Annotated in this window: 95 protein-coding genes, 1 tRNA gene, 2 pseudogenes and 1 riboswitch (1 of these 99 running past the window's edge); of the genes and pseudogenes, 47 read left to right on the top strand and 51 right to left on the bottom strand. The window is 63.2% G+C overall.

Translation table 11 applies throughout. From position 1 onward, the window contains the following. The 4 genes from glgB to ACTJLC_RS13950 all read right to left on the bottom strand — a co-directional run. Positions 1–1468, bottom strand: the 5' portion of a protein-coding gene (gene glgB, locus ACTJLC_RS13965) for a 1,4-alpha-glucan branching protein GlgB (protein ID WP_310130949.1). The gene continues 743 nt to the left of window position 1, outside the view; only the first 1468 of its 2211 coding nucleotides appear in the window; its start codon is at positions 1466–1468; its stop codon lies off the left edge, out of view. Next, positions 1461–4925, bottom strand: coding sequence for a maltose alpha-D-glucosyltransferase (gene treS, locus ACTJLC_RS13960; RefSeq protein ID WP_310130951.1), 3465 nt, complete (start codon positions 4923–4925; stop codon positions 1461–1463). Before treS ends, glgB begins: the two co-directional genes overlap by 8 nt. Next, positions 4922–8362 (bottom strand): maltotransferase domain-containing protein, encoded by a 3441-nt coding sequence (locus ACTJLC_RS13955; RefSeq protein ID WP_310130953.1) that lies wholly within the window; start codon positions 8360–8362, stop codon positions 4922–4924. Before ACTJLC_RS13955 ends, treS begins: the two co-directional genes overlap by 4 nt. Before the next feature lie 490 nt (positions 8363–8852). Next, positions 8853–9515, bottom strand: a complete 663-nt coding sequence (locus tag ACTJLC_RS13950; protein ID WP_083081740.1) for a DUF1345 domain-containing protein — start codon at positions 9513–9515, stop codon at positions 8853–8855. A gap of 116 nt (positions 9516–9631) precedes the next feature. Between ACTJLC_RS13950 and ACTJLC_RS13945 the strand changes: the two genes are divergently transcribed. After that, the gene (locus ACTJLC_RS13945; RefSeq protein ID WP_114164690.1) at positions 9632–10369 is read left to right on the top strand and encodes a metallophosphoesterase; all 738 of its coding nucleotides are present in this window, start codon (positions 9632–9634) and stop codon (positions 10367–10369) included. Between the two features lie 28 nt (positions 10370–10397). Here the strand turns inward: ACTJLC_RS13945 and ACTJLC_RS13940 are convergent, their stop codons facing one another. Further along, positions 10398–11099: an RES family NAD+ phosphorylase gene (locus ACTJLC_RS13940; protein WP_310123998.1), complete on the bottom strand. Its 702-nt coding sequence runs from the start codon at positions 11097–11099 to the stop codon at positions 10398–10400. Further along, positions 11096–11533: an MbcA/ParS/Xre antitoxin family protein gene (locus ACTJLC_RS13935; RefSeq protein WP_310124000.1), complete on the bottom strand. Its 438-nt coding sequence runs from the start codon at positions 11531–11533 to the stop codon at positions 11096–11098. The genes ACTJLC_RS13940 and ACTJLC_RS13935 overlap by 4 nt, the downstream gene beginning before the upstream one ends. A 114-nt stretch (positions 11534–11647) precedes the next feature. Between ACTJLC_RS13935 and ACTJLC_RS13930 the strand changes: the two genes are divergently transcribed. Next, complete coding sequence (locus tag ACTJLC_RS13930; protein WP_310124001.1) at positions 11648–12268, top strand: hypothetical protein; 621 nt, start codon at positions 11648–11650, stop codon at positions 12266–12268. 41 nt (positions 12269–12309) lie between these two features. On the opposite strand, the gene ACTJLC_RS13925 is transcribed toward ACTJLC_RS13930, so the two are convergent. Beyond that, positions 12310–13161 (bottom strand): LysR family transcriptional regulator, encoded by an 852-nt coding sequence (locus ACTJLC_RS13925; RefSeq protein ID WP_083081735.1) that lies wholly within the window; start codon positions 13159–13161, stop codon positions 12310–12312. 101 nt (positions 13162–13262) lie between these two features. Between ACTJLC_RS13925 and ACTJLC_RS13920 the strand changes: the two genes are divergently transcribed. After that, positions 13263–13646 carry a tautomerase family protein gene (locus ACTJLC_RS13920; protein ID WP_310124003.1) on the top strand — a complete coding sequence of 128 codons (384 nt, stop codon included), beginning with the start codon at positions 13263–13265 and terminating at the stop codon, positions 13644–13646. Positions 13647–13757: 111 nt separating this feature from the next. On the opposite strand, the gene ACTJLC_RS13915 is transcribed toward ACTJLC_RS13920, so the two are convergent. Then, positions 13758–14552 (bottom strand): SDR family NAD(P)-dependent oxidoreductase, encoded by a 795-nt coding sequence (locus tag ACTJLC_RS13915; RefSeq protein WP_083081734.1) that lies wholly within the window; start codon positions 14550–14552, stop codon positions 13758–13760. Between the two features lie 235 nt (positions 14553–14787). Here ACTJLC_RS13915 and ACTJLC_RS13910 point away from each other — a divergent pair, with 235 nt between their 5' ends. Further along, a complete protein-coding gene (locus ACTJLC_RS13910; RefSeq protein WP_310124006.1) occupies positions 14788–15624 on the top strand; it encodes a TOBE domain-containing protein in 837 nt (278 codons plus the stop codon). 51 nt (positions 15625–15675) lie between these two features. On the opposite strand, the gene ACTJLC_RS13905 is transcribed toward ACTJLC_RS13910, so the two are convergent. The 4 genes from ACTJLC_RS13905 to ACTJLC_RS13890 form a co-directional block, all read right to left on the bottom strand. Continuing rightward, the gene (locus ACTJLC_RS13905; RefSeq protein ID WP_310124008.1) at positions 15676–16377 is read right to left on the bottom strand and encodes an ATP-binding cassette domain-containing protein; all 702 of its coding nucleotides are present in this window, start codon (positions 16375–16377) and stop codon (positions 15676–15678) included. Position 16378: 1 nt separating this feature from the next. After that, positions 16379–17053: a molybdate ABC transporter permease subunit gene (gene modB, locus ACTJLC_RS13900; RefSeq protein ID WP_073428611.1), complete on the bottom strand. Its 675-nt coding sequence runs from the start codon at positions 17051–17053 to the stop codon at positions 16379–16381. A 46-nt stretch (positions 17054–17099) separates the two neighbouring features. Continuing rightward, complete coding sequence (modA, locus tag ACTJLC_RS13895) at positions 17100–17873, bottom strand: molybdate ABC transporter substrate-binding protein (RefSeq protein WP_310124010.1); 774 nt, start codon at positions 17871–17873, stop codon at positions 17100–17102. A 137-nt stretch (positions 17874–18010) separates the two neighbouring features. Continuing rightward, entirely contained in the window at positions 18011–18712 is a 702-nt protein-coding gene (locus tag ACTJLC_RS13890; protein ID WP_073428613.1) for a phosphatase PAP2 family protein, read from the bottom strand. Between the two features lie 356 nt (positions 18713–19068). On the opposite strand from ACTJLC_RS13890, the gene ACTJLC_RS13885 reads away from it, so the two are divergent. Together ACTJLC_RS13885 and ACTJLC_RS13880 are read left to right on the top strand one after the other, a co-directional pair. Further along, positions 19069–20262 carry an extracellular catalytic domain type 1 short-chain-length polyhydroxyalkanoate depolymerase gene (locus ACTJLC_RS13885; RefSeq protein WP_083081726.1) on the top strand — a complete coding sequence of 398 codons (1194 nt, stop codon included), beginning with the start codon at positions 19069–19071 and terminating at the stop codon, positions 20260–20262. 107 nt (positions 20263–20369) lie between these two features. After that, positions 20370–20546: a DUF3563 family protein gene (locus tag ACTJLC_RS13880; protein ID WP_310130957.1), complete on the top strand. Its 177-nt coding sequence runs from the start codon at positions 20370–20372 to the stop codon at positions 20544–20546. A gap of 92 nt (positions 20547–20638) precedes the next feature. Here ACTJLC_RS13880 and ACTJLC_RS13875 read toward each other — a convergent pair. The 6 genes and pseudogenes from ACTJLC_RS13875 to ACTJLC_RS13850 form a co-directional block, all read right to left on the bottom strand. Then, a pseudogene (locus tag ACTJLC_RS13875) lies at positions 20639–20902 on the bottom strand (deoxyribodipyrimidine photo-lyase); the annotation flags it as partial. 293 nt (positions 20903–21195) lie between these two features. Further along, positions 21196–21615, bottom strand: a complete 420-nt coding sequence (locus tag ACTJLC_RS13870; RefSeq protein ID WP_310130959.1) for an organic hydroperoxide resistance protein — start codon at positions 21613–21615, stop codon at positions 21196–21198. Between the two features lie 171 nt (positions 21616–21786). After that, positions 21787–22239, bottom strand: coding sequence for a MarR family winged helix-turn-helix transcriptional regulator (locus ACTJLC_RS13865; protein WP_310130961.1), 453 nt, complete (start codon positions 22237–22239; stop codon positions 21787–21789). A gap of 169 nt (positions 22240–22408) precedes the next feature. Further along, on the bottom strand, positions 22409–23215 hold the full coding sequence (locus ACTJLC_RS13860; RefSeq protein WP_073428618.1) for a BPSS1780 family membrane protein: 807 nt from the start codon (positions 23213–23215) through the stop codon (positions 22409–22411). Further along, positions 23206–24201, bottom strand: a complete 996-nt coding sequence (locus ACTJLC_RS13855; protein ID WP_310124018.1) for a homoserine kinase — start codon at positions 24199–24201, stop codon at positions 23206–23208. Before ACTJLC_RS13855 ends, ACTJLC_RS13860 begins: the two co-directional genes overlap by 10 nt. Positions 24202–24452: 251 nt before the next feature. Next, a complete protein-coding gene (locus ACTJLC_RS13850; RefSeq protein WP_083081720.1) occupies positions 24453–24848 on the bottom strand; it encodes a hypothetical protein in 396 nt (131 codons plus the stop codon). Between the two features lie 200 nt (positions 24849–25048). Here ACTJLC_RS13850 and ACTJLC_RS13845 point away from each other — a divergent pair, with 200 nt between their 5' ends. Further along, positions 25049–26575, top strand: a complete 1527-nt coding sequence (locus tag ACTJLC_RS13845; protein WP_083081718.1) for an AMP nucleosidase — start codon at positions 25049–25051, stop codon at positions 26573–26575. Between the two features lie 79 nt (positions 26576–26654). Here ACTJLC_RS13845 and ACTJLC_RS13840 read toward each other — a convergent pair whose 3' ends face one another. Then, positions 26655–27185, bottom strand: coding sequence for a chromate transporter (locus ACTJLC_RS13840; RefSeq protein WP_440844244.1), 531 nt, complete (start codon positions 27183–27185; stop codon positions 26655–26657). Further along, positions 27182–27751, bottom strand: a complete 570-nt coding sequence (locus ACTJLC_RS13835) for a chromate transporter (protein WP_073428623.1) — start codon at positions 27749–27751, stop codon at positions 27182–27184. Before ACTJLC_RS13835 ends, ACTJLC_RS13840 begins: the two co-directional genes overlap by 4 nt. 96 nt (positions 27752–27847) lie before the next feature. Between ACTJLC_RS13835 and ACTJLC_RS13830 the strand changes: the two genes are divergently transcribed. Then, positions 27848–28765, top strand: a complete 918-nt coding sequence (locus tag ACTJLC_RS13830) for a transcriptional regulator GcvA (RefSeq protein ID WP_073428624.1) — start codon at positions 27848–27850, stop codon at positions 28763–28765. A 57-nt stretch (positions 28766–28822) separates the two neighbouring features. Here ACTJLC_RS13830 and ACTJLC_RS13825 read toward each other — a convergent pair whose 3' ends face one another. Next, complete coding sequence (locus ACTJLC_RS13825; RefSeq protein ID WP_073428625.1) at positions 28823–29566, bottom strand: TIGR00730 family Rossman fold protein; 744 nt, start codon at positions 29564–29566, stop codon at positions 28823–28825. 1 nt (position 29567) lies between these two features. Here ACTJLC_RS13825 and polA point away from each other — a divergent pair, with 1 nt between their 5' ends. From polA to ACTJLC_RS13810, 3 genes are all read left to right on the top strand, one after another. After that, the gene (gene polA / locus ACTJLC_RS13820; protein ID WP_310130965.1) at positions 29568–32309 is read left to right on the top strand and encodes a DNA polymerase I; all 2742 of its coding nucleotides are present in this window, start codon (positions 29568–29570) and stop codon (positions 32307–32309) included. 188 nt (positions 32310–32497) lie between these two features. After that, the gene (locus ACTJLC_RS13815; RefSeq protein ID WP_310130966.1) at positions 32498–33847 is read left to right on the top strand and encodes an NAD(P)/FAD-dependent oxidoreductase; all 1350 of its coding nucleotides are present in this window, start codon (positions 32498–32500) and stop codon (positions 33845–33847) included. A gap of 103 nt (positions 33848–33950) precedes the next feature. Further along, a complete protein-coding gene (locus tag ACTJLC_RS13810) occupies positions 33951–34823 on the top strand; it encodes a dienelactone hydrolase family protein (protein ID WP_310130968.1) in 873 nt (290 codons plus the stop codon). Positions 34824–34972: 149 nt separating this feature from the next. Here ACTJLC_RS13810 and ACTJLC_RS13805 read toward each other — a convergent pair whose 3' ends face one another. From ACTJLC_RS13805 to ACTJLC_RS13795, 3 genes are all read right to left on the bottom strand, one after another. Next, positions 34973–35842, bottom strand: a complete 870-nt coding sequence (locus ACTJLC_RS13805; RefSeq protein WP_310130970.1) for a sulfurtransferase — start codon at positions 35840–35842, stop codon at positions 34973–34975. Positions 35843–36014: 172 nt separating this feature from the next. Next, entirely contained in the window at positions 36015–37121 is a 1107-nt protein-coding gene (locus ACTJLC_RS13800) for an aromatic ring-hydroxylating oxygenase subunit alpha (protein WP_073428630.1), read from the bottom strand. Between the two features lie 88 nt (positions 37122–37209). Beyond that, a complete protein-coding gene (locus ACTJLC_RS13795; RefSeq protein WP_143326527.1) occupies positions 37210–37410 on the bottom strand; it encodes a hypothetical protein in 201 nt (66 codons plus the stop codon). Between ACTJLC_RS13795 and ACTJLC_RS13790 the strand changes: the two genes are divergently transcribed. The 4 genes from ACTJLC_RS13790 (at position 37409) to folE2 (ending at position 41574) form a co-directional block, all read left to right on the top strand. Further along, positions 37409–37717, top strand: coding sequence for an exodeoxyribonuclease VII small subunit (locus ACTJLC_RS13790; protein WP_073428631.1), 309 nt, complete (start codon positions 37409–37411; stop codon positions 37715–37717). The genes ACTJLC_RS13795 and ACTJLC_RS13790 overlap by 2 nt on opposite strands. Continuing rightward, positions 37714–38595 (top strand): polyprenyl synthetase family protein, encoded by an 882-nt coding sequence (locus ACTJLC_RS13785; protein ID WP_310124035.1) that lies wholly within the window; start codon positions 37714–37716, stop codon positions 38593–38595. The genes ACTJLC_RS13790 and ACTJLC_RS13785 overlap by 4 nt, the downstream gene beginning before the upstream one ends. 85 nt (positions 38596–38680) lie before the next feature. Then, entirely contained in the window at positions 38681–40588 is a 1908-nt protein-coding gene (dxs, locus tag ACTJLC_RS13780) for a 1-deoxy-D-xylulose-5-phosphate synthase (protein ID WP_073428633.1), read from the top strand. 179 nt (positions 40589–40767) lie between these two features. Then, entirely contained in the window at positions 40768–41574 is an 807-nt protein-coding gene (gene folE2 / locus ACTJLC_RS13775; protein WP_310130972.1) for a GTP cyclohydrolase FolE2, read from the top strand. Positions 41575–41664: 90 nt separating this feature from the next. On the opposite strand, the gene tsaD is transcribed toward folE2, so the two are convergent. Then, positions 41665–42693: a tRNA (adenosine(37)-N6)-threonylcarbamoyltransferase complex transferase subunit TsaD gene (gene tsaD, locus ACTJLC_RS13770; RefSeq protein WP_310130974.1), complete on the bottom strand. Its 1029-nt coding sequence runs from the start codon at positions 42691–42693 to the stop codon at positions 41665–41667. 112 nt (positions 42694–42805) lie between these two features. Between tsaD and ACTJLC_RS13765 the strand changes: the two genes are divergently transcribed. From ACTJLC_RS13765 to ACTJLC_RS13730, 8 genes are all read left to right on the top strand, one after another. Then, a complete protein-coding gene (locus tag ACTJLC_RS13765; protein WP_083081700.1) occupies positions 42806–44023 on the top strand; it encodes an NAD(P)/FAD-dependent oxidoreductase in 1218 nt (405 codons plus the stop codon). A gap of 68 nt (positions 44024–44091) precedes the next feature. Beyond that, the gene (gene rpsU, locus ACTJLC_RS13760; RefSeq protein WP_073428636.1) at positions 44092–44304 is read left to right on the top strand and encodes a 30S ribosomal protein S21; all 213 of its coding nucleotides are present in this window, start codon (positions 44092–44094) and stop codon (positions 44302–44304) included. Positions 44305–44528: 224 nt separating this feature from the next. Beyond that, positions 44529–44975: a GatB/YqeY domain-containing protein gene (locus tag ACTJLC_RS13755; protein WP_073428637.1), complete on the top strand. Its 447-nt coding sequence runs from the start codon at positions 44529–44531 to the stop codon at positions 44973–44975. An 82-nt stretch (positions 44976–45057) separates the two neighbouring features. Continuing rightward, positions 45058–46932 carry a DNA primase gene (gene dnaG / locus ACTJLC_RS13750; protein ID WP_083081699.1) on the top strand — a complete coding sequence of 625 codons (1875 nt, stop codon included), beginning with the start codon at positions 45058–45060 and terminating at the stop codon, positions 46930–46932. Positions 46933–47024: 92 nt separating this feature from the next. Next, positions 47025–49424: an RNA polymerase sigma factor RpoD gene (gene rpoD / locus ACTJLC_RS13745; protein ID WP_310130977.1), complete on the top strand. Its 2400-nt coding sequence runs from the start codon at positions 47025–47027 to the stop codon at positions 49422–49424. A gap of 153 nt (positions 49425–49577) precedes the next feature. Further along, a tRNA-Ile gene (locus ACTJLC_RS13740) sits at positions 49578–49665 on the top strand. A gap of 305 nt (positions 49666–49970) precedes the next feature. Continuing rightward, the gene (locus tag ACTJLC_RS13735) at positions 49971–50153 is read left to right on the top strand and encodes a hypothetical protein (RefSeq protein ID WP_310130979.1); all 183 of its coding nucleotides are present in this window, start codon (positions 49971–49973) and stop codon (positions 50151–50153) included. An 886-nt stretch (positions 50154–51039) separates the two neighbouring features. Then, positions 51040–52182 carry a porin gene (locus ACTJLC_RS13730; RefSeq protein ID WP_073428641.1) on the top strand — a complete coding sequence of 381 codons (1143 nt, stop codon included), beginning with the start codon at positions 51040–51042 and terminating at the stop codon, positions 52180–52182. Positions 52183–52387: 205 nt separating this feature from the next. On the opposite strand, the gene ACTJLC_RS13725 is transcribed toward ACTJLC_RS13730, so the two are convergent. Both ACTJLC_RS13725 and ACTJLC_RS13720 read right to left on the bottom strand, forming a co-directional pair. Beyond that, positions 52388–53947, bottom strand: a complete 1560-nt coding sequence (locus tag ACTJLC_RS13725) for a methyl-accepting chemotaxis protein (RefSeq protein WP_310130981.1) — start codon at positions 53945–53947, stop codon at positions 52388–52390. Positions 53948–54125: 178 nt separating this feature from the next. Beyond that, positions 54126–54872, bottom strand: a complete 747-nt coding sequence (locus ACTJLC_RS13720) for a Crp/Fnr family transcriptional regulator (RefSeq protein ID WP_310130983.1) — start codon at positions 54870–54872, stop codon at positions 54126–54128. 159 nt (positions 54873–55031) lie between these two features. Between ACTJLC_RS13720 and ACTJLC_RS13715 the strand changes: the two genes are divergently transcribed. Beyond that, on the top strand, positions 55032–56663 hold the full coding sequence (locus ACTJLC_RS13715) for an acyl-CoA synthetase (protein WP_310130985.1): 1632 nt from the start codon (positions 55032–55034) through the stop codon (positions 56661–56663). A gap of 105 nt (positions 56664–56768) precedes the next feature. Here ACTJLC_RS13715 and ACTJLC_RS13710 read toward each other — a convergent pair whose 3' ends face one another. From ACTJLC_RS13710 to ACTJLC_RS13700, 3 genes are all read right to left on the bottom strand, one after another. Beyond that, on the bottom strand, positions 56769–56993 hold the full coding sequence (locus ACTJLC_RS13710) for a hypothetical protein (protein ID WP_073428645.1): 225 nt from the start codon (positions 56991–56993) through the stop codon (positions 56769–56771). A gap of 288 nt (positions 56994–57281) precedes the next feature. Continuing rightward, on the bottom strand, positions 57282–57485 hold the full coding sequence (locus ACTJLC_RS13705; RefSeq protein WP_012428559.1) for a cold-shock protein: 204 nt from the start codon (positions 57483–57485) through the stop codon (positions 57282–57284). 304 nt (positions 57486–57789) lie between these two features. Beyond that, on the bottom strand, positions 57790–58425 hold the full coding sequence (locus ACTJLC_RS13700) for a LysE family translocator (RefSeq protein ID WP_073428646.1): 636 nt from the start codon (positions 58423–58425) through the stop codon (positions 57790–57792). A gap of 501 nt (positions 58426–58926) precedes the next feature. Here ACTJLC_RS13700 and ACTJLC_RS13695 point away from each other — a divergent pair. Both ACTJLC_RS13695 and ACTJLC_RS13690 read left to right on the top strand, forming a co-directional pair. Then, positions 58927–59190, top strand: coding sequence for an H-NS family nucleoid-associated regulatory protein (locus ACTJLC_RS13695; RefSeq protein ID WP_310130987.1), 264 nt, complete (start codon positions 58927–58929; stop codon positions 59188–59190). Between the two features lie 153 nt (positions 59191–59343). Next, positions 59344–60585: a serine hydrolase gene (locus ACTJLC_RS13690; protein ID WP_310130990.1), complete on the top strand. Its 1242-nt coding sequence runs from the start codon at positions 59344–59346 to the stop codon at positions 60583–60585. Positions 60586–60715: 130 nt separating this feature from the next. On the opposite strand, the gene pcaG is transcribed toward ACTJLC_RS13690, so the two are convergent. Together pcaG and pcaH are read right to left on the bottom strand one after the other, a co-directional pair. Beyond that, the gene (gene pcaG / locus ACTJLC_RS13685) at positions 60716–61303 is read right to left on the bottom strand and encodes a protocatechuate 3,4-dioxygenase subunit alpha (protein ID WP_083081685.1); all 588 of its coding nucleotides are present in this window, start codon (positions 61301–61303) and stop codon (positions 60716–60718) included. Between the two features lie 3 nt (positions 61304–61306). Further along, positions 61307–62011 (bottom strand): protocatechuate 3,4-dioxygenase subunit beta, encoded by a 705-nt coding sequence (gene pcaH, locus ACTJLC_RS13680; RefSeq protein ID WP_310130993.1) that lies wholly within the window; start codon positions 62009–62011, stop codon positions 61307–61309. Positions 62012–62117: 106 nt separating this feature from the next. Between pcaH and pcaQ the strand changes: the two genes are divergently transcribed. Both pcaQ and ACTJLC_RS13670 read left to right on the top strand, forming a co-directional pair. Beyond that, positions 62118–63134: a pca operon transcription factor PcaQ gene (gene pcaQ, locus ACTJLC_RS13675; RefSeq protein ID WP_310130995.1), complete on the top strand. Its 1017-nt coding sequence runs from the start codon at positions 62118–62120 to the stop codon at positions 63132–63134. Positions 63135–63349: 215 nt separating this feature from the next. Then, positions 63350–64483, top strand: a complete 1134-nt coding sequence (locus ACTJLC_RS13670; RefSeq protein ID WP_073432929.1) for a 4-hydroxyphenylpyruvate dioxygenase family protein — start codon at positions 63350–63352, stop codon at positions 64481–64483. A gap of 22 nt (positions 64484–64505) precedes the next feature. Here the strand turns inward: ACTJLC_RS13670 and ACTJLC_RS13665 are convergent, their stop codons facing one another. Further along, positions 64506–65438, bottom strand: coding sequence for a LysR substrate-binding domain-containing protein (locus ACTJLC_RS13665; protein WP_310130997.1), 933 nt, complete (start codon positions 65436–65438; stop codon positions 64506–64508). A gap of 168 nt (positions 65439–65606) precedes the next feature. On the opposite strand from ACTJLC_RS13665, the gene ACTJLC_RS13660 reads away from it, so the two are divergent. Further along, positions 65607–66644, top strand: coding sequence for a DUF1338 domain-containing protein (locus ACTJLC_RS13660; protein ID WP_374709836.1), 1038 nt, complete (start codon positions 65607–65609; stop codon positions 66642–66644). Between the two features lie 58 nt (positions 66645–66702). Here ACTJLC_RS13660 and ACTJLC_RS13655 read toward each other — a convergent pair whose 3' ends face one another. The 8 genes from ACTJLC_RS13655 to ACTJLC_RS13620 all read right to left on the bottom strand — a co-directional run bounded on the left by ACTJLC_RS13655 (position 66703) and on the right by ACTJLC_RS13620 (position 78166). Then, a complete protein-coding gene (locus ACTJLC_RS13655; protein WP_310131068.1) occupies positions 66703–67344 on the bottom strand; it encodes a helix-turn-helix domain-containing protein in 642 nt (213 codons plus the stop codon). Between the two features lie 339 nt (positions 67345–67683). Continuing rightward, positions 67684–69009: a type VI immunity family protein gene (locus tag ACTJLC_RS13650; RefSeq protein WP_310130999.1), complete on the bottom strand. Its 1326-nt coding sequence runs from the start codon at positions 69007–69009 to the stop codon at positions 67684–67686. 5 nt (positions 69010–69014) lie between these two features. Further along, the gene (locus ACTJLC_RS13645) at positions 69015–70346 is read right to left on the bottom strand and encodes a type VI immunity family protein (RefSeq protein WP_310131002.1); all 1332 of its coding nucleotides are present in this window, start codon (positions 70344–70346) and stop codon (positions 69015–69017) included. Positions 70347–70402: 56 nt separating this feature from the next. Next, a complete protein-coding gene (locus tag ACTJLC_RS13640) occupies positions 70403–71647 on the bottom strand; it encodes a VRR-NUC domain-containing protein (protein WP_083081678.1) in 1245 nt (414 codons plus the stop codon). A 21-nt stretch (positions 71648–71668) separates the two neighbouring features. Further along, the gene (locus ACTJLC_RS13635) at positions 71669–74431 is read right to left on the bottom strand and encodes a type VI secretion system Vgr family protein (RefSeq protein WP_310131006.1); all 2763 of its coding nucleotides are present in this window, start codon (positions 74429–74431) and stop codon (positions 71669–71671) included. A gap of 916 nt (positions 74432–75347) precedes the next feature. Further along, the gene (locus tag ACTJLC_RS13630) at positions 75348–75668 is read right to left on the bottom strand and encodes a DUF4148 domain-containing protein (RefSeq protein ID WP_310131009.1); all 321 of its coding nucleotides are present in this window, start codon (positions 75666–75668) and stop codon (positions 75348–75350) included. 179 nt (positions 75669–75847) lie between these two features. Further along, complete coding sequence (locus ACTJLC_RS13625) at positions 75848–76915, bottom strand: aldose epimerase family protein (protein WP_440844229.1); 1068 nt, start codon at positions 76913–76915, stop codon at positions 75848–75850. Between the two features lie 33 nt (positions 76916–76948). Beyond that, positions 76949–78166, bottom strand: coding sequence for a XylR family transcriptional regulator (locus ACTJLC_RS13620; protein ID WP_310131070.1), 1218 nt, complete (start codon positions 78164–78166; stop codon positions 76949–76951). A gap of 272 nt (positions 78167–78438) precedes the next feature. Between ACTJLC_RS13620 and xylA the strand changes: the two genes are divergently transcribed. From xylA to ACTJLC_RS13600, 4 genes are all read left to right on the top strand, one after another. Next, a complete protein-coding gene (gene xylA, locus ACTJLC_RS13615) occupies positions 78439–79761 on the top strand; it encodes a xylose isomerase (protein ID WP_310131014.1) in 1323 nt (440 codons plus the stop codon). A gap of 172 nt (positions 79762–79933) precedes the next feature. Beyond that, entirely contained in the window at positions 79934–80962 is a 1029-nt protein-coding gene (gene xylF / locus ACTJLC_RS13610; RefSeq protein ID WP_310131016.1) for a D-xylose ABC transporter substrate-binding protein, read from the top strand. Between the two features lie 79 nt (positions 80963–81041). Continuing rightward, on the top strand, positions 81042–82601 hold the full coding sequence (gene xylG, locus ACTJLC_RS13605) for a D-xylose ABC transporter ATP-binding protein (protein ID WP_310131018.1): 1560 nt from the start codon (positions 81042–81044) through the stop codon (positions 82599–82601). Beyond that, on the top strand, positions 82598–83797 hold the full coding sequence (locus tag ACTJLC_RS13600) for a sugar ABC transporter permease (RefSeq protein WP_073432030.1): 1200 nt from the start codon (positions 82598–82600) through the stop codon (positions 83795–83797). Before xylG ends, ACTJLC_RS13600 begins: the two co-directional genes overlap by 4 nt. Positions 83798–84041: 244 nt before the next feature. Here the strand turns inward: ACTJLC_RS13600 and ACTJLC_RS13595 are convergent. Together ACTJLC_RS13595 and ACTJLC_RS13590 are read right to left on the bottom strand one after the other, a co-directional pair. Next, positions 84042–84317: pseudogene (locus ACTJLC_RS13595) on the bottom strand (helix-turn-helix domain-containing protein); the annotation flags it as partial. Further along, positions 84314–84649: a type II toxin-antitoxin system RelE/ParE family toxin gene (locus ACTJLC_RS13590; RefSeq protein WP_073432031.1), complete on the bottom strand. Its 336-nt coding sequence runs from the start codon at positions 84647–84649 to the stop codon at positions 84314–84316. The pseudogene ACTJLC_RS13595 and the gene ACTJLC_RS13590, both read right to left, overlap by 4 nt. A gap of 351 nt (positions 84650–85000) precedes the next feature. Between ACTJLC_RS13590 and ACTJLC_RS13585 the strand changes: the two genes are divergently transcribed. Together ACTJLC_RS13585 and ACTJLC_RS13580 are read left to right on the top strand one after the other, a co-directional pair. Beyond that, a complete protein-coding gene (locus tag ACTJLC_RS13585) occupies positions 85001–87271 on the top strand; it encodes a xanthine dehydrogenase family protein molybdopterin-binding subunit (RefSeq protein ID WP_310127248.1) in 2271 nt (756 codons plus the stop codon). Positions 87272–87308: 37 nt separating this feature from the next. Continuing rightward, a complete protein-coding gene (locus tag ACTJLC_RS13580) occupies positions 87309–87767 on the top strand; it encodes a (2Fe-2S)-binding protein (RefSeq protein ID WP_073432033.1) in 459 nt (152 codons plus the stop codon). A 280-nt stretch (positions 87768–88047) separates the two neighbouring features. Here the strand turns inward: ACTJLC_RS13580 and ACTJLC_RS13575 are convergent, their stop codons facing one another. Beyond that, positions 88048–89706 (bottom strand): ATP-binding protein, encoded by a 1659-nt coding sequence (locus tag ACTJLC_RS13575; RefSeq protein ID WP_310127250.1) that lies wholly within the window; start codon positions 89704–89706, stop codon positions 88048–88050. Between the two features lie 4 nt (positions 89707–89710). After that, entirely contained in the window at positions 89711–91228 is a 1518-nt protein-coding gene (locus ACTJLC_RS13570; protein WP_154874585.1) for an ATPase domain-containing protein, read from the bottom strand. A 155-nt stretch (positions 91229–91383) separates the two neighbouring features. On the opposite strand from ACTJLC_RS13570, the gene ACTJLC_RS13565 reads away from it, so the two are divergent. Beyond that, positions 91384–91824, top strand: coding sequence for a hypothetical protein (locus ACTJLC_RS13565; RefSeq protein WP_310127254.1), 441 nt, complete (start codon positions 91384–91386; stop codon positions 91822–91824). A gap of 61 nt (positions 91825–91885) precedes the next feature. Here ACTJLC_RS13565 and ACTJLC_RS13560 read toward each other — a convergent pair whose 3' ends face one another. Continuing rightward, the gene (locus tag ACTJLC_RS13560) at positions 91886–92497 is read right to left on the bottom strand and encodes a histidine phosphatase family protein (RefSeq protein WP_310127256.1); all 612 of its coding nucleotides are present in this window, start codon (positions 92495–92497) and stop codon (positions 91886–91888) included. 76 nt (positions 92498–92573) lie between these two features. Continuing rightward, positions 92574–92712: riboswitch (adenosylcobalamin (AdoCbl) riboswitch) on the top strand. Between the two features lie 19 nt (positions 92713–92731). Here ACTJLC_RS13560 and ACTJLC_RS13555 point away from each other — a divergent pair. Beyond that, positions 92732–92953, top strand: coding sequence for a CbtB domain-containing protein (locus tag ACTJLC_RS13555; protein ID WP_073432049.1), 222 nt, complete (start codon positions 92732–92734; stop codon positions 92951–92953). 11 nt (positions 92954–92964) lie between these two features. Beyond that, positions 92965–93717 carry a CbtA family protein gene (locus ACTJLC_RS13550; protein ID WP_083081662.1) on the top strand — a complete coding sequence of 251 codons (753 nt, stop codon included), beginning with the start codon at positions 92965–92967 and terminating at the stop codon, positions 93715–93717. Positions 93718–93846: 129 nt separating this feature from the next. Here ACTJLC_RS13550 and ACTJLC_RS13545 read toward each other — a convergent pair whose 3' ends face one another. Both ACTJLC_RS13545 and ACTJLC_RS13540 read right to left on the bottom strand, forming a co-directional pair. Beyond that, positions 93847–95802 carry an FUSC family protein gene (locus tag ACTJLC_RS13545; protein ID WP_310131023.1) on the bottom strand — a complete coding sequence of 652 codons (1956 nt, stop codon included), beginning with the start codon at positions 95800–95802 and terminating at the stop codon, positions 93847–93849. Between the two features lie 188 nt (positions 95803–95990). Next, positions 95991–96821 (bottom strand): 2OG-Fe(II) oxygenase, encoded by an 831-nt coding sequence (locus ACTJLC_RS13540; protein WP_374709835.1) that lies wholly within the window; start codon positions 96819–96821, stop codon positions 95991–95993. 387 nt (positions 96822–97208) lie between these two features. Here ACTJLC_RS13540 and amaB point away from each other — a divergent pair, with 387 nt between their 5' ends. After that, positions 97209–98708 (top strand): L-piperidine-6-carboxylate dehydrogenase, encoded by a 1500-nt coding sequence (gene amaB, locus ACTJLC_RS13535; protein ID WP_310131025.1) that lies wholly within the window; start codon positions 97209–97211, stop codon positions 98706–98708. A 137-nt stretch (positions 98709–98845) separates the two neighbouring features. After that, positions 98846–100018: an NAD(P)/FAD-dependent oxidoreductase gene (locus ACTJLC_RS13530; protein ID WP_310131027.1), complete on the top strand. Its 1173-nt coding sequence runs from the start codon at positions 98846–98848 to the stop codon at positions 100016–100018. Positions 100019–100101: 83 nt separating this feature from the next. Here the strand turns inward: ACTJLC_RS13530 and ACTJLC_RS13525 are convergent, their stop codons facing one another. Next, complete coding sequence (locus ACTJLC_RS13525; RefSeq protein ID WP_310131029.1) at positions 100102–100398, bottom strand: hypothetical protein; 297 nt, start codon at positions 100396–100398, stop codon at positions 100102–100104. A 139-nt stretch (positions 100399–100537) separates the two neighbouring features. Here ACTJLC_RS13525 and ACTJLC_RS13520 point away from each other — a divergent pair, with 139 nt between their 5' ends. The 6 genes from ACTJLC_RS13520 (at position 100538) to ACTJLC_RS13495 (ending at position 111464) form a co-directional block, all read left to right on the top strand. Beyond that, entirely contained in the window at positions 100538–102337 is a 1800-nt protein-coding gene (locus ACTJLC_RS13520; RefSeq protein WP_310131031.1) for a DUF2138 domain-containing protein, read from the top strand. Then, positions 102338–103165 (top strand): DUF1175 domain-containing protein, encoded by an 828-nt coding sequence (locus ACTJLC_RS13515; protein ID WP_310131034.1) that lies wholly within the window; start codon positions 102338–102340, stop codon positions 103163–103165. After that, on the top strand, positions 103162–107979 hold the full coding sequence (locus ACTJLC_RS13510; RefSeq protein WP_310131037.1) for an alpha-2-macroglobulin family protein: 4818 nt from the start codon (positions 103162–103164) through the stop codon (positions 107977–107979). The genes ACTJLC_RS13515 and ACTJLC_RS13510 overlap by 4 nt, the downstream gene beginning before the upstream one ends. 10 nt (positions 107980–107989) lie before the next feature. Further along, the gene (locus ACTJLC_RS13505; RefSeq protein ID WP_310131040.1) at positions 107990–109768 is read left to right on the top strand and encodes a DUF2300 domain-containing protein; all 1779 of its coding nucleotides are present in this window, start codon (positions 107990–107992) and stop codon (positions 109766–109768) included. Between the two features lie 98 nt (positions 109769–109866). Next, positions 109867–110664, top strand: coding sequence for a YfaP family protein (locus ACTJLC_RS13500; RefSeq protein ID WP_440844221.1), 798 nt, complete (start codon positions 109867–109869; stop codon positions 110662–110664). Between the two features lie 269 nt (positions 110665–110933). After that, positions 110934–111464 carry a hemerythrin domain-containing protein gene (locus ACTJLC_RS13495; protein WP_310131043.1) on the top strand — a complete coding sequence of 177 codons (531 nt, stop codon included), beginning with the start codon at positions 110934–110936 and terminating at the stop codon, positions 111462–111464. Between the two features lie 115 nt (positions 111465–111579). Here ACTJLC_RS13495 and ACTJLC_RS13490 read toward each other — a convergent pair whose 3' ends face one another. Then, positions 111580–112023 carry a PRC-barrel domain-containing protein gene (locus tag ACTJLC_RS13490; protein WP_310127279.1) on the bottom strand — a complete coding sequence of 148 codons (444 nt, stop codon included), beginning with the start codon at positions 112021–112023 and terminating at the stop codon, positions 111580–111582. 268 nt (positions 112024–112291) lie between these two features. Between ACTJLC_RS13490 and ACTJLC_RS13485 the strand changes: the two genes are divergently transcribed. After that, complete coding sequence (locus ACTJLC_RS13485; protein WP_244745496.1) at positions 112292–112675, top strand: hypothetical protein; 384 nt, start codon at positions 112292–112294, stop codon at positions 112673–112675. 69 nt (positions 112676–112744) lie between these two features. On the opposite strand, the gene rpoD (ACTJLC_RS13480) is transcribed toward ACTJLC_RS13485, so the two are convergent. After that, positions 112745–114742, bottom strand: a complete 1998-nt coding sequence (gene rpoD, locus ACTJLC_RS13480) for an RNA polymerase sigma factor RpoD (protein ID WP_083081643.1) — start codon at positions 114740–114742, stop codon at positions 112745–112747. Between the last annotated feature and the right edge of the window lie 601 nt (positions 114743–115343).

Below are 115343 nucleotides of genomic sequence, written 5' to 3'. Positions count from 1 at the left end.
GGAAGCCTAGCCCGCCGTCTTCCACGCGCGCCGTCACGCCGGGCCAGGCGGTCGATTCCTCGGCGATCGTGATCGCGCCCGGCACACCCGGCACGTAGCCCACTTCGTGATTGAGCCGCTTCAGAAACGCGATCGATTCGAGATTTTCCCGGCCGCCGTAGATGTTCGGCACCCATTCGCCGGCGGCGCGCGAATAGTCGCGATACAGCATCGAGGCGACCGCATCCACGCGCAGGCCGTCGACGTGATAGCGCTTGAGCCACGCCAGGCCCGAGGCGATCAGGAACGCGCTCACCTCGTGGCGGCCGAGGTTGTAGATCATCGTGTTCCAGTCCTGGTGATAGCCTTCGCGCGGATCGGCGTGCTCGTAAAGCGGCGTGCCGTCGAAGTCGACGAGACCATGCGCGTCGTTCGGAAAATGCGCGGGCACCCAGTCGAGAATCACGCCGAGTCCGGCTTCGTGCGCCTTGTTGACGAAGCTGGCGAACTGCTCCGGCTTGCCGAAGCGCGCGGACGGCGCGAACTGCCCGAGCGGCTGATAGCCCCACGAACCGCCGAATGGATGCTCCGCGACCGGCATGAATTCGACGTGCGTGAAGCCCATGCTCTTCACGTAGGGAATCAGCCGCTCGGCGAGTTCTTCCCAGTCGAGGCCGCGCTGACCTTCCTCGGCGATGCGCAGCCACGATTCGGCATGCACTTCGTAGATGGAGATCGGCGCGCGCGGCGTCTGCTTGCCGGCGCGTGACTGAATCCAGTCCTGATCGGTCCACGGAAACTGCTCGACCTCGTCGACGTGCGCGACCACCGAGGCGGTGCCGGGCGGCTTCTCCGTTTGCATCGCGCACGGGTCCGCCTTCAGCGGCAACGGATGGCCGTCGCGAGAGAGCAACTCGTATTTGTAGCGCGTGCCGGCGCCGACGCGCGGCACGAACAACTCCCACACGCCTGCCTGGTGGCGCAGCCGCATCGGATGACGGCGGCCGTCCCATGCATTGAAGTCGCCCACCACCGAGACGCGCCGCGCGTTCGGCGCCCACACGGCGAAGCGCACGCCCGGCACGCCGTCGATTTCCATCGGCCGGGAGCCGAGGCATTCGAGCACCGCGTACGGATCGCCGCCGGCGAGACGCCCCAACGGTTCGTCGCCGAGAACCGGGCCGAATGAATACGTGTCCTCGATTTCCTGCACCACGCCGTGCCAGTCGATGCGCAAGCGATACGGCGCCGCCGAGGCGATGCGCCCCGCGAACAGCCCGGGCCGCAATTGCTGGAGTTCGCCGAGCGGCGAACCGTCGGCGCGCGAGATCACGCTGACGTGCGCGGCGTTCGGCAACAGCGCGCGCACCATCGGACCCGCGTCCGTCTGATGCAAGCCGAGCTGCGAGAAAGGATCGGGATGGCGCGCTTCGACGAGCGCGTCGATGTCGAGCGGTTGAAGGCCCACGGCCGGATCGTGCTCACTCATAATCGCCCTCGGCCGGATGAGGCGGTGTGGCGGCGCCAGGCGCCTGGGTTGGGGCGTCGTGCGCGGGCGGTGCGCCGGTGTCGCCGAGCAAACGGCTGGTGAGCGCGGCGAGGCCGCGTACCGGCAAACTGAGCCACGTCGGACGGTTGGCCGCTTCATAGCGGATTTCGTAGGCGGCTTTCTCGATCAGGAACAGATCGAGCAAGGCCTGTTCGGCCTCGGGCGCGACCAGCGGCGTCGGAGCGTTCGCGGCGGCGGCGCGATATTCGTTGAGGGACGCCTCGGTGGCGTGCGCGCGGAAACGGTCGAACAGCGCGCGCTTGCGATCGGCGGTCTGCTGCGGCGCGCTTTCCGTGGTGGACTGCGCCGCCGCGCTCGCATACGACAGCGAGCGCAGCAAGCCGGCGACATCGCGCAACGGACTCGACTTCTGCCGCCGCTCCTCGAGCGAACGCGCGGGCTCGCCTTCGAAATCGATCAGATACGCGTCGCCCTGCGCGACCAGCACCTGGCCCAGGTGGAAGTCGCCATGAATGCGGATGCGCAGCGCCTGCGCGTCGTCCTGCACGAGTTTGTCGACCGCCTCGACCAGCGCCGCGCGCCGGTCGATCAGGCTTTGCGCCAGCGCCTGGGTTTCGGGGTCCAGCATCTGCGGGATGCGCGGCGCGAGCAGATCGAGCGCGGCGGCGAGCATCGCCTGCGTGCCGTCGACCCAGGCCTTCACCTGTTCGGCGCTGGCGGGCTCCGGCGCGAACGCCGGGTCGTCGGAAGACGAGGCGAGCGCCACGTGCAACTCACCGAGCCGCCTGCCGATGATGCCGGTCAACGCGCTGTAGCCTTCCACCAGGATCGCTTCGTTGTCGCGGTCGGGCACTTGCGCTTCGGTGTCGACGGCGACGGCGAGTTCGTCCACCGAGCGGCGCAGGTAGTCGAGCGACCAGTTCCAGGCGTCGCCCTGATTCTCGATAAAGCCTTGCAGGATGGCGAGCGTGTGCGGCACGCCTTCGGGGTCCACGCGCACCACTTCGCCGTACAGCGGCGCGGTGTTCGCGTAGCCGAGCTGGGTCAGATAGCGGCTGATTTCCGCTTCGGGATGCACGCCGCTCACGAGGCGGCGCACCAGCTTCAGCACCGCGGCATCCGCGATGATCAACGAACTGTTGCTTTGCTCGGCCGCCAGCCAGCGGATGTCGGGCCGCTCGCCGAGATTGTCGAGTTCGGCGAAACGCTCGGTCGGGATGAACTTGATCTCGCTCTTCTGCACGGTCGGCACGACAGCGCGTTCGCGCAGCTTGCGCAACACGCCGTGCGCGAAGATCGGCAGCGCGAACGCGTCGGTCAGATGACCGACGTTGCGGCCGCGCCGCACGCGCGCCAACGCCAGTTGAATGAACAGCGGCGTGGTGGTGTCGCCGCCCCACGTGATCGCGATAGGCACCACGTAGCGCTCGGTGTGCTTGCCCACGTCCGCTTCGATTTCGGTGAATGCGAAGCCGCCGTTCGGAATCGTGGTCAACGCGGCGAGGCGCACTGCGTGCATCTTCTGATCCTTCGACGCGAACCAGCGGCGCCGGCTCAGCCATGACGGCAACACTTCGGACTCGAGCAGCCGCACGTTCTCCGGCGTCGGCCCGGCCTGGCCCTCGCGGATCACGATCGTGACGAATTCGGGCAGCGGTTCCGAATGCGCTTGCGCCCACGTCGGACGTTGACCGCCGGGGCACAGCATGAACCACAGGAAGCCATACGGCGGGAAGGTCAGCAGATACGTGAGTTGGCCGATGGCCGGGAACACGGAATCGGCGGTCATTTCGATCGGCACCGCGCCGTTGAATTCCGACAGATCCAGTTCCACCGCTTGCGGCGCGCGCGACAGATTCGCCACGCAGAGAATCGGCGGCTCATCCGGCAGCTCGCGCAGATACGCGAGTATCTTGCGGTTTTCCGGCTTCAGAAAACGCACCGTGCCGCGTCCGAACGTCTGCTTGGCGCGCCGGGTGGCGAGCATGCGCCGGGTCCAGTTGAGCAGCGAATGCGGATCGCGGCTTTGCGCTTCCACGTTCACCGCGTCGAAGCCGTACAGCGAACCCATCACCGGCGGCAGCACCAGTTGCTCGGGATCGGCGCGCGAGAAGCCGCCGTTGCGATCGGACGACCACTGCATCGGCGTGCGAACGCCGTCGCGGTCGCCGAGGTGGATGTTGTCGCCCATGCCGAGTTCGTCGCCGTAATAGATCACGGGTGTGCCCGGCATCGACAGCAGCAGCGAATTGATCAGTTCGATGCGGCGGCGGTCGCGCTCCATCAGCGGGGCGAGACGGCGGCGAATGCCGAGGTTCAGCCGCGCGCGGCGATCGCTCGCATAGGTGTTCCACAAGTAGTCGCGCTCGGAATCCGTGACCATTTCCAGCGTCAGTTCATCGTGATTGCGCAGGAAAATCGCCCACTGGTTCGACGGAGCGAGGTCAGGCGTTTGCCGCATGATGTCGGTGATCGGGAAGCGGTCCTCGCTCGCGATCGACATGTAGATGCGCGGCATCAGCGGGAAGTGGAATGCCATGTGGCATTCGTCTTCTTCGCCGAAGTATTCCTTCACGTCTTCCGGCCATTGGTTGGCTTCCGCGAGCAGCATCCGGTTCGGGTATTCCGCGTCGATGGTCGCGCGGATCTTCTTCAGCACCGAATGCGTTTCGGGCAGGTTTTCGTTGTTGGTGCCTTCGCGTTCGACCAGATACGGCACCGCGTCGAGCCGCAGACCGTCGATGCCCATGTCGAGCCAGAAGCGCATGACCTGCAACACCTCGCGCAGCACGGACGGATTGTCGAAGTTCAGATCGGGCTGGTGCGAATAGAAACGGTGCCAGTAATAAGCGCCGGCCACCGGATCGTGCGTCCAGTTCGACGGCTCCGAATCGATGAAGATGATCCGCGTTTCAAGGTACTTCTGATCGGTGTCCGACCACACGTAGTAGTTGCGATGATTCGAGCCGGGCTTCGCGCGGCGCGCGCGCTGGAACCACGGGTGCTGATCCGAGGTGTGGTTGATCACGAGTTCGGTAATCACGCGGATGCCGCGTGCGTGCGCTTCCTGAATGAAGCGCTTGACGTCGGAGAGCTGTCCGTAATCCGGGTGCACGTTGCGGTAATCCGCGATGTCGTAACCATCGTCGCGCCGCGGCGACGGATAGAACGGCAGCAGCCAGATCGCATTCACGCCGAGTTCGGCGATGTAATCGAGCTTCGCGATCAGGCCCGGAAAATCGCCGACGCCGTCGTTGTTCGCGTCGAAGAACGACTTGATGTGCACCTGATAGATGATCGCGTCCTTGTACCAGAGCGGATCGTCGCTGAGCGCGGCGGGCTTGCCGCGCCGCGACGTCCGCGTTCTGGCCGCGCCGCCGGTGGCCGCGCTCGTGTGAGCCTGCGACGTGGTTTGGGCTGGGTCGTCACGCTTCATGTCGCACCTTCCGTTGGGATTGGGTTGCCAGCGTCTGCGTGATAGTCGCTGTCGGTTTCATCCGGCCGGTCGGCGGGCAGGCCGCCGAGCGGCGCGATGCGCCAGATCGAGAACGGCTGGCCCGAGCCGAGTTGGACGTGCTGCCAGCGGCCATGCCATTCGAAGCGCGCGCCGGTCATCTGATCGGTGACTTCCAGCGCGGCGTGGTCGTGCAGATTCCAGCGCCGGAATGTCTCCCACGACAGTTCGATATCCGCGCCCTGCTCGTTGAACGGGTCGAGGTTGATCGCCACGACGATCACGTTATCGCGTGCCTCGGTCGCCTTCTCGAAGAACAGCACGTGGTCGTTGTGCGCGGGCAGGAACGTGAGACCCAGATGCGTTTGCAGCGCCGGATTCGCCCGGCGGATCCGGTTCAACGCGCTGATCTCGCCGACGATGTTGCCCGGCCGGTGCCAGTCCCACGCGCGCAGTTGATACTTCTCGGAGTCGAGATATTCCTCGCTGTTCGGCAGCGCGGCGGCCTCGCACAATTCAAAGCCGCTATACACGCCCCACAAGCCGGCCAACGTCGACGCGAGCGCCGCGCGAATCAGAAAACCCGTGCGTCCCTGCGACTGCAAATGCCGCGGGTTGATGTCCGGCGTATTGACGAAGAAGTTCGGCCGGTAAGAATCGCGCGCATCGGTTTGCGTCAGCTCGCTCAGGTACTCGATGAAGTCGCGCTTCGACTCGCGCCACGTGAAATACGTGTACGACTGCGAGAAGCCGATCTTGCCGAGCCGGTTCATCATGCGTGGCCGCGTGAAGGCTTCCGCGAGGAAGATCGTGTCGGGATAGCGCGCGCGCACGTCGTCGATCATCCATTCCCAGAACGGCAGCGGCTTGGTGTGCGGATTGTCGACCCGGAAAATATGCACGCCCGCTTCGATCCAGAACAGGATCACGTCGCGCAGCGCGAGCCACAAGGCGGGCTTGGCGTCGTGCGCATAGAAGTCGGGGTTGACGATGTCCTGATACTTCTTCGGCGGATTCTCCGCGTAACGCAGCGTGCCGTCGGGACGCCAGGCGAACCACGTCGGATGCTCCTTGAGCCACGGATGATCCGGCGAACACTGGATCGCGAAGTCGAGCGCGATTTCGAGGCCGTGCGCGTGCGCGGCGGCGAGCATCTGCTTGAAGTCGTCGAGCGTGCCGAGCTGCGGATGCACGGCGGTGTGCCCGCCTTCGGCCGCGCCGATCGCATACGGGCTGCCCACGTCGCCCGGCTGCGCGTTCAGCGTGTTGTTGCGCCCCTTGCGATTCGCGAGGCCGATCGGATGAATCGGCGGGAAGTACAACACGTCGAAGCCCATGTCGCGGATGCGCGGCAGTTTCTTCGTGACGTCGGCGAAGGTGCCGTGACGCGATTCGTCGTCGCTCATCGAACGCGGGAAGATCTCGTACCAGCTCGCGAAGCGCGCGGCGGCGCGGTCCGCGTCGATCTTGTAGACCACCGGGTCGCGGCTCAGGAACGGGCGGTGGCGCGCGGCGGTCATCGCTTTCGCCGTGGCCGGCGCGAGAATCAGCGCGAGCTTCGTTTCGACGTCGGCCTTCGTGAACTGCGTGACGATCCGTTCGAGCGGCTCGGTCACCGCGCCTTCCGCCGTTTCCACTTCGGCCAGCACCAGTGCGAACAGATGCGCGGCTTCGTCGAGTTCGAGTTCGACGGTTTGGCCGGCTTTCAGCTTCTTCTCGATGTGCTCGACCAGCGACGCGAAGTCGTCGCGCCACGCGATCACGGTGAACTCGTGACGGCCGAGGCGTTCGAGCGGAATGCGCGCCTTCCAGATGTCGAGGCCGGCGGGCTGCGCCGGAGTCATCAGCACTTCGTGCCAGGCGGTTTCGTCGGCGGCGCGCCAGATCACGGCTGCCGCGATCTTGTCGTGACCTTCGGCGAAAATCGCCGCGCTGATTTCGGCGCGCTCGCCCACCGAGCGCTTGGCCGCGAAGCGGCCGTGATCGACCGAAGGCGTCACGCTCTCGATCGCCACGCGCGGCGCATTGAGCGCTTCGAGCACGGTCTTGTGGCCGCTGCGCTTGCTGTTCGGCTTGTCGATCGGCGGCGCGAGACAGATCGGCTTTTCGGTTACCGCGCGGAACAGGCGCGCCGCGCCGGGCGCGAGCGTGAAGGGCGTCAAGGTGGCGGGCGTGACGTGGCCGGGCGCGTCGAGCGGCACGAAGCGCGTGAAGTTGCCCGGCACGCCGGCGAGAAAGCGCGCCGGATCCACGCGCACCGGCGCGCCGAGTTCGGGATTGATCGCGATCAGGATCGCCTCGCCGGCATCGCGCAGGTCGGCGTGATCGCCGCGCAGCAGGACGGCCGCGGGCGCCCCGGGTCCGCTGAGCGGGCGCAGTTCGCCGTTGGCTTGCAGCGACGAGGTATGGCGCACGATCTCGTTCAGACGCGCGATCGGCTCGGAGAGATCGAATTTTTTTGCCTGGCAGGCGAGCGCGTACTGCGAGGCGTCGCCGCGCGTTTGCGACATCGGTTCGGTCACGCCGTATTCGAAGCCCATCGGCATCATCCAGCCGGTGCCGGTCGAGGCCGCCGTCAACAATGCGCGACGGTAGGCACGCTCGACGATGGCGGCGTCGTGCGCATCGCTGAACTCGGCGGCGAGGCGCGTGCCGTACGGCGCTTCGGGAAACGCGACCGGCCCGGCGATGCGCGCGAGCGCGGCGTGCTCCTCCACCATCCAGCTCGAACGGAAGTCCCACCAGCGCACCGATGAGAACACGCTGTCGAAGCCCGCGCCTTCGAGGTCCGGCAGATCGCTGCGCGAGAGGCCCGGCGTCGCGGCGAGAAAACGCACGTTGGGATGCTTCAGGCGCACCGCATCGCCGAGTTGGCGCCAGACGGCGCCAGGCACGCGATGCGGCGAGTCGAAGCGAAAGCCGCCCACGCCGGCGTCGGCCAGCGCGAGCAGTTGACGCGTCCACCAGTCGGCCAGCGCGGCGCGGCTGCCGGCATCGTTGAAGTTGGCATACGCGACGTTGTCCTCGCGATGCACATGGCGCGGATCGAGCCGCGCCTCGTCAGACTCGAACGGATGGAACCAGTCGGCGTGTTCGGCGTATAGCGCGCCGTCGGCGGCCATCCGGTCGATCACGAGATCGACCAGCAAGGTCAGGCCGTTCTGGCGCGCGGCGTCCGCGAGCGTGCGGATCGCGTCGGCGGCGGCTTGCCGAGTCTCGAACACCGGATGCAGCCGGGCGTGATTGCCGACCACCTGTCCGTGGCCGGCCTGCCCAGGCTCGAAGAGGCTGCCGATCAGCGCGTGATCGAAGCCCAGCGAGGCCGCGTGAGCGAACCGCGCAGGCCACGCGTCGAGCGGACCAACTAGAAGTGAATGAAAAAAGTAGATCCGCGGCGCGTACCTGTTCGGAGATTCCATCGGTCGTTTCCAGATTCGTCCTGCTGCGGTGTGGATGCAATGGGCATGCGATCACAACGCTCGTTGGGCTTCCAGGGCCGGGTACCGCGCGATGAATGAAGCGTAGGCGCGTATCGGTCAATGTAGTGCAAAGATCGTCACGCCGCTGGCCAAGTGAAGCGCATTTTGACGCCAGGCGTCGGACGCACGGGTGGGCCAGTTGAATGCGCGTAGGCGCAGCAAGGCTTGTGCCAAGCGTGTCGCGAGCGGAACGTGGGATGCGCGAACGTGCGCCCTGTCGGGAAGCGCGCTGAAAGGTGGAAGCGAAGCGGCGTTCGCTGGCGGGGACGGCCTGCGTGTAAAACGGGCGGAGGTGGTCCGGGTTTTACACGAGACGGTTGAGACGGGGATGGTTACTGCCGCGCGCGAGGCGCGAGGCGCGAGCGCGGCGGCAGGTGATATTGCGCTAAGGCGCTAAGGCGCTAAGGGCATTGCCGCGCGCGAGGCACGGTCACGAACCGAGCAGCCCCGCCGCGATATTCACGCAAAGCCCAAGCACCGCGACGTTGAAGTAGAACGACAGAATGGATTGCGCGAGCGCGGCGCGGCGAATCGAGCGCGAGCGCAGCACCACGTCGGCGGTCTGCGAGGCCACGGCGATGGTGAAGGAGAAGTACAGAAAGTCCCAATAGTCCGGCTCGAGTGCGTGGTCGGGAAACAGGAGCGCGGTTTCCGTGGCGTCGGTGTCGTAGTAGAGCCGCGCGTAGTGCAGCGCGAAAATGGTCGGGATCATGAACCACGCGCCCATCAGCGTGAGTCCGGTGAGCACGTAGTGCCATACGGTCGAGGCGCCGGCCGTGCCTTTTATCGAGGCCAGTTCGAGCACGATCGCGGCAATGCTCGCGACCGTCGCCACGCAGATCACGAACAGCACCACGCCCGCGTTTTCATCGTCGCGTCGGGCGAAGGCGCGGACCCGGCTTTCGTCGGCCGCGGCCATATGTACCCAGATCAGCAGCAGATAGCTCCAGACGGCTGCATCCCAGCCGGCCAGTATGCGGACCATCGGCCGCGCCGGCTCGGGCACGAACAGCGTCGCCACGATGCCGACGACGAGGCCGGCCAGCATGCGCGGGCGATTGCGAAAAACCTGCGGATAATATTTTGCGGGCATGGAATAGAGGTGGGGAGACGTCCGTGCCGCGGATTCTACGCGGCCTGGAGCGCTCGCCGTGCGTTAGGATCGGCAACGCGCATACGTATTCGCCCACGCGGCATTATCATGAACACATGGCTTCCGTACTCGTCAACTCCGTTCAGCATCATTCGGCCAACCAGAGCGGCCGCGACTTTGTAGTCGGCGACCTGCATGGCTGTGTCGATGCGTTGCGCTATCTGCTGCGCACGATCGCGTTCGACCCGGCTTGCGACCGGCTCTTTTCGGTGGGCGATCTGGTGGACCGCGGCGCGCATTCCGAGCAGGCGTTGGCGCTGCTCGACAAGCCGTGGTTCTTCGCCGTGCTCGGCAATCACGAAGACGCGTTATGCGCCGTCGCGGACGGCCGCTTGCGGCGTCAGTGGTGGTATGGAATCGGTGGAACGTGGGCGGCGGATTTGCCCGACGAACGCTTGCAGCACTACGCGGAACGTCTGCGCACGCTGCCGCTCGTGCGCGTGGTCGGCAGCGGCAAGGAGCGCTTCAACATTTTGCACGCTGAATTCTTCGGCACCGACGCCGATCTCGACGCCGGCAACTATTCCGCCGAAACGCGCCAGCAATTGCTGTGGGGCCGCGAACTGGCGTTGGGCAACGGCGATCCGTCGCTGCAACGCGGTCTTTCGCTCACCTATTGCGGCCATACGCCGATGCGCGACATTCAGCAGATCGGCTCGCAGGTATTCATCGACACCGGTGCATTCGGACCGGGCGGCAAGCTGACAATTGTCGAGCCGTTGGCGTTGCAGCGCTGGTCGATCTCGGTCGAAGCCGCGCTCGCCGAGGGCGCCGACGCGCTCGCCTTGCCTTGATGGCTTGCCGCGGCGCCTGCCGGGTCCGTCAGCCGACCTGGCTGAGCTCGAACACGATGTCGACGCTCGCGCCGTTCCAGTTGTATTCCAGATACGCCGCGTGGTGGCAGTCGCGCAGCAGCGTCGTTTTGAACGCGGCGAGGCATTCGCCGCCGTCATCCCGCACCGACGGATACGCGATGCCCGGCGCGCCCGCCTCGCGCACGGCCCGACCGAGCGACTGTCCGGCGAGATAATCGTCCGGCGACAGCACCGCGAGATCGAGCGAAGCGTCGTCGCGGATGTCGACCACCTCGCCTTGCGCGAGCACCGTGTAGAGGCGCATTTGCTGGCGCATCGGCGGCTCGGCGGTCGCCTCCAGAAATTTTCCCGTGTGGTAGCGCGTTTCGGCGATTGCCGTGGCGCGCGAGCGGGCGCAATAGAACACGCCGTAGGTGCCGTCGGAGAAACGGCTGCCGAGCGGATTCAGATGGGTGAGCGCGGCCATGATCGGCCCGTAGCCGGGCCCGAAGCGGCGCTCTTCGCGCGGCACCAGATCGAGTTCGCCGATTTCGGTGCGCAGACGGTCGTTGGTCATCGCTTCGAGCGCGTATAGCGCGTCGAAGTCTTCCGGCGAAGCCACCCGGTCGAACAGATTGACGGCAGGAAAGCGCGTGGGAATCACGCGATACGCGGGCGACCAGTCGAGCGGCGCGGTGCGCCAGCGGTCCTGCCAATACGGTTGTGTCACGCCCAGCCGCCTCGCATTGCGTCGAGATACTGGCGCACGGCCACGAGGTCGCTGATGTTGCCGGCCAGCATGCGGTCCAGCGCGCGGCGTCCGCCGAACGGCGGGGCGCTATTGGGGCGCTTGATCCATGCGTCGGCGGCGCTGGGTTGCGGCAGCAGGATTTGCAGCGCCTTGTAGATGCCGAGCAGCAGCGACAGGCGCTCCAGCGTGTCGCGCCCGAGGCGGGCCGTTTCGGGCGCCGACTTCCATTTGAAGTACGTGGAGCGGCCGGGCGAGCCGAGCAGCACGATTTGCTCGTCCGCGCTCAGGTTCCAGTCGCGCGCGATGTTGAAGAACGCGCGTAGGCCCGCCGCGGACATTTCCGTGAGCGTGGGTTCCGAAACGGGCCGGTGGATCGGCGGTTCCGATTGCGTGGCGCGGGCGGCATGAGACATGAGCGGGTAAGTCCTTATCTGTACTTAAAACCAATACTAGTCTAAAAAGGGATTTTTGCAAGGGAATATAATCCCGGCTCGTTATGAGACGCCGAAAATTAGGAGAAGCGGGAGATGTGGGTTCGAGCAGTAGCAACGGCGGTCGCCGTGTGGTGCGTGTCGGGTGTGGCGATGGCAGCCGGCTATCAGGAGGTGTGGAACCCGCCGGAGGCGAGCGCGCATGGCGCGAAGCCGGCGAGGAAAGCGGCCGGCGCGGGCAAGGGCAACCCGGCGGCCGGTTCAAGGGCTGCGGCCAAGTCAGCTTCGAAGCATGCGACGAGTGGTCGGCACACGACGCAACGCATCGCTTCGTCTACACAGGGCGGCAAGAAAGCCGCAACGCATGGCAGCGTGAAAAAGGCGGCAGCCAAAGGGGCGACGAAAGGCGCGACAGGCGCGATCAAGGGGCCGGCCGCGGGCAAGCCCAAGTCGCCGCAAAAGACTGCTGTGATGGCACAGGCCAATAAGCCGCACGCACAAGTCGCTCAAGCGAAATCGGCCCAGCCGAAGCTCATGCATGCCAACGTGACCCAGGATCGTCCGGCACATGCCCACGCGGTCGAGGTCGCGGCGAAGCCGGCCGCACCTCACGCGACCGCACCGGCCAAATCGGTCAACGTCAGCGCCAATCCAGCCGACGCCGCGACCAACCCGGCCACCGCCAGCAGCGGCTCGCTGCCGCCGATTCTTCGCTGAAATCGGATCGACCCGCGCGCTGACGACGCGCGGCGCATGCCTCAGACGCTCGCCAATCCATTCGCCACCAACCGCAAGGTTTCCGCCGACCGCGTGTCCCTGACCCGCGAATGCAGCGTCACGCGCGACTGCGGCAGCGGCGGCAAGCCTAGCCGCGCGCCGACATCGGCCAAACCGGGGGGCGCCACTCTGCGCGCCAGCGGCGACACGGCGAGGCCCGCCGCGACCGCCGCTCCAACGGCCGCCACCCCGCCGCCGACGAACACTTCCTGCCACGCAATGCCCGCCGCCGTCAGCGTGCGCAGCGCGACGTCGCGTACATTGCACGGCGGGCTCAACAGCGCCAGCGCCAACGGCTCGCCGACGCGAGGCAACCATTCCGGCGTGGCGAGCCATCCGAGCGGTTCGCTGAACAGCACCTGCGCGTCGTCGCGCGGCGGCTGGTCGACGCCGTAGCGAACGATGACCGCGTCGAGGCGGCGTTCGTCGAATTGCGCGAGCAGCGACGCGGACGTCCCCATGTGCAATTCCACGATCAAACCCGGATCGTGCGCGTTGAGTCTCGCGAGCAAGCGTGGCAGGTCCGCGCCGGCGACGTGCTCGCTCAGTCCCAGCGCGAGCCGTCTGCGCTCCACGGACAGCGCACCCAGCGCGCGTTCATGCGCGTTCAGCAGATCGCGCGCGGCGCCGAGAAACGCGTTGCCGTCCGCGGAAAGGCGCACGACGCGCGGCGTGCGCTCCAGCAACTGCTTGCCGAGGTGCGCCTCCAGCCGCTTGAGCTTCAGGCTGACGGCCGATTGCGTGGTGTCGAGCGCATCCGCGGCGCGCGTGAAACTGCGCAGATCGGCAACCAGAACGAACGCTCGCACGGCATCCAGATCGAGAACTTTCATTTTGAATGGATATGAATGAAATCATCAACGATGTCTGTTCATTATGAATCAGTGCGCCTAAGCTGGGTTTATCCAATCAACCGCAGCGAAGGAGTTTGACCATGCCGCTCACACGAATCGCCCTGCGCGCCGGCAAACCGGCCGAATACCGGAAGGCGCTGACCGACAGCATCCAGCGCGCGCTGGTCGGCACGTTCAACGTCCCGAAGGACGACGTCTTCATGCTCCTCAGCGAGCACGAGGCCGGCAATCTGATTTACGACAGGCAGTATCTGAACATCGAGCGCAGCGATGATTTCGTCGCGATTCAACTCACGGTGAGCAACACGCGCACGCTCGAGCAGAAGAAGGCGCTGTACCAGCGCATCGCGGATGAACTCGCGCAGTCGCCGGGGCTGCGGCGAGAAGATGTGTTCATCAGTCTCGTCGAGGTGGACAAGGAGAACTGGTCGTTCGGCAACGGGATCGCGCAGTACGCGGTTTGAATGCCGGGACCAAACTCACCGCGTGTGAGATGCATGCGCGCTGAACGGGCGGCGTCTATCTTACGTGACCATGCCGCCGCCCGTTGATCTTCAGAAGCGGGCACGCCGTCGTCACGCGATCGTATCGACCACGCCGCCGTCCACGCGCAACGCCGCGCCGGTGGTCGCCGAGGCTTGCGGCGAGCAGACGTAGACGACCATGTTCGCGACTTCCTCGGTGGTGGCCGGCCGCTGGATGATCGAGCTGCCGCGATGCGCGCGCACGAACTCGGTGCCGACCTGCTCGACGGTCTTGCCTTGTTCCTTCGCCGTCTCTTCCACCATCGAGCGGAAGCCGGCCGAGAGCGTCGGTCCCGGCAGCACGGAATTCACCGTCACGCCGCTGCCGGCCGCGTGCTTGGCGATGCCGCGCGCGATGCTCAGTTGCGCGGTCTTCGAGAAGCCGTAAGCGAGCATATCCGCCGGAATATTCAGGCCGGACTCCGACGAGATGAACACCACGCGGCCCCATTTGCGTTCCATCATTCCCTTCAGGTAATGGCGCGTGAGCCGCACGCCCGACATCACGTTGACCTGGAAGTAGCGCTCCCAATCGTCGTCTTCGGTGGTGAAGATGTCGCCGGGGCCGAACACGCCGAGGTTGTTCACGAGAATGTCCGTCTGCGGCACGGCTTTCGCCAACGCGTCGCAGCCCTCGCGCGTGCCGAGGTCGCCGGCGAAGCCGCGCAGCTTCGCGTGCGGCGCGGTCTTGCGGATGGTTTCGATGGCGCGCTCCACGGCGTCCTGCTTGCGTCCGTTGATGAGCGTTTCCGCGCCGGACGCTGCAATGCCGGTGGCGATCGCGAGGCCGATGCCCGCCGTGGATGCGCTGACAATCGCGGTCTTGCCCGATAGATCGATATTCACTGTCTTGCTCCTTGCTGAAGTTGCGGCGCACGGATTCAAGCGAAGATCCAAGCCCGCCGCGCCGGAAAGTGGAAAGGGCGAGGTGTTCGATGCTTCGCGTTCGAGTATCCCATCTATCCGTTTTCGGGTTCGGCTCGCTGCCATTGGCGTATCGCTGCGTGCGCGTCCGGTCGCTCACGTGCGCGTCGTTATAATGATTCGCTGCCTTTCTCCCGCTCATCTGGCGGTCTCAGCCATGACATCCAAGTCCACCGATTCTTCCCACGAACCGCTCGAACTCGGCGGCTCCGTCTGGTTTCAGGCGGGCGAGCAAACGCTCGGCGGCGCGTCGCGGATCGCGCTGCTTGCGGCGATCGGCGAGACCGGTTCGATCACCAGCGCCGCAAAGGCGGTCGGCATGAGCTACAAAGGCGCGTGGGACGCCATCGACACGATGAACAACCTCGCCGGCGAGCCGCTCGTCGTGCGGCTGACCGGCGGCAAGGGCGGTGGCGGCACCACGCTCACGCCGCGCGCCGTGAAGCTGATCGAGACGTTTCGCGCGGTGGAGCGCGAGCATCGGCGCTTTCTCGAACGTGCGGGGGCGGCGATTGAAGGTTTCGCGATGGATTGGGATCTGATCGGCCGCATCGGTGTAAAGACGAGCGCGCGCAATCAACTCTATGGCACGGTGTCGGCGATCACGCGCGGCACGGTGAACGATGAGGTGTCGCTGGCGCTGCCCGGCGGCCAGTGGATCGTCGCGGTGCTGACGCATGAAAGCACCGAGACGCTGGGGCTCGTCGAGGGTACGGCGGCGTTTGCGTTGATCAAGGCTTCGTGGGTGGTGCTGCTCGTCGAGGACGAACGCGGCGCGCCGCTGAAACTTTCGGCGCGCAATCAGTTGCGCGGCACGGTGCAGAGCGTGAAACGTGGCGCTGTTAATGCCGAGGTGTCGCTGCTGCTGGACGGCGGCGCGGTGATCACCGCGGTCGTCACCAATGAGAGCGTCGACACGCTCGGCCTCGCGGAAGGAAAAAGCGCCGTGGCCGCGTTCAAGGCGTCGAGTGTGATTCTTGGCGTGAAGGATTGAGGGCGCGGAAGGTTTGAAAGGCTCGCAAGGCCGCGAAAACCGCGCGCCCCGTCAAGGCTCGCTGCGCACGTAGCCGGTGAACGGCTGATTCTCACGCACACAGCCGTCGGTCGCCTGCACGACCTGGTCGCCGAACGCGGCGACGTCATCGGGATCGTGCGTGATCAGCACCATCGGAATATCGAGCCGCGTTTGCAGATCCGACAGTTCGCGCCGCATGCGCTGACGCAGCACGCTATCGAGCGCCGAAAACGGTTCGTCGAGCAACAGCAGGCGCGGTTGCGCGACAAGCGCTCGCGCGAGCGCCACGCGCTGCTTTTGTCCGCCTGAAAGCTGGGCGGGATGATTGCCCGCGACGCTTCTCAGTTCCAGCGCGTCGAGCCAGTAATCGACCTGCGGATGCGCGATCCGCGCACGCGGATTGAGCCAGCCTTGCTGCAAACCGAAGCCGATGTTTTGCCGCACGTTCAGATGTGGAAACAGCGCGTAATCCTGAAACAGATACGCGATCTTGCGCGCTTGCGGTCTCAGGTCGACGCCGCGCGCGCTGTCGAACAAGGCGTCGCCGTTCAGCGTGATCTTGCCCTCGTCGGGACGCAGCAGGCCGGCGATGGCCTGCAAGGTCAGCGTTTTTCCCGCGCCGGACGGCCCGAATAGCACGACGCGCTGCGTGCTCGCCTTGAACGAGACGTCGAGCGTGAAACGGCGCTCGGCGCTCTCGAAAGTTTTGCGGATGTCGACGGCGAGCGGCATATCAACGCGAAGCCAAAAGCGTGTGCTGCGGCACGAGGCGGCCCGCGAGCAGCAGGATCGCGACGCACGTCACCGAAGTCACGAGCACGAGGAAATTCGCGGTGCCGTCGTCGCCGGCTTGCACAGCCGAATAGACCGCCACCGACAGCGTTTGCGTGCGCCCCGGCAAATTGCCCGCGATCATCAGCGTCGCGCCGAATTCGCCGAGCGCCCGGGCGAACGCCAGCAGGCCGCCGGCCAGAATGCCGCGCGCGGCGAGCGGCAGCGTCACGCGAAAAAACACCGCCGTCTCGCTGACGCCGAGCGTGCGCGCGGCCCGCTCGAGTTGCGGATCGACGGCTTCGAAGGCGGCGCGCGCCGATTTCAGCACGAGCGGAAAGGCGACCACCGTCGACGCGATTACCGCGCCCTGCCAGGTGAACACCAACTGAATATCGAAGCGGTCGAGCCAGGCGCCGATCACGCCGCGCCGTCCGAGCAGCACCAGCAGGTAGTAGCCGAGCACGGTGGGCGGCATCACGAGCGGCAGCATCAGCAGCGAATCGATCACGTCGCGCGCGCCCGAGCGCCAGCGCGACAAACCGAAGCCCGCCGCGACGCCGAACACCAGATTGAGCGCGGTGGCCCAGCCCGCCACTTTGAGCGACAGCAAGAGCGGAATCCAGGCCTGTTGCATGAGCGTGCGGTGCTTGCGTGAAGTTAATGGAAGTTAATGCTGGAAGTTAATGCGCCGGCTTGAAACCGTACTTCGCCAGCACGGCCTGGCCGGCGGGCGACAGCACGAAGCGCGTGAAAGCCTGCGCGTCGGCGGCATGGCGGCTGCCTTCGACTTGCGCGATCGGGTAGGTGATCGGCGTTTGCGTCGGCACGGTCATCGCGATGTTGACCTTGTCCGGCATGACCGCGGCGTCGGTGCCGAACACGAAGCCGGCGTCGACTTCGCCGCGCGACACGTAGTCGAGGCTTTGGCGCACGTTCGCGGCGAGCACCGCTTTGGCGCTGACCGCATCCCAAATGCCCGCGGCCTGCAGCGCGCCTTGCGTGTAGCGGCCGACCGGCACGGACGCCGGGTCGCCGTACGCGATGCGCTTGACGTTCGCCGAAGCCAGTTCATTCAGTCTGGTGGGCGCGAAATGGCTGTCCGTTGGCACGATCAGCACCAGAGAGTTGGCGGCGAAATCCTTGCGCGTGGCGGGCACGATCACTTTTTCGGCGGCCGCCTTGTCCATGGCTTTCTGATCCGCGGACGCGAACACGTCGGCGGGTGCGCCCTTGACGATCTGCTGCATCAATACGTCGGATGCCCCGAAGTTAAGCAGCACCTTGGTGCCGGGATGCTGCTGCTCGAAGGCCTCGCTGACCGCCTTGAACGCGTTGGTCAGGCTGGCGGCGGCGGAGACGACGAGTTCGTCGGCGCGTGCATTGGCGCTGACGGCAAGGGAGACGGCGCTGACGGCGAACAGCGCATGTTTCACAAGGCGACGGGACAGGGTCATGAAAGCTTGGATGTCCGACATGGGCCGGAGCGGCGGGTTAAAACGCCATCGTAATATAGACGCCGTTATAGCGGTAGGCATGACGCTGCTTCGGCGGGCCGCGGCAAGCGGCGAGTAAGTCAGCGACAGCGTATTTTTCAGGCGTCGGAAGAACGCGGCGGCGTGAGCCTGTTGAGTGTTTGCGAGAGCGGCGCCGTGGCGGGGCGGACATCGCGCACGGCTTTCCATTTCGCGCGAATGAACGGCCTCTCATGACCGGACACCTTCAGCGCGATGTGCGTGACCCAGCGGTGCGTGGGCACGTGCACGCCGTGCATGAGCACCGCGAGAACCATCAGGCTCGCAGTGACCCCCAGGGCGGAAAGCCGGCCGGGCTCCGCATTCCACGCCATGCGCACGAATATCAGCGCGGCGAGCGCGCCGACCAGGCAGCCGGTGACGGCCTCGGACGGCGAGTGAGCGCTCAACACGACTCGCGACAACCCCACCGCGATGCCGGCGACGAGACCGAGCGCAACGCCGAGCAGCCGCGGCACCGTGCGTGTGGGCAACAGCATCAGGAACAGAGCGACCGGATAAACGGCGGTGGACAGCATCGCATGGCCGCTGACGCCGGTGAAATCCAGTTCGCGCACGCCGACACCCCAGCCGAGGAACGCCAGCTTGGTTACGGTCACGACGCCGATGGCCGTGCCGAGCAGCAGCAACCAGCCGGCGGCCATGCGCCAGGTGTAGCCGAGCGCCAGCCAAAGCGCGATGGCAAACGCAAGCGGCAGCGTCATACCGGCGCCGCCGAGGCTGGTGATCGAATACCACAGGTTGGCAGGTAAATCGGGCATGGCAAAAAAGCGCGACCAAGGCCGCGTAGAATTGGTTGTATGAATTAACGCGTGAACGGCTTGAATCGCCGACGCGGCAAAGGCCTGCGCATCAAGATCAACTGCCAGTATAGACGCGGCGCCGCACTGCGGTCTTGCTGCGCGTCGCGCGTTTTATCCGCGGACGTTGGCTGGCGAACATGTCTTGCCGCGATTGGACGCCTGGTCCGCCGCAAGGTTCGCCGGTGACGAAATTTCCGACTTGGGCATCGCTTTATGCTGTCAGCATCGCATGAGGATTGGTGTTATTGTGCATTGCACAACAAAATGCCGTTCTAGCGAACGGACCCCGTCCCTTTTTGCGAGGTTATCCGCCGATGGCAAAAAGTCTATCGAAAATCTGGCTGCGCGGCCTCAAGCGGTTGCTCGCGATCCAGACCGAACACGCTCATAAAACCACCAAGCGCATTGCCACGCGGCCGGCGCGGCCCGCCACCAGCAAGCCCTCGGCGAAAGTTCGTCCGATCAAGCCGACGGAAGCGCTGCGCGCGCCCGCCAAACGCGAAGCGCCGCGCACCGCGCGTGAATCGCGCGTTCGTCCGCGCGCCTCGGCATGGGCCAGCGGCTCATGGACGCGTTCGTTTCACTCCGCGCCCGCGGCGCCGGGGCGGCTCGTCAACCACCTTCAGTACGGGCTGTATATCCCTTCCGGCCATGCGCTCGAGGCCATGCCGCTGGTGGTCATGCTCCACGGCTGCACGCAATCGATCGACGAATTCGCCGCGGGCACGCGCATGAACGTGTTGGCGGACCGCTTTGGCTTTGCCGTGGTTTATCCGGAGCAGTCGAAGCATGCGCATTCGCATCGTTGCTGGCACTGGTACGACTCCAGCGACAGCGCCGGCGGCGCCGAGACGCGCGCGGTGGTTTCGCTGGTGGACGCGCTGGTCGCCGAGCATGGTTTCGACAGCGAGCGCGTGTATGTCGCCGGGATCTCCGCTGGAGCCGGCCTGACGGCGCTGCTCGCGATCAATTATCCGGAACGTTTTGCGGCGGTCGCGCTGCACTCGGGCCCGGCTTTCGGCGAGGCTCACTCCGGCATTACGGCAATGGACGTGATGCGGCGCGGCGCGCGCGGCGAACCGGCCGAACTCGTCGACGAAATCGCCGATGTGAAGCAATACCCCGGCATGCCGGCGCTGATCATCCATGGCGACGCTGATCATGTGGTCGCGCCCGTCAATGCCGAGCAATTGGCGGTGCAGTTTCTCCGCCTGAACCGGATCGTCGACGAAAGCGGCGCGCGCAAATCCGGCGACATACGCGAAGAACGCAAGGGCGGGATGGTGATGCGCGATTATGTGCGCGGCGGACGGCGAGTGGTTCGGCTATGCCGTGTGCAAGGGCTCGCTCACGCCTGGAGCGGCGGCGACGACGCGTTGCCGTTTCACTCCGCCAAAGGTCCGGACGCGAGCGCGTTGGTGTGGGAGTTTTTCAGGCACCAGCGCCGCACGGGCGCAGGCCGTGCGGCGGAAAGCACCGCCACAGCGGCTTCTGCGGACGCACGGTGACTTACGAACAACGCTTCGAAATGAAATGTTGGCTAAGCCTAGGGTTTTCCCTATAATACGGGTTATCCCCTAGGCGTTAACGCCTAACATCATTGCCGAGGTCGACCATGTACCTGCTTACCCGCCTTTTCCTGTTTCTGACCAAGTCGCCCGATCAACTCGCGAAGGAACGCGCTGACGCGTTTCTCGCCGAGGCAACCGATCTCTACGATCTCGAATTCCGCATGCGCAAGCTCGACCGTGACATGAGCGTCCGTCAGCCGTCGTGGATGACCCAGCACTAAGCCGCGTAGGTTGAAGCACCGGGTGTCGAAACGCCGGTGCTTGCGGTGCGGCTACCGAGTTACAGCGACGTGAGTGTCAGCCGCCGAGACTAGGCGCGTAACGCTTTGTCTAATTCGTCCAGCGCCGCAAGAATGAACTCGATGCGGCGGTCTTGCGGCTGTGTATCGGCATGGCGAGCCTGCCAAGTGTCGATCAGCGGTTGCAGGATCGCCGTGTCGAACATAAATACGCACCAGACGCGCTCGCAATGCTTGAGCGCCTGGTAGAGCGCGTCGTTGTCCGTGCTGCGCAGGTCGCGGCGAATCCAGACCAGACCAGTATTGAAAGTGTCGCTCGGTCGTCGAACGCGTGTCATCGGGGATTCGCGGGTGGGGGCGATGGTCGCGGGGCGGGAAAGTCGACCGCGCAAAGAGGCTCACATCAGGCGACGACGTTACTGATCGCCTTGATGATTCGCAAAGCCGGTCGCGCGCGACCGACCCGGCAAATTAGCGGCAACAGTCGGTGCCGCACATCACATGCTGCGTTCGCGACAAGAAAACGGCGTCCGCGCCGGTACTGCCGGGCGCGGGCGCCGCTAGTCACGATGCGGTTTTGCCGCGCCGTATCCACAAATCACATCCATCCGCGATTCACGCGGTCGGCAATTTACGCAACCTGCAAACGAACCGCGACGTTGTTGCGCGTAGCGTTCGAATACGGGCAGACCTGATGGGCCGCATCAATCAGTTCCTTGGCAGCGTCCGCGGCGAGGCCCGGCAGCGAGATTCGCAAATCGATGTCGAGTGCGAAGCCGCCGTTGTCGTTCGGACCGATGCCCACTTCAGCGGTGACTTGCGTATCGGCCGGCAAGGTCTGCTTGCGCTGGCCGGCGACGAACTTCATCGCGCTCAGGAAGCAGGCCGAGTAGCCGGCCGCAAACAGTTGCTCTGGATTAGTGCCCGCCGCGCCGTTACCGCCGAGTTCGCGCGGCGCCGCGAGCTTCACGTCCAACGCATTGTCCGACGACACCGCACGACCGTCACGGCCACCGGTGCTGGTTGCGCTTGCTTTGTAGAGGATGTTCATTGTGCTGCTCCTTTATTTGGGTAGTCAGGGTCCGCATGTTTGCCGCTGATGCTTTGCCCGCCTTCTGACGGACGCGTGTTGAGCGGCATGTGATTAAGATAGTACACAAATGATTAGTGTGCAAATGAAATTTCGCATCACAGCGATAGCATGCCTTTAGCAGCAAACCAACTATTGGTCCATGTAATCGCTCAGAGTGGTGCGCAGGCGTGTCAGATCATCGCGCAGACGCAGCAGGAATTCCGGCGTCTGCTGGGTCGCGCAAAAGATTTCCGCCGGCACTTCACGTGCCTGACGCTTGAGTGCGGTGCCGGTTTTGGTGAGCCGTATGTACACGAGCCGTTCGTCGTCGACACCGCGTGCCCGTTCCACCAACCCTTGCGCCTCGAGACGTTTGAGCAGCGGCGTGACCGTCGCCGAATCGAGGTTCAGGCGCGTGGCCATGTCCTTGACCGTGACGTCATCGGTCTCCCAGAGCACCAGCATCGCCAGATATTGCGGATACGTGAGGCCGAGCTTGTCGAGCAACGGTTTGTACGCTTTCGTCATCGCGAGCGAGGTCGAATAGAGGGCGAAGCAGAGTTGTTCGTCGAGCGTGAAGGGCAGAGCGGGGCGCTGAGTCATGATGCATCTCGTGTAAAAGAGCGTGCAAATGGATTGCGTGCGAACCATTGTGCCGCAAATCGGCATGCGTTGACGAATGCTGGAGGGCGGATGGAAGCGGCACAGAGGCGTGCCGAGCGGACGGAGCGCGTGGGCGGGCGCCGCGACGCGCGCCCGCGGAGGATATCGTTCAAGCCGCCGGCGTGGTCGGCAAATCCGGCGCTTCGGGCGTCTGCACGCCGAAGCAACCGCGGTACGTCGCGTAGAACGAGCAATACAGCATGGTCGTGACGATCATCGTGGCGGGCATCAGGATCGCGAACGCATAGTCGCCGGCACCCAGCGCCTGCATCAACGCGGACAAACCGAGCGATACCGTCATCGCCACCGCGAACCACAGCGCGCCGAATACGATGAACGCCCCGCGATTGCGCCAGCAACTGACGAAGCTGAAGAACATCGCCTTGATAGGCGGAACGTCATGCCACGCGGCGAGAATCGGTGAGAACCAGAACAGCATCGCCGCCGGAATGTAGAACGCGAAGGCGGTGAGAACCGCAAGCGGCATATTGCTGTTGGCGATTGCTTCCTGATCCATCGTCGCGCCGCCGAGCATCACCTTCAGCAGCATGCCGCCGTCGGCGAGCGCGGAACCGGCCAGCACCAGTGCCATCGCGACGACATACAGCACGCCGAGCACGAGCAGCCGTTTGGCGACCACCGGGCCGTAAGAGTGAAAGCCGTCGACGAGGATCGTCGGGAACACGGGTTTGCCCGCGATCGTATTGCGGCACGCCGCCATGAAGCCGACCGCGACGCCCGGAATGAACACCAGCGGCAGCACGCTGCCGATCACCGGAATCTGCGACACCAGCGTCATCACCAGCAGGTACGTGAAGAACAGCGTCAGAAACGCGAGCGGGTTCTTGCGGAACAGCCAGATACCCTGCCGGAACCACACATAGCCGGTTTTCGCGGGAACTTCGATCAGTTGCATGAGGTATGAATGCCTGGAAGTGGAACGCCGCAAAGGCGTTCGCGCAGAATGCGCTCGAAATGGCCGGGGTCGTGCGGTTTGAGGAGTTCGGCCGCGCGCGGCAAATGAAAATCATACAGGCGCGAGACCCAGAAACGGTACGCGCCCGCACGCAGCATATCGCCCCAATGGCGGTTTTCTTCGACGGTGAAGGGGCGCACCGTTTGATAGGCGCGCAGCATTGCTTCGGTGCGCGCGTCGTCCAGCTTGCCGGTGGCGAGGTCGACGCACCAGTCGTTGACCGTCACGGCGACGTCGAACAGCCACTTGTCGCAGCCGGCGAAATAGAAGTCGAAGAAGCCACCCAGACGTACTTCGTGGCCCGTATCCGGCGCGGCATGCGCGAACAGCGCGTTGTCACGGAACAGATCGGCGTGGCATGGGCCTTCGGGCAGCGCGGCGTAATCCGCGGAGGCGAAGAAGGCTTCCTGATGCGCCAGTTCGGATGACAGCAGGTCGCGTTGCGCGCCTTCCAGAAACGGCAGGACGATCGGCACGGTTTCCCGCCACCACGGCAGGCTGCGCAGGTTCGGCTGATAACGTGCGTAATCGCGTCCCGCCAGATGCATGCGCGCGAGCATCTGCCCGACCTCGATGCAGTGTTCGACACGCGGCGCCAACTCCGGCGCGCCCTCGAGCTTGGTCACGATGGCGGCGGGCTTGCCATGCAAGGTGCCGAACAGCGCACCGTCTTCGCGCGGCATGGGGTCCGGCACCGGCACGCGGTGCGACGCCAGATGCCGCATCAGGTCGAGATAGAACGGCAGTTGTTCGGCCGTCAGCTTTTCGAAAATCGTGAGGACGTATTCGCCGCGCGTCGTCGTCAGAAAAAAATTGCTGTTCTCGATACCGGACGGAATGCCGCGAAACTCGACGACTTCGCCGAGATCGTAATGGCGCATCCATTCTGCGAGTTGGGGTTCGGTGACAGCGGTGAAGACAGCCATGCGGGAAACGTCGGATCAGGTTGGTCGGGCTGGCATGGTTCGGCCAGTGCTGAATGTGGCAAGTGTGGTGGCAATGCCGTGACAGATGCGGTGCCGAAGGCGTTGTGAACGGAGTACCGGTTTGAAAGACGTTCCGGCGTCGCACTCCCGGAGGAACCCCGACGCCGCATGAAGCAAGGCATGCAGCCCAGGACGCCAACACGACGCCCCAAGCAACAACGGCACGGTCCGGCCACCGTGCCGACGATACATCAATACCTGAGATTCACCGACGGCAAACGCGTGCTCGCACGACCGTTATCACGCACGGTGGGCGAAGTGTCGAGCGGCGCGCTCATCTGGTAGCGCGTGCCGAGATTCGAGCGCACGTTGATCTCAACGGGCTTGCCTTTGTCGCGGTATTCGGTGATTTCGGTGCCGTTGGCGCTACGTTCGTGGAAGCTCGGGGTGCGCGGAACATTGATTTCGACCTTCGAGCTGACCTGCGCGGCCGGACGATTGATCTTCTCCAGATCGGGCAGACCGGCCCGTTCGTTGGCGGACTGGGGCGCGCCGGCGGGCGGAGTGTCATCGACGGGCTGGGCAGCCATCGCGGCGTTGCCAAAGGCAAGGGCCAGTGCCACGGCGACGGGAAGGAGCGGCTTCATGGTGATTCTCCAATAGGTGCCCGCGATTCTAGCAAATCCAGGCCAGCATCCGGGCGCGACAGCCTTATTTTGCGCCGCTTCGGCGCGGCGCGCCGCCCATGTCGCGACCGCTGTTGCAGCGGTGGAAACAAGCGCCGCGCGGTCATTTGGCGATCGCGGGTTCCGTGGTAATGTCGTCTCATCAATCGAGGCCAACGAAGATGAAAAACGATACCAACCAACGCGCGGTGCAGACTCCCGCGCACAGCTTTCCAACTGAATCCTTCGACGACGCCACCGAGGCTGTCACGCGCCTGTCGGCGATCTACGAAGCGAACACCTCGTTCCTGCGCGACGCCTTCGCGCGCTATCGCCGCAACGAGCTGTTCGAGAGCCGGGTGCGCGCGTGCTACCCGTTCGTTCGCGTATGCACCGAGGTCAACACGCATATCGACTCGCGCCGCTCGTATGGTTTCGTCGCGGGCCCAGGCGTGTTCGAGACCACCGTGACGCGCCCGGACCTGTTCGGCAACTACTATCGCGAGCAATTGCGATTGTTGGCGAAAAACCATCACGTGCAGATCGAAGTGGGCGTGTCCGACCAGCCGATTCCGATTCACTTCGCGTTTGCGGAGGGCATTCATCTAGAAGGCGATCTGGACCGCGAGCGCCTGTTCCTGATGCGCGACGTGTTCGACACGCCCGACCTCGCATTGCTCGACGACCGCATCGTCAACGGCACCTATGAGCCGCCGCCGGGCGAGCCGCATCCGCTGGCGCTGTTCACGGCGGCGCGGGTCGATTTCTCGCTGCATCGGCTGAAGCACTATACGGCCACGTCGCCCACGCATTGCCAGAACTACGTGCTGTACACGAACTACCAGTTCTATATCGACGAGTTCGTCAAGCTCGGCCGCACCATGATGGCCCATACCGACGACGAGGAACTGCGCGCCTATCGCAGCGAATACACGTCGTTCGTCGAACCCGGCGACGTGGTCACGTACAACGAGAATCTCGGCGAGCAGGCGCAGGAAGGCACCGCGCCGCCGCGTCTGCCGCAGATGCCCGCGTATCACCTCAAGCGCGCGGACGGCAGCGGCATCACGATGATCAACATCGGCGTGGGGCCGTCGAACGCGAAAACGATCACCGACCACATCGCGGTGCTGCGTCCGCATGCGTGGATCATGCTCGGCCACTGCGCGGGTCTGCGTAATACGCAACGTCTCGGCGACTACGTCCTCGCCCACGGCTACGTGCGCGAGGATCACGTGCTCGACGACGACTTGCCGCTGTGGGTGCCGATTCCGGCGCTCGCCGAAGTGCAGGTGGCGCTGGAGCGCGCGGTCGCGCAAGTCACGCAACTGGACGGCGTCGAGTTGAAGCGCGTGATGCGCACGGGCACCGTGGCGAGCGTGGACAACCGTAACTGGGAGCTGCGCGATCATCGCGAGCCGGTGCAGCGGCTCTCGCAAAGCCGCGCGATCGCGCTTGATATGGAAAGCGCGACGATCGCCGCGAACGGCTTCCGGTTCCGTGTGCCTTACGGCACCTTACTGTGCGTGTCGGACAAGCCTCTGCACGGCGAGTTGAAACTGCCCGGCATGGCGGATCAGTTTTATCGCGCGCAAGTGGATCAGCATCTGCAGATCGGCGTGAAGGCGATGGAGTTGTTGCGGATGAACGGGCTGCATCGTCTGCATAGCCGCAAGCTGCGGAGTTTCGCGGAAGTGGCGTTTCAGTAAGCAGCGGTTTTTCAGTTCACGCGGCGCGGGCGAGCGCAAGCGCGCCCCGCTGGCATTATTTGCGCGCCGCGCGAAATGCTCAAGGCTGCCCAAATCCGGTCAGCCCGATCAAGCTCCCGGCCGCCAGCAGCCACAGTGGATGAATGCGCGTTTTCAACGCCATGACGGCGGTGAACGCGGTAATCGCCCACGCAATCGCCGTCGGGTTCGACGCCTCGGCGATCAGGGCCGCGCTTGCCACGACGATGCCGGCCGTCACCGGCACCAGTCCCATTTGCGCGTGACGCCGCCACGGACGGTCCTTGAAGCGGTCCCACGCATGCAGCGCGAGTATCGTCACGATCGACGACGGCCCGAACTTCGCCACTGACGTCACGAGCATTCCCGCCCATCCGGCCACGTGCCAGCCGACCAGCGTGACGATCATCAGATTCGGCCCCGGCGCGGCTTGAGCGAGTGCGAACAACGCGCTGAATTCGCTGGCCGGCATCCAGTGATGCACCTCGACCACCTGACGCTGCATCTCCGGAAGAATCGTATTGCCGCCGCCGAACGCGAGCAACGAAAGCTGGCTGAAGATGATGGCGAGGGAAACGAGCGTGTCGGTCATTGTGCATTCCTCGCCGCGAGGTAGATGCTGAGCGGCGTCAGCACGAGCATGGTGGGCAGAAGCGGCAGGCGCATGATCGCGATCGCGATGAAACCCAGCGCCGCGATGAGGGCGCCCATCGGCTTGTTGCGCAACGGCAGCAGGATTTTCACGGCCATCGAGATCAGCAGGCCCGCCGCGGCGGCGGCGAGCCCGGCGAACAGATGGCGAACGTGCGGGTCGTTTTGTGTGTTCTCGTACAGCACGCCAAGGCCGATGACCACCAGCGACGGTCCCGCGATCAATCCGAGCAGGCCGGCCAGCGCGCCGGGCACGCCGCGAAAGCGCATGCCCATTGCCACCGAAAGATTGATCACGTTGCCGCCCGGCAGGAATTGGCAGAGGCCCAGCAAGTCGGTGAATTCCTCGGCGCTCAGCCAGCGGCGCTGCTCGACCAGCGCGCGCCGCGCCAATGGCAGCGCGCCGCCGAACGAGATCAGCCCAAGGCCGAGAAAGCCGCTGAAAATTTCCCGCACCGTGGGCGTGGGCGCCAGTGCGGATTCGGGCGAGGTCAGTTTGTGGTCCATGTCGCTAGCTTCCAGTTGAAGCTCACGAGGTTAGCGCCGAAGCGGCGGCCAGCAAAACGATTTTTGAGCGCGCCTTTGTGATCTAGAATCACAAGCATGTCCCGTAATCTTCCTCCTTTTCCAGCGCTGCGTGCCTTTGAGGCCGCCGCGCGGCACGAAAGCTTCACCGCTGCCGCGAACGAACTGCATGTGACGCACGGTGCAATCAGCCGTCAGGTCGCGGCTTTCGAAACGTGGCTCGGCGTGCAAGTGTTCCAGCGTCGCGGCAAACGCGTGCGTCTAACCGAAGACGGCCGCCGTTATCTGGGCACCGTGCAGGCGGCGTTCGACAGCATCGCGCTCGCCACGGATCAATTGCGCGACACCGGCGTCGTTCATGTGCTGCGCGTGAATGCGTTGCCGACCTTCGCGATGAAATGGCTGCTGCCGCGTCTGCATCAGTTTCAGCGCAAGGTGCCGAATGTGGAGTTGAGGTTGTCGACCTCGAACGCGCCGGTGGAAACGCTGGACAGCTTCGACGTCGCCGTGCGGCGCGGGCCGGCTCATTGGGCGAACTGCGTGAGCGGGCATTTTCTCGGCGAAAGCGAGTTGCCGGTATGCAGTCCCGCGCTGCTGCAGCGCCTGCCGATCAACACAGCCGACGACCTCGCCAAACACGTGCTGCTGCATTCCGACACGCGCCCCGATGCCTGGCGCCACTGGCTATCGGCAGCCGGCGTGACGGCGAAGTGCCGCAAGAAGCAGTCGTTCGATCACTTCTATCTGGCCTTGCAGGCCGCGGTGGACGGGCTCGGCGTGGCGCTCGGGCCGTTGCCATTGCTGGCGGACGAACTTGCGTCGGGGCGGCTCGTCGTGCCGCTGGCCGCCCCGCGTATCGACGCACGCGGCTATTGGTGGGTGGCAAGGCGCGAGGTCGCGCATGCGCCGTTGGTGGCGCAATTCTGCGAGTGGTTGCAAGCGCAAGGCGACCAGACCGATGAAACGGAAACGGGCGGCCTGGAAGCCGCCCGCTAGCGCGCGTGTGCTGATTGGCTATTCAATTCGCGCGGTTGAGGCGCGAAAAGCAGGCCGTCACAGATAGAACATCCGGTCTTCATCCGACTTGGCCGGATGCGGTTCGGCTTCTTCGCGGTCTTCGTAGAACTTCAGCACCGCCTCGAGCACCTGGTCCGGATCGTCGATCACCTGCATCAAGTCCATATCGGTCGGATTGATGAGGCCCATCGGCGTGAGCGAATTCTTGAACCACGCGAGCAGGCCTTCCCAGAACTCGGCGCCCACCAGGATGATCGGCACGTGACGCGACTTCTTGGTTTGGATCAGCGTGAGCACTTCGGCGAGTTCGTCGAGTGTGCCGAAGCCGCCCGGCATCACGATCACCGCATCCGAATTCTTCACGAAGGTCACCTTGCGCGTGAAGAAATGACGGAAGCGCAGCGAGATGTCTTGCCACTGATTGCCCGATTGCTCGTGCGGCAGTTCGATGTTCAGGCCGACCGACGGTGCCTTGCCTGCATGTGCGCCTTTATTGGCCGCTTCCATGATGCCGGGGCCGCCGCCGGAGATCACCGCGAAGCCCGCGTCGGACAGCTTGCGCGCGATTTGCGTGGCCAGTTTGTAGTACGGCGAGTTCGGTTTCAGGCGCGCCGAACCATAGATGCTGACAGCCGGGCGAATCTCCGAGAGGTACTCGGTCGCCTCGATAAACTCTGCCATAATCGTGAACATCTGCCACGATGCGCGGGCTTTTTTTGCCGTTGCGCGCTCTTGATCTGCGAGTGATCGCAGACTCGGAATCACTTTTCTCTTAGTCATAATGCCTGAAGAACGAAGCCTTGAAGGTAAGACCCTGCTATTGGTCGACGGTTCGAGTTATCTGTACCGGGCCTACCATGCGATGCCTGATCTGCGCGGGCCCGAAGGTGGTCCGACGGGTGCGCTCTATGGAATGATCAACATGCTGCGGCGCATGCGCAAGGAAGTCACAGCAGAGTATAGCGCGTGCGTGTTCGACGCCAAGGGCAAAACGTTTCGCGACGACTGGTACGCCGACTATAAGGCGAATCGCGCGGCGATGCCGGACGATCTCTCGCGCCAGATCGAGCCGATTCACGTCGCCGTGCGCGCGCTCGGCTGGCCCTTGCTGATGATCGACGGCGTCGAGGCCGACGACGTGATCGGCACGCTCAGCACCGAGGCGGAAAAGCGCGGCATGAAGGTGATCGTGTCGACGGGTGACAAGGATCTGGCGCAGCTCGTGTCGGATCATGTCACCCTCATCAATACGATGACCAACGAAACGCTCGATCGCGCCGGCGTGCTCGCCAAGTTCGGCGTGCCGCCCGAGCGCATCGTCGACTACCTGTCGTTGATCGGCGATACCGTCGACAACGTGCCGGGTGTCGAAAAATGCGGGCCGAAAACCGCGCTCAAATGGCTCGCGCAATACGAGACGCTGGATGGCATCGTCGCACATGCGGACGAAATCAAAGGTGCGGTAGGAGACAATCTGCGGCGTGCGCTCGATTTTCTGCCGATGGCGAAGAAACTCGTCACCGTCGAGCGCAATTGCGATCTGACCGACCATATCGTGTCGATCGAGGAAAGCCTGCAAAGCCAGCCGGAATCGCGCGCGGAACTGCGCGAGGTATTCACGCGCCACGGCTTCAAGACCTGGCTGCGCGAAGTGGAAATCGCGGACGCGGTGGAAGGTCCGGAAACGGACGTGTCGCCGGCGCTAACCGTCGACCACGAACGCCACTATGAAGCCGTGCAGACGTGGGAGCAATTCGACGCGTGGCTCGAAAGGCTCAACGCGGCCGAGCTGACCTCGTTCGATACGGAAACCACCTCGCTCGATCCGATGACCGCGCAGATCGTCGGTCTGTCGTTCGCGGTGGAAGCCGGGCGTGCCGCTTATGTGCCGCTCGCGCATCGCGGCCCGGACGCGCCCGTGCAATTGCCGCGCGACGAAGTGCTCGGCAAGCTCAAGCCGTGGCTCGAAAGCGCTGAACATAAGAAGGTCGGCCAGCATGTGAAATACGACGAGCAGGTGCTGGCCAACTACGGCATCGAAATGCGCGGCATCGAACACGATACGCTGCTGCAATCGTACGTGCTGGAATCGCACCGCACGCACGACATGGACAGCCTCGCGCTGCGCCATCTCGGCGTCAAGACGATCAAATACGAAGAGGTGGCGGGCAAGGGCGCGCAGCAGATCGGTTTCGATGAAGTCGCGTTAGACAAGGCCGCCGAATACGCGGCCGAAGACGCCGACATCACCTTGCGTCTGCACCAGACCTTGTATCCGCAAGTGGCCGCCGAGAAAACGCTCGAGCACGTCTATCGCGACATCGAGGTGCCGACCTCGCGGGTGTTGCGCAAGATGGAGCGCACCGGCGTATTGATCGACGCTGAAAAGCTGCGTCAGCAAAGCAGTGAAATCGCCACGCGGCTGATACAGCTCGAAAGCGAAGCCTACGTGCTGGCCGGCGGCGAATTCAACCTCGGCTCGCCGAAGCAGATCGGTCAGATCTTTTTTGAAAAGCTCGAATTGCCGGTGGTCAAGAAGACCCCGAGCGGCGCGCCGTCCACCGACGAGGAGGTGCTGCAAAAACTCGCCGAAGACTATCCGCTGCCGAAGATCCTGCTCGAACACCGCGGTTTGTCGAAGCTCAAATCGACCTACACCGACAAGCTGCCGCGCATGGTCAACGCCACCACGGGCCGCGTGCACACGAATTACGCGCAGGCCGTCGCGGTCACGGGCCGGCTGGCGTCGAACGATCCGAATCTGCAGAACATCCCCGTGCGAACCGGCGAGGGCCGTCGGATTCGCGAGGCGTTCATCGCGCCGCCGGGCCACAAGCTCGTGTCCGCGGACTACTCGCAGATCGAGTTGCGCATCATGGCGCACATTTCCGGCGACGAATCATTGCTGCGCGCGTTCTCGCAAGGTGAAGACATTCACCGCGCCACCGCCGCGGAAATTTTCAGCGTGACGCCGCTCGAAGTCTCGAACGATCAGCGGCGCGTGGCCAAGGTCATCAACTTCGGCCTGATCTACGGCATGAGCTCGTTCGGTCTCGCCTCGAATCTCGGCATTACGCGCGATGCAGCCAAGCTGTATATCGACCGCTATTTCGCACGGTATCCGGGCGTCGCGCGTTATATGGACGAAACGCGCGTGAGCGCGAAGGCCACGGGCTACGTCGAGACCGTGTTCGGCCGCCGCCTGTGGTTGCCGGAGATCAACGGCGGCAACGGTCCGCGCCGCCAGGCCGCCGAGCGCGCCGCGATCAACGCGCCGATGCAAGGCACGGCTGCCGACCTCATCAAGCTGTCGATGATCGCGGTGCAGAAGTGGATCGAGGACGCGAAGATCGGCACGCGCATGATCATGCAGGTGCATGACGAATTGATTCTCGAAGTACCGGACGAAGAGTTGTCCGACGTGCGCAAGCGCTTGCCCGAGTTGATGTGCGGTGTCGCCGACCTGAAGGTGCCGCTGGTCGCCGAGGTGGGCGCCGGCCTGAACTGGGAAGAAGCGCATTGACAAGCCTGTGACGGCGCGCGCGATAGCGGTGGGTATCGGAGATACCGGGCGATATCGTCGTGCGCATGTCACACATCCGTATTGATGGCTTGTGACAAACCGTGCGGCTCGCGGACAATCGCTGAAAGACAGCGCGTTTCACGCGCGCCGTCGCGACGCATAACCCATCGGCAAACACGGAGAGTTCAATGCATCGTTTCATCGTCGTTGGCGGAGGCGCGGGGGGGCTGGAGTTGGCGACACGCCTGGGTGATCGCTATGCGCCCCACAAGAACAAGGGCGGCGTGCGGGCGCAGGTCACGCTCGTCGACCGCTATCCCACCCACATCTGGAAGCCGCTGCTGCATGAAGTCGCGGCCGGCAGCATGGACCCGTTCACGCAGGAGCTCGAATACGCGGCGCAGGCGCGCTGGCATGGTTTCGAGTTTCAGCAGGGCGACCTGACGGGACTCGACCGTGTGAACAAACGCATCACGCTCGGCACCGTGCTCGACGACGATGGCGCTGAGCTGCTGCCGGAACGCCAGCTCGAATACGACACGCTGATCATCGCGATCGGCAGCACCACGGCATTCTTCGGCGTGAAAGGCGCACCCGAATTCTCCCTCGCGCTCGATACGGTCGGCCAGGCCGAGCGTTTCCGCAAGCGGCTGATCGCGGCATGCATGCGCGCCGAGCATCAGGTGCATGAACCCGTCGAATCGGGACCGGGCACCTCGCCATCCACGGAGCCGCGCATCCAGGTGGCGATCGTCGGCGGTGGCGCAACGGGCGTCGAACTATCGGCTGAACTGCGTAACACGGCGCAGGTGTTGTCCGCGTATGGCTTGCATAAGCTCGATCCGCGGCACGACGTCGGCATCGTGCTGATCGAGGCGGGACCGCGCATCTTGCCGGCCTTGCAGGAACGCGTCTCGACAGCCACGGCCGAACTGCTCACCAAGCTCGGCGTGAAGCTGATGACCGGCGAGACGGTGGCCGAGGTCGCGCCCGGCATCATCCGCACGGCCAGCGGCAAAACCGTGCGCGCCGATCTGACGGTGTGGGCGGCGGGCATCAAGGCGCCGCCTATTCTGAGCGAACTCGACGGCCTGCCGGTCAATCGGCTGGGCCAGCTGAACGTGCGCCGCACGCTGCAAACCGAAATCGACGACAACATCTTCGCGCTCGGCGATTGCGCCGCCTGCCCGTGGCCGGGCAATGAGCGCAACGTGCCGCCGCGCGCGCAGGCGGCGCACCAGCAGGCGAGCTTTCTGCTGAAGGCGCTGGCGGCGCGGCTCGACAATAAGCCGCTGCCGGAATTCACGTATCGCGACTTCGGCTCGCTGGTGTCGCTCGGGCACTTCAGCGCGGTCGGCAATCTGATGGGCGGCGTGATCGGCGGCAATATGCTGATCGAAGGGCTGTTCGCGCGCTTCATGTACATGTCGCTGTACCGGCTGCATATCGCCGCCCTGCACGGCTATGCGCGGATGGTGCTCGATACCTTCGCGCACTGGCTGCGGCGCACCACGCTGCCGCGGGTCAAGCTGCACTGACGGCGCTCGGGAACGTTGCAGATGCAACAGGACGCGCGCGAGGCGTATCCTGTTGCCTCCAACGTTCAACCGACTCACACGAGTCAACCGCGAGGAGCGCCGCATGCTGAAACCCGATATCGACAGCCTGGTCCCGCACGTTCCCTTCAATCGACGCACCTTCATCAAGGCCGCGCTCGGCACCGGTTTTGCCGCGGCCGTGTTGCCGGTGTCGGCGCAAACCATTCATACCGATAGCGATGGCCTCGAAGCCGGCGAAGTGTCCGTGCGTTCGGGCGATACGATCGTGCCGGCGTATCGCGCTCAGCCGAAAGGCAAGACGCATTTGCCGGTGATCATCGTCGTGCACGAGATTTTCGGCGTCCATGAACATATCGCCGACGTGTGCCGGCGCTTCGCCAAGCAGGGTTATCTGGCGATCGCGCCGAATCTGTATGAGAGGCAGGGCGATCCCATGGTTTACAAAAGCATGCAGCAGCTCAACGAGCAACTCGTCAGCAAGGTGCCCGACGAGCAGGTGCTGGGCGATCTCGATGCGACTGTCGCGTGGGCCGGCGAGCATGGCGGCGATCTGAATCGGGTTGGCGTGAACGGGTTCTGCTGGGGCGGGCGGATTGCGTGGCTGTACGCCGAGCACAACCCGAAGCTGAAGGCGGGCGTCGTCTGGTACGGCCGCGTGACGGGCGACAAGAGCGCGATGACGCCGGCTAATCCGCTCGACCGCGTGGCGGACCTGCACGCGCCGGTGCTCGGCCTCTATGGGCGGCAGGATCAAAGCATCCCGCAAGACACGCTGGAGCAGATGAAGCAGGCGATCGCGCAAGGTCCGCAGGCGGGGCGCGGTTCACAATTCGTCGTCTATGACGACGCGGGTCACGCGTTTTTCGCGGATTACCGGCCGAGCTACAAGAAGGCCGATGCCGAAGACGGCTGGCGCCGGGCGCTCGCCTGGTTCAAGCAGCATGGGGTGGGTTGAGGCTCAAGCTTGAGGCTCAAGCATGAGGCGTTTGGCCGAAGCGGGCGCCCGCGATGAACGTCGGGTCATTTTTGCCTGCGTGAATTGAAAAGGCCGTTGCTGCGTAAAAGCAGCAACGGCCTTTTGCCAACAACCGGCTCAGTTCACGTTCAAGGATTCGGCCCGGTGGCAACCGGCCGCTTCGGATCCGAACTCCATTCGCTCCACGATCCCGCATACAACGCCGCGCCGTGCAGACCGGCGACTTCCATCGCCAGCGCGTTCACGCATGCGGTCACACCCGAGCCGCATTGTAGGACCACATGTTCCGGCGGCGTGTCGGCGAGCAGCGCGTGGAATTCCTCACGCAGCGTGTGGGCCGGCTTGAAGCGGCCGTCGGCGGTGAGGTTGTCCTTGAAGAAGCGGTTGAGCGCGCCGGGGATATGGCCGCCGACCGGATCCAGCGTTTCGTTCTCGCCGCGATAGCGATCGGGCGCGCGCGCGTCGATCACCACGCGTTCCTTCGAGCCGAGGTTGCGCTCCACCGTTTGCACGTCGACCGTGACCGACAGCGGCGCGCCGGCTTTGAAATCGCCGGTGTTCTGTGCCGGCGCGTCTTGCGTCAGCGGTTGGCCGGCGGCTTGCCAGGCTTGCAGCCCGCCGTCGAGCAGCGCGACCGCGTCATGTCCGAGCCAGCGTAGCAGCCACCAGGCACGGGCGGCGTACATACCGCCTTGCGCGTCGTAGGCGACCACTTGCTGGCCTTGCTTCAGACCGCGCGATTCCAGTGTTTCGACCAGCCGCGCGCGATCCGGCAACGGATGACGCCCGTTCGTGCCGTTCTTCGGCCCCGACAGATCGCGATCCAGGTGCAGATAATGAGCACCCGGCAGATGTCCTGCGAGATAAGCCTTTTCGCCCGCTTCGGTGTCGGCCAGATCGAAACGGCAATCGACGACGAATACGCTGCCCGGCGCGGCGGCCAGCCGCTCCGCGAGATTGGCTGCGGAGATCAGAGTGGTGTAGTGAGTGTGGGGCATGACGTCGTCTCCTCGATACAGGCGATGGCGGCTGCTTCCGGCGGCTTGACGCCGTTGGCGGATGGCAGGGCTATGTTGTTAGTCTAAACAAAAAAAGACGGACCGAAGTCCGTCTTTCCATGCATTGCTGGTGCCCGCGCAAGAATCGGATCGAGCGTGGGGCGAGCACCGGTCAGATCGTGCCGAGCTCACGCCGTAAGAACTCGTGGAAGTGCTGCATGCCGTCTTCCATCGGGCTCTGATACGGGCCGACCTGCGATTCGCCGCGTTCCATCAGCGCGCGGCGGCCGGCGTCCATGCGCTCGGCGATTTCGTCATCTTCGCGGGCCGTTTCCATATAGGCGGCGCGCTCGGCTTCGACGAACTCGCGTTCGAACAGCGCGATTTCCTCAGGGTAATAGAACTCCACCACATTGGTGGTCTTCTGCGGACCGCGCGGAATCAGCCATGACACCACCAGCACGTGCGGATACCACTCGATCATGATGCCGGGGTAGTACACCATCCAGATCGCGCCGAATTCGGGCGGCTGTCCGCCGCGGAAGCGCAGCACTTCGTCGTGCCATTTGCGGTAGGTCGGGCTGCCCGGCTGTTCGAGCGACTTGTGCACGCCCACCGTTTGGACGCTGTACCAGTCGCCGAACTCCCACGTCAGGTCGTCGCAATTGACGAAGCTGCCGAGGCCCGGATGGAACGGCGCGACGTGGTAGTCCTCCAGATAGACCTCGATGAAGGTCTTCCAGTTGTAGTTGCACTCGTGTACTTCGACGTGATCGAACATGAAGCCCGAAAAGTCGAAATGTTGCCGCGTGCCGAGCCGCGCAAGATCGCGCGCGACGTCGCGCCCCTGCGCTTCGAACAGCAGGCCTTGCCAGTTTTGCAGCGGCGTGGCGCCGAGATTCAGGCAGGGGTTGTCCGCGAAATGAGGTGCGCCGAGAAGCTGGCCGTTCAGATCGTACGTCCAGCGATGCAGGGGGCAGACGATATTCTCCGTCTGGCCGCGGCCGTTGAGCATGATGGCCTGCCGGTGACGGCACACGTTCGACAGCAGCTCGACTTGCGACTGCTGGTTACGGACGAGTACACGCCCCTCGCTCTCGCTGGGCAAGGCAAAATAATTCCCCGCTTCCGGCACCATGAGTTCGTGCCCGATGTAGCGTGGACCTTTCTTGAAAAGGGTGTCGATTTCGCGCGTTAGAAGCGCTTCGTCAAAGTAAGCCGTGACTGGCAGCTGGCTGTGAACAGACCGCAACTGCAATGCATTGCTCAGATTGGACATTCCCACTCCCGATGAAGACGTGAAAGCAGTGAACAACCCAACCATCGAAGATTCGATTTAGGGAGCCCGCAATTATACCCGTTTCCCCTTATGTGGGGCGCTTAAGTGCCTGATTTGGGTCAAAAATGTCAAGGAAGTTCGCGCTTTTCGCCGCAGACCGATCGTTTTTTTTCTGCGAGACTGCAAGGGCGGCGCGTTGGGCGCAGGCGGGACGCAGGGTGGCGAGCGGATCGGAAATTGCGCTTTTGCCGTAGAATGTCCGACTTGTTTTAATTTTGCGATTATTCATGGCGAAGACCGCGTCGAACGATCCTGCTGCCGCGCCTGCCGAGGGCGTCGACACCACGCCGCTGCCTGGGAATTACGAGGCTGCGCAGGCCGAACTGGAAGGGCTTGTCGCGCGCATGGAAGGCGGCAATCTCAGCCTCGAGGAATCGCTCGCCGCCTATCGGCGCGGCGCGGCGCTGGTGGCGTTTTGCCAGCAGCAGCTCGAAAAGGTCGAGCAGCAGGTGCGCGTGCTCGACGGCGAGACGCTCAAGCCGCTGCCTATGAATAACGCAGGCACAGCCGCTGCTGAAAGCGGGGACGACCTATGACATTCGAACAATGGACCCGCTCGGTGCTCGAGCGTGTCGAAACGGCACTGGAACACTACCTGCCCACCGAGGCAACCGAGCCCGCCAGGCTGCACGAAGCGATGCGTTATGCGGTGCTGGGCGGCGGCAAGCGGGTTCGTCCGCTGCTGTGCCACGCGGCGGGCGAACTGACCGGCGCGCGCGCCGAGTGCCTCGGCGCGGCGGCGGCGGCGCTGGAAATGATCCATGTGTACTCGCTCGTGCATGACGACATGCCCTGCATGGACGACGACGCATTGCGTCGCGGCAAGCCCACGGTACACGTCAAATATGACGAAGCAACGGCATTGCTGGTCGGCGACGCACTGCAATCGCAGGCTTTCGTTGCGCTGACATCGGACGTTCTGCCGTCCGCGCAGCAGGCATCGCTCGTGCGCGAACTGGCGTTGGCGAGCGGCTCGATCGGCATGTGCGGCGGTCAGGCGATCGACCTCGCAAGCGTCGGTCATACGCTCACGCGCGCGCAACTGGAAACCATGCACCGGATGAAGACCGGCGCGCTGCTGCGCGCCGCGGTGCGCATGGGCGCGCTCGCCGGCGAAACGCCGGGCGCCGAGGCGATGCGTTCGCTCGATGCCTATGCAGCCGCCGTGGGCCTCGCGTTTCAGGTCGTCGACGACATTCTCGACGTGACGACCGATTCCGCGACGCTCGGCAAGACCGCAGGTAAAGACGCGAAGGACGGCAAGCCGACCTACGTGTCGATTATTGGCCTCGACGCGTCGCGCTCGCTCGCAGCACAGCTGCGCAGCGACGCCCATGCTGCCCTCGCGCCGTTTGGCGCGCGCGCACAGCGTCTTGCCGAATTGGCCGACCTGGTGGTGAACCGGGTTAGCTGAGCGCGAAAGCCCGCCGCCGCGCACCTTTGCTACGGGGTGCATGTATGAAGTGCGGGCGCGTAAGTTTTCCTACAATGGAACGACGATGTACGACTTGCTGAAAACCATCGACGACCCGGCAGCCCTGCGCCGCCTCGATCGCCGCCAATTGCAACCGCTTGCAGACGAGTTGCGCGCCTTTGTGCTCGACAGCGTATCGCAGACGGGCGGCCATCTTTCGTCCAACCTCGGCACGGTCGAGTTGACCATTGCTCTGCACTACGTGTTCGATACGCCGCATGACCGCATCGTGTGGGACGTCGGCCATCAAACGTATCCGCACAAGATCTTGACGGGCCGCCGCGACCAGATGCACACGCTGCGCCAGTTGGGCGGCATCTCGGGCTTCCCGAAGCGCGACGAGTCGGCATACGACACCTTCGGCACCGCTCACTCCAGCACCTCGATCTCGGCCGCGCTCGGCATGGCGATCGCGAGCAAGCTGCAAGGCGACAACCGCATGGGCATCGCCGTGATCGGCGACGGTGCGATGACGGCCGGCATGGCCTTCGAGGCGATGAACAACGCCGGCGTCGAAGACGACGTGCCGCTGCTCGTCATCCTCAACGACAACGATATGTCGATCTCGCCGCCGGTCGGCGCGCTGAATCGCCATCTGGCGCGTCTGATGTCGGGCCGCTTCTATGCGGCCGCGCGTGCGGGCGTGGAGCGCGTGCTGCGCGTCGCGCCGCCCATGCTCGATCTTGCTCGCAAGCTCGAGGAGCACGCGAAGGGCATGATCGTGCCGGCCACGCTGTTCGAGGAGTTCGGCTTCAACTACATCGGCCCGATCGACGGTCACGACCTCGATTCGCTGATCCCCACGCTGCAGAACATCAAGGAATTGCGCGGTCCGCAATTCCTGCACGTCGTCACCAAGAAGGGCCAAGGCTACAAGCTGGCCGAAGCCGATCCGGTGCTGTACCACGGTCCCGGCAAGTTCAATCCGGCTGAGGGCATCAAGCCCGCCACCACGCCGTCGAAGAAAACCTACACGCAGGTGTTCGGCGAATGGCTGTGCGACGCGGCCGAACTGGACGCGCGCGTGATCGGCATCACGCCCGCCATGCGTGAAGGCTCCGGCATGGTCGAGTTCGAGAAGCGCTTCCCGGACCGCTACTTCGACGTCGGTATCGCCGAACAGCACGCGGTGACGTTCGCCGGCGGCCTGGCCGCGGACGGCATGAAGCCGGTGGTCGCGATCTACTCGACCTTCCTGCAACGCGCTTACGACCAGCTGATCCACGACGTCGCGCTGCAGAACCTGCCGGTGGTCTTCGCGATCGACCGCGCGGGTCTCGTCGGCGCGGATGGCGCCACGCACGCGGGCGCTTACGATCTCGCGTTCCTGCGCTGCATCCCGAACATGACGGTGATGGCCGCATCCGACGAAAACGAATGCCGGCAGATGCTGTACACGGCGCTCCAGCAGCCGAACCCGACGGCGGTGCGCTATCCGCGCGGCGCCGGCACGGGTGTGGCGACCATCAAGCAGATGGCCGCCCTGCCACTCGGCAAGGGCGAGATTCGTCGCGAGACGTCGCAGCCGGCCGGCAAGCGCATTGCGATTCTGGCGTTCGGCACGATGGTGGCGCCGTCGCTCGCCGCCGCCGAACAACTCGACGCCACGGTCGCGAACATGCGCTTCGTGAAGCCGTTGGACGCCGACCTGGTCCGTGAACTGGCCGACACGCACGACGCTATCGTCACGGTCGAGGAAGGCTGCGTGATGGGCGGCGCGGGCTCGGCTTGCGTCGAAGCCCTGCTCGCGAGTGGGGTTATGCGGCCCGTACTACAATTGGGCCTCCCGGATCGCTTCATCGATCATGGGGATCCGGCCAAGCTGCTGGCGGCGTGCGGTCTTGACGGCGCGGGCATCGCCAGGTCGATTCGCGAGCGCTTTCTTTCCAGCGGCGCGATGGCCGGTCAATCATCGGTGAAGCGGGTCGCTTAGCCCGGTTGAGTCGCTGGTTGCGTCGCTCGTCCGTCCTGCGGTGCGCTATGCCGCGGCGATAGCGGCCCAAGCAATCTCCAACTTGAATCGATGGGCCATCGGGCCCATCACCCAACGCCGGCAGGAGCCGGCGTTCGCCATTGCGCGTCGAGATCCGCATGGCATGTGAGGACAAAAAGATGAATCAGATGAATCCCGCCTTCGTGATGCCCGATGTGCAAAGCACGCCCGATACCCGTCAGATTCCCATTCAGCGGGTCGGCGTCAAGGCGGTGCGTCATCCGCTGACGGTGCGTACGCAAGACGGCGAGGTACAGCCGACGGTCGGTATGTGGAATCTCGATGTGCATCTGCCGGCCGACCAGAAGGGCACGCATATGTCGCGTTTCGTGGCGCTGCTCGAAGAGAACAAGGCGCCGCTCGAGGCGGCCACGTTCCGCACCATGCTTGCCGCGATGCTCGAAAAGCTCGAAGCCGAGGCGGGCCGCATCGAGGTGTCGTTTCCTTACTTCGTGAACAAGACCGCGCCGGTCTCCGGCGTGCAAAGCCTGCTCGACTACGAAGTCACGTTGACGGGCGAGATTCGTAATGGCGCGACGCGTCTGTTCATCAAGGTATTGGTGCCGGTCACGAGCCTGTGCCCGTGCTCGAAGAAGATCTCGCAGTACGGCGCGCACAACCAGCGCTCGCACGTCACCATCAACGCCGAACTGGCGGGCGAGGTGGCGGTGGAAGACCTGCTCCGTATCGCGGAGGAAGAGGCGTCGTGCGAATTGTGGGGCTTGCTCAAGCGTCCGGACGAGAAGTTCGTCACTGAGCGTGCGTATGAAAACCCGAAGTTCGTTGAGGACCTGGTGCGCGACGTCGCGCAGCGTCTGAATGCCGATGAGCGGATCGTCGCGTATGTGCTCGAAGCGGAGAACTTCGAGTCGATTCACAATCACAGCGCGTATGCGGTGATCGAGCGGGATAAGCGCGTGCCTTGATGCACGAGTTCGGCTAGCCGCTCGCCGGATTCAACGAAAAGCCGCTGTCAGAAGCGGCTTTTTTAATGGTGTCGCGGTTTTGCCGCGGCATTAGCGCGCCAAGGAAGTCAGGTCCCAACGCGGCTTGACGGTGAACGCGTAGTCTTTTCCCGATTGATCGGGCCAGCGTTGCAGCCTCAGTGCGCCGGCGAGCGCGATCATCGCGCCGTTGTCCGTGCACAGCGACAAGTCCGGGTAGTGCACATAGAAATTGCGCTTCTTCGCGGCAGCGGAAAGCGCCTCGCGCAACTGCCGGTTCGCGCCCACGCCGCCCGCCACGACCAGCCGGTTGAGCTTGGTCCGCTTGAGCGCGGCCAGCGACTTGGCCGCCAGCACTTCGACCGCCGCGTCGACGAAAGCGCGCGCCAGGTCGGCCTTCGCCTGCTCGCAGATGTTCGCGCCGCCAAGTTTTTTTGCGTGCGTAAGCACGGCGGTCTTCAGGCCGCTAAAGCTGAAATCGAGGTCGCCGGAATGCAGCATCGGGCGCGGCAGGACCACGGCGCCGGGCGTGCCGAACTCCGCCATGCGCGAGACTTCCGGGCCGCCCGGATAACCGAGGCCGAGCAGCTTGGCGGTCTTGTCGAAGGCTTCGCCGGCGGCGTCGTCGAGCGTTTCGCCGAGCGTTTCGTAGACGCCCACGTCCGTCACGCGCATCAACTGCGTATGACCGCCGGAAACCAGCAGCGCGACGAACGGAAACGGCGGCGGCTCATCCACCAGCAGCGGCGACAGCAAGTGCCCTTCAAGATGGTGAATGCCGATGGTCGGCTTGTCCCACGCCATCGCCAGCGAATTGGCGATGCTCGCGCCCACCAGCAGCGCGCCCGCGAGGCCGGGGCCCTGGGTATAAGCGATCGCGTCGATGTCGCCACGCGCCGCGCCCGCACGCTCCATCACCTCTTCGAGCAGGGGCAGCGCGCGCCGGATATGGTCGCGCGACGCCAGTTCCGGCACCACGCCGCCGTACTCCCGATGCATCGCGATCTGCGAATGCAGCGCGTGCGCGAGCAGGCCGCGCTCGGTGTCGTAGAGCGCGAGACCGGTTTCGTCGCAGGAGCTTTCGATGCCGAGAACGAGCATGGTGAGGTGAACCTGAAAGGACGCGCGGCAGGCGCCCGGAAGTGAAAAAGCAAGCCTGAAAGTATAGCAGCGCGGGCAGGCGGCCGCGGACGCGCAGGTACAATGCGGCCCCATGGAATCCTTCGATATCGCAGTGATCGGCGCGGGCGCGGCCGGGATGATGTGCGCGGCCGTGGCCGGGCAACTCGGCCGCCGCGTGGTGCTGATCGACCACTCGCAGCGTCTCGCGGAAAAAATCCGCATCTCCGGCGGCGGCCGCTGCAACTTCACGAATCTGTACGCCGGGCCGGCCAATTATCTGTCGGCGAATCCGCATTTTTGCCGCTCGGCACTGGCGCGCTACACGCCGCGCGACTTCATGGCGCTGCTCAAGCGCCATCACGTGACATGGCATGAGAAGCACAAGGGGCAACTGTTCTGCGACCAGACGAGCGACGCCGTCATCAATGTGCTGAAGAACGAGTGCGACGCGGGCGGCATTGCATGGCGCGCCCCGCTGTCGGTCGAACAGGTGCGGCAGGATGCCGAAGGACGGTTCACGCTGGACACGCACTCGGGTCCGATCATGGCGCGCGCCCTCGTGATCGCGACCGGCGGTTTGTCGATTCCGAAGATCGGCGCCACCGATTTCGCCTACCGTCTCGCCAAGCAATTCGGCCACAAACTGATCGACACGCGCCCAGCACTGGTTCCGCTGACCTTCGCGCCCGCCGACTGGGAGCCGTTCGCGGCGCTTTCCGGGGTGTCGCTGGAAGTGCGGCTGGCGACCGGCGATAAAAAGACCGGCGCCGAATTCAACGAAGACCTGCTGTTGACGCACCGTGGCCTGTCCGGCCCCGGCGTTCTGCAAATCTCGAGCTACTGGCAGCCCGGCGAGCCGATTCACATCGACCTGCTGCCGGAGCAGCAGGCCGTGACGGCATTGCTCGAAGCGAAAACCGGCACGAAGCGTCAGATTGCGAATCTGTTGTCGGACTGGGTGCCGCAGCGGCTCGCTCATGTATGGCTGGAGACCCACCAGATACCCGCCGAAGCGCGCGTCGCCGACTTGCCCGACAAGACCCTGCGCCGCATCGGCGAGGCTTTGTCGCGCTGGACGCTCACCCCGAACGGCACCGAAGGCTACCGCAAGGCCGAAGTGACGCGCGGCGGCGTCGACACGCGCGACCTGTCGTCGTCGACGATGATGAGCGCCCGCGCGCCCGGTCTGTACTTCATCGGCGAAGCGGTGGACGTGACCGGCTGGCTCGGCGGCTACAACTTTCAATGGGCGTGGGCGTCGGGCGTGGCGGCCGGCCAGGCGGCCGCGGAGTACGTCCGCGGGGCTTGACGGCGCCATGGCTTTATGAGAAAGCTCTGCTATACTCCTGAACCTTTACAAAGTTCCGTTATTGAAAAATGACGACCATCCGCGTAAAAGACAACGAGCCGTTTGAAGTTGCCATGCGCCGTTTCAAGCGCACCATGGAGAAAGCCGGCTTGTTGACGGAACTTCGCGCCCGCGAGTTTTACGAAAAGCCTACGGCTGAGCGCAAGCGCAAGAAGGCGGCTGCGGTGAAGCGTCATTTCAAGCGTCTGCGGAGCCAGATGCTGCCAAGGAAGTTCTACTGATTCTGGCGTTGCCGCGGTTCCTGTCGAACGGAGCGGCGACATCCAACGGTGAAGGCGCAACTGGCGCCATCACGGAAAACACGGCCCTTCGGGCCAGCCGGCAGGGTCGCATCCACTACGCACATTGCGCCAACCCGCTTGAGGAAGCAGTCCCAAGCGGGTATCTGTGTTGATGCAATTGGCGGCGCGGCCGGTTTTTCAATTCCAACGCATTCAGGTGAGTGATGAGTCTCAAGGACCAGATCAACGACGATATGAAGGCCGCCATGCGGGCGCGCGAGACCGAGCGCCTCGGCACGATCCGTCTGCTGCTGGCCGCGATCAAGCAGCGTGAAGTCGATGAGCGCGTCACGCTCGACGACGCCGCCATCACCGCTGTCATCGACAAGATGATCAAGCAGCGCAAGGACTCGATCAGCCAGTTCGAAGCGGCCGGCCGCACGGATCTCGCCGACAAGGAAAAGGCCGAGCTGGCCATCCTGTCCGCTTACATGCCGGAGCAGATGTCCGAGGCGGAGATCGTCGCCGAAGTCCAGGCCGCCGTCGCGCAAACCGGCGCGGCCGGCCCGCAGGACATGGGCAAGGTCATGGGCGTGCTCAAGCCGAAACTCGCCGGCCGTGCCGACATGACCGCCGTCTCGGCGCAAGTCAAAGCCGCGCTCGCGAAGTAATTCCCTATTTCCAGTCCGCGCCTGCCGCCGCCCGACGGCTCGGCTCGCGCGGCCTCGAGCTTTTCAGGCAGCGTCATTTACTGTGATTCCACCGTCATTCCTGCAGGACCTGCTGAACCGCGTCGATATCGTCGACGTGGTCGGCCGGTATGTGCAGTTGAAAAAGGGCGGCGCAAACTTCATGGGGCTGTGCCCGTTTCACAACGAGAAGAGCCCTTCGTTTACCGTTAGCCCGACCAAGCAGTTCTATCACTGCTTCGGCTGCGGCGCGCATGGTACGGCCATCGGTTTCCTGATGGAGCATGTGGGCTCGTCGTTTCCCGAGGCGGTCAACGAACTCGCGCAGTCGGTGGGTCTGACCGTGCCGAACGAGCCTTCGCCGGGGTATGGCGGCGGCGGTGGGGGTTCCGGCGGTTATGCGCCGGCGGCGTCAAAGGCGGTGACCACGGCGCTCTCCGAGGTCATGCAGAGCGCCTGCGACTTTTACCGCAAGCAATTGCGCGGCGCGCCGGTCGCGATCCAGTATCTGAAGAAGCGCGGCCTGACGGGCGAGATCGCGGCCCGCTTCGGGCTCGGCTACGCGCCGGACGGCTGGCAGAACCTCGAAGCCGCTTTCCCGAACTACCGTGACGACGCGCTGGTCGAGTCCGGCCTTGTAATCGTCAGCGAAAAGTCCGACGCACAGGGTCAGAACCGTCGATACGACCGCTTTCGCGAACGGATCATGTTCCCGATACGCAATGTGAAGGGGCAGGTGATCGGCTTCGGCGGCCGTGTGCTGGACGGTGGCGAGCCGAAATATTTGAATTCCCCGGAAACGCCTCTATTTAACAAGGGCAGCGAGCTGTACGGGCTATTCGAGGCGCGCCTGGCAATTCGCGAGCAGCATTACGTGCTCGTGGTTGAAGGTTATATGGACGTGGTTGCGCTGGCCCAGCTAGGGTTCCAGAACGCGGTCGCCACGCTCGGCACGGCTTGCACGCCGATTCATGTCCAGAAACTGATGCGCCAGACCGACACGGTCATCTTCAGTTTCGACGGCGATTCGGCGGGACGGCGCGCGGCGCGCCGTGCGCTCGATGCCTGTCTGCCGCATGCGGCGGACAACCGGACGATCCGGTTCCTTTTTTTACCGTCCGAGCACGATCCGGATAGCTACGTGCGTGAATTCGGCACCGAGGCGTTCGCCGAGCAGGTCGAGCGTGCCATGCCGCTCTCGCAGTTCATGCTGAACGAAGTACTGACAGGCAAGGAGCTGGACCAGCCGGAAGGCCGCGCCCGCGCGCTATTCGACGCCAAGCCCCTGCTGCAGGCGCTGCCGGCCAATGCGTTGCGCGCCCAGATCATGCATATGTTCGCCGACCGGCTGGACGTGCCGTTCGACGAAGTGGCGGCGCTGTGCGAGGTCGATTCACGCATCGCGGCGGCGGCCCGTTCGGCCCCGGCACGCAAGGACCGGCGCAGCGTGACCGGGATCGAAGAGAAAACGCTGCGCAATCTGGTGATGTACCCGCGCACGGTGGCGGTGCTCGACGAAGAGTCGGAACAGGCGCTTCTGAGCGTCACCCGGCACGGAGAGCTATTCGAGGAAGTGACGACGCATGCACGCGCGCTGGGCGATTCGGCGGAATTTCAATTGTTGTCGGATCTGTTGCGCAACGGCGCAAACGCCCCAACTTTCGAGGAAATCTTTCGCAAAATTCTAGACTATGATGAAAACGTCCGGGATTTGCTGCTGAAGGACCCGGAAGATGCGACCGTCATCGAGGAACGGCGCGAGCAGGAACGGATCGTTGGCGAAGAACTGAAGGCGGCGATTCTGAAGATGCGTTACGACGCTTACTGCGATCGTCTCGAGCAGCTTTCGCGGCAATCCCGGCATACGCCGGAGGAGTTCGCGGAACTCTCGGAACTGAATCGGAAGCGGGCTGACATGAAGCGTCAGCTTGGGTTGTAGGCGGAACGCCGGAAACCTGGGTGGTATAATTAAAGGTTTCCAGCGGTTTGTTTTTCAAAGGGTTTTCCTAGCAAAGGCGAAAAGGCGATGCGATGGCAAAGACTTCAGACGGAACCACGGGCGGAAAGAAAGCGGCAGGCACGCGCTCCAGGGAGCGGACCGGAAAGGTCACCGAGGCCAAGTTAGCTTCTTCCGCCAAGAAGGCGTCTGCCGTCAGCGTTGCGCCGGCTGCGGGGAAGAAATCCTCGACCACTTCAGCTGCGCGAGCGGAGCCGGTCAGGGCGGCGAAAGCTGTATCACCCGTGGCCAGGCGGCCGGGTGTCAGAAGCGCAAGGGAAGCGGCTGCCGCGAAGGACGATGCGGTAGTGCGCGAGACTCCAGTATCCACGGTTCAACCGGCTGTTGTCCACCAGCCGCGAGTCGAGACTACAGCCGGTACGGCGAACTCCATGACGAAAAAGCTGAATGAAGTACCCGTCGATGACGACGCAACCCAGAGCGAAGAAACCCCTGCAGCCGTTCCCGGCAAGGTGGAAAAGGTCAAGGCTCGCGATCGCCGTGCCAAGGAAAAAGCGCTGCTGAAAGACGCGTTCGCGTCGTCGCAGCCCGGCACGGTCGAGGAAATCGAGGAGCGCCGCTCCAAACTGCGCGCGCTGATCAAGCTCGGCAAGGAGCGTGGTTTCCTGACCTACGCTGAAATCAACGATCACCTCCCGGACAACTTCACGGAAACCGAGGCGATCGAAGGCATCATCAGCACATTCAACGACATGGGCGTGGCGGTGTACGAGCAGGCGCCGGACGCTGAAACGCTGCTGCTGAACGACAACGCGCCGGCCGCTTCGTCGGACGACGAAGTGGAAGAGGAAGCGGAAGTCGCGCTTTCCACCGTCGACTCGGAATTCGGCCGCACCACCGACCCGGTCCGCATGTATATGCGTGAAATGGGTACGGTCGAACTGCTTACGCGTGAAGGCGAAATCGAAATCGCCAAGCGGATCGAAGACGGCCTGAAGCACATGGTCATGGCGATCTCCGCGTGTCCGACCACGATCGCCGACATTCTGGCGATGGCTGAACGCGTCGCGAACGAGGAAATCCGTATCGACGAACTGGTCGACGGTCTGATCGACGCCAACGCGGAAGATGCGGACGGTTTCTCCGCGCAAGAGGCCGAGGCGATCGAGAGCGAGGACGCGGAAGTCGAGGAAGAAGCCGAAGAGGACGAGGAAGAAGACGACGGCACGGCGCAAGCCACGGCCAACGCGGCGCAGATGGAAGCGCTCAGGCGTGCGTCGCTCGAAAAATTCGCCCTCATCAGCGAATGGTTCGACAAGATGCGTCGCGCGTTCGAGAAGGAAGGCTACAAGTCCAAGTCTTACCTGAAGGCGCAGGAAACGATCCAGAACGAACTGATGACGATCCGCTTCACCGCGCGTACCGTCGAGCGTCTGTGCGACACGCTGCGCGCGCAGGTGGACGAAGTGCGTCAGGTCGAGCGTCAGATTCTGCATACGGTGGTCGACAAGTGCGGCATGCCGCGCGCCGAGTTCATCGCACGCTTCCCCGGCAGCGAAACGGATCTCGAATGGGCCGACAAGATCGTTGCCGAAGGTCACGCATACAGCGCGATCCTCACGCGTAACATTCCGGCGATCCGCGAACAGCAGCAACGTCTGCTGGATCTGCAAGCACGCGTGGTGCTGCCGCTGAAGGACCTGAAGGAAACCAACCGTCAGATGGCGGCGGGCGAGTTGAAGGCGCGTCAGGCGAAGCGCGAGATGACCGAGGCGAACTTGCGTCTCGTGATCTCGATCGCGAAGAAATACACGAACCGTGGTTTGCAATTCCTCGACCTGATTCAGGAAGGCAACATCGGTCTGATGAAGGCGGTGGACAAGTTCGAATATCGCCGCGGCTACAAGTTCTCCACGTACGCAACGTGGTGGATTCGCCAGGCCATCACGCGTTCGATTGCGGACCAGGCGCGTACGATCCGGATTCCGGTTCACATGATCGAAACGATCAACAAGATGAACCGCATTTCGCGTCAGATTTTGCAGGAAACCGGTCTCGAGCCGGATCCGGCGACGCTGGCGGAAAAGATGGAAATGCCGGAAGACAAGATCCGCAAGATCATGAAGATCGCGAAAGAGCCGATCTCGATGGAAACGCCGATCGGCGACGACGACGATTCGCATCTGGGCGACTTCATCGAGGATACGAACACGGTCGCGCCGGCGGATGCGGCGTTGCACGCCAGCATGCGCGACGTCGTGAAAGACGTGCTCGACTCGCTGACGCCGCGCGAAGCGAAGGTGCTGCGCATGCGTTTCGGTATCGAAATGAGCACCGATCACACGCTCGAGGAAGTCGGCAAGCAGTTCGACGTGACGCGTGAACGGATCCGTCAGATCGAGGCAAAGGCGCTGCGCAAGCTGCGTCATCCGAGCCGCTCGGACAAGCTGAAGTCATTCCTCGAAGGGAATTGACCGAGGCGCGCGACGTGCGGCTGGCGATCTAGCGCTGCGAAGGGGCTGTTGCGGTTGTTTCGCGCCGGCGAGGCGGTTGCGCAGACCCCTTTTTCGTGTAGTATGTCGGCCAATCAGCGAATAGGCCCGGCCTTGAGACCGGGTCTTTTTCTTGGGCCGGACGCCGTGCTGGTTGCAGGCAGCGGACTCATAATCCGCCTCCGAAAGGACATCGTCGGTTCGACTCCGACCCGGCCCACCAAGGATGTAAAAGAAGGGTTCCGAGATTTCGGAGCCCTTTTTTTATTGCATGAAGCCGGCTATTAAGGGCGGCAATATGCCACTTCTATTGCGGTGTTAATCGAGTTGAGCAATTTGATTCGGTTATTTAGAAGGCGGCCTTTATCCGTCGTCTTCTCACCGACACCGCGAATTGCCGCTGAGTTGATTCCCGACTGCGTCGTCCTACTGCCCGCTCAAGGTTCTTCGCAACCGCTGCCCGGTTCCGGGAATATTCGTTGCGCGTGGAACGGCGGGAGGCATTCCCATCCAGAGGACGTTTCCGTCATGCAAACCGATCCCACCATTGATCCCATCGCCGATCCCGCCGGCCAGCCGCTCGATGAGCCAGATGAGCAACCGCGTCCGTCGCCAGACAGACCGGACACGCAGCCGGAAACCGGTCCGCTTGCACCAGGCAGTTCGCCCGAAGACGAAGAGACGCTTGGCCGATCGCAAGACAAACCATAAGGCTGGCCAGCCTGAAAGTAGGGAAACTCCGTGTAAAAAAGGGTACGGCAGCGCCGTTAAGTAAATCAGGAAGGCTGTTAGATGTTTGCCGTCCGCTCTCAGCACGGGTTTTGTCACGCGGCGGCCGGCGCCGCAATTCACCTCCGGGCAACGCCCGTGCTGAAGGCTTCCCTCTTTCAGCGCATTGGCTTTTTCCAAGCAAAGTGATGTCCGCTTTAGCTCAGGAATGCGTGACCGCCTAAAACGGCGGTTCTTATCCGCGCCGCCCCACGCGCGGCGGCGACCGCCACCGAGGCCCGGCCCACAGACTGCCGAGCGGCTAAGATCAAATTGTCGGTCTTAGAAGAAGAGCCGGAATTCAATCAAAAAATGATTGCGAGGCAAACCACGGCGATAAGATCGCGCCCTTTCTTTATCCAGATGGGCGACTGTCTCAAATCTATTAAGTTCCAAAGTTTCTAAAATAAATTTATGCCGCATTCGAACGGCAGAGCAATTGGCGATGTTCTTTAGCGAATCAAACTTCTTACTTCGGCCCGATTAAGTCCGGAGTGTTAAAACGCTGTTGCAGACGCACAACTTTTATATTGATTGGTTGCGGATAATTTACGTCTCAGGCAGACGCGAGACATGTTGTGTCTTGCGCTAAATAGCTGAAATACAAGGACTATTACTTATTGCAGGCTGATTGTTGCTGATTCGGAAAAATCATGTTGTGCGAATTGCAGGCGTCGATACCAGGGTGTCCACCTACACTCACGCTTCGTTTCAGAGGGTGCCTGGCTGATCCGAAGCGGTTCAGCAAACGGGGCGGCGGCGTGTGATGCAGGCGCCGTTGAGGCAGGTCCCGCTCCCCGCGTAAATTATCGAACCTGGAGTCCCACGCATGAAAAAGAGTCTCATCGTCGTTGCGGTTGCCGCATCGTTCGCTTCCGTCGCTCACGCACAAAGCAGCGTGACCCTGTATGGTCTGCTGGACGCCGGCCTGACCTACACCAGCAACGTCAACCACAGTTCGAAGTGGGCCGCTGGCAGCGGTGGCATCAATCAAAGCATGTTCGGTCTGCGCGGCTCGGAAGACCTGGGCGGCGGTCTGAAGGCAATCTTCACGTTGGAAAGCGGCTTCAACATCAACAACGGCAAGTTCGCTAACAACAACGGTATGTTCAACCGTCAGGCGTTCGTCGGTTTGGCGAGCGACCAGTTCGGTTCGGTCACGCTGGGTCGTCAATACGATGCTGCGCAAGACTACCTGGCACCGCTGACCGCAACGGGCAGCTGGGGCGGCACGTACTTCGCGCATCCGTTCAACAACGACAACCTGAACACGAACGGCGGCTACTCCGTCAACAACTCGATCAAGTACTCGAGCGCTAACTACGCTGGCTTCACGTTCGGCGGCACGTACGGTTTCTCGAACCAGGCTGGCGCATTCGCGAACAACCGTGAATACAGCGTTGGTGCTGCATACCAGTTCCAAGGTCTGCGTTTGGGCGCGGCTTACGCACAGCAAAACAATCCGGCGGCAAACGCCACCGGTGCTTCGGACGGCGTACTGGCGAACAACTCCGGCGTCATTACCGGCAACTTCCGTCAACGTGAGTTCGGCGCAGCTGCTTCGTACGCATTCGGCCCGGCTACCGTCGGTCTCGCATGGACGCAATCGCGCGTGGACAACCTCGTCGGCGCCGCAGTGGGCCAACGCCAAGGCCGCTCGAACAACTACGAAGTCAACGGCAAGTACAACGTGACGCCGGCTCTGGGCCTGGGCATCGCTTACACGTTCACGGACGCACGCGGTTACGGTACCAACGCGGACGGCAACGATCTGAAGACCCGTTACCACCAGATCGGCCTGCAAGCCGACTACTCGCTGTCGCGTCGTACGGACGTCTACGCTCAAGCCGTGTATCAGCACGCAATGGGCGACGGCGGTGTCGCGTCGATCTACAGCGGCGACGTGTCGCAACTGCCGTCGTCGTCGAAGAACCAGACGGCTGCTACGGTCGGTCTGCGTCACCGCTTCTAAGCTTCAGCAGAAGCTGGTTGTCGTACGAAAAGGTGCCGTTCGCGGCACCTTTTTTTATGGACGCGCGGTTTTGACCGATGGCTGACATCCGCACCGTTTGCATCGATTAGCCTCCCTCACCGCGCAGAAAAGCGCAAAAACAAAGGCCGTCACCGGATCAGCCCGTGACGGCCTTTTTCAATCGAAGCGGAAGTGCCCCGCTCAATCAGGCATGTTGCTCGACCTTGAACACGGCAACGGCATGCCGGAGCCGTTCCGTCTGTTCATCGAGCGAACCGGCTGCGGCCGCGGCCTGCTCGACGAGCGCCGCGTTACGCTGCGTCACGTCGTCCATTTGCCGGATCGCGAGATTGATCTCGCCGATGCCCGAACTCTGTTCCTTCGAAGCCGCCGAAATCTCGTTGATGATCGCCGTCACGCGGTGCACCGCGTCGACCACCTCGCCGATCGTGCTGCCCGCCCTCCCGGCCAGCGTCGAGCCCTCGCCGACTTGCGCCACCGACTGGTCGATCAGCACCTTGATCTCCTTGGCCGCCGTCGCGCTGCGCTGAGCGAGATTGCGCACCTCGCCCGCGACCACCGCGAAGCCGCGGCCCTCTTCGCCGGCGCGCGCCGCTTCCACCGCGGCGTTCAGCGCGAGGATGTTGGTCTGGAACGCGATGCCTTCGATCACGCTGATGATCTCGCCGATCTTGCGCGAACCCTCGGTGATGCCCGCCATTTTCTCGACCACGTCGTTGACCACCTGACCGCCGCGCGCGGCGATATTCGATGCATCGGTCGCCAGTTCGGACGCGGTCGCCGCATTGTCGGCATTCTGCGTGACGGTCTTCGTCAGTTCGTCCATGCTGGCGGCCGTTTGCTGTAACGAAGCCGCCTGTTCCTCGGTGCGGCTCGACAGATCGAGGTTGCCTGCCGCAATCTCCTTCGAGGCGACGGTGATCGTCTCGGCGGAGGTCTTGATTCGCGCGACCGTGGCGGCAAGCTGATTGCGCATCTCACGCAGCGAGAACAGCAGGCTCGACGTGTCGTCGCGGCGCAGGTCGATGTGCGTGGCGAGATCGCCTTGGGCGATCTGCATGGCGATGGCCGCCGCGCTGGAAGGCTCGCCGCCGATCGAACGCGACACATTGCGCACCACGCGCGACGCCACGAACGACACCAGCACGCCCAGCAGCACGAGCATGCCGGCCGAACGCCCGAGGGTTGCATAGAACTGCGCCTGGATGTCGTCCATATAGGCGCCGGCGATGAAATCCCAATTCCACGGAGCGAAGCGCTTCACGTAGCCGATCTTTTCGCTCGGCGCCGTTGCGCCGGGTTTAGGCCACCAGTAGCGCAGAAATCCGGCGCCCGCCGCCGAGCCGCCGGCCTGGGCGATGTCCTGATACAGCGCGTTGCCCTTGGCGTCGCGAAAGGCGCTCATGTCCTTGCCGTTCAGCTTCGGGCTCATCGGATGCGTGATCATCACCGAATCGCCGCGCACGATCGTCACGTAGCCGGACGTGCCATAGCGCTGCGCATTGATGCGGGCGATGGCCTGCTGTTTCGCTTCGTCGACGGAGAGCTTGCCGGCGTCGGCCTGCTTTGCGTAGTCGGCGACGATCGACACCGCCATGTCGGTGACGTCGGCCAGATCCGCGCGCCGCGCGTCCATTTGAGCGCTACGCGCTTCCAACGCGTTCACAACGGTCACGATCAGGAGCGCCACCCAGCAAAGCAGCAACGGGACCCACAACTTTTGTTTGAGTGTCAGACGGTTCATTATCAGCTTGGCCAGGACGTTGAGCTCGGAATGGGGAAGGGCTGCAATCTGCGCTGCATAGCTCGCATAACGGCTTTTGCGGCGCTTTCTTTATCCTGATGCTCAAAATGTGGGCTGATACAAGGCGGGTCGCCGCTGAACGCGCGGCGAAACCGTGCATGGAAAATGCGCGTAAGCGCTAGATCTGTTCACGGCCGAACGCGTACAGGCGTTCGAGATCGAGCACGTCGATCTGGTTGTACGAGAGGCGCAGAATCCGCAGCTTTTCCAGGTTTTGCAGCGCCTGATTGATCCGCTGGCGCGATACGCCCGCCAACAGGCCGACTTCTTCCTGCGAAATGGCGAGCGTTCGGCCCGTGTCGGGATAGAGATCGGGATTGAATAATTGCGCGAGCGACTGCGCGACGCGCGCATCCACGTCTAGCAACCGGCTGTTCTGGATCGAGGCGATGAATTCGCCCATGCGGTTGTTCAGTTGCCGGATCACGAAGCCGGTGAACGGCAGACTCGATTCCAGAAGTGCATGGAATGTGTTGGACGGCACGAACATCGCGAGCGAAGGCTGAATCGCAGCCACGTCGTATTTGCGCAATTCGCGCTTGATCACGCTGCCTTCGCCGAACCAGCCGCCGGGCGGCACGCCGGAGAGCGTGCAACTGCGGCCCGAAGCGTTGTAGATCGCGAGCTTGATGAGGCCGGAATGCACGCCGATCCAGTAGTCCGACGGTTCCTGGCGGCGCGCGATCCACGCGCCGCCTTCCAGGTGCTCCGCGTGCGCGCTGGAGAGCACCAAGGCCTGGTGCTCGGCGGCGAGCGCGCGAAACCAGGCGCAGGTGGCGAATAGCCGCGGCAGGTCGGCGCACGCTACCCGCGCCGGCCGGTGCGAGCGAGCGTCCGACGGGGCGGTGAGAGGAGCGTCGTTCATGATCGGTTAAGCATACGTATGCCGGCAAAGCCGATTCACAAAAGCCGGCGCGCGCTACTCTGTCATTTGAATGACAGACAGTTCACCATGACAGTTGCTAGGCTTGAACCATTAATCAAAACAATCGACGGCGCGGCCCGCGCCCCAGGAGACGACGTGATGAAGCACATGTTCGAAGAAGGCCTCGAGCGGCGCGAGGCCAATTATGTCCCGCTGACGCCCATCGATTTCATCGTACGCGCAGCGGAAGTCTACGGTGAGCGGCCGGCAATCGTCCACGGGGAAATTCGCCGCAACTGGCGCGAGACCTATGAGCGCGCGCGGCGTCTTGCCAGCGCGTTGCGGCAGGCCGGCATAGAACGCGGTGACACGGTCGCCGCGCTGCTGCCCAACATTCCTCCGATGATAGAAGCGCACTTCGGCGTGCCGATGGCCGGCGCCGTGCTCAACACGCTGAATACGCGGCTCGACGTGCCGTCGCTGCTGTTCATGTTGCGTCACGGCGAGGCGAAGGCGCTGATCGTCGATACCGAGTACGGCGAATTCGCGCATCGCGCCGCGCTGGAGTTCCCCGATCTACACGTCATCAGCGTGGCGGACGCGATGCCCGCCGATCCAGGTAAGTTCATCCGCGCGACCGACTACGAAGCGTTGCTGCAATCGGGCGATCCGCAATTCGCGTGGACCATGCCGGCCGACGAGTGGGACGCCATCGCGCTGAATTACACGTCGGGCACGACTGGCGATCCCAAAGGCGTGGTCTACCACCATCGCGGCGCTTATCTGAATGCGCTCAGCAATATCCTCGAATGGGATATGCCCAAGCATGCAATTTACCTGTGGACCTTGCCGCTTTTCCACTGCAACGGCTGGTGTTTTCCGTGGACGGTGGCGGCGCGCGCCGGCGTCAACGTCTGTCTGCGCAAGTTCGACGCGAAGACGGTGTTCGACCTGATCCGCCGCGAACGCGTCACGCACTATTGCGGCGCGCCGATCGTGCAGAGCGCGCTGGCGAATGCGCCGGCCGAATGGCGAGACGGCATCGAGCATCGCGTGTCGACCATGGTGGCCGGCGCGGCCCCGCCACCGGCCGTGATCGCGAAGATGAAGGAAATCGGTTTCGATCTGACGCACGTGTACGGACTCACCGAGACCTATGGGCCGGCTGCCGTCTGTGCGAAACAGGAGGAGTGGGAAGCGCTCGGCGACAGCGAACGCGCCGAACTGAACGCGCGGCAAGGTGTGCGCTACCACTTGCAAGCGGCCGTGACGGTGCTCGACCCGGACACGCTCGCGCCCGTGCCTGACGACGGCGAGACGATCGGCGAGATCATGTTCCGCGGCAACATCTGCATGAAGGGCTATCTGAAGAACGAGCGCGCCACCGAAGCCACCTTCAGCGGCGGCTGGTTCCACACCGGCGACCTGGGCGTGCGGATGCCCGATGGCTACATTCGCATTCGCGATCGCAGCAAGGACATCATCATTTCAGGCGGCGAGAACATTTCGAGCATCGAGGTCGAGGACACGCTGTACCGTCACCCCGCGGTATCGGTTGCCGCCGTGGTGGCGATGGCCGATCCGAAATGGGGCGAGGTGCCGTGCGCATTCGTCGAACTCAAGGAAGGCGCTCAGGTGAGCGCGGAAGAGATCATCGCGCACTGCCGGCTCTTTCTTGCGGGATACAAGTTGCCGAAAGCGGTGCGCTTCGGCGAATTGCCGAAGACGTCGACGGGAAAAATTCAGAAGTTTGAACTGCGCGCGCGAATCAAGGCGGAGCAGGGCGAGTAAGGCCACTTGCGGTTGCAAAGCGTGTCGCATGGCGCACTACGTCATGTCGCGAGATGCGCGCGCAAATCATGCGCGCGTCATCGCGTAGAGCCGTGGGCCGCGCGCTTAACCGCGCGTGTCGACCCAGTTGCGTGCCCAGCTTGCCGAGTGCTGCAAAGCCTGTTCTTCGTTCGTGAAGTAATCGAGCGAATAGAACTGGTAGCGCCCTTCGGCACGCGCGCTGTCAGCGCGTTCGAGCAACAGGTTGGATGAAAAGCTGCCGTCGGGCAAACGATGCGCCGAGGGTTGGACGGCATAGCCGTTGTAGTGATGCCTATGTTTGTTTGTCATTTTATTTTAATGATGTACGAGTGCGTGCCTGCCGGGCGGACCGTTGTACGAGTCACGCGGACGAGCCGATTCAAGCCATTGCAAGCCGAATCACGACGCAGTCGGAAAGCGAAAAAAGGGCGTTGAAGCCAGAGGGAGAATGAGAGGTGCAACGAGGCGTTTGGCGCTTTGGGCTTGCTGCGAAAAACACATGCAGCTAAAAGCGATCGCGCCAACTGTGGGAGACAACGCTCCGCGAGGATGTCGCTGCAGCCCGATGCCCGTTGCCGGACACCGAGCCCTTCAAACTTACAGCGGCTTGATGTTAGCCGCTTGCAGACCCTTCGGGCCTTGCTTCGTTTCGAAGCTCACCTTCTGATTTTCAGCGAGCGTCTTGAAGCCGTCGCCGCTGATTTCGGAGAAGTGCGCGAACAGATCGTCGCCGCCCTTGTCCGGGGTGATGAAGCCAAAGCCCTTGCTGTCGTTGAACCACTTAACGGTACCGGTATCCATGAAGAATCCTTGAGGAAAAAATAGAAAGATTTGCTCTGTTGAGGAGCGCTTGAAGCGTCAAGGAGGGAGAGGACAACGAATACCGCTGAGGAGCGAACATTGATGAACAGCAATCGAACTTCTTGAACTTCGATCGCCACAGTAACCGCCGGGGCATGCCAGCGTCAACACTTAACTTGTAACTGTTTCGGAAAAGGCCTATTGCTCCTCGCCCCGGCATACTTGCGGCCGTGGTTCGGCGTGTCGCGCGATGCGGCACCATAAGCGGCTCAGCGCGCCAAGCCGAACCACGGCAAGCGAGGTTTCAGATGCCGACTTTATGTGCCGTCAAAACGAGGCGTAGTCCAAGCGCCGCAACCGCGCCCGCCGCGACGCGATCGATCCACGCTTTCCAGCGCAAATAGACTTCGCGCGGTCGCTTGCTCGAAAAGCACAGTGCGACGATCGTGTACCAGCCGGCTTCGATAGCGAAGATCGCGGGCGGCAATGCGAAGTAGGACCACAGCGGCGGATGTTGCGGAAGCAGGGCCGCGAAGATACTGCCGTAGTAGACGGCTGTTTTCGGATTGCTGAGTTGCGTGCTCAGGCCGATCCAGAAAGATTTGCGCACATTGGCCGGGGCGGCTTGGGCTGCATCGAATGCGAGCGGTTTGGCCGCGCCGCGCCAGATTTTCGACGCCAGGTAGATCAGGTAGAGACCGCCCGCCACTTTCAGGCCGATGTACAGCCATTCGACGGTGGCGAGCAACGTGTATAGGCCGAGCAACGCCACGCCGCTAAAGAACACGCCGCCGATGCCCATGCCGAGCGCGGTGGCGAGACCGTCGCCGCGCGATAGTCCGATCGCATTGCGGGCCACGATGACAAAGCTCGGGCCGGGGCTCATCGCACCGAGCAGCAGCGCGGCGAGAATCGTGACGATAGCGGTCGATGCGGGCATGTTGTGTGTCTCCTGTACGCTCGGATGTTAATCAATGAAACATAGCATGAGTGGGTGTGGTCTTGCATTTGCGTTTTTCCGTGCGGATTGTGTTTAGCTTTGCGCCAGTATCTATCCTTGCTGTCTCAAGGTTAATTAACTGCGCGCCTGCGCGGGCGGCCCTAATAACCCAATAAGAATTTGAAAACCCCCACATCGCAGGTAAAGCAAACCCTTGCTGCAAACATAAGAAATTGGATGCTAGAATTGCCTTCCATACGCTGAAGCAGCCTCGGAACACTGAGGCAAGTCGTGGGCCGAATTCGAGCCGTTTGCCGGCCAATTCCCCGAAATCCAGGATTTGTTGGGCATGATTTCCAGGTGCGAGTTTCCCCGCATCGGGAGAGGCGTCGCGAGTTCGATTCGCACGTGCCTATCTGAATCACGCATAAGCTTCGCGTTGTTTTAGCGAACTCTTTGTATATCCAACGCGAGCATTATCAGCCGCGAAACCGGTACGTTATGAAAGAGCGAGAAGAACAAAGGCTGTTCGACCTCGACGGGAATGCGCGTGAGCGCTTGATCCTGTGGATACGCCGACGCATGGACGAATACGGCATCACGACCGAAGCGCTAGCCAAGGCGATCGAGGCCGACGCAGCCAAGACGCGAGCCGTAATGTATCGCGACGCCTTCGGCAATACGTGGGACGGTCACGGCGACAAGCCGGACTGGCTCGCGCGCGCGATTTACGCTGGGCAGAACATCGATCACTTCCGTTGTTGAGGTCTGCGTTTCGGCGCTCGCATAACGGCGATGAATCAGCCGGCATATGCCTTCGCCGTTGATCGGGTGCGTGAACTGCCTTAAGATCGGCGGCTCGTTGCCGACTCCGCACCCAATCAATTCGGGCTCACACGGCACAGAACCGGAAGCTGCATGCCGTACGATCGTCGAACGCCTTCATTCGAATTTCCTGTCTATCGTTTTCCCGCGTGGTTCCGCTACGTCGCGTTGTTCGGCCTGTTGTGGCTGAACATCGGCTGGTCGTTTGCGGCGGGCCACGAGCCTGCGCGGCATACCTCCGTTGGCGTGAGCCGGCAGCTTGCACCGTCCATCGGACACGCGTCGAAAGCGCAAACCAGAACTTCAGCCAAAGCCAGGAAGCCAACCGTCCGCAAGGCGCGGCGACGTATTGCGCAGAAGCGCAAGCCTGCGGCGAGCGCGCAGCGGCCGATGCACGTCGGCAAGCTCACGCCCAAGCATCGCCGGCAGGCTGCGCGTATTGCACGTATTGCGCGAGAGCCGCGCGCCGCGAGGCGCCCACAAGCGACAGCGGAACGGCGCGATGCGCGGCCGCGTGCGTCAGCGCCGCGCGGCACTTCGCATGCGTCGCTGCGTCTATTGGCGCGCTGCGGCTACACGCCTAAATCGCGAGCGTTGCTTCATGCAAAGGCTGTCTATGTCGTGGACGAGCGAACGCATACCGTTCTCGCCGAAAAGCAGGCCGACCGAGTCATGCCGATTGCTTCGATATCCAAGCTGATGACGGCCGTGGTGTCACTCGATGCAAGGCACAAGCTGAACGCGCCGCTCAACGTCACGGTCCAGGATCAGGATTTCGACAAGTTCACCGGCTCACGCCTGGGCGTCGGTTCGACCTTGTCGCGGCATGACATGTTGCACATTGCGTTGATGTCGTCGGAGAACCGCGCCGCGGCTGCGCTCAGCCGCGATTACGCCGGCGGCCGGCCGGGTTTCGTCGCCGCGATGAACGCGAAGGCTCGCGCGCTGGGCATGCGGCATACGTCGTTTGTGAACGGTACGGGCTTGTCGCCGCGGAACGTTTCGACCGCGCGGGACTTGTCATTGCTGGTCGAGGCGGCGAGCCGTTACCCGTTGATTCGCGCTTACTCCACTGATCGCGAGCAAATCGTCTTGCCCGGCAGCGGCCGCGCGCGGCTGAGTTATCACAACTCGAATGCGCTGGTGCGAGGCGGTGACCGGTCGATCGTGTTGCAGAAAACCGGTTTCATCAACGAGGCGGGGCACTGTGTCGTCGTGCGGATGATCGTGCATGGCCGGCCCGTCGATATCGTGGTGTTGGGTGCGTCCGGCGCGCGCGACCACATTGCCGATGTCGCGAGAATCAGCCGCTGGCTGCGGTGCTCGTTGAAGTAACTGCTCTCGACGGGCGCAAAAAAAAAGCCCGCGCGAGGCGGGCTTAACTACTCGGAGTTTCGTGATCCAGTCGCCAGACGGATCAACGTCAGTGTAGGTGAAAGCAATCTGAAAGTATAGAAATTCTGCTTCACAGGTCGAAAAATACGGTTTCCCGATCGCCTTGCATGTGGATGTCGAACCGGTACACGTTGGCCATGTTCGGTTCGCGGCGCGCGATCAGCGTGCCGCGCCGGTCCGCCGGAACCGCTGCCAACACGGCATCGTGCTCGTTTGCCTCGGCTTCGTCCTCGAAATAGATGCGGGTAAACGTGTGCAGCAGCATGCCTCGCATCGTCACGATCACATTCAGATGCGGCGCTTGATCCGGGCTCACGCGGCCCGGTTTCACCGTTTCCACGATAAAGCGCTGCTGCGGATCCGTACCCGTGCCGACACGTGCGAAGCCGCGAAAACCGGTCTTCAGGATTTCCTCGCGCGATTCCGGAAAGCGGCCATCGGCATCCACTTGCGACATTTCCAGCATCGCGTCGCCGATTACCTTGCCGTCGCCATCGAACACCTGGCCGACGATCGTGACGTGCTCGCCGGCCGCTTCACGGTCGGCCAGAACGGGCGTGAACAAGCTCCTGAAGTCGAAATCGTATTGCTGCGGGCACAGACCGTAAGCGAAGTACGGCCCAACCGTTTGCGAAGGCGTTTGCTTGAGAGTGGTCATGGTTTAACGCTCCATCGGCGTTTCGTTGCGGCCGCGCAGCACGATGTCGAAGTCGTAGCCGAGCGCGTAGGCTTCTTGCGTGGTGTCGAGCGAGAAGTTCGCAATCAGGCGGTCACGCGCATGCTCCGGCGTGCCCTGAAAAATCGGATCGAAGGCCAGCAGCGGGTCGCCGGGAAAATACATCTGCGTGACGAGACGCGAGCCGAAATGCTCGCCGAATAGCGAGAAATGAATGTGGTTCGGACGCCATGCGTTCGGATGATTGCCCCACGGATAAGCGCCCGGCTTGATAGTCAGAAAGCGATAACGGCCTTCGTTGTCGGTGAGGCAGCGGCCGGCGCCGAGAAAATTCGGATCGAGCGGCGCGTCGTGCTGATCGTTCTTGTGCACGTAGCGGCCAGCGGCATTGGCTTGCCAGATTTCCACTAGCGTATTGCGCACCGGACGACCGCCCTCGTCGAGCACACACCCCGTCACGATGATGCGCTCGCCGAGCGGCTCGCCGTTGCGCACCGCATTGCGCGTCAGATCGTGGTCGAGGGCGCCGAGGTCTTCGGTGCCGTAGACGGGCACGCGCTGGTCGCGCAGCTTTTCCTTCAGCGGAATGAGCGGACGCGTCGGGCCACGTTTGACCGATGAGCCGTAGCCGGGATAGATGTACTCGGGGTGGGACGCGAAATCGCGCGCGGTGAGAAAGGACTCATCCATGAGTGTCTCCTTCGAGGAATTGTGGGTGCAACTTATGGAGCGACTTTATCCAACCGGCTCGGTTATGCAAAGTGACGTTTTCGCCCTTTTCGTATAACCTTTCGTTATGCAACGAAGCCTCGCGGACAGCCGCGTCAAATTCCGTCATCTCCAGTGCTTTCTCGCCGTCGCGCAGTTCGGCAGCGTGCAGCGGGCCGCCGAAAGTCTTTCCATCACGCAGCCGGCGGTGTCCAAGACCGTCGCCGAACTGGAGGCGATTCTCGGCGTGAAGCTGTTCGAGCGCGGCCGCCACGGCGCAGTGCCGACCCGTGAGGGCCAGCTCTTCATGCCGCATGCGAGCGCCTGCGTCAGTGCGCTGCGGCAGGGCGTCGACTTGTTGGCGCGCCCGGAAGGCGCGGCCGCGGCCACGCTGGAAATCGGCGTCTTGCCGACCGTCGCCGCCGCGCTTATTCCGCCGGTGCTCAAGCGGTTCGCCGCGCTATGGCCGCGCGTGATCGTGCGCCTCGCGACCGGCGCCAACCCCGAATTGCTCGAACGCCTGAAAGCAGGCACGATCGAATTTGCGATTGGGCGTCTCGCGGACCCGGAGCGAATGGTCGGTCTCAGCTTCGAACAGCTGTTCAGCGAGCCGTTGATCGCGGTGGTGCGGGCCGGGCATCCGCTGGCATTGGGCGCCGGTTTGCCAGCCACCTCGCTGGAAGATTTTCCGGTGGTGCTGCCGCCGTTCGGCACGCTCATCCGGCAATCGGCGGAAAGCTTGTTGAGCGCGTGGGGCGTGCCGCCGCTGTCGGCGTTTGTCGAGGTGCTGTCGGTATCGACGGGCCGCGCGTTGACGCTCGAAAACGACGCCGTGTGGTTCGTGCCGCTGAGCGCGGTGGAGTACGAGCTGGCGCACGGCATGCTGGTGCGTTTGCCGTTACCGTTCGCCGGCACCGACGAGCCGGTTGGACTGATCCGGCGCTCGGACACGCAGCCGTCGCCGGTGGGGCGCGCGCTAATCGACGCCGTGCGTGAAGTCGCGCAATTGCGCATGGCCGCCGCCGCTGCAGGCAAGCCAAAGCCCGCGACAAAGGCAAAAAAGGCGAAACGTACACGTGGAACCGCAACGCCCACGGCACGCTGAAAACCTGACCCGCCGCGCTCGCGACCATGCACGCGGCCCGTCGATTCGCTGCAAGTGAACCGTCCGGTACAAAATGAAGGTTGCGAACGCTCGACTAGCCGGTGTACAAACACGGTGCAAAAACCGTCGCCGACCGCGTTGCCGTACCGCGGATGCGCGACGGCTCGCACCGAACATCGGAAAAAAGCGTCGAAAGACTGCACAAGGAGATTGCCATGCCCAGCGACTTGCCCACTCCAGACGCCGCGCTGCGCGCCGTGTCGGCGCCTGAGCACAATCCGCTCGGCACAGCCGGCCTCGAATTCGTCGAGTTCGCCGCACGCGAGCCGAAGGCGCTCGGCGAGACCTTCACGAAACTCGGCTTCAAGGCGATTGCGCGCCACATCAGCAAGGACGTCACGCTGTATCGCCAGGGCGAGATGCATTTCCTGATCAACGCCGAACCCGATTCGTTCGCCGCGCGCTACGCCGAGGAATACGGCGCGGGCATCTGCGCGATCGGTATTCGCGTGGCCGACGCGCAGCGCGCGTTCGATCGCGCGATCGAACTCGGCGCGTGGGCGTTCGAAGGCGAGCGCCTCGGCGCGGGCGAACTGCTGATTCCGGCGATCCAGGGCATTGGCGACTCGCACATTTATTTCGTCGACCGTTGGCGCGGCCGCGGCGGTCAGCGCGGCGGCCTCGGCGATATTTCGATCTTCGACATCGACTTCCGGCCCATCGAGATCGACACCGCGCACGCCGATTTGAGTCACGTGGGCACCGGCCTCGTCGCGGTCGACCATCTCACGCAGACGGTAGGCGAGGGCCGCATGCAGGAATGGCTCGACTTCTATCGCGACCTGCTCAACTTCCGCGAGATTCACGAACTGCACGCGAACTGGCATGTGTCGGCGGAATCGCGCGTGATGGTGTCGCCATGCGGCGCGATCCGCGTTCCCTTGTATGAAGAGGGCACGCGCCGGACCAATCTGATGCACGAGTATCTGCCCGATCATCCGGGCGAAGGCGTGCAGCACATCGCGCTCGCCACCGACGATATCTTCGCGTGCGTCGAGCAACTGCTGGCGAACGGCGTTGAATTTGTCGAGCCGCCGCCGCGCTACTACGAGCAACTGGACACACGGCTACCGGGCCATGGGCTCGATGTCGAGCGGCTCAAGCGCACGCATGTGCTGGTGGACGGCGAGATCGGCGCGGACGGCGTGCCGCTGCTGTTCTTTCAGACTTTCGTGCGACGTAACGCCGGCGAGATCTTCTTCGAGATCGTTCAGCGGCAGGGGCATCACGGTTTTGGCGAAGGCAATCTCAGCGCGCTCGCGCAGGCGCGTGAGCAAACGGGCGCGTAACGCTCCAAGGCTTGGCGCTTGATCAATCGGTATCGGGATTGCCGGCCAAGCCCGGATTGACCGCGCCATACGCAGCCGCTTCCCCCAGCAGCCATTCGCGGAAGCTGGCGAGCGGCTTGCCGTGACTCAACTCGGTCGGATAGACGAGGTAGTACGCCGAGTCGGCAACCGCGGGCGCGTCGAGCGGTATCGCTAGTCCAAGCTGTTCGAGCTGCGCATCGACAAAAAAGCGTGGCACCAGCGCAATGCCGAGACCCGCCGCGGCCGCGCTGATCAGCATCGTATGAAGTTCGTAGCGCACGCCTTGCATCGTCCGGTTATCGTCGACGCCGAGGTTGGCGAACCATGCCGCCCAGCCATCGGGGCGCGTGGTGGAATGCAGCAACGGGTAATCCAGCAGATCTGCGGCGTTGCGAACAGGCCGCGTCAGCAGACTCGCCGCGCACACCGGCACGACTTCCTCACTGAACAGAAAATCCGCCGACGTGCCCGGCCATGTCGGTTTGCCGTAGTGAATCGCGGCTTCGAAATGCGTATCGCCGAACGGAAACGTGCCCGTGCGCACGCCCATATTGACGCGTACATCGGGATACTGTTCGTTGAATGCCGCGAGCCGTGGAATCAGCCATTGCGACGCGAAAGTCGGCAGCACCGCCAATTCCAGATAACCGCCGCCGCTGCCATGCGCGATGATCGACAGCGTGTCGCGATCCAGTTGCTCCAGCGCGCGCCGCACCTGCGCGCTATACACCTTGCCCGCCTTCGTCAGCATCACGCGCTGTTTGGCGCGCGCGAACAGCCGCACGCCGAGATTGCTCTCCAACGTATTGATCTGCCGGGACACCGCGCTTTCGGTGAGGAACAACTCACGCGCCGCATGCGTGAAGCTCTCGTGTCGCGCGGCGGCTTCGAAAGCGAGCAGCGCGCCCATGTTGGGGATCTTGAACTTTCGCACGTTGATTCCGAAAACGCATCAAGTGGCGATTTTATCTCGCTTTACGGCGTCGCCGCGGCTCTGAATAATCTCGCCTTCGGCGATGCCGCGCGTAGGCCTCGAAGCCACGCCGGCATGCCGTCCTCCAAATACACGAACGCGTCTCACCGCACGCCGCCCGGAACCGATATGCGAAACATCAAGAATGCGAATGTCGAACGACTGCTGCTGAAATTGCTCGGCGTCGACAAAACCGCGCGGCTGTTCGCCACGCTGAACCATCCGCGAATCCTCAGCGAATGCGAAGAAGGCACCGTGACGCGTGCCGAACTCGCCCAAGCGTTGAACATGGCGTTGTTCGACGACTTGCTGGCGCGCTCCGCGAATGGCCGCGAGTACACGCAGGAGACGATCGCCGCGGGCGGCGGCGTGTACTTCGACCACGGCGCATTGCGCACCGTGCGCTGGCATGAGAACGGCGCGCTGCCGCCGGGCGAAGCCGCGTTCGCGCGCATTCTGCGTCCGCTCGGCTTCAGCATCAACGGCCGCTATCCGCTCGACCGTCTCGGCATGACCGGCCGCGCGTGGGCGCACGACGACGCGCCCGATGAGATCGCGCAATTCTTCGTCAGCGAATTGCACCCAGAGCGTTTCTCGGCGGAATTCCAGCAGGCGGTGACGAATGTGATCGGCGCGTCGCGCGATCCGCTGACGCCGCAAGCCGTCGGCCATTTATGGCAGCTCGAACGCGAAGGCGTGCTGCCGCTGGAGGCGGCGCATGCGTTGCTACCGGTGATCGTCGGCGCGTTCGCGCGTCAGCACGAGACGCCATGCGAGGCCGATTACGACGTGTTGTTGAAGGAGTCGGCGGAAATGGCGTGGATCGCGACCGAAGGCAACGCCTTCAATCACGCCACCGATCGCGTCGCGGACGTGTTCAAACTCGCCGACGACGAAAAAGCCAAGGGTCGTCCGATGAAGCCGGAAGTGGAGCGTTCGCGTTCGGGCCGCGTGTTCCAGACGGCGTATCGCGCGGACATCGTGCGGCGCGAATTCCGCGCGGCCGACGGCAGCATCGTGACGCGCGACGTGCCGGGCTCGTTCTACGAGTTCATCACGCGCAAGCGGACGTTCGATCAGGACGCGCGCCGCTGGCAAACGGATCTGCGTTTCGACGCGGGCAACGCACAGGGCATCTTCAAGATGACCGCGAACCAGGCGGCTTGACGTATCGTCGCCAGGCGAGTGCCGCGGACGTTGGGGGCGCGTCGTCAAGGCGCTTTCGTTATTTCTTGCCCGATTCGGCGAGCGGTACGGTTGCCGGTGCTTGCGGGATGTCGGCGCTGGTCGCCATCCACAACACCTCGGCGTCTTCTTCGCTGGTGGACACCGCGGCGTGGCCGGTGCGGCTGTCGAAGTACAGGCTGTCGCCGGCGTTCAGATGCGTCGGCGCGTACAACTCGGAATAGAGGCACACGCTGCCGCTGATGACGTACAGGAATTCTTCGCCTTCGTGACGGCCCCAGTCGTCGAACGCGTCGAGCGTATGCGCGGAGATGCGGATGCGAAACGGCAGCATCGCTTTGTGCGCGAGGTCGGTGGCGAGCAGTTCCATCTGGTAGCCGCGATAGGCGTGACGCTGGCCTTCGTTTTTGCGGGTCAATGCGCGACGTCCGTTGGCGCTGACTTTGGGCGTCGAGCCGAACAACTCGCCGATTTCGATTTTCAAACCGACGACGATTTTCTGCAGCACGTCGAATGTGGGGGACATCAGGCCGTTTTCGACTTTGGAGAGCGTCGAGCGGGAGACGCCGCAGAGACGGCTCGCGGTTTCCAACGTCAGGTCCTGCGCCTGGCGCGCGGCGCGCACGCGTCGTCCAAGGTCGGTGGGGGATGCGTCGGCGGGTTTGGTGAGGTGGGTGTCCATGGGGCCAGCGGGTTTGTTGCGCGCCTCGGGCGGGCGGGTCGTGTTTCCGATAATAACATTGGGTGAAGGGGTGGGGGGTTCTTCGGAATCCGCTGTAGAGCTAATGCCGCGTGGCGGACGCGCTGCCTGGAGTTCGATAACTTTTCTCATCAGAAACATCGCGTGCTGGGGTGGATAAAGCGTGCCGGCCATGGATGCGCGTGCTCGATATCCGCACTAAGCAAATCGGGGAGATAGGTGAGTTAGGCGTTCGGTTTTTTTACCATGCTGGCGCAGGCGCAAGTTTCATTCGAATGCATGCTTAAGGCGCGTTGCTGGATTCGCAACAAGGCAAAGCTGCTAACTCCCGCTTGGCGACCAATGCCAGTACGTCTCACCCCACGGGCTTCCTTCGATCGCGGGCATGATTTCGCCCGCTTCGAAATAGCGACGGCTCCCCGCTTTCGCTGGTGTATGCCACCAGCCCGCTTCCGGGCAAGGGCTACCGCCGCGGACATTGAGACGGACGGGCTCACGTTTCACCGGCTGCGGTACGACAGTCGGGGGCTCGGGAATCGGTGCGGCGTCGGGCAGGTCAAAGCGCGCTGCCCGCGCGCGCGCGTTCTTCGTATCCGCGCTCGGCAAGTCCGGGATATAGGTATGCAAGGCGTCGGGCCCTGGATCGCGTAGCACGCGCAATACGCTGTTCACGAACACGTAGGGTTCGGGTAGACCTTCCTCGGGGGCGCCGAGACGCGGGAAATCCCCGGCGCGGATCAGCAGGCACGAGCCGATGCGTTCGATGTGAATGTCAGGACGATTCAGTGCTTCGCGTATGGCAGCCTCTCCCCCGAGGCGGTCGACGAATAACTCGCCCAGGATCGTGTACCAGTTCACGCCCTTGATGAAACCCCAGCGGCCGACTTTTGCGCCGGGATGTAAGCCCGGATAAAACGCCGTCATGTGGTCAACAGACTCGCCTTCGTATGAGACGGGGTCGTATTCTTTGGATTGCAGGTGCGCGGTGCTATCTATTTCCAATCCGCTAAAGCGCTCAGCAAGCGCCCATTCCTGCGGCATGTATCGGTGATAGCTGTAGGGGAGAATGGGCGATAAACCGCCATAACCACCACGCACGATCAATCGTTGGCAAACGTAACGCAAAAAGCTTTCGTATTGCGCGATGCCATCGGTCGTTGTGACCAACTCCATTGGGACGTTAAATTTCAAATATGACAGGCCTGCCTCCCTACCCTTTGATACGGTCCATCCAGTAGGTGCGGTGTAGTCCTCCGGTACAACAATATTCGTTAACGTCTTAATGTTGTACTCTGCAGCGGTGTCTTGATCGGTGGCGCTGGAACGCACCACTCCGACTTGAAGATGTGACGGCGTTTCAACAATGGCTCGCCGGATCTTCTCAATACCAGTACGCTTCGAAAACTTAGCGAGATCGGTGTCCTTGCCTCCGTTTAGATGTTCGCCGAACAGCTGTTCGAAGCGGTCGAAGCAATCGAGGATGCGTTGCCGACCTTCTGGATTTCCACCACGCTCAAAAAAAATCGTACCAATGACACCCGGTAGCACGCCCATGCGGTTATCGGCAAGCCGCACACTCAGATCTTCCTTGTACCGTGCGAGCGCTTGCGCGGGCGTCAAGGTGGTCGTCACCGGGGTCACAAACAAAGCTGCTAACTCCCGCTTGGCGACCAATGCCAGTACGTCTCACCCCACGGGCTTCCTTCGATCGCGGGCATGATTTCGCCCGCTTCGAAATAGCGACGGCTCCCCGCTTTCGCTGGCGTATGCCACCAGCCCGCTTCCGGGCAAGGGCTACCGCCGCGGACATTGAGACGGACGGGCTCACGTTTCACCGGCTGCGGTACGACAGTCGGGGGCTCGGGAATCGGTGCGGCGTCGGGCAGGTCAAAGCGTGCTGCCCACGCGCGCGCGTTCTTCGTATCCGCGCTCGGCAAGTCCGGGATATAGGTATGCAAGGCGTCGGGCCCTGGATCGCGTAGCACGCGCAATACGCTGTTCACGAACACATAGGGTTCGGGTAGACCTTCTTCGGGGGCGCCGAGACGCGGGAAATCCCCGGCGCGGATCAGCAGGCACGAGCCGATGCGTTCGATGTGAATGTCAGGACGATTCAGTGCTTCGCGTATGGCGGCCTCTCCCCCCAGGCGGTCGACGAATAACTCGCCCAGGATCGTGTACCAGTTCACACCCTTGATGAAACCCCAGCGGCCGACTTTTGCGCCGGGATGTAAGCCCGGATAAAACGCCGTCATGTGGTCAACAGACTCGCCTTCGTATGAGACGGGGTCGTATTCTTTGGATTGCAGGTGCGCGGTGCTATCTATTTCCAATCCGCTAAAGCGCTCAGCAAGCGCCCATTCCTGCGGCATGTAACGGTGATAGCTGTAGGCAAGGACCGGAGACAGGCCTCCATAGCCGCCCTGCACCACGAGTTTTCCGCATACGTAACGCAGGAAGTTCTCGTACTGCGCGATACCATCGTTAGTCGCAATCAGGTCCATCGGTACATTGAATTTCAGGTACGACAGGCCGGATTCCTGACCCTTGTACGCCTTCCAACCTTTTGGCGAAACATAGTCCTCGTCTGCTGCGATTCCGGTTAGCGTCTGGATGCTGTATTCCGCAGCTGTGTCCTGGTCGGTAGAACTGGAACGAATCACGCTCACTTCGAGATATGACGGTGTATCGACAATAGCTCGTCGTATCTTCTCCACACCTGCCGGAGTCCGCTTGGTGAACTTGCCCAGGTCGGTGTCTTTGCCTCCTTTGAGATGCTCGCCGAACAACTCGTCGAAGCGATCGAAGCAGTCGAGGATGCCTTGACGCACTTCGGGTTGAGAACCGCGTTCAAAGTACACCGTCCCAATCACGCCCGGTAGCACGCCCATGCGGTTGTCGGCAAGCCGCACGCTCAAATCTTCCTTGTAGCGTGCGAGTGCTTGCGCGGGCGTCAAGATGGTTTTTGAATCACGAAGCGTCATATTCTGTTCTGCGTCTGTTGATCTATCGATCTATCGGAACAATTCAAATTGGAAGATTAGCCGGCCGATGCTACTGCCGTCACGCCGAGTGCCAGCGCCAACCCTGCCAGCGCTTCTGCACCAGCCGTCGCAATGATTGCAATCAGCGCGGCAAGAATCGCGACTAACGCTTCGGCCAATACAATAATGATTGCAACGGCGGCGACCACGACGACAATCACAGCCAATGCTTTCACGATAGTCATGCCTACCTGAGCCCAGTCAATCTGTTTGAGTAGTTCCCACGTCATATCGGTTTGGCGAACGATCTCATCCCAACCGGCCTTGAGCTGCGCAGTTGTGTAGCGATAAAGCTCCTTTCCCTTCTCGTCGACCCATACCCACGCGTCGCTCGCCTTATCCGCAATCCAGCGACCAGCTGTAAATATCCAAGGCGCGTGCTGATGGAGAAATGCGCTAGTTTCGGCGGACACGTAGGAATAGCCACGGTGAATCGCATCCCATACGGGTGCGACGGCTTCGGCGGCTTCTTCGCCGTGCCGTTCAGCCCACGACCACCACTCCTCGTACCAGGCGGGCTCTGGGATCGGCTTAACTGTACGGATGGGCGCTCGCTGCCGTTGCTTTTCATCATCAGTCTTTGGTGCTGGTAGAGGTACCGGGACCGGTACTTTTTTGAGTTCTCCGTTGCAGTCGCTTACGTCAATGACTGTCATGCGGTTTTTATAGTCACCAGCAATCGTTTGATACGCATTCTCTTGACCCGGTCCCCAGTCATCACCGGGAAACTTCACTTCGACCAGCCGCAGCATATTGTCGGCATGGGGTGCGCCATCACGATCGATCGTACCGCGACCGGGCCAACGAGTTGCGGCGTTCTTTACGATAATTACATCTGGACGTCGTAGGAACCCGGGCTTCATGCCAGGTGGGAACGGATTCAGGCTATGACGTCGTCCTGGTCCTTGAGATTTATCGGCGCTCAGGAATGGAATGGGTGCTTCGAGCCCACGCGATATGGAACTCGGCCACATATCGAAGCTCACCTCCGCCTTGTACTGCCAGAAGTAATTCGCGACTTTCTCATCGACGCGAATCGCTGAGGTCATCGCGAGCTGTTTCAGCAATCTGACAATCGTCGAGCCGTCGGGCAAGAGGACGGAAACGATCTTCGGCATCTTTAACGCGTATTCGATTTTCTCTTGCAAGTAACCCTTCGAGAACGGCGGCAACATTGCATACGTCGGTTCTTCGTTGATTATCGTGCAGGTCGAGCCCGCCGGTTGAAGTGTCGATCCCATTCGGTCAAACTCCTTTGGTGCTCAAGCTTCGTCGGCGTCGTCGAGATAATCGGCGCGGATGTCGGGTTGCCCGCCGCCTGCAAACTTCCACGGCTTGACTTCTATCTTGTCTTGTTTGAACGCCCGCAGATTCACATCCTGCGCGCTGGGCGTAAAAACCCGTACCGTTTCGCCGAAGTCGTTCGTGTGGCCGAGCAAGGTACGCCCGGAGGGTAATTTCAGTTCGTAGGCGTGCTGGATCATCGGCGTCCCGTCAGCTTCGTTTTGCAAAACGTACTGCGCCTGATAGGACGGCTGGAATTGCGGTAGCGGATAGGCTTGACTGGCCGGTCCATTGAAACTATGTTGGCTGCCCTTGAAATCGATCTTTCCAGGCGCGTGAATTTCGATGTTGCCGCCCGTCATGCGGATATAGGCACCGCCCGATGTCAGAAGAATTTCCTGTTTCGCGGCCGCCTCGATTTTCTCTGTTGCCGACAGCAGCTTCATCGTCTTCTGCGCCGTCAGTTCGATGTTGTCCGAGTGCGCCTGAACTTCGACCTTGCCCCTGGCCGCGAACAGCTTCATCCCCGCGTTCTGCACGAACAGGCTGAGTTTTCCGGCCACGCTCGCGATCAGCGATTTGCCGGTCGCGATGTGCGTGCCCTGACCGCTTACGAAGTTGATGTGCTCGTCCGCAGATACATGGGCCGATTTCTGCGTGGACAACGCGATGCCCGACGGGCTGGCGAACAGCATGACGGGCTCCCTGAACGCGTTGGCATTGCCTGCTCCACCGCCCGCCGTCCTGCCACCTGACGACGAACCCGCAACATTGTTCCGGGTAGCATCGGTGAACGACTTCAGTGCCGCGTGTCCGTCCCCGAGGCTTTCAGCCTGATGCGTGGTGCTCGCCGCGGACAGCGCTTCCAGCACGCTTTCCGCATTCACCAGTTGCGAGTTCGCCTCGCGCACGTCGAGTTGCTGGCCCGCTGCCGGTTTCGCATGCGTGGAAACATAGAGGCCCTGGCCGGCGCGCACCGCGCCGTAGGCGTCGGACTTCAGGTCAAAACCGCTGCCCAGATACGCGCCGCGTGTGTTGCCGGTCTGCGCGATCAGATAACCCAGATGCAGATGCGCATTCGTGCTGCTGCTATAGAGGTGAACGCGGTTCTGGCCGGTCGCGTCGTCCATCACCATCTGGTTGTAGCCGCTGCCCTGATATTCCTTCGACCTGTAGCCCGACAGCAGACCGTTCGAATGCCAGGGCGGTTGCGTCGCGCCGTTATACACCCGGCCCGTGACGAGCGGCCTGTCGCAGTCGCCGTCCACCCATTCGATCAGCACTTCCTCGCCGATCCTCGGCACATGCACGCCGCCATAGCCGCCGCCCGTATCCGACATCGCGACCCGCAGCCAGCATGACGCCTTCTCGTCGCCATCGTTGAGCCGGTCCCAGTGGAAGCGCACCTTGATGCGGTTGAGTGCGTCGGTGTAAACCTCCTCGTTCGCCGGGCCGACGACGATTGCCGACTGCAGATGCATGTCGGGCTTGTGATGCTCGAACGGGCTGCGGTAGGGCACGGCCTTGCGTTGCGCCTCGATCTCAACGAGGAAGAAGCCTTCGCTGCCATCGGCGTGGGCGACCTTCAACGCACTGGCTGTGCTTTCATGATTCGCCCGGACCATCGCCAGCTCGCCTTTCAGGCTATGCGGGAAATCGGCGGCCTGACTGGCAACCGGCAGGTTGTTTTCAATGAACCATGACGTTCCGATCAGGGCGAACTGCCGGTTCTGCTCACTGTCGGTGGCGTGCCCGGGGTGATCGTCCAGTTCGAACCAGCGGCCCGCATCGGCCTGCCTCACACCGCCTGAACCGAAGAAGCGCTTCGCCCGCGACTCCCATTCCTCCATGCGGATCTTCGACAGGTGATCGCCCCGGTCCCGGCTGCCGTAGGTGTACGCGCCGGTGTATTCGTAGACTTCGGTTTGCTGCGGCAGGTCGCCCTGTGTGGCAAGCGTCGGCACGGTCGTGCCCTTCGGACTGGCCGACGAACCCGGTGCCTTGTAATCGAAGGTGCGCGTCGTGAGCGTGGTGCTCTGAAGCGTTCTTGTGCCCGACCACTGAACCAGTGCATCGGTTTCGCTGTTCGTACCCGCTCGATAGAACCGGACCGACTGCGGTGAGAGCGGCCGGAATGTATCCAGGTTGTCTGTCACGACAAGGGTATGTGACTGGCCATCGCCAGCCTGCTCGAAGCAGCCGAACAGCCCTTCGCTTTCCATCAGGCGATGCACGAAATTCCAGTCGTCCTCGTATTGCATGCAGAACGAACGCGGGGGCAGGGGCCGGTTCAGCGCAAAGCGGAATGCGCCCTGGGCCTGTGGATGCAGGTTGAAGACATCGGTGAGAATTTCATCGACCGGTTTGTCCTGCCAGATCCGCGCGTCCTTGCGAAAGCGCAGGAAGTGCATCCACGAGGCAAAGCCGAGCTGATAACTCGTGAGTCCGTTATCCGAGCCGAGGCGTCGCGCGGTATGCACGTAGCCGTGATGAGGCAGGTAGGATTTGTCGGTCTGCTGGATCCACAGCGTGACGGGCTGCGCAATCAGCGTCTTCAGTTCAATGGCACCGGAAGTGGAAACGACATCGACCGTGAATTCATAATGGCGGCCAATCCGTGAATGGCCGATAACCCGCTGCGGCAGAAGAACATTACCGCCCAGCGGACTATCCAGTTTCAGCAGACGGTCGCTTTGAGCGAGTCCGCCATTTATTGCCCCGATTATGTCCTGCGCTCCCATTGCCGCCTCTTCTTGTTAGCCGACTGATTGACCGCGCTCCGCGCGATTTTACGGAACTTCAGACGAATCGACCAGAACTTGAATGTCAGTCAATGTGAGACGGAATTAATTTCCGAATTTCAGTTATGTGCTTTGAATATCGGTAAAACCTATCGTGGTCTTGGCAACTGACGGCGAGCAAAAGTCGGCCCGATTCGGTTTTATGCCCGCGTTCACGTAGCGCGTCGTGAAGCCGCGACGCGTTGAGAGTCGAGCCTGGCTCTGGAGCGACGATGACAAAAAAGCGCGTAGCCGGAACTGCAAAGTAGAACCTGATTACGCTGGATGCAGCGCCCGCCGACAACGCGGATGGCGTTTGCTCGCCTTTTGCGGCAAATACTCGCATGTGCAGCGCGTCGGTTCTTCGTGACCATGGCCCATTAGGCGTTTGGGCCGCGACGCTTGCCGAGTTCAAGGACAAAAGCTCACGCGCACTGAAAATACGCGTAGTCAAAAAACGGATCGCGTGTACCGGTTCCTACGTACGCCCGTCAGAACCGCATTGAATAATTTCTCGGCGGTGCGCTCTCTAAGCAGCAGCTATTCGATAAAGAAGATGTTATGAAAAATGGACTTCGCATAATGCGACGACTGTGCCCGTTTCGATAATCAGATCGGCGTCTCGAAAGCTTTCGCCTTTCTTTCCTATCAAAGAGACCAGAACCAAGAACAAAAACAAGCGCACGTCATCCAATTATCGTGCGGCACTAAACCATTCGGATAACGGCGCAATACAAAACGCCGCGCCAATAACAAAGAGAGGCGCATCAGCGCCTCTCCTCAATCAAAGCATTCCCGCTCATCCACCCAAACCCTCAACCCAGCGTACGCCCGAACAAACCCACGACCCGCCCAAAACATAACCACCAAAAACGCCTCACTCCCCACCCAAAGGCTGCGAATACGGATTCAAAACCGCCGTATTCCCGCCAGTCTGCGACGACCCCCCACCCGAAGAACCATACCCGGTCACATCCGCTTGAGCCGTGGCATTCTGCGCAGCGATCCTTGCTTCCGCAGCCTGAATATCCGCCGGATAATTCGCATCGACAGCGGCAGCCGGGTTATATCCAGCCTGTTCAATCTGCCGCAATTCCGCCTTCACCTGCGCGCGCGTAAGCGGCTGCGCCTGTGCGAACGAAGCCACCGGCGCAGCGAAAACCACGGCGAGCGTTACAACCTTGATCAGCGATTTCATGATGCTTCCCTCCGAAAACTGTCTGTAAGGCGCCGCAGCACGCGTGCGGCAACCAATGAACAGATTCTAGGAAGCGAAAAACCTAGGGGTAAGCCCTGATCCCGTAATTCAGTCTTGCAGAAAACGATAAGTCGGAATCGTAAGGAACGCACGCCGAAACCCTGAACAAACGAAACGGCTCAAACGCCGCTGCGCATATCGACCCGATACCGAGTCACCTGCCGATACGTATCGCCGGCCTGCACGATCACCGCATCCTGCTCATCAGCCATATTCACCTGATTCGGAAAGCCGCCCGCTTCGAGGCAAAGCCCCGCATGCGGTTGATACGCAATGCCGCCGCGTCCCTTATTGCCATTCAGCGCATTGCCGCTATAAAACTGCAAGCCGCGCTGATCGGTGAACACAGTCAGTTCGCGTCCACTGCCGGGGTCATACGCACAAGCAACCTCGCGTATCCCCGGCGCGCTCGCCTTTCCCAACACATAGCAATGATCGAATCCGCCCGCCCGCGCAAGCTGCGCATGCGGCCAATCCAACCTTGCGCCAATCGGCGCGCTCTGCCGGAAGTCGAACGCATTGCCCGCCACTTCGGCGAGTCTGGTGGGAATCAGCGCCGCGTCGACTTCGAAGAACTGGTCCGCATCGATCGACAACACATGTCCGCGAATATCCGCGCCCGGCCGCCCCGTCAGATTGAAATACGGATGACTCGTCAGATTCAGCGGCGTCGCCGCATCGGTGATCGCTTCGTAGTCGATCGTCAGCGTGCCGTCGTCGTCGAGCGAGTAACGCACTTGCGTCGTCACGTTGCCGGGAAAACCGGCGTCGCCTTCGGGCGACTCCAGGCGCATGATTAGCGCGCCATTGTCCTCGCTCACGTCCCACAGCGCGCGATGAAAACCCTGCGTGCCGCCGTGCAATAGATTCGCGCCTTCATTGCGGTCGAGCGTGTACTCGATGCCGTCGAGCGTGAAGCGCGCATCGGCAATGCGGTTCGCCCATCGGCCGATCAATCCGCCCATGTAGGTGGTGGCCGCCACGTATTCGGCGGGCGTGTCATGGCCGAGCAGAATATCGCCGAGACGTCCCGCGCGATCCGGCGCATGCCACGAAACCAGCGTCGCGCCCAGGTCGCTGATGGCGATTTTCATGCCGTGTGCGTTGCGCAGCGTAAAGAGCCGCACCGGATCGCCGCCGGGCAGCGTGCCCCACGGCTCAGAGGAGAGTTGTTCAATGCTGATCATGTCGTCGGTGGAAAAGAAAGTAAAAAGGCATGCTCAGCCAGGCGCGACCGTTGCATTGGCGCGTTCCTGATACTCACGCGGCGTGCAACCGAGTTCGCGACGAAACACCGCGTACATGTATTGCAGCGACGTGAAGCCGCAACGAATCGCCACCTCCGCGCTCGACGCATCGCGCTTCGCCAACAGCGCTTTCGCGACATCGAGTTTATGACGCAAGATTTCCTGATGCACGGTGCACTGCCGCTCGCGCCGAAAGTACTCTTCTAGCGACGAACGCGACACGCCCACATAATCGGCAACCTGTTCGGTGCGAATGCCCTGGCACGCGTACTGGCGAATGAAATGCCGCGCGCGCATCACATATGGGCTCGCGAGCGGCTGATGCTTGGTCGATTCGAGTACGTTGATGCCGACCGGCGGCACGAGAATGCGCCGCCCCGGAAAACGCGCGCCGCGCAGCATTTGATGCAACAAGTGAGCGGCGGTGCGTCCCATTTCCCCGGTGCCTTGAATCACCGAGGAAAGCGGAATGCGCGTCAACGTGCGCGTCAACGGATCATTGTCGATGCCGATGATCGCCACTTCTTCCGGCACTGGAATACCCGCGATCAAACACGCTTGCAGCAAATGCCGCGCGCGCGCGTCAGTCACGGCGATGATGCCGACCGGCTTCGGCAGTTGGCGCAGCCATGCGGTGAGCTGCTCGGTCGCCTGGTTCCATGACGGCGCGCTGGTCGACAGGCCGCGATAAATCTCGCTGCGGATTTGCTCGTCGCCGTGGCCGTCCGCGTGACGCAAATGCTCGAATGCCAATTCGCGTTGCTGCGCCCAGCGGTTTTCCTGCGCTTGCGGCAGGCTATACAGCGCGAAGTGTTCGAGTCCCGCGCCGATCAAATGCGTGTACGCGAGCGAGACGAGCTTGCTGTTATCGGTGGCGATATAGGGTAAGTCCGGGGGATAGTGTGCCGGGTCTTCAAACGATGAACCCACCGCGACGACCGGCAACGGACAATCGCGCAGCGCTTCGCCCACGGCGGGGTCGTCGAAATCCGCGATGATGCCGTCGCCGTCGAAACGCTCGATGCCCGTCAGCCGGCAGCGAAAGTCTTCTTCGAGAAAGAGATCCCATGCCACGCGCGTGGACAGCAGGTAATTGCCGATGCCGGTAATGATCTCGCGGTCGTAGACCTTGTTCGCGTTGAACAGCAGCGCGATCCGATGGGTCGTCTGTGGTGTTTGCGGACGGGTCATGGCAATGGGCGGCGTGCAAATCGTCGGGACTCGCAACGCCATCGTCTCCTGTTGGGCGCGCCTTGCAGGCCGCGCTGTTTTAAGCGTCCGGTTATTCTAGGCCGCGAATCTCGCGACGGTGCGAAACAAACGCGTGGGCGGTAAGAAACATCAAGCACGCTGCGCAATTTCGCAATTGCCGATGCATCAGGCAAGCGGCAGCATGGCGTCACCTTGTCGACCGGCGCGGCAACGTCGCGCGGTTGCAGTGCAGCATAAAACAGGAGACGCTGATGTCCTACTTCGAACACATTCCCGAGATCCGCTACGAAGGCCCGCAATCGGATAACCCGCTTGCGTACCGCCATTACGACAAGAGCAAACGCGTGCTCGGCAAGACACTCGAAGAACATCTGCGCATCGCCGTGTGCTACTGGCATACGTTCGTGTGGCCCGGCGTCGACATCTTCGGGCAAGGGACGTTTCAGCGCCCCTGGCAGCAAGCCGGCAATGCAATGGAACGCGCGCAACAAAAGGCCGATGCCGCCTTCGAGTTCTTTTCCAAGCTGGGTACGCCGTACTACACCTTCCACGATACCGACGTGGCGCCCGAAGGCGAGAGTCTGAAGGAATACAGCGAGAACTTCGCGCGCATTGCGGACTATCTGGCGCGCAAGCAACAGGATACCGGCATCAAATTGCTGTGGGGCACGGCCAATCTGTTTTCGCATCCGCGTTATGCGGCCGGCGCGGCGACCAGCCCAAATCCTGAGATTTTCGCGTTTGCCGCGACGCAGGTCCGTCATGCGCTCGACGCAACCCAACGGCTGGGCGGCGAGAATTATGTGTTGTGGGGCGGCCGCGAAGGTTACGATACGCTGCTCAATACGGACCTCGTGCGTGAACGCGATCAACTCGCTCGCTTTCTCCATATGGTGGTCGACCATAAGCACAAAATGGGTTTCAAAGGCGCACTGCTGATCGAACCGAAGCCGCAAGAGCCGACCAAGCATCAATACGATTACGACGTCGCGAGCGTGCACGGCTTCCTGCTGCAATACGGGCTGGAGAAAGAGATTCGCGTGAACATCGAGGCGAATCACGCGACGCTCGCCGGGCACTCGTTTCACCACGAGATCGCGACCGCTTACGCGCTCGGCATTTTCGGCAGCGTCGATGCGAACCGGGGTGATCCGCAAAACGGTTGGGACACGGATCAGTTTCCGAATAGCGTGGAGGAACTGACGCTGGCCTTCTACGAGATTCTCAAGCATGGCGGCTTTACCACGGGCGGAATGAATTTCGACTCGAAGGTACGGCGGCAAAGTGTGGATGCGGACGATCTTTTCCACGGCCACGTCGGCGCGATCGATAATCTCGCGCTCGCCGTCGAACGCGCAGCCACGCTGATCGAAAACGACCGTCTCGAACAATTCAAGCGTCAGCGTTACGCGGGCTGGAACTCGGAGCTAGGCCGCAAGATCCTGTCGGGCGACTATTCGCTGTCGACGCTGGCCTCGGATGCGCTACAGCACGATCTGAATCCGCAACACGCAAGTGGCCGTCAGGAGCATCTGGAAAACGTCGTGAATCAGGCGATTTACAGCGGGCGCTAATCAGGCGCACGCAAAGAGGCAAAGCCCGCGAAAACAGCGGGCGTGAATAAAAATCGCGCGGCCACGTCGACCGCGCGAAATAGAAGCTTTGGGTTGTCGCTTGTCCGGTCTTGCGGCTCGCAGCGCAGGCCGTCCAATCCGGTATTCCGGCTATCAGAAGAAGGAGAGAGACATGAAATTCGCAATGCGTCGTACCGTACTGAGTTCGCTCGTATGTGGAGCGGTGCTCGCCAGCCTGTCGCTTGTCGCGCCGCTCGCGCACGCAAGCAAGGATCATCCCGAGATTGGTTTCTGTATCGACGATCTGCGCGTTGAGCGCTGGTCGCGCGATCGCGACTATTTCGTCGCGGCAGCGGAAAAGCTCGGTGCGAAAGTCTCGGTGCAATCCGCCGATGCGAGCGAGGCGCGACAAATCTCGCAGATCGAAAACCTGATTTCGCGCGGCGTGGATGTGATCGTCATCGTGCCGTTCAATTCGAAAACGCTCGGCAATGTGGTCGCCGAAGCGAAGAAAGCGGGCATCAAGGTTGTCTCGTATGACCGGCTGATTCTCGATGCCGATGTGGACGGCTATATCTCGTTCGACAACGAGAAGGTCGGCGAACTGCAAGCACAAGGCGTCTACAACGCGCAGCCGAAGGGCAACTACTTCCTGCTAGGCGGCGCGCCCACCGACAACAACGCGAAGATGCTGCGCGAAGGCCAGCTCAAGGTACTGAAGCCCGCAATCGACAAGGGCGATATCAAGGTCGTCGGTCAGCAGTGGGTGCCGGAGTGGAGCGCGTCGACGGCGCTGCGCATCGTCGAGGATGCGTTGACCGCGAACAACAACAAGATCGACGCAATCGTCGCCTCGAACGACGGCACCGCAGGCGGCGCGATTCAGGCGCTCGCCGCTCAACACATGGCGGGCAAGGTGCCGGTTTCTGGTCAGGACGCGGACCTCGCCGCGGTGAAGCGCGTGATCGCCGGCACGCAAACCATGACCGTCTACAAGCCGCTGAAACTGATCGCGGGCGAAGCGGCGAAACTTTCCGTTGCGCTCGCGAAGGGCCAGAAGCCTGCCTATAACGCGCAGTATGACAACGGCAAGAAGAAGGTCGATACGGTTCTTCTGCAACCCACGTTGCTTACCAGGAGCAATGTCGATGTGGTCGTCAAGGACGGCTTCTACACCCAGGCCCAGCTCGCGAGCCAATGAGCGTAACGAGTGCGCGGTTTGCGCCGATGGGCAGGATGCGCATCGGCGCAGCCGCGCGCCTTGCAGCGAGGCATAGCGAATGACGCAACCATTGCTGACGATGCGCGGCATCGTCAAGGCGTTTTCCGGCGTGAAGGCGCTCGACGGCATCGACCTGACGGTCTCTCCAGGCGAGTGCGTCGGCTTATGCGGCGAGAACGGCGCGGGCAAATCGACGCTGATGAAAGTGCTGTCCGGTGTCTATCCGCACGGCACGTGGGACGGCGAAATCATCTGGGAAGGCGAGCCGCTGAAGGCCGCGAACGTGCGCGACACCGAACGCGCCGGCATCATCATCATTCACCAGGAGTTGATGCTGGTGCCCGAGCTATCCGTTGCCGAGAACATCTTTCTCGGCAACGAAATCACGCTGCCCGGCGGCCGGATGAATTACGCCGCGATGTACCAGCGCGCCGATGAATTGCTGCGCGAACTCGGCATTAGCGGAATCAATGCCGCGCAGCCGGTAATGAACTATGGCGGCGGCCATCAGCAGTTGATCGAAATCGCGAAGGCGCTGAACAAGCGCGCGAAGCTGTTGATTCTGGATGAACCGTCGTCGTCGCTGACTTCATCGGAAATACGCATTCTGCTGGACATCGTGCGCGATCTGAAACGACGCGGCGTTGCCTGCGTGTACATCTCGCACAAGCTCGACGAAGTGGCGGCGGTGTGCGACACGATCAGCGTGATTCGCGATGGCCGACACGTCGCGACCGAACCGATGCGCGCGCTCACCACCGACCGCATCATCTCCCTGATGGTGGGCCGTGAAATCAAGAACCTCTTTCCGCGCGAGCCGCATCCGATCGGCGACGTGATTTTCGAAGCGCGCCACGTCACCTGTTTCGACGTCACCAATCCGCGCCGCAAGCGGGTGAACGACGTGTCGTTTTCGCTGCGGCAGGGCGAGATTCTCGGCGTTGCCGGTTTGGTGGGCGCGGGGCGCACGGAGTTGATGCAGGCGATTTTCGGCGCGTATACCGGCGTGAGCGAAGCGACAGTGGTGATGAACGGCAAGCCGTTGAAGATTCGCGCGCCCGTCGATGCGATTCGCGCGGGCATTGGCATGGTGCCCGAAGATCGCAAACGTCATGGCATCGTGCCAGGCTTGAGCGTGGGTCACAACATCACGCTCGCGGTGTTGCAACGCTTCGCATCCGGCGGCCGGATCGACTCCGCCGCGGAACTCGACACGATTCACACGGAGATGAAGCGGCTTTCGGTACGCGCCGCGCATCCGATGCTCTCCATTGCGAGCTTGTCGGGCGGCAATCAGCAGAAGGCCGTGCTGACGCGCATGTTGCTCACCGACCCGAAGGTGCTGATTCTCGACGAGCCGACGCGCGGTGTCGACGTCGGCGCGAAGTTCGAAATCTACAAACTGATTTTTCAACTGGCGCAGCGCGGCATGTCGATCGTGATGGTGTCCTCCGAATTGCCCGAAGTACTCGGCATTAGCGACCGCGTATTGGTGATCGGCGAGGGCGAGTTGCGAGGCGACTTCGTCAACGACGGTCTGACGCAAGAGGACATTCTCAGCGCCGCGATCCGTCCCGTGCAGCGATCCCCGAACCCAACCGCAGCGAGTGCCGCATGACGCCCGACGTTACTTCCCAACGCGCCGACGACTCAGCGCCGCGAGGCGCTTTCGGCGGTCCCCAGCGTATTCAGCAATTGTTCTCGCGCTACAAGATTCTCGCGTTGCTGATCGCCGTGGCCGCGATCTGGATTTTCTTTTCGTTGCTCACGCACGGCGCATTTGTCACGCCGCGCAATCTGTCGAATCTGCTGCGGCAGATGTCGATTACCGGCATGCTCGCGTGCGGCATGGTGTTCGTGATCATCGCCGGCGAAATCGATCTGTCGGTCGGCTCGCTGCTCGGTTTGCTCGGCGGCGTGGCGGCGATACTCGACGTGAACCGGCATTGGCCGATCGGCGTCACCTTGCCGGTGGTGATGTTGCTCGGCGTGCTTGTCGGCATGTTCAATGGATGGTGGTCGACCTACCTGCGCGTGCCTTCGTTCATTGTCGGGCTGGGCGGCATGCTCGCGTATCGCGGCATTCTGCTGGGCGTCACGGGCGGTTCGACGATCGCGCCGGTCTCCGATAGTTTTGTTTTTGTCGGCCAGGGGTATTTACCCAGGCTTGCGGGCGATACGCTCGCCGTGGTGCTGTTTCTGCTGTTGGCGTTTCTGACGGTGCGGCAGCGGCGCAACCGCGAGCGCTATCAACTGACCGTCGTGCCGGTTTGGCAGGATGTCGTGAAGGTGGTCGGCGCGGGCGTGATTCTGGCCGGCTTCGTCGCCACGCTCGACCGTTACGGCGGCATTCCGGTGCCGGTTCTGCTGCTGCTTGCGCTGCTCGGCATCTTCACGTGGATCGCCACGCAGACGGTATTCGGGCGGCGCATCTATGCCGTGGGCTCCAATCTCGAAGCGACGCGTCTCTCAGGCGTGAACACCAATCGCGTGAAGCTCGCGATCTTCGCGCTGATGGGGCTGATGTGCGCATTCGGCGGCATCGTGAATACGGCGCGCCTCGCCGCGGGTTCGCCGTCGGCGGGCTCGATGGGCGAACTCGATGCAATCGCCGCGTGCTTTATCGGCGGAACGTCGATGCGCGGCGGCTCCGGCACGGTCTACGGCGCATTGATCGGGGCGCTGGTGATGGCGAGCCTGGATAACGGCATGTCGATGCTCGACGTCGACGCCTATTGGCAGATGATCGTGAAGGGCAGCATTCTCGTGCTGGCCGTGTGGATCGATGTGGTGTCGGGGTCGAACCGGCGCTGAGGTGTTGGGGGTGCGTCAGGCGAGTGCCGACGCACCGTGCGGTGCATCGGCTGAAGTGCTTGCGGTGCCGCGCGGAAATCGCGGCTCAGCGAGCATGCGCGAGAACCGCGGTACCGCCCTTGCTGCGTCGCACTGATGCCTTTGCGGTCGGCTTCTTCGTTGCCGCAGGTTTTTTTGCAGGTGCTGCGGGCTGCTTGGGCGTGGTCGACTTGAGGTTCGCATTTGCAGCACGCCGTTTCACTGGCGCATCCGACACGCGCATCTCCACACGCATGTTTGCCGCTACCGCCATATTGACCAATGCATCGAGCGCGAACAGATTGATCTTGCCGCGCATAAGATCGGACACGCGTGGTTGCGTGACGCCGAAATGCCTGGCGGCCTCTGCCTGGCTCATGCCGGTGCGGGTGATATGGTCTTTGAGCGCCATCATCAACACCGACCGAAGTTTCATGTTCTCCGCCTGTTCCGGCGTATCTTCGATGGCATCCCAGACGCTCAGAAATTTTTGATTGCTCATGGCTTGACCTCTTTCAATTCGCGATAGCGCTTGGTGGCAAGATCCAGATCGGCTTTGCTGGTTTTCGGGGTCTTCTTCTGGAAGCAATGAAGCACGTAAACCGCATCGGCTAACTTGGCCAGGTAAATGATCCGGAATGCCCCATTTGCGTCCCGAATCCGTATTTCCCGTACCCCTTGGCCTATCGTGTTCATTGGCTTCCAGTCGTCCGGGTCGCGGCCACGCTGGACTTGATCGAGTTGATAGCCGGCGTCACGCCGCGCCGAGAGCGGAAACTCGCGCAAGTCGTCTAATGAACTACCGCAGAACGTTAGTGGCTTTGCATCGATCATACGTGAAATTATATAAAAGTTTGTATGTTGCGGCAATCGATCGAAACGACGTCGTAAGAGGTTTCATGTAAACGATCCACCTGCCATTCCGCAAAATCGGCCTCACTTCACTGCCCTGACTGCTCACCCCCGCTGCACTGCAGCGTGCCGCCGCCCCGCGAATAACGTTTAATGAACTGACAGACGGGCTTGAGCGCAGCGCACACGCACCCACCATCGCGCTCGCTGCAAAACGCGCCTTTCAGTCCACCCCCCACTTTCCCGTCTTATTGCTGTCCAGAAGAACAAACCCCGAGGCGCCGCCAGCGCCTTTCGCCGCTTCCCAGCCACCGCCAGGCCGACGACCATGCCATGTTAAAGCGCAGAACCTTCCTGCTCGGCGGCGCCGGCGCTGTCGGCGCGTTGCTGGTCGGCTGGTCGGTGCTGCCGCCGGGCCAGCGTCTGACCACCGCCGCGCCGCTGCGCGTACAAGGCTCGCAGGTGGCGCTCAACGGCTGGGTCAAGATCGCCGCCGACAACAGCGTGACGATCATGATGTGCAAGGCGGAAATGGGGCAGGGCATCCACACCGGCCTCGCGATGCTGCTGGCCGAGGAACTGGATGCCGACTGGTCGCAGGTGCGGGTCGAGGACTCGCCGATCGACAAGATCTACAACAGCCTGCAAACCGTCGTCGACGACTTGCCGTTCCGTCCCGACGACGACAGCGCCGTGAAGCGCGCCACGGTCTGGATCACCCGCAAACTGGTGCGCGAGGCCGGCACGATGATGACGGGCGGTTCATCGAGCATCAACGATCTATGGCTGCCGATGCGCGAAGCGGGCGCGTCGGCGCGCGCGATGCTGATCGGCGCGGCCGCCGCGCAATGGAAAGTGCCGCCCGGCGAATGCCGTACCGAAAGCGGTCAGGTGCTGCACCCGTCGGGGCGTAAGGCGAGTTTTGGCGAATTGTCCGCGCTGGCCGCGCAGCAGCCGCTGCCGCGCAAGATTGCGCTGAAGGACCCGGGAGAATTCAAACTCATCGGCAAACCGGTGCGCCGCGTCGAAGCCGCGTCGAAAATCAACGGCACGGCGCGCTTCGGTATCGACGCATTGCCGGACGGCCTGTTGTACGCCAGCGTCACGATGTGTCCCACGCTCGGCGGCAGGGTGGCGAATTTCGACGCCACGTCCGCCGCGAACATGCCGGGCTTCATCAAGGGGTTCGCGGTCGCGCCGTACAACGGCGGCAGCGGCGCGGTCGCGGTGATCGCCGACAACCCGTTCCGCGCAATGAACGCGGTCAAGGCGATCAAGGTGGATTGGCATGAGGGCGCGGCGTCCAAGGTGTCGAGCGCGAGCGTGAACAGCCGGCTCGCGCAAGCATTGGACGACAGCGACGGCCACGCCTACTACCATCGCGGCGACGTGGATGCCGCCTTGCACGGCGCGGCGCGAACCCTCACCGCCGAGTATCGCGCGCCGTATCTCGCGCATGGCGCGGTCGAACCGGTCAATTGCACGGTGCAGGTCACGGACGGCGCGGCCACCGTCTGGGTCTCCACGCAAGTGCCCGCGCTCGCGCGCCAGCACGTCGCCAAGGTGCTGGACCTCGACGCCGACAAGGTCGACATGCACACGCTGCTGCTCGGCGGCGCGTTCGGCCGGCGGCTGGAGCTCGACTTCGTCGCGCAGGCCGCGGCGATCGCGCGCGAGGGCGGCGGCCGTCCGGTGCAAACGCTCTGGTCGCGGGCGCAGGACTTCACGCACGATTTCTATCGTCCGGCGTGCGTGTCGCGGCTCAAAGCCGGTCTCGACAAGGACGGCAAACTGGTCGCCTGGCAGAGCACGTCGGCGAGTCAGGCGATCGTGCCGGAATCGCTCGCGCGCTACTACGGCGTGCCGCGCATTCCCATCGACAAAACCACCAGCGAAGGCGCGTTCGACCAGCCCTACGAATGGCCGGCCGCGCGCGTGGCGCACAAGATCGTCGAGTTGCCGGTGCCGGTCGGGTTCTGGCGCTCGGTCGGCCATTCGCATCAGGCTTTCTTCACCGAGAGTTTCACCGACGAGCTCGCCGTCGCCACGGGCCAGGACCCGATCGCGTTTCGCGCCGCGCTGCTCGCGCGGCATCCGCGGCATCTGGCGGTGCTAAAGCGCGTCGCGGCGTTGTCGGAGTGGGGGCATCCGTTGACGCATGCCGCTGACGGCGCGCCTCGCGCGCGCGGCGTCGCGTTGCATGAGGCGTTCGGCAGCGTGGTCGCGCAGGTGGCGGAGGTGTCGCTCGGGCCGAACCAGCAGATTCGCGTGCATCGGGTGGTCTGCGTGATCGATTGCGGCTTGCCGGTCAACCCGAACCTGATCCGTCAGCAGATGGAGAGCGGCATCGTGTTCGGCCTGTCGAGCGCGTTGCAGAACGAGATCACCATCGAGGAAGGCAAGGTGAAGCAGGAGAACTTCGTGGATTTCCCGGTTGTGCGGATGAGCGATTGCCCGGTGATCGAAACCGACATCATGCCGAGCCAACTACATCCGCAAGGCGTCGGTGAACCGGGCGTGCCGCCCATCGCGCCGGCGGTGGCCAACGCGGTATTCGCGCTGACCGGCAAGCGCTTGCGCGCGTTGCCGCTCAAGCTCGCGTGAGATTCGCGTGAAGCCCATCGGACTCAGGGGGAAAAGCATGACATCGCTGAACATCAACGGCCGCGCGGTGGCGGTGCACGCGGAGCCGGACATGCCGTTGCTGTGGGTGCTGCGTTGCGAACTCGGGTTGACGGGCACGAAGTTCGGTTGCGGCGTGGGCATTTGCGGCGCGTGCACGGTTCACCTGGACGGCAAGGCGTCGCTCTCGTGTCAGACGCTCATGGCGGGTTTGCAGACGCAGAAGATCACCACGATTGAAGGCGTGCAGGGCAAGGAAGCGCAAGCGCTAAAGGCGGCGTGGATCGATCTCGACGTGGTGCAGTGCGGCTATTGCCAGAGCGCGCAATTGATGGCGGCCTGCGCGTTGCTCAAGCAGAAACCCAATCCCACCGATGCGGACATCGACGCGGCCATGTCCAACATCGTATGCCGTTGCGGCACGTATCCGCGGGTGCGGGCGGCGATTCACCAGGCGGCGAAGCGCCGGCCCGCCTGAGGCCACGCGGGCTCAGTTCGTCAGCATTTCCACCACGGCGACCACCACCGTGAAAATGCCGATGCATCCGCCCAATGTAGCCGCGCCCTGCATGAAGTTGGACATACGTGACCCCGTAACGTGTAGTTGAGGCACGTATTTAACCGTAAGTGAAAGGCAAAAGAAAGCTTGTCAAAAATAAACCGTAAGCCGCATGCGCGCTCTGGTCGCCGCGGTGGGAACGGCTTTGGCGAACGCCGAGGGGCTTGGGCGCGGAGCGCAGCGTGATCGCGTGGGTCGCTCAGGCCGCGAGCCCGAGCCGCACGGTCCGCGCCAGGTCGTCGAGTTGGAAGGGCTTGCGCAGGATCGTGCAGCGCTTCACGGCCAGGCCGGAGATATCCACGTCCGCATAGCCGGTTGCGAGGATCACCGGCAGATCCTCGTGCATCTTGCGCGCAGCGGCGATCACGTCGATGCCGTTCATGCCCGGCATCGCGAAGTCGACCATCAGCAAGTCGGGCTTGTCGTCCTGCAAGCGGTTCAGGCCGGCGGGTCCGTCCGCGGCTTCGGTCACGGTATAGCCGAGCATTCGCAGCGACTCGACCAGCATCGCGCGGACCTCGCCGTCGTCCTCGACCACCAGCACGCGTTTTTCGCCGACAGCGTTCGCTTCCGCATCGGCTGTCGCTTCGGCTCGCGAGTCCACGCGTTCGCGCAGCGGCAGCCACACTTCCACGGTCGTGCCGACGCCTTCCTCGCTGAAGAGACGCGCGGTGCCGCCGGCCTGTCTCGCGATGCCGTAAACCTGGCTCAAGCCGAGTCCGGTGCCCTTGCCGATCGGCTTGGTGGTGAAGAACGGATCGAACACGCGCGAGACGACGTCGGCGGGAATGCCCAAACCGGTATCGACCACTTCGACCACCACGTAACGGCCTTCCCCGAGTGTCGGATCGGGCGCCGCGCGTTCCTTCACGCGAATGCTGAGCTGGCCGCCGCCCGGCATCGCATCGCGCGCGTTGATCGCGAGATTGAGGATCGCCAGTTCGAGCTGATTCGCGTCGGCCTGGGTCCACATCTCGTCGCCGTGGAACTCGGTGGCGTAGTGGATGCCGGAACCGAGCGAGACGGTAATGATGTCGCGCATGCCTTGCAGCAAGGCCACCACGTCCACCGCTTTCAGATCGAGGTTGCTGTTGCGCGAGAAGGCGAGCAACTGGCCCGTCAGCTTCGCGCCGCGTTCGGTCGCGCGCCTGACGGTGGCGGCCATCGCGCGAATGCGCTCGTCGTTGGCGACCCGCCCGATCAACTCCGCGTTGACCATGATGACGTTCAGCAGATTATTGAAGTCGTGCGCGATGCCGCCGGTGAGTTGCCCGAGCGCTTCCATCTTCTGCGATTGGACCAGCACCGCCTGCACCTTGGCGCGCTCGTGTATCTCCGTCATCAGCCGGTTGTTGGCGGAGGCGAGCTCGTGGGTGCGCTCGGCGATGCGGCTTTCCAGCGAATCGTTCAGATGCACCAGCGCCTCTTGCGCTTCCATGCGTTCGGCCAGATGCCGGCGCGACTCGTATTGCCGTGCGCGCGCCCGCAGCGAGGACGCGACCGCGCGCCGCAGCGTTTCCGAATTCAGCGGACGTTCGAGCACCACCACGTTGCCGAGCCGCTCGAGCACTTCGAGTCCGCGAGCGGAGCGATGCCCGACGCGATTCGCGGCGAGCAGGATGAAGGGCAAGTCGGACCATGCCGGCTGCCGTGCGAGCCAACCGAACAGATGCGAGGCGTGGCCGTCCGCGAGTGCTTCCTCGGCAATCAACGCGCTGCCCGCGCCGGCGTCCAGCGCTTCGGTCAGCGCGTCGGCATCGCGGCAGACGACGCAGGCGCGCTCGTCTTTATGCAGGACTTCGGCGATCACCTCGGCGTCGCGGCCGAACGGCGCCAGGATGAGAACGCGCTGCTCCATGACCTCACTGCCCGGACGTGTCGATGAGGTGATCCCGCGCGCCGAGCAGGGCCGTGGTGCCACGGTACGCCGGCAGGCCGGAGAGCACGCCCTCGAAGTCGCGCAGCGCTTCGCCGACTTCCACGCCGCCGTGCGCGAGCCGGAACTGGCGGATCGAGCGCTCGTGTTCATTGGCGCGGCTCTTGACGGCGGTGACCGCCGTCAACACTTCGCCGTGATGCTCGAAGTAGCGGAACAGCACGACCACGTCGCTGAGATAGCTGATGTCGATATCGCTCTGAATTTCGCCGATGATGCCGTGCTGACCCAGCACCAGCATCGTGATGATGCCCTGCTGGTTCAGGTAGCCGAGCAGCTCATGCATTTGCAGCAGCAGGTAGCGCTCGCCGGGCATCGCCTGGAGATAGGCGTTCAGGCTGTCGATCGCGACATACCGGGCGCCCTTGTTTTCGACCGACTGGCGCACGTCGGTCGCGAATTCGCCGGGCGAGATTTCCGCCGGATCGATCTGGCGCAGCGTGAGCAGGCCGCTTTCGACGTGCGGCGCCAGATCCATGCCGAGCGCCGCGCAGCGGATCATCAGCGTGGTGAGCGTTTCGTCGAATACGTAGTAGACGCAGCGCTGGCCGCGTTCGAGCGCCCTCAGCAGGCACGACACGACGGTGGTGGTCTTGCCCACGCCGGACGGTCCGATCATCAGCGCATTGGTGCCGGGGATCAGGCCGCCGCCCAGCAGCGCGTCGAGGCCCGGCGTGCCCGTGCTGAGCGGGTTCGGGTCGAATTCCGCGTGATGTTCCGCAGCGACGAGGCGCGGATACACACGAATGCCGCCGGTGTCGAGCGTGAAGTCGTGATACCCCTCGCGGAACTTGATGCCGCGCATCTTGGCGATGCGCAGCCGCCGCCGGTTGCCGCCGTAGTCGTGCACGATGTTGTCGAGGCTGATCACGCCGTGCGCGATGCTGTGCAACTGCACGTCGCCGGTGTCGGAGGTGTTGTCGTCGAGCAGCAGCACCGTGCATTCGCGGGTCGCGAAAAAGCGCTTGAGCGCGAGAATCTGCCGCCGGTAGCGCAGCGGGTTCTGCGACAGCAGACGCAGTTCCGAGAGACTGTCGAGCACGATGCGGGTGGGCTTGACATCATTGACCTGTTGAATGACGTTGCGCACGGTCTCGCCGAGTTCGACTTCGGCCGGGTGCAGCACGGACTGCTCGTATTGCGGGTCGAGGCCCTCGTCGGAGAGCAATTCGAGAATCGAGAAGCGGCTGAGATCCCAGCCGTGGCTGTCCGCCACCGAGATCAGTTCGGAACGGGTCTCGGAGAGCGTGATGTAGAGGCCGGCTTGCCCTTCGTCGACACCCTTGAGTAAAAACTGCAAGGCTAGGGTAGTTTTACCTGTGCCGGGCGCGCCCTCGATGAGATACATGCGGCGGGGCGTGAAGCCGCCACCCAGGATGTTGTCGACCCCTTCGATCCCTGATGAAAGGCGGGCCGGCGTGTCGGTGACAGGTTTCGTTGACATGGCTTGGCGATTCACGTCGATTGAGTGGCGGCATTTGGTGGGCCGGTACGGCGGGCGCGCAAGATGCGTGCCCAACCCTCGCGTGCCTCGGTCCGAGCGCCACGGGTACGGACAGTGCTGTCAGCCTCTCGACCGCTTTCAGGGAGCGCGCCGACATGAACCCCGCCCGTTTCCTCGCCGCCACGTTTGCCGCTGCGTCGCTAGGCGCCGTGCTGCCCGGCAGCGCGAGTGCCGACGATGCGCCCAGTCCGTGCGCATCGCTCAAACGCATCGTGGCGGCTGCGCCAGGCGGCCTGGCCTCGTTGACGCCCGACGACGGCAAGGGCGTCGCGCAACCTTACGGCGACGATGCGCAATGCTCCGCGAGCGGCGGCAGCTACCAATGCACGTGGACGCCGCATCATGACGCCGGGTCGAGCGCGGACGCGCTGCAGGCCGTCGCGGCGGATATCGCGTCGTGTCTGCCCGAAGCGACCCACGATCAGAATTCGCCGGGACGTCAGCACTTTTATTTGGGCGCGCCGGGTAAGCGGACCGAAATCACGCTGGCGCCGGCGGGTTCAGCGAGGCTGCGCCTGGTGGTGTCGGGTCAATGAGCGGCAAGCGGGCCGATATGCGTGGATTTCAAATCCGACGGCGGGCGTCGCGCTGGTGTTGTCAGTGCGACGCGGGCCACCATGTCCAGCCGCGCGATGAACGCCGTAATTCGACCGCCGACAGCGGGGCGATTTCGATGCGTGGAAATACGGCGGGCGATGCTCCGAGTGCGTGAACGAGCGCCGCGCGAATCACCGGAGCGTGCGTAATGGCGACCACGTTGCGCGGGTTTTGACGCGGGGCGCTTGTTGTACCGGTCGTTCCTTCGCTGATCGCGCCGTCCAGCGCATCGAGCCATTCTCCCAGGCGCTTCACGAGTTGACTGAACGACTCGCCGCCGTGCGCCGCGAAGTCGGGATCGCGCAGCCAGGCAGCGAGGTGCTGCGGCGCTTCATTCGCGAGATCGGCGAGGCGGCGTCCCTGCCAACCGCCGTAGTCGATCTCCGCCAATGCTGTGTGGACCGTTGCGGCGAGGCCCAACGCCAGCGCCGTATCGCGCGCGCGAACTGCGGGGCTGACGAAGACTGCGGCGGCGTCGGCAATCGCCAGGCGCTGGCGTGCGGCCTGGGCTTCGGCGAGGCCGCGAGCGTCGAGCGGATCGTCGGCGGGAAAGCGGCCCGCGCGCATGGCGGGGGTCGATGCGTGGCTGACCAGTAACAGCCTTGTGTCCATTCGATGACTTCCATAGAGGTACGCCAAGGCGGAACGCCCGCATGGACGCGTTGCGCTACCGAGTGCCGGAGTTTAGCGCGTAGAATAGCGGCACTGCGAAGTGCGGAAGCCGGTGAGAGCCCGGCGCGGTCGCGCCACTGTAATCGGCATCACGAGCCGAAAGCCAGACCTGAGCTTCGCAGCCTTCCTTTGCAATCGACTATCGGGGCGCGCTACCCCCAGGAGATGTCCATCATGACCGAAGCTGTTTTCGATCCCGCGAACCCGCCCGCCGCTCAACCCACGCCGATTCCGCTGCGCGAGTTGTTGCCTTGGGTCGTGTTCGGCGGCCTGCTGCTGTTGCTCGCGCTTTACTTCGTTGGGGCGGAACAGGGCGCCACGTCGCTGGTGCCCGGCATGTACGTGCATGAGTTCGTGCACGACGGTCGCCATCTGCTCGGCTTTCCCTGCCACTAACGGAGTTCGACATGGTTGGTAAGTTGTTATTGCGCGGGATGCTCGCAGGCATCGCCGCGGGACTGCTCACGTTCGGCTTCGCCCGGCTCGCGGGCGAGCCGCAGGTCGATCAGGCGATTTCCTTCGAGGAAAAGGCCGCGGCCGCGGCCGAGGGCGGCGAGGCGCATGAACACGAAGACCTCGTTAGCCGCGATACGCAGGCGGGCCTGGGGCTGTTGACCGGCGTGGTCACGTATGGCGCGGCGTTCGGCGGATTGTTCGCGCTCGTATTCGCCTACGCCTATGGACGGGTGGGCGCATTGAGCGCGCGTGCGTTGTCGGCATGGCTTGCGCTCGGCGCGTTCATCGCGCTGGTGATCGTCCCGAACATCAAGTACCCCGCGAATCCGCCGGCGGTGGGCGACCCCGACACGATCGGAACGCGCACCGGCTTGTTCTTCCTGATGATCGCGATCTCGCTGACCGCGATGGTGTTTTCGCTGAAGGTGCGGCGTCGCGCGGTAATGAAACTGGGCGCGTGGAATGGCTCGATCGTGGGCGGCGTGGTGTTCGTCGCGATCATCGCTGCCGTGCAATTGTCGATGCCGACGATCAACGAAGTGCCGGCGGCTTTCCCGGCCGTGCTGCTGTGGAAGTTCCGCGTCGCGGCGATCGGCATGCAGGTGATCATGTGGACGACGATCGGACTGCTGTTCGGCGCGCTGGTGGAGCACAGCGGATTGACGCGGGTAGGCGCGGGGCGGGCGGCGGTGAAGTCCGTTTGATGGTTTTCTGTTGGTGAAAAGTGTGGGCTCCGTCGCCCCGGTTGACGTATGCCTGTAGCCCGCCTCGTGCGGGCTTTTTATTGCCTGTGTGGGCCAACTGGTTACCACCGTCCTCGCAGCTTCGCTGAACTAGTCGCCAGGGCTTCGAGGGCTGTTCGACGCCACAGCGTACGCCCTACGCGCCCCAACCCGTAACACCCAATCGAACACCCCGCGCCTTTCCCCGACCGGCTGGGTCAGCCGCTCAAACAATTGCGCAACGGCGCCATCGAGTTGCGCAAGCACTGGCGCCTGAGCCGCCGCCTCCAAATCGAAAACCGGCAATACCGACACGCGCTCATCCAACCCGCCGTCCACAGAACCAGTAGCCGCACCGCTATAACGCGCGATCAACGAATCAAGCCGCGCCACGATCGATTCCACATGCGCCGCGCGCACATTCGCGGCATTGAGCGCCACTTCACCCGACACCCCGCGCCGAGCAGAATCACTCAACACCCGCGCCCAATGCAAACAGCACAGCAGCGATCCGGTGGCCAACTCGACACCAGAATTCCACGCCACCACGCGCTGCATTTGCAGCGGCTTCAGCGCGATTCGCAACTCATGCCAACCGCGATCGAGCTTGCGCATGGCGACAGCCGCATCCGCCGCCAGCGCAGCGGACCCGCCCAGCCGCACGACCTCGCGCAACGCACCCAGCACAGCCGCAAGCCTCATCTCCACATGACGGCTCGCCGCGAGCGGCATCATCAGGACCGCCACCGCGAACGACACGAGACAACCCACCAGCACTTCCTCGATCCGCAATTCGACCAACGGCCCCATCGCGAAGCCCAACTCGCCATACACCAGTCCGACGAGCACGGTAATGAAGAACACGCCCGGCACATACGCGCTCAGGATGTAATAAGCCCAGCCGAACACGCAGAGCACCATGGCGGCCACGAGCAGCATCGGCGAATCGTGCAGCGGCGCGACGAGCAACACGCTGGCGAGCGCGCCGGCCAGCGTTCCCGCCAGTCGCTGCGCACCGCGATAAATCGTGTCCGCGCGTGAGCGTGTGCCGAGAAATACCACGAACGTCGTGATGACCGCCCAGAACCAGCGCTCGGGAGACAGCGAGTGGCCGATCAGCATCGCGAGAAACGCGGCTGTCGTGGCGCGGGTGGCGGGCAACCAGCAGAGCCTGGCGCGCAGGTCCGCGAATCGTTGCACGGCTGAGACCGGAGCGTCGCCGGACGCAGACTCGAAGCGCCGCCGCGCTCGACGATGCGCGATCTCGTCGAGCCGCTCAATCGCGTGACGCAGCACGTCCGCATTCGCTTGCCCGCGGCCATACGCAGACACCGACACCAACGCATGCTGTCCCGCCGCGACTTCCACTTCGACGATGCGCTCGCGAATCGTGTCGGCATCGGGTGGGTTCAGCAACGCCAGTTGTTCTTCGAGCGCGAGCGCGGCTTCGTTCAACACCGAGAGTCGTGCCGCATCCGGCGCATGCAGCACGCGCGATGCGCGCAGCGTCACCGTATGAATCGCAAGCCGGAAACTGGCGGCGGGTCGCGTCGGCACGATCGCGCGGCCGACCAGCGCGACCATCAACGGGCCGAAAGCGGAGAGCAACAGCGATTGCACGAGGTGCAGCCGCGAAGGGTGCAGATACAACCCAAGATAAAAGCACACCACGCCGAGCAGCGCGCAACCGAGCGCACGCGGACCACAGGCCTGGCAGAGCATGCCGGCGAACATCACGACGAGAAAGCCGGCATCTCCGGCGAGCGGATAAGGACTCAGCTCGCTCGCCGCGGCGAAGCACACGCAGGCGCACAAATACAGATAGAAGAGCGAGCCGAACCATGCGGACCGCCTTGCATCGCGCACGAACAGCGGCGCGACCATCGCGAACAGGACGCCGGGCGCGGCAAGGGTGATCGGTTGATGATGGAAGACCGTCCACGCGATGCTGGCCATGCCGGCGAGCAGGCAGGCGAGCGCGACACGCAGCGCGGTATGGAGACGCACGAGTCCCGGGTCCGCGACGAGCAGGCGGTCGGCGACGCGCGAAAACGCGGCAGCAATCATGATCGATGATATCCAGGCTAAATGGTCGCGACCGGCTTGTGGCCGATTGCGACAGACCGGACGCGCGGCTGAAGGTGGCGCTGCGCGTCCGGTGGATTCGGGTTTTCCCGGATGATATCTAGCCAAAATTGCAGGAGTCGGGTTTTCGCGGCGGCGCAGCGGCGCATTCGGCGCTGCGCGCGCCCGCATCACGTCGCGTCGTGAAAAATCACGCCGAGCGTGTGCCGCTGTCCTGACCGCAAACGGCTCACGCCATGCCGCAAGTTCACGCGGTACGCTCCACGCGTGCCTTGCACTGGCCGATGATGCACCGCGAACACAACGGCGTCGCCCTTGCCGAGCGGCACGACTTCCGTGCGCGACTGCATCCGCGGACGCTGTTCGGTCATCACGAACTCGCCGCCGGTGAAATCCTCCCCCGGCTCGGACAACAGAATCGCAACCTGAAGCGGAAACACGTGTTCGCCATAGAGGTCTTGATGCAGGCAGTTGTAGTCATCCGTGGCGTATTGCAGCATCAATGGAGTGGGGCGCGTCTGCCCGGCGGCGTGGCATCGCTCGATGAATTCCGCATGCACGGCCGGATAACGGACGTCGATTCCCATCGCCTCGTTCCAGCGATTCGCCACCGGCGCGAGACGCGGGTACAGCCCGCTGCGCAACGCCGCGACGAGCGGCGGGAGCGGGTAAGCAAAGTACTTGTATTCACCGCGGCCGAAACCATGCCGCGCCATCACCACGCGGCTGCGAAACAACGCATCGCGCGGATACAGCGCAGTCAGTGCATCGCATGCCTGCGCGGTGAGCAGATTGCGCAGCATCGCGCAGCCGTACGCGTTCAGTTCTTCTTCGGCGTCGAACCAGTCGATCTGATCGATGCGTTGCGCAAGCGAGCCAATAGAGGGATTTGCATCGGGCGCGGCGGCGCGTTCAGGTTTTGGCCGCATTGCCAACGCCGATTCCGCCGACTGCGCATCCGGCTGTGCATCCGGGTGTCGATCCTTCGCAATCGTGTTCATGAGCCGTCTCCGTCAAGCGATCATCGAGTCATCATCAAGTGTAAGCAGGCGCCCCACGCCGCGCACTCCGACTCTTGCTGTCCAATTCCTCGCTCGTCTGCGTTCGGGCAAGCGCGCAGCCGCGTGCCGGATCATTGCGGCTGTCGGCAACTCGTATTTCCAATAAGAAACGAATAGGGGCAATGCGTGCCTGCCGTCGCAAGAGCATGCGCGGGCATCGGCGGCATTCGTGCGCCACGATGGATTCGGTCCAATCTTCAAGCCCAGCAAGCGCACACGACGGTTCCCGCGCGTCACCTCCGGGCAAACGCCCTTGCCGCCATGAAAGCCCGCGTGTATAGTTTCCTAACTTACTCTTGTTTCGCATCGGAAATTAAAGGGATTCACATGAACGCTTCCACCATCCTCGCCGACCTCGGCATCGCCCACGCGGCGCAGGCCGGCGACATCGCGGTTCATTCGCCCATCACCGGCGAACTCATTGGCCGCGTGGCCAGCAACACGGTGGCGGAAGTCGATTCGGCCCTCGCCCAGGCGAAACAGGCGTACACCGCCTGGCGCGACGTCCCGGCGCCGCGCCGTGGCGAACTGGTGCGTTTGCTCGGCAACCGTCTGCGCGAAAAGAAGCAGGCGCTCGGCAGCATCATCACGCTCGAAACCGGCAAGATCCTCCAGGAAGGCATGGGCGAGGTGCAGGAAATGATCGACATCTGCGACTTCGCGGTCGGTCTGTCGCGTCAACTGTATGGCCTCACGATCGCGTCCGAGCGACCGGGCCATCGCATGGCCGAGACCTGGCACCCGATGGGCACCTGCGTCGTGATCTCGGCGTTCAATTTTCCGGCGGCCGTGTGGTCGTGGAATGCGGCGCTCGCGCTGGTGTGCGGCAACGCGGTGATCTGGAAGCCGTCGGAGAAAACGCCGTTGACCGCGCTCGCCGTCAATCAGATTCTCAACGAGGCGTTGCAGGAATTCGGCGACGCGCCGGCCGGCCTGACCGCGTTGATCAACGGCGGCCGCGAGGTGGGCGCGAAGCTGGTGGCCGATCCGCGCGCGTCGATCGTCAGCGCGACGGGCAGCACGGAAATGGGCCGCACGGTGGGCGTGGAAGTGGCGAAGCGCTTCGGCCGCTCGGTGCTCGAACTCGGCGGCAACAACGCGGGCATCGTCACGCAAACGGCGGATCACGAACTCGCGATGCGCGGCATTCTGTTTTCGGCGGTGGGCACGGCGGGGCAACGCTGCACGTCGCTGCGGCGTCTGTTCGTGCATGAGAGCGTGTACGACAAGACCATCGAGCGTCTGAAGCAGTTGTACAGCAAGGTGCCGATCGGCAATCCGCTCGAAAAGGGCACGCTGATGGGTCCGCTGATCGACAAGCAAGCGTATGCCCGCATGCAGGAAGCGTTGCAGCAGGCCACTGCGGAAGGCGGCAGGGTGTTCGGCGGTGAGCGCGTCGAGGTGAAGGGTCATGAAGGCGGTTACTACGTGCGGCCGGCCATCGTCGAAATGCCGTCGCAAACGCCGGTGGTTCTGAAGGAAACGTTCGCGCCGATTCTCTACGTGCTGCGCTATGCGGATTTCGCCGAGGCGGTCGAGGCGAACAATGCGGCGGTTCACGGTTTGTCGTCGTGCGTATTCACAACCGATCTGCGCGAAGCGGAGCGCTTCCTGTCCGACGCGGGCAGCGATTGCGGCATCGCGAACGTGAACATCGGGCCGAGCGGCGCGGAAATCGGCGGCGCGTTCGGCGGCGAGAAGGAAACCGGCGGCGGCCGCGAGTCGGGATCGGACGCGTGGAAGGCGTACATGCGCCGCGCCACCAACACGGTCAACTACTCGTCGGCATTGCCGCTCGCGCAGGGCATCGACTTCAATATCGGCTAAGCCCGGCAGACGGGTAGCGCATTCAGTAAAAAGCACCAAGCAGCGGCGCATTCACGCGCCGCTGTCCGCATTTTTTCAGCAATCCGTTTGCGCCGCCCGCCGTTTCAAGAGCGGCCACGCTACTCGTGGGGTAAGACGTGAGTTCCAAGGTCGTGATCGTCGGCGGTGGGGTGATCGGCAGTTCGATTGCGTATTTTCTGCGGCTCGCCGATCCGACAGTCGGCGTCACCGTGATCGAACGCGATCCGACTTATGCGCGCTCGTCGTCGGCGCTCTCGGCGGCGTCGATCCGTCAGCAATTCTCCACACCGCTTTCCATTCAGATGTCGCTGTTCGGTATCGAGTTTCTGCGCTCGATCGGCGAGCGGCTGTGCGTCGACGGCGTGAAACCGTCGATCGATCTGCACGAAGGCGGTTATCTCTTTCTCGCGACGCCTGTCGGCGAGACGACGCTGCGTGAGAATCACGCGCTGCAAACAAGTCTTGGCGCCGATATCAGCCTGCTCGACAGAAGCGCGTTGCAAGCGCGCTTTCCCTGGCTCAATACGGAAGACCTCGTCGCCGGTACATTCGGCGAAAGCGGGGAAGGCTGGTTCGACGGCTATGGGCTCGTGCAGGCGCTGCGCAAGAAAGCGCGGGCGCTGGGCGCGCATTATGTCGCCGCCGACGTTACCGCGCTGCGTCGCGACGGCAGGCGTGTCACGCAAGTGCAAACCGCGAACGGCGAGACCCATGCGTGCGACGTGGTCGTGAACGCGGCGGGCGCCTGGTCGCGCAAGGTCGCGCAAATGATCGGCATCGACCTTCCGGTCCACGCGCGGCGTCGTAGTATTTTCAATGTCACGTCGCCCGCGCGGCTCGAACGCTGCCCGTTGCTGATCGATCCAAGCGGCGTGTATTTCCGGCCCGAGGGCCAATCGTTCATTTGCGGCACATCGCCTTCCGCGGACAACGACCCCGACGATCTGCCGCTCGACGAAGTCGATCACACACTGTTCGACGACGTGATCTGGCCGACGCTCGCGCACCGCGTGCCGCAATTCGAAGCGCTGCGCGTGCAGAACTGCTGGTCCGGCTATTACGAATACAACGTGCTGGATCAGAACGCGATCATTGGTTATCACCCCGACGTCGACAACTGCGTCTTTGCCAATGGCTTTAGCGGGCATGGTTTGCAACAAGGGCCGGCAACGGGCCGCGGCGTTAGCGAACTGATTCTGAACGGGCGTTATACGACGCTCGATCTCGGCTCGTTGAGCTTCGCTCGCGTGCTCGAGAACCGGCCGATCGTGGAGAAGAACGTGGTCTAGCGTGCGCGGCGGTGATGCGGATTAATGCAACACGTAGTGCATGGATATCGGCTGCGATTGAGCGGCGGCCAACATGCTCCCGATCATTTGCGCGTTTGCGCGTTTGTATTGAACACAACGTGATGTTTGCGGCTAGCTTCCTGGAGAGCGGCCAGCGCGGTATTTGCCTCAAACCCTAAGAGCGTGCCTGAAAGAACCCGGCCAGCCAATGCGGCTCGGCCGGGTTCTTTTTTATGTCGATAGAAGAAACGTGATGATTTGGCATAAAGCCTCGATCTGGTAATGCCGCGGATAAACTCCGCGCTATTCAAATTGCCGTTTGACTCAAGCCCGCCTCTCCAAAATGAAACCTGGTTTCTAATATTTTTAATCAGAGGCATGCCGGATCGTTAAATGCGGAGAGTCACTGGTATCAGGCCAGGCATATCGGTTATCATCGCTGCCATTCGAAGAATGACCCGAGGGATTATTCGCCGAATGTCAACTTAATGCCGTCGCATCGAACCAGAAGAAAATCAGATGAAGATGTCGCGAAGAAACATTGCAATCCTGGTAGTCGGTTTTCTGGTCGTAGCCGGCGTCGTCATTCAGGCGGTGTGGCGACCTTTCGCACATCGCAAAGCCGCCGAAAGCGGCGAAATCATCCTCGATATTCACCACCCGGATGCCGTGATCGACAGCGAAGCGCTCTCGCGCTTGCCGCGCGACATGTTGCGCGTGCCGCTGCTGCATGACCTGCTGACTCAAGACTTCGTCGACTATTACGAATCGGGCAATACGCGCCTTTCCGCGGAAGGCGCACTGCGGCGTCTCGCCTTCGAACATCAACTCGATTGGCGCGACGAGTTGATCCGCCGCGTGTTCGACGAACCCGCGCACGTGCTGCTGTGGCGCTCGCCGGATGGCCGGCTCGGCTACTGGGCAATGTCGATGCGCCGCAACGGCCTCGCCAAACTGCTGCAAGGCTTGGGCAACGTCGCGGCGGGCGACGCGCAACTGAGCCAGGTCGGCAAGCTTTCCGGCGACGTGCCGGTGTACGCGTTGAAGCTGGCGGTGGGTCGCACGCTGTTGTTCGCGGCGAAAGGCGATCGCCTGGTGGTGCTATCCGCGCCCGGCGTGCTGCTCGACGCGAACGGCGGCTTGCTGAGCGAACGCGCTGACGCGGTTTCCGACATGCTCGCCTCAGGCCATGACGACGCGGCGCGCGCTTATCGCCTGGATGCCGGCCCGGATGCAGGCGGCGATGCGCCGAAGGGCCACCGTCTGGTGGTGTCGGCCAATTACCTCTCGTTCGGTTATCAGGCGTTTTTCTCCGGTATCGACGCGCTGCGCTTCGATTTCTCGCCGAACGGCGGCGCCGCTGCGAACTGGCAGACCTCGGCGCTCATCGAGCCGGGCAAGCTGCCGCAGCAGTGGAACAGCGCCGACCTGTGGCGCGCGCTGCCGGCCAATCCGGCGGCGTGCACGAGCTTGCCGGCGGACTGGAAAGCGGCGTCCGCGCTGCTCGGCAAGGTGGCCGACGGCGGCACGGATAACGCCGCCGCGATCGGCGATCAACTGGCCGGCCCTGCGGCTGTCTGCTGGTATGCGAAGTCGACGCTGGTCGCGCCGGTGTTCGTCGCTCGCCTGAAGACGCAGGACGCGGCGCGCACCGCCGCGTTGAAGGCCGCGCTCGGCAAGACCTTCGGCGACGTGATCGGCGCGTATGAAGCGAAGGCCGCGAAAGCCGATGGCGATACCGCGAGCTATCGCCGCTTGCCGGTCACCACGCGCGATCAGGGCGCCGACGTGACCGTGTGGCAACGTCCGGTTAGCGCGCGCTCGGGAACCGCGTTGACGAGCAAGGCGGCATTCGCGTCGCAGCTTTCGGCGGAACGTTATTTTCCGGTCACGCTCGCCTTGGCGCACGGCTATCTGATCTTCTCGCCGGATGCGCGTCTCGTCGACGATACGCTCGCCGTGCTCGACAAGCGCTATCCGGCGCTCGCCGATACGCTCGCGCCGCAGCGTCTGCCGCGCACGATTCTGACGCTGACGCCTTCGTCGGCGGCCGCGTTGATCGAACGCGAAGCGGGCGCGGCGTTGCCGGCGGATCAGGAGGCGGTGTTGCGCAACGCGTCGCGCACCCATCTCGCGCCGAAGCTGCACGCATTTGCGCGCTATCCCGCAGTGTCGTTGACGCTGCCGCAGAATTTACCGGGCTCGACCGGCTGGGTGCCGGTGGAGTGGTGGTTCGATCGCGCGAAGGCCGGTGCGGGTTCGGATGCGGTGGGCGTTGTCGAGACGCCCGCCGATCAGCCTGGCACCGAGGGCGATTAAGTGCGTCGCTTTCGTTTCTCCGGCGTGGCGTTTGCGATGAAGGCGAGTGGGCCTCGGCGCATCGTCGCGGCGCGTGCGGCCTCAACGCAAACCTCCGCAGCGCAAACCCCGGCAGCGCAAACCCCCGCCCACGACACACCTGTCATCGCACGCCGACTCTGGCTGGCACGCACTGCCTCTGCATTCGCACTAGCGACCCTGGCGCACCACGCCCACGCACTCACCGGCACCGCCGCCACGCCGGACCCCGACAGCCTCTCGCCCCGGCAATCCGCCGCCTTTCGCGCATGGTTCGCGCGCATCGTCGACCAGCAACTGCGGCGCGGCCCCACGCCACGCTGGACGCAGCGCGATTGCGCGGGCCTCGTGCGTTTTGCTGTCGGCGAGACGCTCAAGCCGCACGACGGCAAATGGCTGCGTGCAAACGGCATGACCAGCCTCGCGGACACGAGCAGCATGCCGCCCGAACTGCAACTGTCCGCGTCGCAACGCACGATCGCCAATCGCTGGACCCAGCTCGACGGTTCAACCGGCGCCTACGCGTCGGCGATCGCACTGATTCAACGCAACAGCCGTTTTGTTTCGAAGGACGTGAACCAGGCGCTGCCCGGCGACCTGCTGTTCTTCGACCAGGGCGACGACCAGCATCTGATGATCTGGCTGGATCGCTACATCGCTTATCACACAGGCACCGTTACGCCGACCGATACCGGTCTGCGCGCCGTGGCCGTCTCCGACCTGATGCAATGGAAAGATTCCCGCTGGCAGCCGCGCGACGGCAATCCGAATTTCGTCGGCGTGTTTCGTTTGGACTTTCTGACACCATGACCCGAATGAATTCCGTCACCGCGTCGAGCGGCTGGTTTGGCAACGCGCGGTGGCGCATGGCATTCACGTTGGCCGCGCTGCTCGCGTTCATGACGCTCGCCATCGCACCGGCAGCGTATGCGGACGACACAGCCGAGTCCAGCATCGCCGCGAACCCGACGCTGAATCCCGCGCCGTCGAGCAACTTCGCCTCGCAGAAGGTGGACGGCCAGCCGTTCTTTCTGCTCTCGGACGCGAGTTTCGGCAGCGATCAACTGGCGCAGGTGCGTCTCGAAGCGCCGGGCCGCGATTTCAAGGACGCGCTGCAAGCGTATGGCGGCGCGGACATCGTCGTGTATCGCGTGCCCAAACCGCTCGACTTCCTGAAGGCGCAAAAGAATCTGCACCGGCTGAAGGTCGCGCCGAATTATCAGGGCGAAGGGCTGGCGAACACGCTCGCGTATCTATGGGACCGCTGGTTCAGCGAAGCGCGCCGCGCATGGCAGCGCGTGTTGTCGTTCGCGACGCGCAGCAAGGCGACCGAAGCCGCGCCGCAATTCAAGCTCGGCGAACAGACGGGCAAGCCGACGCAGTTCGAGCAAAACTCGCAGTTCGCGCCGCTGAAAGGCTATGACATGGTCGCGCGTTTCCGTTATCCGATCTGGGACGCGAAGGTCATCCAGCCGCCGAAAGGCGTGAACCTCGAAGGCAGCAGCAGTAACTTCATTGAAGCCAGTTCGGGCAACGTGATGATCCCTGTCGGCAAGCTGCCGCCGGGGCTGTATATCGTCGAGGCGGTGATCGGCAACTATCGCGCGCATACGCTGCTGTTCGTGTCGGACACGGTCGCGGTCGTGAAGGCGGCATCGAGCGGCATGCTGGTGTGGACCGCGCGGCGCGATAACGGCAAGCCGGTTGCCAATACCGAGGTGAGCTGGACCGATGGCGTCGGCGTATTGCAAAGCGGCGCGACCGGCGGCGACGGTGCGCTGATGCTGCAACACGTGAGCCCCGAGCGCAGCTATGTGCTCGGCACCGATCCGCGGGGCGGCGTGTTCGTCTCCGAGAATTTTTACTACGACAGCGAGATCTACAACACCAAGATCTACGCGGTGACCGACCGTCCAATGTACCGGCCCGGCGATCCAGTGCATGTGAAGTTCATCGGCCGCACGTTCCAGAACGCGACGCAGTCGTCCGCGCCCGCCGAGGCCGACATCAAACTCGACGTGCTCGATCCGAACGGCGCGCCGGTGGCGACCAGCAAGGTGCATTTCGCGTCCGCGACGGGCGCGGAGGCGTCGTTCACGCTGCCCGCCGATGCCACCGCCGGCGGCTACACGCTGCGCTTCGATTACAACGGCGATGTGTACGGCAGCGCCTTTCGCGTCGCCGACTATGTGAAGCCGCATTTCGACGTGAACCTGTCGATGGACAAAGCCGATTACGCAACCGGCGAGCCGCTGAAGGGCAAGATCCAGTTGCGCTATCCGGACGGCAAGCCGGTGCGCGACAGCAAGATTTCGCTCACGCTGCGCGCGCAGAAAGTGACGATCGTCGACGGCGAATTGCGTTACGCCGGCTTGTTCCCGGTCAAGCTCGAACAGCAGGAGTTGAAAACCGATAGCGACGGCAACGCGAATCTCACGCTGCCGGCGGCGAAAGAGCCGAGCCGTTACGCGTTGACGCTGTTCGCGCAAGACGGCGCGGCGTACAAGGTGCGCGTGACACGTGAAGTGCTGATCGCGCGCGGCGCGACGCCGTATCGTCTGTCGACGGCGAAGTCGTTCTCGCAGCCGAAGGAAGCGGTCAGCTTCGAATTGCAAGCGCTCGGTGCGCTCGATCCGTCGTCGCATGCGCCGGCCAGATGGGAATGGACGCGCCTCGAATCGCAGACGCACGGCGAAGGCGCGTTGAAGAGCGGGGCGGCAAGCGGCAAGCTCTCGTTCCCGGTGCAATTCGACGAACCGGGTTCATACACGCTGTCGGTCAAGGACGACACCGGCAATCTGCTCGCCGCCGCGAGCCATTGGGTCGCGGGAGATGGCCTGAAGGCGATTCCGGGCAGCGTCGAGATCGTGTTCGATCGCGACAGGTACAAGATCGGCGACACCGCCGAAGCGCTGATCACGTTCCCGATGCCCGTCGACGATGCGTTGCTGACGCTCGAACGCGACAACGTCGAACGCCGCGCGTTGTTGACGGCGGGCGGCGACTGGCTGCAACTTCAGCGCGTGGCGCCGTCGCAATGGAAAGCGCGCATCAAGGTAAGCGACGAGTTCGCGCCGAACATGACCTTCTCGGTGCTCTACGTGCATGCGGGCGAGTACGTGTTTCAAAACGCGGGCATCGTGGTCGCGCAGCCGCAAATCGAACTGAACGTGAGAAGCGACAAGCCGGTGTACGGCCCCGGCGATACGGTCACGCTGAACTTCGACAGCACGCTGAACGGCAAGCCGGAAGCGGTGAACCTGACCGTGAGCGTGGTCGATGAAATGGTGTACGTTCTGCAGCCGGAAATCGCGCCGAACATCGTCGACTTTTTCTATCATCCGCGCCGCAACAACGTGCGCACTTCGTCGAGCCTGTCGTTCATCACGTATGACCTCGCGCGTTCGCCGTTGAAGGGCGCGCCGGGCGGCCCGCAACGCGCGAACTACAACGAGCGCGGCGTGAAGGTGCTGGAGCGGCCGCGCCGCGACGATCAGGACACGGCGGCGTGGGAAGGCAATCTGAAAACCGACGCCAACGGTCATGCCGTCATGACCTTCAAGATGCCCGACTCGCTGGCGCGCTGGCGCATCACCGTGCGCGCGGCGGCGCCGAACGGCATGGTGGGTCAACGCACCGCTTACGTGCGCTCGGACAAGGCGCTGTATCTGAAGTGGAGCGGGCCGACGCATTTCCGCGTCAACGATCAGCCGGCCATCGACATGATCGCGTTCAACCAGACCGACACCGACATGGACGCGCAATGGCTGGTCGACGGCGGCGGTCTCTCGTTGAATCAGAAAGTCACGCTCAAGCGCGGTGCGAACTATCTGCGGCTGCCGGGCGGCGCGCTGAAGGCCGGCGTGATCAATGCGACGTTGCGGCGTGCGGATAAAGACGTGGACCGCTTGCAGACCACCATCAATCTCGATGCGGGCGGCTGGCTCGATCTGCATCAGAATACCGTGGCGCTCGACGGTTCGAACAAGCCGCTCAATCTGCCAACCGACGCTCAGGATGTGAGCGTGCGGTTCATCGGCAACGCGGCGAGTCAATTCGCGCGCGTCGCCGACGATCTGATCGACTATCCGTACGGTTGCGCCGAACAGACTTCGAGCCGCCTGATTCCGCTCGCGCTCGCTCACGATGCGCTCGGCCGTGGCGACAACGCGAGTTCGACGCAAGGGCTCGACGCGCTGCTGCGCAATCAGCGGCAGCGTCTTGCGATGCTGGCGGGCGTCGGCGGCACGTTCGGCTGGTGGGGCGATACAACCGGCGGCAGCGCGCTGATGACCGCTTACGCGTATTACGCGGACTGGCTCGCGAGCCGCAGCCTCGGCATCAGTCTGCCTGCGGGCAACTGGCAGCACGCGATGGACGTTTATCGCGATGCCGGCGCGAAGGAACCGCTGCTGCATCGCGCGCTGGCGTTGTGGTTCATGCAGCAGATGGGCTTGCCGGTGGCTACGCCGGTGTCGGGCGTCGCCGCCGATTTGCTGAGCGATGCGGCTGCAATGTCGGGCAACGCGAACAACGCGGGCAAGGCGCCCGCGCGCAGCGGCGCGTATGGCGCGTCGGACAGCATCGTGTTCGCACAAGCCGATTCGCCGCGCGGCAAGCAGATGGCGACGCTGCTGGTGGCCGGCATGGCGCGCGGCACGAGTGCTCAACTGCCCGAAGCTTTCGACGTAGCCGCGAGCGCCGCACGCAGCGCGTTGAGCAACGATGCCGCGCCGCTCGTGCAAAGTCTGCTTTACCTGACGGGCGATGGCGGCGCTGCGATCGATGCATCGACGTTGCTCGCGAAAAGCAGCGCCGATTACCCGACGCTCGATCGCGCATTGACGCTGCTGTGGCTGCGCAAGGCGCTCGGCGGCGAGGCGGCGCCGGCTTCGCCGCCGTCGTTGCAAGGAGTGGGCTGGACGCGCACCGCGACGCCGACCGGCGCACCGCTCTGGAAGTGGACCGGCACAGCACGCCCCGAAGGAAGTCCCGTTGGGGGACTACCCGCCACACTCGATGCCGGCGCCACCCGCGCCGACGTCAACGCACTCGTGTCGTTCCGCAGTCATACGAGCGAGGACAGCCGGTTGAACATCACCGTCGAACGGCGGTTCTACAAGCTGGAACCGCTCGACGTGAAGCCTGATGCGAAGAAGCAAGCCGCGCCTGAAAGCCAGTTGGGACGCGCCGCGTTCACCGCGCGTCTGATGAAGCAGGGCGATGCGATCGACAGCAACGCGCTGTATGTGGACGAAGTCACGCTCACGCCGCGCTCGGGCAACGCCTACCACTACGGTCTGCTCGACGTGCCGCTGCCGCCGGGCGGCAATGTCGAGGCGACCAGTTGGGGCGTGTCGATCGACGGCTTGCCTGGCGCGAAGGAGGGCGGCAGCGGTCCGCAGCCGTTCCAGCGCGTCGCTTCGTATGAGATGGGTGAACTGGCGTATCACCAGCCCGTACCGTTGCTCGATCGACCCGTGACGCTGCGGCAACTGGTGCGCTTCGCATTGCCGGGTACGTTCGCGTTGCCGCCCGCGCGCTACTTCCGCATGTATCAGCCGGACGCGAAGGCGTTCGAAGGCGGCAAGAGCGATCGCATGACGACGCTGCGCATCCAGTAGCGAGGCCGCCATGTTCAGCGCGCTTCGGTACACGCGTGATCGCCTGGCGGCGATGCTGCGGATCGCGCTCGCCCTGAGCGTGGGCTGTGCCTGCGTCGATGGCGTGAAGGCGTATGCGGCGGCATCGTCGGTTGAAACGCCTGCTGTCGCTTCGGCGCGGACGCTGCGCTTCGCGTGGTTGCGCGACGGCGAGAGTCAGCTTTGGCAAGTCGATACGGGGAGCGCCGGCGTCGCCGTTTCAGCGCAGTCCGCGCGCCCCTTGCCGGCGACGCTCGAAACGCCGCTCGGCAGCGTGTGGAAGCTGTTCGTCTACGGCTATCTCGTGGACCGCAACATCGCCACGCCGGATTACACGTGCAGCGGCGGCGATCCCGAAGAAGCGTATTGCTGCATGACGGGCGGCCGCATCGACCGCGAACATGCACTGGTGCAATCGTGCGGACGCTTTTTCGAACCCGCGCGCCTGCAACTCGACGCCGCCGACTGGCGCAAGTATTGGACGGCCGCGCACGCACCCGCGTGGCTGCGCAACCTCCATGCGATGACGCCGACGCAACGCGTCCCGGTGATCGATCTGCTCGCCGCCTTGCAAGCCATGCCCGCGCGGCCGCGCGAAGCGGCGGCGAGCACGCTGGTATCGGTGCTGACGAGCGGACGCGGCGAGGGCACGGTATCGCTGTACGGCAGCGTATTGCGCGCCAAGACGTGGACGATGCCGGACCCGGCGCGGCCCGGCGCATCCATCGGCGGCGCGGCGGGCTGGCTCGTCGACGGCACGCCGGTGTGGCTGGGCGGCCCGGGCGGCAGCGCGCGCGTGCTCGCCGCCGCCGCGCCGCGCATCGCGCCGCTGCTCACGCAAGTCACCGTGCCGGATGACGGCGCCTGCGTGCTGGTCGATTTTTTCAGCCGTTATCCGATTCGTGAAGTGCTCGGCGACCGCGGGCCGGCGGCCGCGCCGGAGGGTCCGCTGCGGGGCGAGTTCCGCGTGGGCTTCGTCAACGGCAATTGGGCGCGCGTGCAAAGCCGCGGCGAATTGCGGCTCGATCGCAGCGCAACCGGAGCGCCGCAAATTGTCGGCCGCTTCGGCATGAACGATTACGTTGCTCGCGTGGTCGAGCGGGAGGGCGATACGAGCGAGCCTGAAGCGGCCAAGGCGCTGGCGGTGGCGGCGCGTACCTACGTGGTGCAGCACGGCAGTCACGATCACGGTTGTTTGCGTATCGACGACAGCAGCGGCACGCAGCGCGTTCTACCGCGCGCGCCAGGCGCCGCCGCGCGCCGTGCCGCCGATCTGACGGACGCGCTCGTGCTGACCGGCGTGCCGGTTCAGTATCACCACGACAAGGCGGCAGCGGGGCAGATGAGTTGGCTCGCCGCGAAGGCGTCCGCGCAAGGCGGCCTCACGTTCGACGCGATTCTCGCGCGCACCTGGCCGCAGGCGACGTTGACTGCGTTCCAGAGTCCGCTGTCCGGTGATTGCATCGCGGTGGCCGGCGCGCAGCAATGGCTGCGGCGCAATGCGCCGTTGTGGGCGCGGCGCATGGACGGCGCGGCGGGCTACGAGACGCCCGATCTGCCCGCCGTGTGCGCCGTGCGCGAAGGGCGGCCGTATGCGGACGCGCAGCGCAATCGCGTGTACGTGTATCGCCTGCAGACGGAGGAAGACCGTATCGCGCTGGCGCATGAGTATGTTCACCTCGCGTTCCAGCATCATCCGCGTGGCGTCGATGAGACGTTCGTCGAGCGTACCGCTCGCACGCTGATCCGTACCGACAATCCGATCCAATGAATCACGACATGCGTTCTTTTTCAGTCATGTCGTGCGGGACGCGTTTCAATCAAAACACGCCGGACAAACGGCATGACAGCGGGACAGGAGCGGTAACGATGAAGGTCAAGACGACAGGGTGGGTGAAGGGCGGCTGCAGGGTGCTCGTCGTTGCGTGTTTGCAGGCCGTGCCGGCGGCGCACGCGAGCGATGTCGACTTCGCCGCGCCGTTGAACGGCTGGCGCAACACGGGCGGCGACAACGAGCGTTATACGCAGGACGTGCACTACCCCGCGGTATCCGTGTCGACGCCGGAGGGCCAGTCGAAATTCGCGCTGATCGAAGGACACATCCGCAACGCGCCGAAGAAGAAAGGCAACACGGTGGCGACGCTGGTGGTCGACGGCACGCCGTTGCCGCAGCGCGTGGAGGAAGATGGCAGGTTCTCGCGGCCCTACGCGTTTCCTTCCGGCAGCAACGGCGTCGAACTGCGCGCGCCGGACGGCAGCCGCAAGCGCGTGCAGTTCTACGACGCCTACAGCGGCAAGACCCAGCCGAAGCTGCGCGTGGTGCTCGCGTGGGACACCGACGGCACCGATCTGGATCTGCACGTCGTGTCGCCCGACGGCGCGCATACCTGGTACGGGGAACGCGTCGCGCCGAACGGCGGCGCGCTCGACGTCGACGTGACGACCGGCTATGGTCCGGAGATTTATTCGTCCGCCGCGCCGCTGAAGGGCACGTATCTGGTGTTCGTGAATTGCTACGGCAGCGGCAACAGCGGCAGCGACATGACCGTCGCCCAGGTGAGCATCATCACGAATGAAAATACGCCGAACGAAAAGAGCGAAACGATGCGGGTGCCGCTGCGAAAGGCCGGGGAATTGACGCTCGTGAAAACCTTTGTCATGCCGTGAGGCGGCGTGTGTTTGCCGCTCGAGACCCCGGTGCGGTCAGCGGCTCGAATCTCAATTCGCTCAATGACTTGCGCAAGTCTTGCCCAGGATATCCACAGGCTTGCGCACGGTTTCTGTGGACAAACCGACATGGCCGGTCCCGCTGCCGATAGTCCGGGAATGCAAACGGGCGGGAGCAATCGTCGGCGTGCGCGCGGCCACACAACTCCTCGTTTCGGGCATGGCCGATGCTGTGGCAGAAGTGCTGCTGTTCTAACGGGAGAACCGACATGGCACAAGCTGAAACCACTACGAAGTCCGCTACTCAACCGCCGGGCGAGCAAGATGCGCTGGCGCTGCTCGAAGCGGACCATCGCGCAGTCGAGAAGCTTTTCGAGGCATTCGAAAAGGCGGGCGACGATCTGGAAGAGAAAGCGACGCTGGCCCAGCGTGCGTGCGAGGAGTTGACCGTGCACACGATCATCGAGGAAGAACTGCTGTACCCGGCAGCGCAAGCAGCACTGCCGGAGGACGGCAAGCTCGACGTCGAGGAAGCCTACGTCGAACACTTTCTGGTCAAGACACTGATCACGAAGTTCGAGACGCTGAAAGCCGGCGACAAGGGATTCAATGCGACCTTCAAGGTGATGTCGGAGATGGTGCTGCATCACGTCGAGGAAGAAGAAGGCGAACTGTTTCCGGAGTTGCGGCGCACGAAGTGCGATCTGGCCGCGCTCGGCAAGAAGATCGTCGCGCGCAAGGAAGCCTTGCAGAGCAAGCTCGATGCAGCGGGGAGCCGCTCCGTTGGCGATAAGACGTAAGCGGGTCCGCAAGATTTCCCTTGCCGGATGTCGCGTTGGGACGGGCACTGCGTTTTTTAGAGCAGTGCCTGCGTTCGTATGAAGTTTGTGATCCCCGCTCGCGTTTTCCACGACGTCAGGCGTCGCAAGTCCAATACGGTGCCCGGTTGTAGTACGCGTGTAGGGACGTGCCCCATTGCATATCCGTCATCGTCGGCCAGTTGTCCCTGTCGAAGCCCGGCGCGCTTCCGATGCGCTCGGCGGGTGCGTCGAGCACGAAGCACTTGTCGTCGGTGTCGAGCGTGAGCGCGTTCCAGGGTATTGCATGGAGCGTGTCGCCCACGCCGAGAAAGCCGCCGCTCGAGAGCACCGCATAAGCGATACGTCCGCCGCGAACGTCGAGCATGATGTCCGAGATCTTGCCGATATATTCACCGTCCGATGACATCACCTTGTTTCCATCTAGCGTGGAAGCGGCCATTACATCCGGACCGGGACCTTCGCCGATGCCGGTTCCAACGATCTTTGCACCTTGCCTGGCCGCTGCGGGTGCCGGTTCCTTGGGATCGAGCGTGGTCATGGTGTGCTCCTTGGAGAAACCTGGGCACAGAGCGCGCAAGGAGTATGCCCCATGCGCGTCGGCGATCGCGCCGGTAATCTCGGCAACCGTTACTGGTCGAAATTACGCAACCGTCGGCGAGGTGCGGCCGGTGCTCGCGCTTACTGTTCCTTACCGTTGCTCAAGATTCGCGCCGTGGGCGTCGATAGAACTTGTAACCCGCCGTGCTGTTGAACTTCCGCGACGGGTTGGGCAATGCATGCCTTGAGCGAAATGAACGGAGATTGCTATGCAAATCGACAGTGCGTTGTCGTCCACACTGCCGGAACCGGGACGCGCGGCGACGAAAAACTCACGCGCGGCCGACGATGCGGCGGTTCAAACCAGGGCGACGGCTGAAACGTCCACGCAGGACGAGGCCGTCCACATCTCCGCGGAGGGCGCGGCAACGGCGGCACAAGAGGGTAAGGCGGTCAACGACGACGCAACAGGCGATTCAGCGGCAGAAGACGCCGCGGCGCCCAATGTTTCGGCGGTTCAGTCGTTTGCATACGGCACGCTCGGTCTCGAGCGTCCGGACGAGCCTCATGAGGAACACAACGCGTTTTATACGGCGGGTCGTTGGCTGGCAGCGGGAATCACCATCGGGGGGATCATCTCGCTGCTGGTTTGAATGGGTGTCTAGGCGGGTTTGAGGCGGAGGGGGCGCTTGCCGTGCGTGAGGCACGGCAAGCGCTGTTTCTTAGCGGTCGAGGAACGACTTCAGTCGATCGGCGCGGCTCGGGTGCATCAGCTTGCGCATGGCCTTGCTCTCGATCTGACGAATCCGCTCGCGCGTGACGTCGAACTGCTTGCCCACTTCTTCAAGCGTATGGTCCGACTTCGTGTTGATGCCATAACGCATGCGCAGCACCTTCGCTTCGCGCGGCGACAGCGAGTCGAGCGCGTCGTCGATGGCGGCGCGCAAATCGGCTTGCATGGCTGCGTCGGCCGGCGATGAGGCCGCCGAATCCTCGATCATGTCGCCGAGCGTGGCGTCGCCGTCGTCGCCCACCGGCGTTTCCATCGACACCGGCTGCTTGGCGATCTTCAGAATGCCGCGCACTTTCTCTTCCGACAGCTCCATGCGTTCGGCCAGCACGGAAGGATGCGCTTCCTGACCGGTCTGCTGGAGGATCTCGCGCGAGATGCGGTTGAGCTTGTTGATCGTCTCGATCATGTGCACCGGCACGCGGATCGTGCGGGCCTGGTCGGCGAGCGAACGCGTGACGGCCTGACGAACCCACCACGTTGCATACGTGGAGAATTTCCAGCCGCGCCGGTATTCGAACTTGTCCACGGCTTTCATCAAGCCGATGTTGCCTTCCTGGATCAGATCGAGGAATAGCATGCCGCGGTTCACGTATTTCTTCGCGATCGAGATCACGAGGCGCAGATTTGCCTCGATCATCTCGCTCTTGGCCTTGCGCATCTTCGATTCGGCCGCGACCATCTGGCGGTTGATCTCTTTCAGATGCTTGAGCGGCAGCGAGACGGTTGCCTCGATGTCGATCAGCTTTTGCTGTTCCGCCTGGATCGCCGGCAGATGGCGCTCCAGCGCCGCACCGTATGCCGACGCACCGCGCGCCGCGCGTTCCGTCCAGCCGAGATCGGCTTCGTGACCGCCAAACGATTCGATGAACTTCTCGCGCGGCATGCCGCTCTTCGTCACCGCGATTTGCAGAATGTTGCGCTCGATCGCGCGAACCTGCGCGACCTGGTGTTGCACGTCGCCGCACAGGCGGTCGATGGTGCGCGCCGTGAAGCGGATCTTCGCGAGGTGCTGCTGGATTTCCTCGCGTGCGCGCTGATAGGCTTTCGAGCTGACGTCGCCGCGCGTGTGCGAGGCGTTCATCTGGTCGGACAGCATGCCGACCTGAGCGAAGATCTCGAGGCAGTCGCTCGTGAGTTGCTTCAGGCGTGCTTCGTCGGCAGCCGAGGAATCGGCCGGGGCGATGTCGTCGTCGTTATCGCTGTCGTCATCGTCGCTCGTGTCCGTGTCGACGTCCGCTGCTGCGTCCGGGGCGGCGCTGTCTTCTTCGGCCGCGAGCGTATCTTCATTCAGACCGTCGACCAGTTCGTCGATGCGCAACTCGCCGTCGGCAACCTGCTGCGCGCTCGCCAGAATCGCGGAGATCGCGAGCGGGCAAGCGGCGATCGCCTGCACCATTTCGTGCAGACCGTCTTCGATGCGCTTGGCAATCGCGATTTCGCCGGCGCGGGTCAACAGTTCGGTTGCGCCCATTTCGCGCATGTACATGCGCACGGGGTCCGTCGTGCGGCCGAATTCCGAATCGACCGTCGACAACGCGACTTCGGTTTCCTCGTCTGCCTGATCGTCCGACACCACGGCAGGGGTGTTCGAGTTGAGCAGCAGCGTTTCCGCGTCCGGGGCCTGCTCGTAGACCTGCACGCCCATGTCGTTGAACGCGCTGACGATGCTGTCGATCGCCGCCGTTTGCGTGAAGTTGTCGGGCAGGTGGTCGTTGATCTGCGCGTGGGTCAGGTAGCCTTGCTCCTTGCCCAACTGGATGAGCGCACGCATCTGGCGCTGACGTTCTTCAGCCTGCTGCGGCGGCAATTCTGCCGCCACGGGGATCGCTTTGCCCGCGCCCTTGCCCTTGGCCGTGCGGCCCGAGGGCGCCTTGGGCGTGTAGCTGGCGGCTTCGTGTTGCGAATCTTCGCGATCAAAAGGGTTCACGTATTCTCCTCTAGAGGCTTCGCTATGAGACGCAAGACGCTACCGTCAGGCGTTTCGAGCATGGCTCAACATCACCTGAGTGACTCAACGCGGTTGTTTGGGTGTGCTCTGGGGAGCAAAAAAGATGAGCCCGCTCGAAGCGGGCCGATAGACATGTGCGAAATTCGCGCGGCTCGCATTATATACGAGCTTGCGCCTTCGCGCGCGTTGTGCGCAGGTCAATTTGTCGTGCACGTTTGTCGCAGGCCCGTTTTCTGGCCCGCCGGCTACGCGGGCAGTTGCGTGTGTGGGTTTTTGATGATGATCAGCGCGCCGTGGTCAAGGGCAAGTCTCTCACTATAGACGAAGTCGTTCGTCCTCACATGCGACAGAGTCGTTTCCGCGATCTCGCTACATATAGACGAGGTGTGTTTGTGGCGACGATTGGCGCTTGCCGGAAAGAAAATTCACCAAAGGGGGTTGACGACGTGTCGGTCGTTCTCCATAATCTCGTTTCTCTGCTGCAGATGCAGCGACGCAGAACGAAGCGGTGCCGGGTGGTTGAAGTGGGCGTCGTGACGGTGGTGAATGCGTAAGTGATCTTTAAAAACTAACAGCCGAT

The organism is Paraburkholderia sp. 22099, assembly GCF_052045835.1.
Lineage (GTDB): Bacteria > Pseudomonadota > Gammaproteobacteria > Burkholderiales > Burkholderiaceae > Paraburkholderia > Paraburkholderia terricola.
This window is presented reverse-complemented; position numbering and strand designations above follow the sequence as displayed.

What these genes read in the sequence shown, in the direction of transcription:
- treS (WP_310130951.1), bottom strand. Translation starts at nt 4,925, where the DNA reads ATGAAGCGTGACGACCCAGCCCAAACCACGTCGCAGGCTCACACGAGC.
- ACTJLC_RS13955 (WP_310130953.1), bottom strand. Translation starts at nt 8,362, where the DNA reads ATGGAATCTCCGAACAGGTACGCGCCGCGGATCTACTTTTTTCATTCA.
- ACTJLC_RS13950 (WP_083081740.1), bottom strand. Translation starts at nt 9,515, where the DNA reads ATGCCCGCAAAATATTATCCGCAGGTTTTTCGCAATCGCCCGCGCATG.
- ACTJLC_RS13945 (WP_114164690.1), top strand. Translation starts at nt 9,632, where the DNA reads ATGGCTTCCGTACTCGTCAACTCCGTTCAGCATCATTCGGCCAACCAG.
- ACTJLC_RS13935 (WP_310124000.1), bottom strand. Translation starts at nt 11,533, where the DNA reads ATGTCTCATGCCGCCCGCGCCACGCAATCGGAACCGCCGATCCACCGG.
- ACTJLC_RS13930 (WP_310124001.1), top strand. Translation starts at nt 11,648, where the DNA reads ATGTGGGTTCGAGCAGTAGCAACGGCGGTCGCCGTGTGGTGCGTGTCG.
- ACTJLC_RS13925 (WP_083081735.1), bottom strand. Translation starts at nt 13,161, where the DNA reads ATGAAAGTTCTCGATCTGGATGCCGTGCGAGCGTTCGTTCTGGTTGCC.
- ACTJLC_RS13920 (WP_310124003.1), top strand. Translation starts at nt 13,263, where the DNA reads ATGCCGCTCACACGAATCGCCCTGCGCGCCGGCAAACCGGCCGAATAC.
- ACTJLC_RS13910 (WP_310124006.1), top strand. Translation starts at nt 14,788, where the DNA reads ATGACATCCAAGTCCACCGATTCTTCCCACGAACCGCTCGAACTCGGC.
- ACTJLC_RS13905 (WP_310124008.1), bottom strand. Translation starts at nt 16,377, where the DNA reads ATGCCGCTCGCCGTCGACATCCGCAAAACTTTCGAGAGCGCCGAGCGC.
- modB (WP_073428611.1), bottom strand. Translation starts at nt 17,053, where the DNA reads ATGCAACAGGCCTGGATTCCGCTCTTGCTGTCGCTCAAAGTGGCGGGC.
- modA (WP_310124010.1), bottom strand. Translation starts at nt 17,873, where the DNA reads ATGACCCTGTCCCGTCGCCTTGTGAAACATGCGCTGTTCGCCGTCAGC.
- ACTJLC_RS13890 (WP_073428613.1), bottom strand. Translation starts at nt 18,712, where the DNA reads ATGCCCGATTTACCTGCCAACCTGTGGTATTCGATCACCAGCCTCGGC.
- ACTJLC_RS13885 (WP_083081726.1), top strand. Translation starts at nt 19,069, where the DNA reads ATGGCAAAAAGTCTATCGAAAATCTGGCTGCGCGGCCTCAAGCGGTTG.
- ACTJLC_RS13880 (WP_310130957.1), top strand. Translation starts at nt 20,370, where the DNA reads ATGTACCTGCTTACCCGCCTTTTCCTGTTTCTGACCAAGTCGCCCGAT.
- ACTJLC_RS13870 (WP_310130959.1), bottom strand. Translation starts at nt 21,615, where the DNA reads ATGAACATCCTCTACAAAGCAAGCGCAACCAGCACCGGTGGCCGTGAC.
- ACTJLC_RS13865 (WP_310130961.1), bottom strand. Translation starts at nt 22,239, where the DNA reads ATGACTCAGCGCCCCGCTCTGCCCTTCACGCTCGACGAACAACTCTGC.
- ACTJLC_RS13860 (WP_073428618.1), bottom strand. Translation starts at nt 23,215, where the DNA reads ATGCAACTGATCGAAGTTCCCGCGAAAACCGGCTATGTGTGGTTCCGG.
- ACTJLC_RS13855 (WP_310124018.1), bottom strand. Translation starts at nt 24,201, where the DNA reads ATGGCTGTCTTCACCGCTGTCACCGAACCCCAACTCGCAGAATGGATG.
- ACTJLC_RS13850 (WP_083081720.1), bottom strand. Translation starts at nt 24,848, where the DNA reads ATGAAGCCGCTCCTTCCCGTCGCCGTGGCACTGGCCCTTGCCTTTGGC.
- ACTJLC_RS13845 (WP_083081718.1), top strand. Translation starts at nt 25,049, where the DNA reads ATGAAAAACGATACCAACCAACGCGCGGTGCAGACTCCCGCGCACAGC.
- ACTJLC_RS13840 (WP_440844244.1), bottom strand. Translation starts at nt 27,185, where the DNA reads ATGACCGACACGCTCGTTTCCCTCGCCATCATCTTCAGCCAGCTTTCG.
- ACTJLC_RS13835 (WP_073428623.1), bottom strand. Translation starts at nt 27,751, where the DNA reads ATGGACCACAAACTGACCTCGCCCGAATCCGCACTGGCGCCCACGCCC.
- ACTJLC_RS13830 (WP_073428624.1), top strand. Translation starts at nt 27,848, where the DNA reads ATGTCCCGTAATCTTCCTCCTTTTCCAGCGCTGCGTGCCTTTGAGGCC.
- ACTJLC_RS13825 (WP_073428625.1), bottom strand. Translation starts at nt 29,566, where the DNA reads ATGACTAAGAGAAAAGTGATTCCGAGTCTGCGATCACTCGCAGATCAA.
- polA (WP_310130965.1), top strand. Translation starts at nt 29,568, where the DNA reads ATGCCTGAAGAACGAAGCCTTGAAGGTAAGACCCTGCTATTGGTCGAC.
- ACTJLC_RS13815 (WP_310130966.1), top strand. Translation starts at nt 32,498, where the DNA reads ATGCATCGTTTCATCGTCGTTGGCGGAGGCGCGGGGGGGCTGGAGTTG.
- ACTJLC_RS13810 (WP_310130968.1), top strand. Translation starts at nt 33,951, where the DNA reads ATGCTGAAACCCGATATCGACAGCCTGGTCCCGCACGTTCCCTTCAAT.
- ACTJLC_RS13805 (WP_310130970.1), bottom strand. Translation starts at nt 35,842, where the DNA reads ATGCCCCACACTCACTACACCACTCTGATCTCCGCAGCCAATCTCGCG.
- ACTJLC_RS13800 (WP_073428630.1), bottom strand. Translation starts at nt 37,121, where the DNA reads ATGTCCAATCTGAGCAATGCATTGCAGTTGCGGTCTGTTCACAGCCAG.
- ACTJLC_RS13790 (WP_073428631.1), top strand. Translation starts at nt 37,409, where the DNA reads ATGGCGAAGACCGCGTCGAACGATCCTGCTGCCGCGCCTGCCGAGGGC.
- ACTJLC_RS13795 (WP_143326527.1), bottom strand. Translation starts at nt 37,410, where the DNA reads ATGAATAATCGCAAAATTAAAACAAGTCGGACATTCTACGGCAAAAGC.
- ACTJLC_RS13785 (WP_310124035.1), top strand. Translation starts at nt 37,714, where the DNA reads ATGACATTCGAACAATGGACCCGCTCGGTGCTCGAGCGTGTCGAAACG.
- dxs (WP_073428633.1), top strand. Translation starts at nt 38,681, where the DNA reads ATGTACGACTTGCTGAAAACCATCGACGACCCGGCAGCCCTGCGCCGC.
- folE2 (WP_310130972.1), top strand. Translation starts at nt 40,768, where the DNA reads ATGAATCAGATGAATCCCGCCTTCGTGATGCCCGATGTGCAAAGCACG.
- tsaD (WP_310130974.1), bottom strand. Translation starts at nt 42,693, where the DNA reads ATGCTCGTTCTCGGCATCGAAAGCTCCTGCGACGAAACCGGTCTCGCG.
- ACTJLC_RS13765 (WP_083081700.1), top strand. Translation starts at nt 42,806, where the DNA reads ATGGAATCCTTCGATATCGCAGTGATCGGCGCGGGCGCGGCCGGGATG.
- rpsU (WP_073428636.1), top strand. Translation starts at nt 44,092, where the DNA reads ATGACGACCATCCGCGTAAAAGACAACGAGCCGTTTGAAGTTGCCATG.
- ACTJLC_RS13755 (WP_073428637.1), top strand. Translation starts at nt 44,529, where the DNA reads ATGAGTCTCAAGGACCAGATCAACGACGATATGAAGGCCGCCATGCGG.
- rpoD (WP_310130977.1), top strand. Translation starts at nt 47,025, where the DNA reads ATGGCAAAGACTTCAGACGGAACCACGGGCGGAAAGAAAGCGGCAGGC.
- ACTJLC_RS13735 (WP_310130979.1), top strand. Translation starts at nt 49,971, where the DNA reads ATGCAAACCGATCCCACCATTGATCCCATCGCCGATCCCGCCGGCCAG.
- ACTJLC_RS13730 (WP_073428641.1), top strand. Translation starts at nt 51,040, where the DNA reads ATGAAAAAGAGTCTCATCGTCGTTGCGGTTGCCGCATCGTTCGCTTCC.
- ACTJLC_RS13725 (WP_310130981.1), bottom strand. Translation starts at nt 53,947, where the DNA reads ATGAACCGTCTGACACTCAAACAAAAGTTGTGGGTCCCGTTGCTGCTT.
- ACTJLC_RS13720 (WP_310130983.1), bottom strand. Translation starts at nt 54,872, where the DNA reads ATGAACGACGCTCCTCTCACCGCCCCGTCGGACGCTCGCTCGCACCGG.
- ACTJLC_RS13715 (WP_310130985.1), top strand. Translation starts at nt 55,032, where the DNA reads ATGAAGCACATGTTCGAAGAAGGCCTCGAGCGGCGCGAGGCCAATTAT.
- ACTJLC_RS13710 (WP_073428645.1), bottom strand. Translation starts at nt 56,993, where the DNA reads ATGACAAACAAACATAGGCATCACTACAACGGCTATGCCGTCCAACCC.
- ACTJLC_RS13705 (WP_012428559.1), bottom strand. Translation starts at nt 57,485, where the DNA reads ATGGATACCGGTACCGTTAAGTGGTTCAACGACAGCAAGGGCTTTGGC.
- ACTJLC_RS13700 (WP_073428646.1), bottom strand. Translation starts at nt 58,425, where the DNA reads ATGCCCGCATCGACCGCTATCGTCACGATTCTCGCCGCGCTGCTGCTC.
- ACTJLC_RS13695 (WP_310130987.1), top strand. Translation starts at nt 58,927, where the DNA reads ATGAAAGAGCGAGAAGAACAAAGGCTGTTCGACCTCGACGGGAATGCG.
- ACTJLC_RS13690 (WP_310130990.1), top strand. Translation starts at nt 59,344, where the DNA reads ATGCCGTACGATCGTCGAACGCCTTCATTCGAATTTCCTGTCTATCGT.
- pcaG (WP_083081685.1), bottom strand. Translation starts at nt 61,303, where the DNA reads ATGACCACTCTCAAGCAAACGCCTTCGCAAACGGTTGGGCCGTACTTC.
- pcaH (WP_310130993.1), bottom strand. Translation starts at nt 62,011, where the DNA reads ATGGATGAGTCCTTTCTCACCGCGCGCGATTTCGCGTCCCACCCCGAG.
- pcaQ (WP_310130995.1), top strand. Translation starts at nt 62,118, where the DNA reads ATGCAACGAAGCCTCGCGGACAGCCGCGTCAAATTCCGTCATCTCCAG.
- ACTJLC_RS13670 (WP_073432929.1), top strand. Translation starts at nt 63,350, where the DNA reads ATGCCCAGCGACTTGCCCACTCCAGACGCCGCGCTGCGCGCCGTGTCG.
- ACTJLC_RS13660 (WP_374709836.1), top strand. Translation starts at nt 65,607, where the DNA reads ATGCGAAACATCAAGAATGCGAATGTCGAACGACTGCTGCTGAAATTG.
- ACTJLC_RS13655 (WP_310131068.1), bottom strand. Translation starts at nt 67,344, where the DNA reads ATGGACACCCACCTCACCAAACCCGCCGACGCATCCCCCACCGACCTT.
- ACTJLC_RS13645 (WP_310131002.1), bottom strand. Translation starts at nt 70,346, where the DNA reads ATGACGCTTCGTGATTCAAAAACCATCTTGACGCCCGCGCAAGCACTC.
- ACTJLC_RS13640 (WP_083081678.1), bottom strand. Translation starts at nt 71,647, where the DNA reads ATGGGATCGACACTTCAACCGGCGGGCTCGACCTGCACGATAATCAAC.
- ACTJLC_RS13635 (WP_310131006.1), bottom strand. Translation starts at nt 74,431, where the DNA reads ATGGGAGCGCAGGACATAATCGGGGCAATAAATGGCGGACTCGCTCAA.
- ACTJLC_RS13630 (WP_310131009.1), bottom strand. Translation starts at nt 75,668, where the DNA reads ATGAAATCGCTGATCAAGGTTGTAACGCTCGCCGTGGTTTTCGCTGCG.
- ACTJLC_RS13625 (WP_440844229.1), bottom strand. Translation starts at nt 76,915, where the DNA reads ATGATCAGCATTGAACAACTCTCCTCTGAGCCGTGGGGCACGCTGCCC.
- ACTJLC_RS13620 (WP_310131070.1), bottom strand. Translation starts at nt 78,166, where the DNA reads ATGACCCGTCCGCAAACACCACAGACGACCCATCGGATCGCGCTGCTG.
- xylA (WP_310131014.1), top strand. Translation starts at nt 78,439, where the DNA reads ATGTCCTACTTCGAACACATTCCCGAGATCCGCTACGAAGGCCCGCAA.
- xylF (WP_310131016.1), top strand. Translation starts at nt 79,934, where the DNA reads ATGAAATTCGCAATGCGTCGTACCGTACTGAGTTCGCTCGTATGTGGA.
- xylG (WP_310131018.1), top strand. Translation starts at nt 81,042, where the DNA reads ATGACGCAACCATTGCTGACGATGCGCGGCATCGTCAAGGCGTTTTCC.
- ACTJLC_RS13600 (WP_073432030.1), top strand. Translation starts at nt 82,598, where the DNA reads ATGACGCCCGACGTTACTTCCCAACGCGCCGACGACTCAGCGCCGCGA.
- ACTJLC_RS13590 (WP_073432031.1), bottom strand. Translation starts at nt 84,649, where the DNA reads ATGATCGATGCAAAGCCACTAACGTTCTGCGGTAGTTCATTAGACGAC.
- ACTJLC_RS13585 (WP_310127248.1), top strand. Translation starts at nt 85,001, where the DNA reads ATGTTAAAGCGCAGAACCTTCCTGCTCGGCGGCGCCGGCGCTGTCGGC.
- ACTJLC_RS13580 (WP_073432033.1), top strand. Translation starts at nt 87,309, where the DNA reads ATGACATCGCTGAACATCAACGGCCGCGCGGTGGCGGTGCACGCGGAG.
- ACTJLC_RS13575 (WP_310127250.1), bottom strand. Translation starts at nt 89,706, where the DNA reads ATGGAGCAGCGCGTTCTCATCCTGGCGCCGTTCGGCCGCGACGCCGAG.
- ACTJLC_RS13570 (WP_154874585.1), bottom strand. Translation starts at nt 91,228, where the DNA reads ATGTCAACGAAACCTGTCACCGACACGCCGGCCCGCCTTTCATCAGGG.
- ACTJLC_RS13565 (WP_310127254.1), top strand. Translation starts at nt 91,384, where the DNA reads ATGAACCCCGCCCGTTTCCTCGCCGCCACGTTTGCCGCTGCGTCGCTA.
- ACTJLC_RS13560 (WP_310127256.1), bottom strand. Translation starts at nt 92,497, where the DNA reads ATGGACACAAGGCTGTTACTGGTCAGCCACGCATCGACCCCCGCCATG.
- ACTJLC_RS13555 (WP_073432049.1), top strand. Translation starts at nt 92,732, where the DNA reads ATGACCGAAGCTGTTTTCGATCCCGCGAACCCGCCCGCCGCTCAACCC.
- ACTJLC_RS13550 (WP_083081662.1), top strand. Translation starts at nt 92,965, where the DNA reads ATGGTTGGTAAGTTGTTATTGCGCGGGATGCTCGCAGGCATCGCCGCG.
- ACTJLC_RS13545 (WP_310131023.1), bottom strand. Translation starts at nt 95,802, where the DNA reads ATGATTGCTGCCGCGTTTTCGCGCGTCGCCGACCGCCTGCTCGTCGCG.
- ACTJLC_RS13540 (WP_374709835.1), bottom strand. Translation starts at nt 96,821, where the DNA reads ATGAACACGATTGCGAAGGATCGACACCCGGATGCACAGCCGGATGCG.
- amaB (WP_310131025.1), top strand. Translation starts at nt 97,209, where the DNA reads ATGAACGCTTCCACCATCCTCGCCGACCTCGGCATCGCCCACGCGGCG.
- ACTJLC_RS13525 (WP_310131029.1), bottom strand. Translation starts at nt 100,398, where the DNA reads ATGCCTCTGATTAAAAATATTAGAAACCAGGTTTCATTTTGGAGAGGC.
- ACTJLC_RS13520 (WP_310131031.1), top strand. Translation starts at nt 100,538, where the DNA reads ATGAAGATGTCGCGAAGAAACATTGCAATCCTGGTAGTCGGTTTTCTG.
- ACTJLC_RS13510 (WP_310131037.1), top strand. Translation starts at nt 103,162, where the DNA reads ATGACCCGAATGAATTCCGTCACCGCGTCGAGCGGCTGGTTTGGCAAC.
- ACTJLC_RS13505 (WP_310131040.1), top strand. Translation starts at nt 107,990, where the DNA reads ATGTTCAGCGCGCTTCGGTACACGCGTGATCGCCTGGCGGCGATGCTG.
- ACTJLC_RS13500 (WP_440844221.1), top strand. Translation starts at nt 109,867, where the DNA reads ATGAAGGTCAAGACGACAGGGTGGGTGAAGGGCGGCTGCAGGGTGCTC.
- ACTJLC_RS13495 (WP_310131043.1), top strand. Translation starts at nt 110,934, where the DNA reads ATGGCACAAGCTGAAACCACTACGAAGTCCGCTACTCAACCGCCGGGC.
- ACTJLC_RS13490 (WP_310127279.1), bottom strand. Translation starts at nt 112,023, where the DNA reads ATGACCACGCTCGATCCCAAGGAACCGGCACCCGCAGCGGCCAGGCAA.
- ACTJLC_RS13485 (WP_244745496.1), top strand. Translation starts at nt 112,292, where the DNA reads ATGCAAATCGACAGTGCGTTGTCGTCCACACTGCCGGAACCGGGACGC.